At 37.9% G+C, this 115,343-nt stretch carries 103 protein-coding genes, 1 pseudogene, 1 riboswitch and 1 other annotated feature (2 of these 106 only partly in view); of the genes and pseudogenes, 51 read left to right on the forward strand and 53 right to left on the reverse strand.

Features of this window, described 5'->3' with window-relative positions; genetic code table 11:
* On the reverse strand, nucleotides 1–267 hold the beginning of the coding sequence (gene modF, locus F1325_RS05340) for a molybdate ABC transporter ATP-binding protein ModF (RefSeq protein ID WP_160230078.1). It extends 1,200 nt beyond the left edge of the window; the window shows 267 of its 1,467 coding nt (coding positions 1–267); it begins with the start codon at nucleotides 265–267; the stop codon falls past the left edge of the window.
* A gap of 185 nt (nucleotides 268–452) precedes the next feature.
* On the opposite strand from modF, the gene F1325_RS05345 reads away from it, so the two are divergent.
* From F1325_RS05345 to F1325_RS05370, 6 genes and pseudogenes are all read left to right on the forward strand, one after another.
* Complete coding sequence (locus F1325_RS05345) at nucleotides 453–2,012, forward strand: ShlB/FhaC/HecB family hemolysin secretion/activation protein (protein ID WP_160230079.1); 1,560 nt, start codon at nucleotides 453–455, stop codon at nucleotides 2,010–2,012.
* 14 nt (nucleotides 2,013–2,026) lie between these two features.
* Nucleotides 2,027–5,323, forward strand: a pseudogene (locus tag F1325_RS05350) (filamentous hemagglutinin N-terminal domain-containing protein); the annotation flags it as partial.
* A gap of 1,011 nt (nucleotides 5,324–6,334) precedes the next feature.
* On the forward strand, nucleotides 6,335–6,667 hold the full coding sequence (locus F1325_RS05355; protein WP_109373966.1) for a zinc ABC transporter substrate-binding protein: 333 nt from the start codon (nucleotides 6,335–6,337) through the stop codon (nucleotides 6,665–6,667).
* 11 nt (nucleotides 6,668–6,678) lie between these two features.
* A complete protein-coding gene (locus F1325_RS05360) occupies nucleotides 6,679–6,948 on the forward strand; it encodes a hypothetical protein (RefSeq protein WP_109373967.1) in 270 nt (89 codons plus the stop codon).
* Between the two features lie 20 nt (nucleotides 6,949–6,968).
* Nucleotides 6,969–7,268, forward strand: coding sequence for a hypothetical protein (locus F1325_RS05365; protein WP_160230081.1), 300 nt, complete (start codon nucleotides 6,969–6,971; stop codon nucleotides 7,266–7,268).
* Nucleotides 7,269–7,651: 383 nt separating this feature from the next.
* Nucleotides 7,652–7,894, forward strand: a complete 243-nt coding sequence (locus F1325_RS05370) for a hypothetical protein (RefSeq protein ID WP_160230082.1) — start codon at nucleotides 7,652–7,654, stop codon at nucleotides 7,892–7,894.
* Between the two features lie 114 nt (nucleotides 7,895–8,008).
* Here the strand turns inward: F1325_RS05370 and modE are convergent, their stop codons facing one another.
* The gene (gene modE / locus F1325_RS05375; RefSeq protein ID WP_109373969.1) at nucleotides 8,009–8,800 is read right to left on the reverse strand and encodes a molybdenum-dependent transcriptional regulator; all 792 of its coding nucleotides are present in this window, start codon (nucleotides 8,798–8,800) and stop codon (nucleotides 8,009–8,011) included.
* 159 nt (nucleotides 8,801–8,959) lie between these two features.
* Between modE and F1325_RS05380 the strand changes: the two genes are divergently transcribed.
* The 4 genes from F1325_RS05380 (at nucleotide 8,960) to modC (ending at nucleotide 11,974) form a co-directional block, all read left to right on the forward strand.
* Complete coding sequence (locus tag F1325_RS05380; protein WP_071788544.1) at nucleotides 8,960–9,103, forward strand: AcrZ family multidrug efflux pump-associated protein; 144 nt, start codon at nucleotides 8,960–8,962, stop codon at nucleotides 9,101–9,103.
* Between the two features lie 332 nt (nucleotides 9,104–9,435).
* The gene (gene modA, locus F1325_RS05385; RefSeq protein ID WP_160230083.1) at nucleotides 9,436–10,206 is read left to right on the forward strand and encodes a molybdate ABC transporter substrate-binding protein; all 771 of its coding nucleotides are present in this window, start codon (nucleotides 9,436–9,438) and stop codon (nucleotides 10,204–10,206) included.
* A gap of 17 nt (nucleotides 10,207–10,223) precedes the next feature.
* Entirely contained in the window at nucleotides 10,224–10,916 is a 693-nt protein-coding gene (gene modB, locus F1325_RS05390; RefSeq protein ID WP_160230862.1) for a molybdate ABC transporter permease subunit, read from the forward strand.
* Nucleotides 10,910–11,974, forward strand: coding sequence for a molybdenum ABC transporter ATP-binding protein ModC (gene modC / locus F1325_RS05395; RefSeq protein WP_109373972.1), 1,065 nt, complete (start codon nucleotides 10,910–10,912; stop codon nucleotides 11,972–11,974). The genes modB and modC overlap by 7 nt, the downstream gene beginning before the upstream one ends.
* A 77-nt stretch (nucleotides 11,975–12,051) precedes the next feature.
* Here the strand turns inward: modC and F1325_RS05400 are convergent, their stop codons facing one another.
* On the reverse strand, nucleotides 12,052–12,873 hold the full coding sequence (locus F1325_RS05400; protein ID WP_109373973.1) for a pyridoxal phosphatase: 822 nt from the start codon (nucleotides 12,871–12,873) through the stop codon (nucleotides 12,052–12,054).
* Nucleotides 12,874–13,022: 149 nt separating this feature from the next.
* Between F1325_RS05400 and pgl the strand changes: the two genes are divergently transcribed.
* Nucleotides 13,023–14,012 (forward strand): 6-phosphogluconolactonase, encoded by a 990-nt coding sequence (pgl, locus tag F1325_RS05405; protein WP_109373974.1) that lies wholly within the window; start codon nucleotides 13,023–13,025, stop codon nucleotides 14,010–14,012.
* 62 nt (nucleotides 14,013–14,074) lie between these two features.
* Here pgl and bioA read toward each other — a convergent pair whose 3' ends face one another.
* Complete coding sequence (bioA, locus tag F1325_RS05410) at nucleotides 14,075–15,349, reverse strand: adenosylmethionine--8-amino-7-oxononanoate transaminase (RefSeq protein ID WP_109373975.1); 1,275 nt, start codon at nucleotides 15,347–15,349, stop codon at nucleotides 14,075–14,077.
* Between the two features lie 103 nt (nucleotides 15,350–15,452).
* Between bioA and bioB the strand changes: the two genes are divergently transcribed.
* The 6 genes from bioB to F1325_RS05440 all read left to right on the forward strand — a co-directional run bounded on the left by bioB (nucleotide 15,453) and on the right by F1325_RS05440 (nucleotide 22,687).
* The gene (gene bioB, locus F1325_RS05415) at nucleotides 15,453–16,490 is read left to right on the forward strand and encodes a biotin synthase BioB (protein ID WP_160230084.1); all 1,038 of its coding nucleotides are present in this window, start codon (nucleotides 15,453–15,455) and stop codon (nucleotides 16,488–16,490) included.
* On the forward strand, nucleotides 16,490–17,653 hold the full coding sequence (bioF, locus tag F1325_RS05420; protein ID WP_160230085.1) for an 8-amino-7-oxononanoate synthase: 1,164 nt from the start codon (nucleotides 16,490–16,492) through the stop codon (nucleotides 17,651–17,653). Before bioB ends, bioF begins: the two co-directional genes overlap by 1 nt.
* On the forward strand, nucleotides 17,628–18,392 hold the full coding sequence (bioC, locus tag F1325_RS05425; RefSeq protein ID WP_160230086.1) for a malonyl-ACP O-methyltransferase BioC: 765 nt from the start codon (nucleotides 17,628–17,630) through the stop codon (nucleotides 18,390–18,392). Before bioF ends, bioC begins: the two co-directional genes overlap by 26 nt.
* Nucleotides 18,385–19,068 (forward strand): dethiobiotin synthase, encoded by a 684-nt coding sequence (gene bioD, locus F1325_RS05430; RefSeq protein WP_160230087.1) that lies wholly within the window; start codon nucleotides 18,385–18,387, stop codon nucleotides 19,066–19,068. Before bioC ends, bioD begins: the two co-directional genes overlap by 8 nt.
* Before the next feature lie 470 nt (nucleotides 19,069–19,538).
* On the forward strand, nucleotides 19,539–21,548 hold the full coding sequence (gene uvrB, locus F1325_RS05435) for an excinuclease ABC subunit UvrB (protein ID WP_160230088.1): 2,010 nt from the start codon (nucleotides 19,539–19,541) through the stop codon (nucleotides 21,546–21,548).
* 188 nt (nucleotides 21,549–21,736) lie between these two features.
* On the forward strand, nucleotides 21,737–22,687 hold the full coding sequence (locus tag F1325_RS05440; RefSeq protein WP_160230089.1) for a DUF1266 domain-containing protein: 951 nt from the start codon (nucleotides 21,737–21,739) through the stop codon (nucleotides 22,685–22,687).
* Nucleotides 22,688–22,810: 123 nt separating this feature from the next.
* Here the strand turns inward: F1325_RS05440 and yvcK are convergent, their stop codons facing one another.
* Nucleotides 22,811–23,749 carry a uridine diphosphate-N-acetylglucosamine-binding protein YvcK gene (yvcK, locus tag F1325_RS05445; RefSeq protein WP_109373982.1) on the reverse strand — a complete coding sequence of 313 codons (939 nt, stop codon included), beginning with the start codon at nucleotides 23,747–23,749 and terminating at the stop codon, nucleotides 22,811–22,813.
* Between the two features lie 279 nt (nucleotides 23,750–24,028).
* Nucleotides 24,029–24,171: riboswitch (molybdenum cofactor riboswitch) on the forward strand.
* On the opposite strand from yvcK, the gene moaA reads away from it, so the two are divergent.
* The 5 genes from moaA to F1325_RS05470 all read left to right on the forward strand — a co-directional run bounded on the left by moaA (nucleotide 24,161) and on the right by F1325_RS05470 (nucleotide 27,270).
* Nucleotides 24,161–25,141 (forward strand): GTP 3',8-cyclase MoaA, encoded by a 981-nt coding sequence (gene moaA, locus F1325_RS05450; RefSeq protein ID WP_109373983.1) that lies wholly within the window; start codon nucleotides 24,161–24,163, stop codon nucleotides 25,139–25,141. It overlaps the preceding riboswitch by 11 nt.
* A 39-nt stretch (nucleotides 25,142–25,180) precedes the next feature.
* Nucleotides 25,181–25,660 carry a cyclic pyranopterin monophosphate synthase MoaC gene (gene moaC / locus F1325_RS05455; protein WP_023581221.1) on the forward strand — a complete coding sequence of 160 codons (480 nt, stop codon included), beginning with the start codon at nucleotides 25,181–25,183 and terminating at the stop codon, nucleotides 25,658–25,660.
* Nucleotides 25,657–25,902: a molybdopterin synthase sulfur carrier subunit gene (gene moaD, locus F1325_RS05460; RefSeq protein WP_160230090.1), complete on the forward strand. Its 246-nt coding sequence runs from the start codon at nucleotides 25,657–25,659 to the stop codon at nucleotides 25,900–25,902. Before moaC ends, moaD begins: the two co-directional genes overlap by 4 nt.
* A 1-nt stretch (nucleotide 25,903) precedes the next feature.
* Nucleotides 25,904–26,365, forward strand: coding sequence for a molybdopterin synthase catalytic subunit MoaE (gene moaE / locus F1325_RS05465; RefSeq protein WP_098943826.1), 462 nt, complete (start codon nucleotides 25,904–25,906; stop codon nucleotides 26,363–26,365).
* Nucleotides 26,366–26,559: 194 nt separating this feature from the next.
* Nucleotides 26,560–27,270, forward strand: coding sequence for a Bax inhibitor-1/YccA family protein (locus F1325_RS05470; protein WP_109373985.1), 711 nt, complete (start codon nucleotides 26,560–26,562; stop codon nucleotides 27,268–27,270).
* A 242-nt stretch (nucleotides 27,271–27,512) separates the two neighbouring features.
* Here the strand turns inward: F1325_RS05470 and F1325_RS19235 are convergent, their stop codons facing one another.
* The 7 genes from F1325_RS19235 to cecR form a co-directional block, all read right to left on the reverse strand.
* Nucleotides 27,513–27,824 (reverse strand): hypothetical protein, encoded by a 312-nt coding sequence (locus F1325_RS19235; RefSeq protein WP_208797907.1) that lies wholly within the window; start codon nucleotides 27,822–27,824, stop codon nucleotides 27,513–27,515.
* A gap of 575 nt (nucleotides 27,825–28,399) precedes the next feature.
* Entirely contained in the window at nucleotides 28,400–28,570 is a 171-nt protein-coding gene (locus tag F1325_RS05480; protein WP_160230091.1) for an AAA family ATPase, read from the reverse strand.
* A gap of 65 nt (nucleotides 28,571–28,635) precedes the next feature.
* A complete protein-coding gene (locus F1325_RS05485; protein ID WP_160230092.1) occupies nucleotides 28,636–29,745 on the reverse strand; it encodes an ABC transporter permease in 1,110 nt (369 codons plus the stop codon).
* A gap of 13 nt (nucleotides 29,746–29,758) precedes the next feature.
* On the reverse strand, nucleotides 29,759–30,910 hold the full coding sequence (locus F1325_RS05490) for an ABC transporter permease (RefSeq protein ID WP_109373988.1): 1,152 nt from the start codon (nucleotides 30,908–30,910) through the stop codon (nucleotides 29,759–29,761).
* Nucleotides 30,903–32,672, reverse strand: a complete 1,770-nt coding sequence (locus tag F1325_RS05495; RefSeq protein ID WP_109373989.1) for an ATP-binding cassette domain-containing protein — start codon at nucleotides 32,670–32,672, stop codon at nucleotides 30,903–30,905. The genes F1325_RS05490 and F1325_RS05495 overlap by 8 nt, the downstream gene beginning before the upstream one ends.
* A 13-nt stretch (nucleotides 32,673–32,685) precedes the next feature.
* The gene (gene hlyD, locus F1325_RS05500; RefSeq protein WP_160230093.1) at nucleotides 32,686–33,672 is read right to left on the reverse strand and encodes a secretion protein HlyD; all 987 of its coding nucleotides are present in this window, start codon (nucleotides 33,670–33,672) and stop codon (nucleotides 32,686–32,688) included.
* Between the two features lie 11 nt (nucleotides 33,673–33,683).
* Nucleotides 33,684–34,382, reverse strand: coding sequence for a transcriptional regulator CecR (cecR, locus tag F1325_RS05505; protein WP_109373991.1), 699 nt, complete (start codon nucleotides 34,380–34,382; stop codon nucleotides 33,684–33,686).
* 373 nt (nucleotides 34,383–34,755) lie between these two features.
* On the opposite strand from cecR, the gene rhlE reads away from it, so the two are divergent.
* The 3 genes from rhlE to F1325_RS05520 all read left to right on the forward strand — a co-directional run bounded on the left by rhlE (nucleotide 34,756) and on the right by F1325_RS05520 (nucleotide 37,566).
* On the forward strand, nucleotides 34,756–36,171 hold the full coding sequence (gene rhlE / locus F1325_RS05510) for an ATP-dependent RNA helicase RhlE (RefSeq protein ID WP_109373992.1): 1,416 nt from the start codon (nucleotides 34,756–34,758) through the stop codon (nucleotides 36,169–36,171).
* 9 nt (nucleotides 36,172–36,180) lie between these two features.
* Nucleotides 36,181–37,113 (forward strand): tRNA dihydrouridine(16) synthase DusC, encoded by a 933-nt coding sequence (dusC, locus tag F1325_RS05515; RefSeq protein ID WP_109373993.1) that lies wholly within the window; start codon nucleotides 36,181–36,183, stop codon nucleotides 37,111–37,113.
* 204 nt (nucleotides 37,114–37,317) lie between these two features.
* Nucleotides 37,318–37,566 (forward strand): GlsB/YeaQ/YmgE family stress response membrane protein, encoded by a 249-nt coding sequence (locus F1325_RS05520; protein WP_075672760.1) that lies wholly within the window; start codon nucleotides 37,318–37,320, stop codon nucleotides 37,564–37,566.
* Between the two features lie 77 nt (nucleotides 37,567–37,643).
* Here F1325_RS05520 and sseA read toward each other — a convergent pair whose 3' ends face one another.
* The 4 genes from sseA to metC form a co-directional block, all read right to left on the reverse strand.
* On the reverse strand, nucleotides 37,644–38,486 hold the full coding sequence (sseA, locus tag F1325_RS05525) for a 3-mercaptopyruvate sulfurtransferase (protein ID WP_109373994.1): 843 nt from the start codon (nucleotides 38,484–38,486) through the stop codon (nucleotides 37,644–37,646).
* A gap of 13 nt (nucleotides 38,487–38,499) precedes the next feature.
* Complete coding sequence (locus F1325_RS05530; RefSeq protein WP_100159496.1) at nucleotides 38,500–38,685, reverse strand: hypothetical protein; 186 nt, start codon at nucleotides 38,683–38,685, stop codon at nucleotides 38,500–38,502.
* Nucleotides 38,686–38,997: 312 nt separating this feature from the next.
* Nucleotides 38,998–40,365, reverse strand: coding sequence for a C4-dicarboxylate transporter DcuC (gene dcuC, locus F1325_RS05535; RefSeq protein ID WP_109373446.1), 1,368 nt, complete (start codon nucleotides 40,363–40,365; stop codon nucleotides 38,998–39,000).
* A 36-nt stretch (nucleotides 40,366–40,401) separates the two neighbouring features.
* Nucleotides 40,402–41,577: a cystathionine beta-lyase gene (metC, locus tag F1325_RS05540; protein ID WP_109373447.1), complete on the reverse strand. Its 1,176-nt coding sequence runs from the start codon at nucleotides 41,575–41,577 to the stop codon at nucleotides 40,402–40,404.
* Nucleotides 41,578–41,985: 408 nt separating this feature from the next.
* Here metC and purB point away from each other — a divergent pair, with 408 nt between their 5' ends.
* Together purB and F1325_RS05550 are read left to right on the forward strand one after the other, a co-directional pair.
* The gene (purB, locus tag F1325_RS05545; RefSeq protein WP_160230094.1) at nucleotides 41,986–43,353 is read left to right on the forward strand and encodes an adenylosuccinate lyase; all 1,368 of its coding nucleotides are present in this window, start codon (nucleotides 41,986–41,988) and stop codon (nucleotides 43,351–43,353) included.
* Nucleotides 43,354–43,434: 81 nt separating this feature from the next.
* Nucleotides 43,435–44,814, forward strand: coding sequence for an MmgE/PrpD family protein (locus F1325_RS05550; RefSeq protein WP_109373449.1), 1,380 nt, complete (start codon nucleotides 43,435–43,437; stop codon nucleotides 44,812–44,814).
* A gap of 69 nt (nucleotides 44,815–44,883) precedes the next feature.
* Here F1325_RS05550 and fabZ read toward each other — a convergent pair whose 3' ends face one another.
* Nucleotides 44,884–45,309 (reverse strand): 3-hydroxyacyl-ACP dehydratase FabZ, encoded by a 426-nt coding sequence (fabZ, locus tag F1325_RS05555; RefSeq protein ID WP_160230095.1) that lies wholly within the window; start codon nucleotides 45,307–45,309, stop codon nucleotides 44,884–44,886.
* Between the two features lie 210 nt (nucleotides 45,310–45,519).
* The gene (locus tag F1325_RS05560; protein WP_109373451.1) at nucleotides 45,520–46,428 is read right to left on the reverse strand and encodes a LysR family transcriptional regulator; all 909 of its coding nucleotides are present in this window, start codon (nucleotides 46,426–46,428) and stop codon (nucleotides 45,520–45,522) included.
* Nucleotides 46,429–46,682: 254 nt separating this feature from the next.
* On the opposite strand from F1325_RS05560, the gene dinG reads away from it, so the two are divergent.
* The 5 genes from dinG to F1325_RS05585 all read left to right on the forward strand — a co-directional run bounded on the left by dinG (nucleotide 46,683) and on the right by F1325_RS05585 (nucleotide 55,401).
* Nucleotides 46,683–48,791, forward strand: coding sequence for an ATP-dependent DNA helicase DinG (dinG, locus tag F1325_RS05565; RefSeq protein ID WP_109373452.1), 2,109 nt, complete (start codon nucleotides 46,683–46,685; stop codon nucleotides 48,789–48,791).
* A 931-nt stretch (nucleotides 48,792–49,722) separates the two neighbouring features.
* Nucleotides 49,723–51,279 carry a [FeFe] hydrogenase, group A gene (locus tag F1325_RS05570; protein WP_109373453.1) on the forward strand — a complete coding sequence of 519 codons (1,557 nt, stop codon included), beginning with the start codon at nucleotides 49,723–49,725 and terminating at the stop codon, nucleotides 51,277–51,279.
* A gap of 18 nt (nucleotides 51,280–51,297) precedes the next feature.
* Nucleotides 51,298–52,128, forward strand: coding sequence for a 4Fe-4S dicluster domain-containing protein (locus F1325_RS05575; protein ID WP_109373454.1), 831 nt, complete (start codon nucleotides 51,298–51,300; stop codon nucleotides 52,126–52,128).
* On the forward strand, nucleotides 52,125–53,270 hold the full coding sequence (gene nrfD / locus F1325_RS05580; RefSeq protein WP_109373455.1) for an NrfD/PsrC family molybdoenzyme membrane anchor subunit: 1,146 nt from the start codon (nucleotides 52,125–52,127) through the stop codon (nucleotides 53,268–53,270). Before F1325_RS05575 ends, nrfD begins: the two co-directional genes overlap by 4 nt.
* Before the next feature lie 97 nt (nucleotides 53,271–53,367).
* On the forward strand, nucleotides 53,368–55,401 hold the full coding sequence (locus tag F1325_RS05585; protein WP_109373456.1) for a TonB-dependent receptor domain-containing protein: 2,034 nt from the start codon (nucleotides 53,368–53,370) through the stop codon (nucleotides 55,399–55,401).
* A gap of 75 nt (nucleotides 55,402–55,476) precedes the next feature.
* Here F1325_RS05585 and dps read toward each other — a convergent pair whose 3' ends face one another.
* Nucleotides 55,477–55,983: a DNA starvation/stationary phase protection protein Dps gene (dps, locus tag F1325_RS05590; protein ID WP_100159508.1), complete on the reverse strand. Its 507-nt coding sequence runs from the start codon at nucleotides 55,981–55,983 to the stop codon at nucleotides 55,477–55,479.
* 274 nt (nucleotides 55,984–56,257) lie between these two features.
* Nucleotides 56,258–57,148, reverse strand: coding sequence for a threonine/homoserine exporter RhtA (gene rhtA, locus F1325_RS05595; protein ID WP_100159509.1), 891 nt, complete (start codon nucleotides 57,146–57,148; stop codon nucleotides 56,258–56,260).
* A 332-nt stretch (nucleotides 57,149–57,480) separates the two neighbouring features.
* Here rhtA and F1325_RS05600 point away from each other — a divergent pair, with 332 nt between their 5' ends.
* A complete protein-coding gene (locus F1325_RS05600; RefSeq protein WP_109373457.1) occupies nucleotides 57,481–58,059 on the forward strand; it encodes a TIGR00730 family Rossman fold protein in 579 nt (192 codons plus the stop codon).
* Between the two features lie 9 nt (nucleotides 58,060–58,068).
* Nucleotides 58,069–58,533, forward strand: a complete 465-nt coding sequence (locus F1325_RS05605; RefSeq protein WP_109373458.1) for a GNAT family N-acetyltransferase — start codon at nucleotides 58,069–58,071, stop codon at nucleotides 58,531–58,533.
* 92 nt (nucleotides 58,534–58,625) lie between these two features.
* Here F1325_RS05605 and F1325_RS05610 read toward each other — a convergent pair whose 3' ends face one another.
* The 3 genes from F1325_RS05610 to moeA form a co-directional block, all read right to left on the reverse strand.
* Nucleotides 58,626–60,326, reverse strand: a complete 1,701-nt coding sequence (locus F1325_RS05610) for an amidohydrolase (RefSeq protein WP_160230096.1) — start codon at nucleotides 60,324–60,326, stop codon at nucleotides 58,626–58,628.
* Between the two features lie 233 nt (nucleotides 60,327–60,559).
* Entirely contained in the window at nucleotides 60,560–61,327 is a 768-nt protein-coding gene (moeB, locus tag F1325_RS05615; protein ID WP_109373460.1) for a molybdopterin-synthase adenylyltransferase MoeB, read from the reverse strand.
* A 5-nt stretch (nucleotides 61,328–61,332) separates the two neighbouring features.
* Nucleotides 61,333–62,574 carry a molybdopterin molybdotransferase MoeA gene (moeA, locus tag F1325_RS05620; RefSeq protein ID WP_109373461.1) on the reverse strand — a complete coding sequence of 414 codons (1,242 nt, stop codon included), beginning with the start codon at nucleotides 62,572–62,574 and terminating at the stop codon, nucleotides 61,333–61,335.
* A gap of 210 nt (nucleotides 62,575–62,784) precedes the next feature.
* Between moeA and F1325_RS05625 the strand changes: the two genes are divergently transcribed.
* From F1325_RS05625 to yeiB, 3 genes are all read left to right on the forward strand, one after another.
* Nucleotides 62,785–63,954, forward strand: a complete 1,170-nt coding sequence (locus tag F1325_RS05625) for a YbfB/YjiJ family MFS transporter (protein ID WP_109373462.1) — start codon at nucleotides 62,785–62,787, stop codon at nucleotides 63,952–63,954.
* A gap of 148 nt (nucleotides 63,955–64,102) precedes the next feature.
* On the forward strand, nucleotides 64,103–64,762 hold the full coding sequence (folE, locus tag F1325_RS05630; protein ID WP_023581251.1) for a GTP cyclohydrolase I FolE: 660 nt from the start codon (nucleotides 64,103–64,105) through the stop codon (nucleotides 64,760–64,762).
* A 13-nt stretch (nucleotides 64,763–64,775) separates the two neighbouring features.
* On the forward strand, nucleotides 64,776–65,927 hold the full coding sequence (yeiB, locus tag F1325_RS05635; RefSeq protein ID WP_160230097.1) for a DUF418 domain-containing protein YeiB: 1,152 nt from the start codon (nucleotides 64,776–64,778) through the stop codon (nucleotides 65,925–65,927).
* Here yeiB and sanA read toward each other — a convergent pair.
* The 6 genes from sanA to metG form a co-directional block, all read right to left on the reverse strand.
* Nucleotides 65,924–66,655, reverse strand: coding sequence for an outer membrane permeability protein SanA (gene sanA / locus F1325_RS05640; RefSeq protein ID WP_109373464.1), 732 nt, complete (start codon nucleotides 66,653–66,655; stop codon nucleotides 65,924–65,926). The two genes, yeiB and sanA, sit on opposite strands and share 4 nt — an antisense overlap.
* Before the next feature lie 141 nt (nucleotides 66,656–66,796).
* Complete coding sequence (locus tag F1325_RS05645; RefSeq protein ID WP_109373465.1) at nucleotides 66,797–68,494, reverse strand: NAD-dependent malic enzyme; 1,698 nt, start codon at nucleotides 68,492–68,494, stop codon at nucleotides 66,797–66,799.
* Between the two features lie 214 nt (nucleotides 68,495–68,708).
* Nucleotides 68,709–69,593 (reverse strand): cytidine deaminase, encoded by an 885-nt coding sequence (cdd, locus tag F1325_RS05650; protein ID WP_109373466.1) that lies wholly within the window; start codon nucleotides 69,591–69,593, stop codon nucleotides 68,709–68,711.
* A gap of 200 nt (nucleotides 69,594–69,793) precedes the next feature.
* Nucleotides 69,794–70,489, reverse strand: a complete 696-nt coding sequence (locus tag F1325_RS05655) for a CidB/LrgB family autolysis modulator (protein WP_100159648.1) — start codon at nucleotides 70,487–70,489, stop codon at nucleotides 69,794–69,796.
* Nucleotides 70,489–70,965, reverse strand: coding sequence for a CidA/LrgA family protein (locus tag F1325_RS05660; protein ID WP_109373467.1), 477 nt, complete (start codon nucleotides 70,963–70,965; stop codon nucleotides 70,489–70,491). The genes F1325_RS05655 and F1325_RS05660 overlap by 1 nt, the downstream gene beginning before the upstream one ends.
* A gap of 134 nt (nucleotides 70,966–71,099) precedes the next feature.
* Complete coding sequence (metG, locus tag F1325_RS05665) at nucleotides 71,100–73,127, reverse strand: methionine--tRNA ligase (RefSeq protein ID WP_109373468.1); 2,028 nt, start codon at nucleotides 73,125–73,127, stop codon at nucleotides 71,100–71,102.
* A 204-nt stretch (nucleotides 73,128–73,331) separates the two neighbouring features.
* On the opposite strand from metG, the gene apbC reads away from it, so the two are divergent.
* From apbC to dcuC (F1325_RS05690), 5 genes are all read left to right on the forward strand, one after another.
* A complete protein-coding gene (gene apbC / locus F1325_RS05670) occupies nucleotides 73,332–74,444 on the forward strand; it encodes an iron-sulfur cluster carrier protein ApbC (RefSeq protein WP_036912151.1) in 1,113 nt (370 codons plus the stop codon).
* A 219-nt stretch (nucleotides 74,445–74,663) separates the two neighbouring features.
* On the forward strand, nucleotides 74,664–75,305 hold the full coding sequence (udk, locus tag F1325_RS05675) for a uridine kinase (RefSeq protein WP_109373469.1): 642 nt from the start codon (nucleotides 74,664–74,666) through the stop codon (nucleotides 75,303–75,305).
* Nucleotides 75,306–75,372: 67 nt separating this feature from the next.
* Nucleotides 75,373–75,954, forward strand: coding sequence for a dCTP deaminase (dcd, locus tag F1325_RS05680; protein WP_006537532.1), 582 nt, complete (start codon nucleotides 75,373–75,375; stop codon nucleotides 75,952–75,954).
* A gap of 46 nt (nucleotides 75,955–76,000) precedes the next feature.
* Nucleotides 76,001–77,938 carry an outer membrane assembly protein AsmA gene (asmA, locus tag F1325_RS05685; protein ID WP_160230098.1) on the forward strand — a complete coding sequence of 646 codons (1,938 nt, stop codon included), beginning with the start codon at nucleotides 76,001–76,003 and terminating at the stop codon, nucleotides 77,936–77,938.
* 275 nt (nucleotides 77,939–78,213) lie between these two features.
* Nucleotides 78,214–79,575, forward strand: coding sequence for an anaerobic C4-dicarboxylate transporter DcuC (gene dcuC / locus F1325_RS05690; protein ID WP_160230099.1), 1,362 nt, complete (start codon nucleotides 78,214–78,216; stop codon nucleotides 79,573–79,575).
* Nucleotides 79,576–79,722: 147 nt separating this feature from the next.
* Here dcuC (F1325_RS05690) and F1325_RS05695 read toward each other — a convergent pair whose 3' ends face one another.
* A complete protein-coding gene (locus F1325_RS05695; RefSeq protein ID WP_109373472.1) occupies nucleotides 79,723–81,303 on the reverse strand; it encodes a TerC family protein in 1,581 nt (526 codons plus the stop codon).
* Between the two features lie 244 nt (nucleotides 81,304–81,547).
* Here F1325_RS05695 and gndA point away from each other — a divergent pair, with 244 nt between their 5' ends.
* On the forward strand, nucleotides 81,548–82,954 hold the full coding sequence (gene gndA, locus F1325_RS05700; protein WP_023581264.1) for an NADP-dependent phosphogluconate dehydrogenase: 1,407 nt from the start codon (nucleotides 81,548–81,550) through the stop codon (nucleotides 82,952–82,954).
* Between the two features lie 114 nt (nucleotides 82,955–83,068).
* Here gndA and F1325_RS05705 read toward each other — a convergent pair whose 3' ends face one another.
* From F1325_RS05705 to F1325_RS05715, 3 genes are all read right to left on the reverse strand, one after another.
* The gene (locus F1325_RS05705; protein WP_109373473.1) at nucleotides 83,069–84,421 is read right to left on the reverse strand and encodes a dicarboxylate/amino acid:cation symporter; all 1,353 of its coding nucleotides are present in this window, start codon (nucleotides 84,419–84,421) and stop codon (nucleotides 83,069–83,071) included.
* Between the two features lie 434 nt (nucleotides 84,422–84,855).
* A complete protein-coding gene (locus tag F1325_RS05710) occupies nucleotides 84,856–86,205 on the reverse strand; it encodes a dicarboxylate/amino acid:cation symporter (protein ID WP_109373474.1) in 1,350 nt (449 codons plus the stop codon).
* 432 nt (nucleotides 86,206–86,637) lie between these two features.
* Nucleotides 86,638–87,135: a YbaK/prolyl-tRNA synthetase associated domain-containing protein gene (locus F1325_RS05715; RefSeq protein ID WP_160230100.1), complete on the reverse strand. Its 498-nt coding sequence runs from the start codon at nucleotides 87,133–87,135 to the stop codon at nucleotides 86,638–86,640.
* 314 nt (nucleotides 87,136–87,449) lie between these two features.
* Between F1325_RS05715 and yiaY the strand changes: the two genes are divergently transcribed.
* Nucleotides 87,450–88,601, forward strand: a complete 1,152-nt coding sequence (yiaY, locus tag F1325_RS05720) for an L-threonine dehydrogenase (protein WP_160230101.1) — start codon at nucleotides 87,450–87,452, stop codon at nucleotides 88,599–88,601.
* A gap of 110 nt (nucleotides 88,602–88,711) precedes the next feature.
* Here the strand turns inward: yiaY and hisIE are convergent, their stop codons facing one another.
* Genes hisIE through hisG form a run of 8 tightly spaced genes read right to left on the reverse strand, consistent with a single transcriptional unit; the run spans nucleotide 88,712 to nucleotide 95,841 of the window.
* On the reverse strand, nucleotides 88,712–89,329 hold the full coding sequence (hisIE, locus tag F1325_RS05725) for a bifunctional phosphoribosyl-AMP cyclohydrolase/phosphoribosyl-ATP diphosphatase HisIE (RefSeq protein WP_162558383.1): 618 nt from the start codon (nucleotides 89,327–89,329) through the stop codon (nucleotides 88,712–88,714).
* Complete coding sequence (gene hisF / locus F1325_RS05730) at nucleotides 89,329–90,102, reverse strand: imidazole glycerol phosphate synthase subunit HisF (protein WP_109373478.1); 774 nt, start codon at nucleotides 90,100–90,102, stop codon at nucleotides 89,329–89,331. The genes hisIE and hisF overlap by 1 nt, the downstream gene beginning before the upstream one ends.
* Nucleotides 90,084–90,821 carry a 1-(5-phosphoribosyl)-5-[(5-phosphoribosylamino)methylideneamino]imidazole-4-carboxamide isomerase gene (hisA, locus tag F1325_RS05735; RefSeq protein WP_109373479.1) on the reverse strand — a complete coding sequence of 246 codons (738 nt, stop codon included), beginning with the start codon at nucleotides 90,819–90,821 and terminating at the stop codon, nucleotides 90,084–90,086. The genes hisF and hisA overlap by 19 nt, the downstream gene beginning before the upstream one ends.
* Before the next feature lie 6 nt (nucleotides 90,822–90,827).
* Nucleotides 90,828–91,418, reverse strand: coding sequence for an imidazole glycerol phosphate synthase subunit HisH (gene hisH / locus F1325_RS05740; RefSeq protein WP_109373480.1), 591 nt, complete (start codon nucleotides 91,416–91,418; stop codon nucleotides 90,828–90,830).
* Entirely contained in the window at nucleotides 91,418–92,485 is a 1,068-nt protein-coding gene (hisB, locus tag F1325_RS05745; protein WP_160230102.1) for a bifunctional histidinol-phosphatase/imidazoleglycerol-phosphate dehydratase HisB, read from the reverse strand. The genes hisH and hisB overlap by 1 nt, the downstream gene beginning before the upstream one ends.
* A gap of 49 nt (nucleotides 92,486–92,534) precedes the next feature.
* Complete coding sequence (gene hisC / locus F1325_RS05750; RefSeq protein ID WP_160230103.1) at nucleotides 92,535–93,617, reverse strand: histidinol-phosphate transaminase; 1,083 nt, start codon at nucleotides 93,615–93,617, stop codon at nucleotides 92,535–92,537.
* The gene (gene hisD, locus F1325_RS05755; RefSeq protein WP_160230104.1) at nucleotides 93,607–94,935 is read right to left on the reverse strand and encodes a histidinol dehydrogenase; all 1,329 of its coding nucleotides are present in this window, start codon (nucleotides 94,933–94,935) and stop codon (nucleotides 93,607–93,609) included. The genes hisC and hisD overlap by 11 nt, the downstream gene beginning before the upstream one ends.
* Before the next feature lie 6 nt (nucleotides 94,936–94,941).
* Nucleotides 94,942–95,841, reverse strand: a complete 900-nt coding sequence (hisG, locus tag F1325_RS05760; RefSeq protein ID WP_109373484.1) for an ATP phosphoribosyltransferase — start codon at nucleotides 95,839–95,841, stop codon at nucleotides 94,942–94,944.
* Between the two features lie 44 nt (nucleotides 95,842–95,885).
* Nucleotides 95,886–96,016 (reverse strand) — a sequence feature (His leader region).
* 357 nt (nucleotides 96,017–96,373) lie between these two features.
* Here hisG and F1325_RS05765 point away from each other — a divergent pair.
* Nucleotides 96,374–97,195, forward strand: a complete 822-nt coding sequence (locus F1325_RS05765) for an SDR family oxidoreductase (protein WP_109373485.1) — start codon at nucleotides 96,374–96,376, stop codon at nucleotides 97,193–97,195.
* Nucleotide 97,196: 1 nt separating this feature from the next.
* On the opposite strand, the gene F1325_RS05770 is transcribed toward F1325_RS05765, so the two are convergent.
* Nucleotides 97,197–97,817, reverse strand: coding sequence for a glutathione S-transferase family protein (locus tag F1325_RS05770; RefSeq protein ID WP_109373486.1), 621 nt, complete (start codon nucleotides 97,815–97,817; stop codon nucleotides 97,197–97,199).
* A 157-nt stretch (nucleotides 97,818–97,974) separates the two neighbouring features.
* Between F1325_RS05770 and F1325_RS05775 the strand changes: the two genes are divergently transcribed.
* The gene (locus F1325_RS05775; protein WP_160230105.1) at nucleotides 97,975–99,177 is read left to right on the forward strand and encodes a serine hydrolase; all 1,203 of its coding nucleotides are present in this window, start codon (nucleotides 97,975–97,977) and stop codon (nucleotides 99,175–99,177) included.
* Nucleotides 99,178–99,328: 151 nt separating this feature from the next.
* Here the strand turns inward: F1325_RS05775 and F1325_RS05780 are convergent, their stop codons facing one another.
* From F1325_RS05780 to ybjG, 4 genes are all read right to left on the reverse strand, one after another.
* Nucleotides 99,329–100,999 carry a formate--tetrahydrofolate ligase gene (locus tag F1325_RS05780; protein WP_160230106.1) on the reverse strand — a complete coding sequence of 557 codons (1,671 nt, stop codon included), beginning with the start codon at nucleotides 100,997–100,999 and terminating at the stop codon, nucleotides 99,329–99,331.
* A 365-nt stretch (nucleotides 101,000–101,364) separates the two neighbouring features.
* Nucleotides 101,365–102,729 carry an L-serine ammonia-lyase gene (locus tag F1325_RS05785; RefSeq protein ID WP_109373489.1) on the reverse strand — a complete coding sequence of 455 codons (1,365 nt, stop codon included), beginning with the start codon at nucleotides 102,727–102,729 and terminating at the stop codon, nucleotides 101,365–101,367.
* Nucleotides 102,730–102,859: 130 nt separating this feature from the next.
* On the reverse strand, nucleotides 102,860–104,176 hold the full coding sequence (locus tag F1325_RS05790) for an HAAAP family serine/threonine permease (protein ID WP_160230107.1): 1,317 nt from the start codon (nucleotides 104,174–104,176) through the stop codon (nucleotides 102,860–102,862).
* Nucleotides 104,177–105,086: 910 nt separating this feature from the next.
* Complete coding sequence (ybjG, locus tag F1325_RS05795) at nucleotides 105,087–105,698, reverse strand: undecaprenyl-diphosphate phosphatase (protein ID WP_160230108.1); 612 nt, start codon at nucleotides 105,696–105,698, stop codon at nucleotides 105,087–105,089.
* Nucleotides 105,699–105,937: 239 nt separating this feature from the next.
* Between ybjG and F1325_RS05800 the strand changes: the two genes are divergently transcribed.
* Entirely contained in the window at nucleotides 105,938–106,363 is a 426-nt protein-coding gene (locus F1325_RS05800) for a secondary thiamine-phosphate synthase enzyme YjbQ (protein WP_109373492.1), read from the forward strand.
* A gap of 252 nt (nucleotides 106,364–106,615) precedes the next feature.
* Here F1325_RS05800 and F1325_RS05805 read toward each other — a convergent pair whose 3' ends face one another.
* A complete protein-coding gene (locus tag F1325_RS05805) occupies nucleotides 106,616–106,879 on the reverse strand; it encodes a GrxA family glutaredoxin (RefSeq protein WP_036912158.1) in 264 nt (87 codons plus the stop codon).
* A gap of 171 nt (nucleotides 106,880–107,050) precedes the next feature.
* Here F1325_RS05805 and F1325_RS05810 point away from each other — a divergent pair, with 171 nt between their 5' ends.
* From F1325_RS05810 to F1325_RS05825, 4 genes are all read left to right on the forward strand, one after another.
* On the forward strand, nucleotides 107,051–107,353 hold the full coding sequence (locus tag F1325_RS05810) for a YbjC family protein (RefSeq protein WP_109373493.1): 303 nt from the start codon (nucleotides 107,051–107,053) through the stop codon (nucleotides 107,351–107,353).
* Nucleotides 107,354–107,519: 166 nt separating this feature from the next.
* Complete coding sequence (locus F1325_RS05815; protein WP_109373494.1) at nucleotides 107,520–108,035, forward strand: YbjN domain-containing protein; 516 nt, start codon at nucleotides 107,520–107,522, stop codon at nucleotides 108,033–108,035.
* A gap of 30 nt (nucleotides 108,036–108,065) precedes the next feature.
* On the forward strand, nucleotides 108,066–109,199 hold the full coding sequence (gene rlmC, locus F1325_RS05820) for a 23S rRNA (uracil(747)-C(5))-methyltransferase RlmC (protein ID WP_109373495.1): 1,134 nt from the start codon (nucleotides 108,066–108,068) through the stop codon (nucleotides 109,197–109,199).
* A gap of 105 nt (nucleotides 109,200–109,304) precedes the next feature.
* The gene (locus F1325_RS05825; RefSeq protein ID WP_160230109.1) at nucleotides 109,305–110,504 is read left to right on the forward strand and encodes a multidrug effflux MFS transporter; all 1,200 of its coding nucleotides are present in this window, start codon (nucleotides 109,305–109,307) and stop codon (nucleotides 110,502–110,504) included.
* Between the two features lie 119 nt (nucleotides 110,505–110,623).
* On the opposite strand, the gene artM is transcribed toward F1325_RS05825, so the two are convergent.
* The 6 genes from artM to F1325_RS05855 all read right to left on the reverse strand — a co-directional run.
* Nucleotides 110,624–111,292 (reverse strand): arginine ABC transporter permease ArtM, encoded by a 669-nt coding sequence (artM, locus tag F1325_RS05830; protein WP_109373497.1) that lies wholly within the window; start codon nucleotides 111,290–111,292, stop codon nucleotides 110,624–110,626.
* Complete coding sequence (artQ, locus tag F1325_RS05835) at nucleotides 111,292–111,996, reverse strand: arginine ABC transporter permease ArtQ (protein ID WP_109373498.1); 705 nt, start codon at nucleotides 111,994–111,996, stop codon at nucleotides 111,292–111,294. The genes artM and artQ overlap by 1 nt, the downstream gene beginning before the upstream one ends.
* 31 nt (nucleotides 111,997–112,027) lie before the next feature.
* Complete coding sequence (gene artJ / locus F1325_RS05840) at nucleotides 112,028–112,762, reverse strand: arginine ABC transporter substrate-binding protein (RefSeq protein ID WP_023581291.1); 735 nt, start codon at nucleotides 112,760–112,762, stop codon at nucleotides 112,028–112,030.
* Between the two features lie 14 nt (nucleotides 112,763–112,776).
* Nucleotides 112,777–113,505 (reverse strand): arginine ABC transporter ATP-binding protein ArtP, encoded by a 729-nt coding sequence (artP, locus tag F1325_RS05845; protein ID WP_109373499.1) that lies wholly within the window; start codon nucleotides 113,503–113,505, stop codon nucleotides 112,777–112,779.
* A gap of 112 nt (nucleotides 113,506–113,617) precedes the next feature.
* Nucleotides 113,618–115,075 (reverse strand): DUF2867 domain-containing protein, encoded by a 1,458-nt coding sequence (locus F1325_RS05850; protein ID WP_109373500.1) that lies wholly within the window; start codon nucleotides 115,073–115,075, stop codon nucleotides 113,618–113,620.
* Between the two features lie 52 nt (nucleotides 115,076–115,127).
* Nucleotides 115,128–115,343 carry the final stretch of a lysine exporter LysO family protein gene (locus F1325_RS05855; RefSeq protein ID WP_109373501.1) on the reverse strand. It continues 687 nt past the right edge of the window, so the window shows 216 of its 903 coding nt (coding positions 688–903); its start codon lies off the right edge, out of view; it ends in the stop codon at nucleotides 115,128–115,130.

Raw genomic sequence — 115,343 nt, forward strand, 5'->3', positions numbered from 1 at the left:
ATCGGTGTTATTACGACGCCACTCTTCTTCAATCATTTTTTGTAGTTTTTCAAAAGAGAGGCTAATTGGCCGAGTAAAGGTATTAATGAACTCACCTGATAGCAAGACACCTTCTTGACATAATGCGTTTGCTAATGCGCTTTTCCCACTTCCATTACTGCCTACAAATGCCCAACTATCACCTTCATTAATTGTTAAATCATTAATTTGCAAACAGAGTGCATCGCTTAATCGAAATTGTGTTTTTTTGAGTTGCAAGTATTTCATTATTTTTATCCGTCGCTTTTTAGAGCAAGTAGAGTACTTACCAATATCGGGTTAACTAATAATTGTCAATATTTGCTGAATTATTCTTAGGTGAAAAAAAGCTTAAGTGCCTTTTAAAAAATGATAAGTATTTAGTCATAAAGTTTATGTAATTATATAAAAAATTACTCAAGGATGATTTTTATATGCATAAATTTAAAAATAAAAGGATTAAATTGTTATTATTTTTATTGCTAATATTAGTAAGTAAAATGAGTTTTCCCAATATTAATAATAATGGTGTTGATAAAAATAATTGTTTTTTGATTAATGAAATAAAAATAGAAAATGCTGAGTTATTAAGTGGCAAAAAGCAGAATAAACTAACATCAAAATATCTATATCGATGTTTAACAGTAAATGACATACAGAGTATCGTTAATATTATAACAAATGAATATATTAAAAAAGGTTATATCACTTCACAAGCATTTATTTATCATCAAGATCTCACTAATAGTAAACTTACAATTAAAGTGATAGAGGGAAAAATAAAAGATATTTTTATTGATGATGCTCCATCTCGATTAGTCAATATTATCTTTCCATCGTACAAAGAAAAAAGATTTAATTTACGTGATTTAGAGCATGGGCTTGAACAGCTTAATCGATTAGCAACAGCACAATATACATTAGATATTAAACCTAGCGATAGTGTGGGATATTCTTCTATTTTTATTGTTCAAAACAATAAAAAATTGCCTTTTAAAAATCAATTAACCTTTGATAATTCAGGTACTAAAACAACAGGTAAAATTCTATTAGACAATACCACAACAATAGATTCGTTATTTGGATTAGGCGAACAATGGAGTTTCTCACTGAGTACAAATACAGATTTATCTCGTTCGCACTATTCTCGCTCTTATTCTGCAAGTGTGAATATTCCTTATGGATACTGGTTTTATCAGTATCAATTATCTTATCGTCAATCCTCTTATCCTTTCCTCAGTCATAATGTTCAACACGCTTATAAAAATAAAAATAGAGATCAGCAATTTGATATTAGTCGTTTAGTCTATCGTGATAATAAGCAGCGAATAATATTAAAGAGTTCGCTGAAACATAAAAAAGTAAGGACACAATTAGCACAACAAAAACTACGAATAAATAGCCCCACATTAACCTCTTTATCATTTAGCCCTCAATATAATTTAACACTCAAACGAGGATATTTAACGATTAGTCCAATGGTAGAAGTGGGGCTTTCTTTTTTTGGCGCATCACCTGATTATATTGCTGAAAACTCACCTCGTAGTCATTACCGAAAATTAAGCATAAATTTAAGCTATCAATATTTATTTATTAATAAATTTTCCTACATTACATCATTTTATGGGCAATATACGCCAGATAATCTTTATAGTGTAGAGAAAGTAGCGATTGATGGAATAAAAGCAGTCCGTGGATATAAAGAAACAAACTTGAATGCAAATAGTGGTTTTTATTGGCGTAATGAAATAAATACACCAAAAATAAATTACTTTTTAGGTGATGTTAATTTTATTTTTGCGCTTGATTATGGTGTTGCTTATTCAGATAAATATGAAACAAATAAGAATAAAGTAATTGGAAGTGCAATAGGTGCTTCTCTTTATCATTCCATTTTCTTTTCTCAGATATTAATTAGTAAACCGTTAATTTACCCAGAATCACTAAAATCAGATCACTGGTCTTTGTTTTGGTCTATTTCTTTGGCTATTTAAAATTTGGAGTTTTTATGGACGAAAAGGATATTTCTCGAAAACAGCGTTTAATTAGTTATAGCATTATTTATTTAACTGCTATTTACCCATTACATCCCGCTTGGAGTTCTGTAATTACTCCATCTGATAAAACAATAAAAATAAGTCAGCAAAATACCGTTCCTATTATTAATATTGCAACACCTAATGATATTGGTGTTTCTCATAATCAATTTCACTCTTTTAACGTCGGTAAACAAGGTGTTGTACTTAATAATGCAACAATACCTATTAATACTCAATTAGCTAAAAAAGTGAATGCCAATGCTAATTTAAAAGGTAATGCAGCGCATTTAATTATTAATGAGGTAGTGGGAAATGGACATTCACAGTTATTAGGTAAATTAGAAGTTGCAGGACAACAAGCAGACGTTTTAATTGCAAATCCGAATGGTATTACGTGTGATGGTTGTTCGTTTATTAATACCCCAGCAATTACGCTTACGACAGGAAAACCTCAATTTAGCCCTCAAGGTGCCTATTCAGCAATAGAAGTGAAAAAAGGCAGTGTTGTTATTGGTAAACAAGGTATGAATACCGAGCTGCAAAATTATGCTGATATTATTAGTCGTAGTATTGAATTAAATGGAAAAATAAACGCTAAAAATCTTTCTTTAATGCAAGGAAATAACCGTATTGATTTTGAAAAAGGAACGGTAAATAGCCTTAATGGAGAAGGTATAAAATCAACAATCTCTATTGATACTAAAGCGCTGGGTGGAATGTATGCCAATCAAATACGCCTAGTCAGCACAGAAAAGGGAGTCGGTGTTAATTTAAGTGATGTTCAGACAACTCAAAACAGTATGAATTTAACTGTTGATGGAAAAATTACCTTTAATGGCAATATTCAATCTGAAAAAGATATTAATGTTAGCAGTAAAGAACTACAAATTAATCGTGATACAAAGTTAAAAGCGAAAAGGGATATTACGTTAGCAACTCATGCGCTAACTAATCATAGTGAAATTATCTCAGAAAAAGATATGCGTTTATTTGCAGATAAGCTCACTAATAAAGGTGAAAAGGCAGTTATTCAAGCAAAAGATAATTTATGGATACAAAAAAATGCACAGGGTGATCCCAGTTCTTTAATTGAAAATCAATCCGCTACCATAAAAACAGAAAAGGGTGATTTGATTATTAGAACAAAGAAGTTGGTTAATGAATCTATTACACCTTTATTTAAAGAAATAAAACAAGAGCCTGATTCTAAACTCTCTATAAATATCGGTAATCATCTCCTCTCTCCTTTCAGAAGTCCTACGGATGATTTTCTTTTAGTTATTTTATTCCCTGAATTAAAAGATTTTTCTGATAAAAAATGGTTTGATATCTTAGATTTAAAAAATAATGGAGGAGTTAATGTAGAACGTTTATATTTTGAAAAAAGTGAACAATATGTTCCAAGTGTTATTTCTTCAGGGAATAACTTATATATACAATCTAATGAGTTTATTAATAATCAATCTAGAATTATTGCAAATAATAATTTAATTGCAACAGGCAGTAATGCAAAATTATATTACTATCGTTCTGGATATCTTAATAAATGGGATGTGTATTCTCATGATAATTCTCAGTTTTATTATCGTGATGATATAGTTAAATATAAACTTGATGAAGCTAAGTTCAATAAGATAAGTCATTTCGTACCTTTTGTGAAAACGGGGAGTCATTATGAATTTTCTGTAAATGACGTTTCTGATTATATAATAAAAGCAGGTAATAACTTAGTATTAGATTTTAAAAATAGTATAGATTTAGAGCGCAAGCTACCATCTACAGGAAAAGAAATAAAAAAATTCCGAGGATTATCAGGTTTTGAAAACGCTATATTAGCTAAGAATATATTGTTAAACGCTAATAATATGAATATTTCTTTAAATTTAACAGCGAAGGATTCCTTATCTATTATTGCTGATAAAAATATAAATATAAATAATTCAGAGTTATTAGCTGATGAAAATATAAATTTGACAGCGACTGATACTATAAATTTTGAGAATATAGATGTATCAGCAAAATATTTTACTACTACAACTAAAAAGGGAGATATTAGTCATTTATTTAATCCCACAACCTTTTATACTCTAAAAGGTGTTAAATCGCCATATATTGATATTTCTGAAAAAATAGATTTCCATTCTGGAAAAAGTATTTACATTTCAAATGTAATAATTAATAAACCTAATGAAATAAATTTATCTGCGCTAGAAGATATTAAAATAAATCGTGATGAATCTTTTCTTTTTAATTTAGTGCCTTTTATTAGAGATAGTGGATATATTCCAGGATTTTTAATTAATATGGGGATTTGGGAAAGTAATCACAATATCGTTTTTACTTCCGGTAAAGATATTATTAGTCAAGGAATAAAATATAATAGTAATAAAGCCATAATCTTTAATGCCGGACAGGATATTTTTCTTTCCTCTAAATCAATAAAAGATGCCGATCCTTTCTTTAGTGATATTCATTATCCTCAATTACAATCTAAATTATTTTCAGATAATAACCTTATTTTAAACACCGCTCGTGATATTGATTTAACTTCAACCATATTAAATTCAAAAGATAAAGTCATTGTATTAGCCGGTAGAAATATAAAGCTGGGTGCAAACGCTTATTCTGCTATCAAAGATCCCCATGAAAATGCTCAAGATATCCAGTATGCCACAGCAACGATAACTGGCAATAAAGGCATTTCTATTGCGTCATCAGGTACATTAATCACAGAAGGAAGTTCATTTAAATCAGAGGGTGATGTCACTATTTCAAGTGGTGACAATATTCAATTGGGATCAGTAAGAACGCATTTTCGTAAAGAGTCGGGTTCTTACTTAGAAGAACTTCGTAAACAAGTCAGTACTGAAATTAATAGTGGTAATAATTTAACATTATTATCTGAAGGCAGTATTTTATTTCAGGCATCAAAATTAACTGCCAATAAAGAGATTGATATCGCGGCTAAAGGTGGGTTCCTTTACGCGAAAGCGATGGAAGAATCGAGTTATTACAAAGAAGAAAAGAAAAAATGTAATAGGTGGACTTTGTGTATTACTAAAAAGAAATATACGAAAACATTTTATAACACCAATAATAAAGTCACCGAGTTTATTGCAAATAGCAATATTAATTTATTTGCTAAAGATGATATCACTTTAGAAGCTACTAAAATTGATACAGCAAAAAATGCCAAGTTAACCAGTAAAACAGGAAAAGTTAATTTTAAAGCAGTAAAAAATACTGCCTTTAAACAAGTTATTAGTGGAGGAAATGTTAAAGGTGCAATTATCGGTGGTTTGGCCGCTGAAATTGCGGCTATTTCGTTGGGTGATAACACTATTAAGGCTGAGGAGTGGCATAAAAAATCAGAATCACAAGCTCAATTTGTTAGGTTATTCGGTGGTATAGCAGGCGGTATTTTTACTGGTGAGCCTGGTGGTGTATATAGCGGTGCAAGAGGAGCTGAAAATAGTTTCCGTTACAATTATCTCTCTCATCATCAGCAAAAATTAATGGAGAAAGAATTATCTGCTGAAACTAATTATTTTAAAAAGACAGCAATTTATCTTAAATGGCTATCAGCAGATATAGGACAAGATACAGGGTTTAATGCAGGCCTTGTAGCAGGTATACCAACAGGATTGTATGAAACGATTGAAGGGCTCGCTTCTCTTGCTACAAATCCATTAGAAACATACCAAGCTATCAAAGCGGTTATTCAAAGTGATAATGCTTTCGATACATTAACTCAAGCGGTTAAACAATCTTATATCGATCGTATTGAAAAGCTAGAGGCAGAATATCAAAAAGCAGGTGTATCTGGTTCATTTAATGCGGGTGTTGAAAGTGGAAAACTCATTTTTGATCTCGTAGGCTTATTTGCTGGTGGTGCTGGAGTTGTGAAAGGAAGTTCTCAGCTTATAGCTAAGACATCAGCTAAGATTACCACAAGAAATAAATTGATTTCTTCTATAAAAAGTGGACAAGTAGGATTAAGTGATCCTGATGCAGTTGATTTAATAAAAGCTGATATGCTTAAAAACTTTTATAGCTATAAAGCTCCATCAGGTATTATTGCTGGTTATATAGACAAAAAGGGTATTTATTATGTAACGGAAGGTAACCATAGGATGGTTGCTGCAGTGGAAATATATAATGAAATAGGAGAAATAAAATATATTAATCAATTGTTAGATAATGGAAGCTGGACTAAAATAGAAAATCCTATAGTTGATTCAAAGCCATTACCGGTAAGAAAAATAAAGTGAGAATATATGACTAAAAATGAAATATACATAGATATGATGTATTGGATTTTGCCTCAATTAAGAAATATTCAGTCTAGAGGAATGATAGCAAAAGCAAAAGATAAATCTTGTTATTACGAATTACAGTTAATTCATAATTTACCCAAAAAAATACTTAATCAAGATTTTGATGAAAGTGATATTTCATTTTTAAATTTTCAAGCTAAAACATATACTGAAAAATGCAATTCAAAAATAAGTATATTATATGATGGTAATATCAAGTATATTAAAATGTTATTTAACTTGGTCCCTAATGAATTACGTCATCAATTACGATGGGATGGGCCTATCAATTAAATTGAGGATGTATGGGTTTATCTCTAATTTCAGAATGGGTACCAGGTTCATCTTATACGTATGCGTGGGTTGCCATGGATAATCAAGAGTATCTAGCAAAAATGTATAATAACAATAGTGGGTGGTTACCTAAAGCACTATTATCGATACCTGATATTAAATTATATTTGGATGATTTATCTGAATATATTGATGGTGAATCAGAAAAATACAACAATAAAATAAATAAGAATGCTAACTATATTGTTGATTTATATTCAAGTTATACTTATAAAAAATAATAAAAGAATTTGATTTTGAATTGAAAAAATGGGATGGGAATCATTCTGATGCGGGAATAGGGGCTAAAATGGGAATGTTTTATTTTGAAGCATTAGAGGGACAATCTATAGGAGAAGATTATCCCATTGGCTATGAAGGTGAAACCAAAATGGGTGACTATTTTCGTTTTATTGTTCCAACTATTTATGCAACGATAGAAGATATTCCTGAAGAGTTAAGAAAATATATTGTAGTTTCTGATAGTATTGATTTTACCAAAGATAGATTGCTCGATAACAATAAAATTAGCGATTATTTTACTCGCATGTATTCAGAATAAATAAATTAGCTACTAATTTTTAATAGAAATATTAATCAATCCAAAACCATTACTTAATATTATTTTAAAAATAATAATTAGGTGGTGGTTTTTATTTAAAAATACTTAAATGGATAAATATTCTGGAGAAAGGAAAGCGCTGAGATTTTACCAAGTTATGTTAAATCAAAAACTCTATAATTAGGTGTTCCTGCAAGAACAACCAAAGAATAATGGGATGTAATAAATATTCTTATAGAAAAATTATTGAAAAACCCATCCACAATTAAAACCGAATTATCTAGAGGTGGAATTGAATATAGATTACCTAATGGGCAAGGTGTTCGATATAATGCAGATGATTCTTTTTCCGGTTTTCTTGATCCTAAAAGAGGTAATAACTCATGATAGATTCTAACTTTGAAATCGATTTTGTAAGTGACAATAAATATGAGAATATTACTGTTGAAATTTCATATAAAAAACAAATGCTTTGTCAATTAAATAAAGATAGTGGAGCCGATAAAATAGAAATTGAATTTTTTAATGATAGCCGGTGTTTCAGTAAAGATGTGAAGCATAAATTTAATTTAGATAATTTTATGACCATTTTGAATAGTACCAAATTAGATTTAATTAATACCTGAATTTATTCCGCATTCTATTTAAAAATATAGATAAAACCATCACTTAATATTATTTCTAAAATAATAACTAAGTAATGGTTTTATTTTTTTATTGAAAAGCAACCATACTAATAATTAACACAGTGTGGCGACAATCACCTGATCGGCATTAAATAAAGCCGTTACGCTGTCATTAATATGTAGTTTTTGCTCTTTAACATGCTGATTAGAACAGGTGGCACACACTTCTTGTCCGCCTTCTAATGTCACCACTAATTCGCTGTTTTCACTGCCCGTTTCAATTTGAGTCAACGTGCCTGAAAGAGCATTATCATATTGTTGTGTTAAAGATGAGCCTTTTTCAATATTGACCCATGGCGCTTTAATTAAGATCAGTACTTCTTTGCCTTTTTTTAGACCTAAGCGGTCTGCACTTTTTTCTGTTAAAGCCGCACGAATAGTCGTTTTTCTATCTGCAAGTTGCACATTAACATGCTGTTGAACTTGAAGATTATCACGCTCAATAATCGTACCGAAAAACTGGTTTCTGGCACTCGTTTGTAATGAAAAGCGAGAAATCGCCGCTAAAAGGCTATCAAGAGGGAGTGAATCGTCTTTCAATACATCAAAGGCTTTTTGCTGAATTTGACCTAGCAGATCGTAAAGTTGAAGTAAGCGTTCACAATAATGAGTAAGGGTTGCACCACCACCGCCTTTGCCGCCCGTTGCTCTATCAACAAGAAGTTCGTCTGCGAGTTGATTCATTTCATTAATGGCATCCCAAGCACTTTTATAACTAATGCCCGCCATTTTTGCCCCTTGGCTAATTGAACCTGTCGCTTTGATCTGTTTTAACAATGCAACGCGACGAGGATCGGCAAAGAGCTTATCTTGAAGTTTAAGGGTTAATAATATTTCTGCTTGCATAATGATAGGCTTCTTCTTTTTTTGTGTGTTTATCGCATTTTTTGTGCCGACACAAAGCGATAATTCTCTAGAATATATACAACTATAGCGTTATTATTCGTTATTCGTGAAGAAATGCCAACTCTGGCTTTCCGAATATACCATGATAAAGAGGTTATCATGCTTGAATTATTGAAAAGTTTAGGGTTCGCTCTCTTGATGGTACCTGTTGTAATGGTACTCATTATGGGCATTATTTATGGTTTAGGTGAAGTGTTTAACCTGATTTCACCAAGTCAGCCAAAAGCAGACAAAAAATCATAAAATCTCCCTCCCTGATTTAGAATAGCCCTTTATATTGAAGGGCTATTTTTTTGCTCACTATACTCGTCATACTTCAAGTCATAGCGTTGTTGACTGCTCATTCGCACTAGTCACATACTTATGGATGCTCCTAGCGACTCATTCACTTGTCGCCTAGCTGTGACTTGAATTATTTAGAGTATATAGCCTTTTTTCTATTTGTTTTTTTACCCTCTATTTTTATGGTTATATTTATTGATATATAACCTGTTTCTCACATCTAATCCTTTCATTTTACGCTGTATCTTGGTATATACAGCGTGGTCATCCTTTAATTTAAGTGGAATTAGAACATGAAAAAATTATCAGGTAAGTTACTTGCTGGTGCGGTTATCTCTTTTGCTTTAGTCAGTCAAAGTTTTGCATCGGAAAAAGTAACGGTATTTGCGGCCGCTTCTCTTACCAATGCTCTTAATGAAATTTCGGCACAATATAAGCAAGAAAAGCAAACTGAAGTGGTTGCATCTTATGCATCTTCTTCAACGCTAGCTCGTCAAATTGAACAAGGCGCACCTGCAAATCTGTTTATTTCAGCAGATCAGCAGTGGATGGACTACGCAATCGATAAAAATTTAATAGTTGCAGATTCACGTCATACACTATTAGGTAATGATTTAGTACTCATTGCCCCTAAAGATAGTAAATTAAATGACGTTGTTATTAATAAGGAAACCAAATGGAAATCCTTACTTAATGGCGGAAAATTAGCTGTTGGCGATCCGGATCATGTGCCTGTTGGTATCTATGCTAAAGAATCATTAGAATATTTAGGTGCATGGGATACAGTAAGCCCAGAAATGGCTCGTACTAATAACGTGCGTAGTGGTATGGCGCTAGTTGAACGTGATGAAGCACCATTAGGTATCGTATACGGTTCTGATGCGGTTGCGAGTGATAAAGTGAAAGTGGTCGGCGTATTCCCAGCTGATAGCCACAAACCTGTTGAGTATCCAATGGCAGTTGTAAAAGGTCAGGACAATAAAGCAGTTCGTGATTTTTATGACTATCTGAAAACACCTCAAGCCGCAGAAATCTTTAAGAAATACGGCTTTAGCCCACTGTAGGAATTATACTTTTGGAGATGTTAAGTGAATACGAATGGCAAGCTATCATACTAAGCCTTAAGGTATCGACTGTCGCAGTTATTATCAGTCTACCTTTTGGCATTTTTATGGCTTGGCTTTTAGTTAGGGTACGTTTTCCCGGTAAATCATTGCTGGATAGCATTATCCATTTGCCTTTAGTTCTGCCACCTGTTGTGGTCGGTTATCTTTTACTGATCAGTATGGGGAGACGCGGATTTATTGGTGAATGGTTGTATAACTGGTTTGGTTTTAGCTTTACCTTTAGTTGGCGAGGCGCAGCACTTGCATCCGCAGTAGTTGCATTTCCACTGATGGTAAGAGCAATTAGACTAGCATTAGAAGCTGTCGATCAACGCATGGAGCAAGCGGCGAGAACCTTAGGGGCTTCGCCATTGCGAGTCTTTTTTACTATCACGTTACCTTTGTCTATGCCAGGGATCATCGCAGGAATTGTGTTGGCATTTGCGCGCTCATTGGGAGAATTTGGCGCAACAATCACTTTCGTCTCCAATATTCCGGGGGAAACAAGAACCATTCCTCTGGCAATGTATACCTTGATTGAAACACCGGGTGCGGAAATGGATGCCGCCCGTTTATGTGTGATTGCAATTATTTTGGCGCTCGTCTCTTTAATGGCTTCAGAGTGGCTAACTCGTTGGGGTCGTAAAAGATTGGGGGGCGTATGCTAGAGATGAATTTTAAACAGACGCTAGGATCACTGCGTCTGGAAGTAAATACTGAACTGCCAACAGAAAGTATTACGGCAGTTTTTGGTTTATCTGGTGCGGGTAAAACTTCACTGATTAATGTGATTGGCGGGTTAACCAAACCAGATTCAGGGCGGATTGTATTAAATAATCACACACTGGTTGATACTGAAAAGAAAATTTATCTGCCACCTGAAAAACGTAAAGTGGGTTATGTATTCCAAGATGCACGGCTGTTTCCTCATTACACAGTGAGAGGAAATCTGCTTTATGGTATGTCACCGACAATGAAAGTGCAGTTTGATCGCATTATTTACTTATTAGGCATCGAACATTTACTTTCGCGTTTTCCTATCACCTTATCAGGCGGTGAAAAGCAACGTGTTGCTATTGGACGAGCGTTGCTGACAGCTCCTGATATTATGCTAATGGATGAACCTTTAGCATCGCTTGATTTACCGCGTAAACGTGAGTTACTGCCGTATTTAGAAAAGCTCTCTCAAGATGTACAAATTCCTATTTTGTATGTGAGCCATAGCCTTGATGAAATTATTCGACTTGCAGATAACGTTATTGTGATGGATGCAGGAAAAATTAAGGCGACAGGTAAGCTGGAAGATGTATGGGCAAGTAGTGCATTACGTCCTTGGTTACAAAAAGAGACGTTAAGCAGTATTGCCAATGTCATGGTGGTAGAACACCATAGTCATTACGATATGACGGCAACGGCTTTTGGTAATCAAGTGTTGTGGTTGCCTCAAATAGAGGCGAAAATCGGTCGTGATGTGCGTGTGCGTATTGATGCTTCTGATGTGTCATTAACAACGACTCGCCCATCCAATAGTAGTATTCGTAATATTTTGCATATGAAAGTGGTTGAAACCATTAAAAATGATGGCCAAGTTGATGTGAAACTTGTCAATGATGGCAATTATTTATGGGCGAGGATCACGCCTTGGGCAAAAGATGAATTAAATATCCAAGAAGGGCAATGGCTTTATGCGCAAATAAAAAGTATTTCGCTAAGTCGCCATCTTTGATTTTTTAGTTGTATTTGTTGAGAAAAAAACCTCATCTTTGATGAGGTTTTTTTCTTTTGGGTGATGTAAAAATAGGGCTAAGACAGAATATATTTATGGATAGTCTCTGCAATACCTGGTTGTGAGTTTACTTTTGTGACCATTTTGGCGCGTGCTTTTACTTCATCTGAGGCATTACCCATTGCAACACCTAAGCCCACATGTTCTAACATACTAAGATCATTAAAATTATCACCAAAGGCAATAACATCATTCATACTCATGCCATTTGCTTCAACCCAGCGTTGTAAACGACGACCTTTGCTGTTGCCTTTTTTGGCGATATCAACTTGATCAATCCAAGACCATTCACACTCTAAGCCCACTTGTTGCTCAATTTTCTCAACTAAAGTACGCAATTCATCGTGATCAGGCGTTGTAGTGGCTATTTTCCAAATTGCATTAACATCATGCATGGCTTTATAGAAATCATCGACTTTAACGAGATTAGGGCGTTGTGCGATAGGTAATGTTTCTGACCATTTTAAAGTGCGTTGAACAGGGGAGGATAATTGGTCATAAAGCATTGCATCGTCGGCATAAACCAAGTGATGGATATCGGTTTGTTTAACGAGATCTAATACAGCTCTGGTTTCTTGTGTAGTTAGTGGATCAGACTCTAATACTTTTTTACCAATATAATCATAAAGGTAAGTTCCATTACAGCAGATTGCAGGGGTATCAAGATCGAGCGCTTGATAGAATGGATGAATAGCAACATGATGACGACCTGTTACAATTAAAACTTTAACGCCTGCTTTTCTTGCAAGATTGAGTGCTTCTAAAGATTCTGGCAGGATACGTTTTTGGTCATCAAGCAGTGTGCCATCAAGATCCAAAGCAATAACGCGATATGACATAAATAAGCCCCTTGATAGTATTAAGATGCAATGGTGTTGATGTTACACGTTAACCAATAAAAGATAAACTAGCTTAATCGTTACAATTAAACGTTAGTTATTATATTATTCTTTATAAATCAATGGGTAATGTGTTTTAAGGAGAAGGGATGAAACAGGTAGTCTACGTAGCAAGTCCAGAGAGTCAGCAAATTCATGTTTATGCGTTAAACACCGAAGGTGAAATGGATTTATTGCAGGTTGTTGAGGTTGCAGGGCAAGTGCAACCAATGATTGCAAGTGCTGATGGAAAATACCTTTATGTGGGTATTCGTCCTCATTTTAGTGTGGTGACATTTGCGATAGCTTCTGATGGTCAGTTAGAACAAAAGGCGACAACGTCAATTCCAAGCACGCCTGTCCATTTATGCTTAGATAAAACAGGGCGCTTTTTGTTTGTTCCTTCTTATCATCAGGGTAATTTAGCTGTTTTACCTATTAATGCGAAGGGGATCCCTCAATCACCTATTCAAATTATTGAAGGCTTAAATAAGCCTCATTCATCTAACATCGATTGGAATAATAAACAACTGATTGTGCCTTGCTTAGGTGAAGATCATATCCGTTTATTTGATTTATCAGAAGACGGTCGTTTAACAGAAGCGGGTACTGACGAGCTAACAACAGCACAAAATGCAGGTCCTCGCCATATGGCATTCCATCCTAATGGTGATGTGTTTTATTGCCTTAATGAATTAGATGCGACAATCAATATATATCGTCGTATGGGTGATTTATATCGCTTAATGCAAACGGTGGATATCGTCCCTGAAACTTTCAACAGTACTCGTTGGGCGTCAGATATTCATATTACACCAGATGGTCGTTTTCTTTATGCAAGCGAACGTTCTGAAAGCTTTATTTGTGCGATGACAATTTCAGAAGCGGGCGATTATTTGCAACCTGTGGGTTATTACCCTACACAAACACAGCCTCGTGGCTTTAATCTTGATAATACCGGAAATTATCTGATTTCTTGTGGTCAAAAATCAGATTTTGCATCGGTTTCTCGTATTGATAAACACACTGGTGCATTAACTGAGTTAGCGTGTTACCCAGTAGGTAAAGGCGCTATGTGGGTTACCGTTGTGACGAAGTAAAGATTACTGTAAACCTCTAGCAAAATATTTCCTTGCTAGAGGTTTTATTTTTTATAAAAGGTTTATGAGAGATTAACAACTTTCTCAATAGTTTGAGTGAGTTTAGTGAGGTTTTCTGGCGGCATAATAAATGGCGGCATAATATAAATCAGCTTACCAAAAGGTCTTATCCAAACGCCTTCAGCAACAAAGATTTTTTGTAATTTTGCCATATTAACAGGCTCATGCATTTCAACCACACCAATCGCGCCTAATACGCGTACATCTTTAACACTTTTAGCCTGTTTTAACGGTAATAGCTCGCATTTTAATTGTTTTTCAATTTCTGCAACTTGGTTTACCCAATCACCTTTTGCTAATAGAGATAAACTGGCGTCTGCAACAGCACAAGCCAAAGGATTTCCCATATAAGTAGGACCGTGCATAAAGCATCCCGCATCACCTTGACTGATGGTTTCGGCAATATGACGCGTAGTTAAGGTTGCTGATAAGGTCATATAACCACCCGTTAATGCTTTACCTACACACATTATATCTGGCGATATTTCAGCATGTTCACAGGCAAACAGCTTACCTGTTCGACCAAAACCAGTGGCTATCTCATCTGCAATGAGTAGTACATCAAACTCGTCACACAGTGCTCTTGCATGCTTTAAGTATTCAGGATGATAAATTCGCATTCCACCAGCACCTTGAACAATGGGTTCAAGCATAACGGCAGCAATTTCTTGATGATGTTGCTCTAGTGTTGAGCGTAATGAGTGGATATCAGCGGGCTCCCATTCTTCATAAAAACCTGTTTTTGGCGCATCCACAAAGAGATGATTAGGCAGATAACCTTTGTAAAGACTGTGCATGGAGTTATCTGGATCACACACTGACATGGCACCAAATGTATCGCCATGATAGCCCTGTTTTAACGCCACAATACGTTGGCGTTTTTCACCTTTAGCCTGCCAATATTGCAAAGCCATTTTAAGCGCAACTTCAACAGCAACCGAGCCAGAATCTGCGAGAAATATGCATTCAAGAGGCGCTGGTGTTATCGCTAATAATTTTCGACAAAGTGATACTGCTGGTGGATGAGTAATGCCACCAAACATCACATGAGACATATTGTTTAGCTGTGTTGTAACGGCATTATTGAGTTCTGGATGATTATATCCATGAATTGCTGCCCACCATGAAGACATTCCATCAATCAGTTTTCTACCATCGGCCAAGACTAATTCAACGCCTTTTGCACTGACGATAGGGTAAGCAGGTAAAGGATTACTCATCGAAGTGTATGGATGCCAAATGTGGCGTAAATCGAAAGCGATATCTTCAGGTGTCATTATATTTTTCACTTAATCATGTAAACCAATGGTGATCAATTTTAGTTGACATGATAACCCTATTATTTAAACTGGCAATCACTTTTAAACAGGAGATTGTATTGTGAGCGCACTAAAACGTTGGACACTAAAAGAAGCCAGAGCATTGTTTGATATGCCATTTTTAGATTTGGTTTTTCAAGCACAACAAGTTCATCGTCAACATTTTGACCCTTCACAAATCCAAGTGAGCACTTTGCTTTCTATTAAAACAGGGGCTTGTCCTGAAGATTGTAAGTATTGTGCCCAAAGCGCGCGGTATAAAACGGGATTAGAAAAAGAGCGCTTAATGGAAGTACAGCAAGTGATTGAATCTGCGAAAAAAGCAAAAGCGGCAGGTTCAACACGTTTTTGTATGGGTGCGGCATGGAAAAATCCGCATGAGCGCGATATGCCTTACCTTGAGCAAATGGTAAAAGAAGTTAAAGCGCTGGGTATGGAAACCTGTATGACACTCGGCAAATTAGATGATTCACAAGCTAACCGATTAGCAGATGCAGGACTGGACTTTTATAACCACAACCTTGATACCTCACCTGAATTTTACGGCAGTATCGTGACAACACGCACCTATCAAGACCGTTTAGATACGCTTGATAAAGTGCGTAATGCGGGTATTAAAGTGTGTTCTGGCGGAATTTTAGGGTTAGGCGAGGAAGTTAAAGATCGCGCTGCAATGCTGGTGCAATTAGCCAATTTGCCACAGCCTCCTGAAAGTGTACCTATTAATATGCTTGCCAAAATAAAAGGGACACCACTTGCAGATAATGAGGATGTCGATCCTTTTGATTTTATTCGTACTATCGCCGTTGCTCGTATCATGATGCCGCGTTCTTATGTGCGTCTTTCTGCTGGGCGAGAGCAAATGAGTGAACAGACACAAGCATTTTGCTTTATGGCTGGGGCTAACTCTATTTTCTACGGTTGCAAATTATTAACGACAACCAATCCTACTGAAGATAAAGATCACCAATTATTCCGCAAGTTAGGCCTAAATCCAGAGCGGTTAGCGGTATCAATGGGCGATAATCAGCAAGAAGAAGCGCTAATGCACGCTGTTGCTAATAAAGACACTGAACAATTTTATAACGCGGCACTGTAATGAGCTGGCAAAACTATTTAGATGAAAAACTTAATGTGCGTAGAAATACGCCATTATGGCGAAAACGCCAAGTGATAAATCATTCTAATGGGCGCTTTCTAACCACGATATCAGGCGAAAAGTATCTTAATTTTTCAGGCAATGATTATTTAGGTATTAGCCAACATGCCGATGTGATTAACGCATGGCAACAAGGTGCGAATGAATATGGTGTGGGGAGTGGCGGTTCAGGGCATATCACAGGGTTTACACAAGCTCATATGCAATTAGAACAGCATCTTGCAGATTGGTTGGGTTACGATAATGCGCTGTTATTTTCATCAGGTTATAGTGCCAATCAGGGCGTTATTTCGGCATTACTTGAAAAAGAAGATATCATTATTGCTGATAAACTTTGCCATGCTTCATTAATGGAAGCAGCCGCATTATCACCCGCCACGTTGTGGCGCTTTTTGCATAATTCGCCAGATTCTTTATCTCAACGACTCAATAAAACGTCTGCTAATAAAATCCTAGTGGTGACAGAAGGGGTATTTAGCATGGATGGCGATCAAGCGCCATTAAGAGAAACTGCATTAATAAGCCAAAAGCATCATGCTTGGTTAATGGTCGATGATGCGCATGGTATAGGTGTTTTAGGTAAACAAGGCCAAGGCAGTTGTGATGACGTGGGTATTAAACCTGAATTATTGGTTGTAACTTTTGGTAAAGCTTTTGGAGTGAGTGGGGCGGCTGTGCTTTGCAACAAGCCAACTGCTGAGTTTTTTGAACAATATGCTCGCCATCTCATTTACAGTACCTCAATGCCACCGGCACAAGCTGTGGCTTTAAATTCCGCACTGAATGTGATTAAGCAAGCTGATAGTGAGCGGGAATATCTTCAACAATTAATTTATACCTTTCGCCAAGGTGTTGCTTCGCTCCCTATTAAATTATTGCCTTCGCAAACTGCTATTCAACCCGTTATTATTGGTGATGAACAATTGTGCCAAACACTTTCAGATTATCTGCAATCTAAAGGGCTTTGGGTAAAAGCAATCTTTCCACCTACCGTACCTCCTCAAAGTGCACGTTTACGAATAACGTTAACGACTCGCCATCACCTTTCAGATATTAAGCTGTTAATCGAGACGCTTCATGCTTTCTTCAGTCAAAACAGATAAACAACGTATAGCTCAAACATTTAGTAAAGCTGCGATTCATTATGATAATCATGCCAATATTCAGCGCTATAGCGGCAATAAATTAATGGATTTAACACGTCATGATAGTGGCAACATTGTGTTAGATGCAGGGTGTGGAACGGGATATTTCAGTCAAAAATGGAAGCAACAAGGCAAGTTTGTTATTGCGCTTGATTTATCACATTCAATGTTACAAGTGGCAAAACAGCAACAGCGAGCCCATGGCTATCTACAAAGTGATATAGAGCACTGTGCGATTACGCCACAAAGTGTGGATATTGTTTTTAGCAATTTAGCGATGCAATGGTGTGATGATTTATCTGTTGCCGTTAAAACGTTAATGAACACTGTAAATGTGAAAGGATCACTTTATTTTTCAACACTTGCCACGTCGACATTACAAGAAGTCAGAGACGCTTGGCAATCGCTTGATAAGCATGAACATGTTAATCCCTTTTTATCCCCTCAAGATATCGAGAAAGCCTGTGCCGGTTTTCATTGCCAATTTTCTACCGAAACTGTCACAGAACAATATGATTCATTACATGCGCTCTTTGCTTCTTTGAAGGGCGTTGGTGCCAATTTTGTGCAAGGTGATCGCCAAAAAGGCTTGATGACACGACAAAAACTCCATGCATTAGAAAATGTATGGAAAACAGAGTCAGGAAAATATTTACTCACTTATCAAATTGTTATAGGAAAAATATCTCATGGCTAAAATATGGTTTTTAACAGGTACAGATACCGAAGTGGGTAAAACGGTTGTGAGTAGCGCATTATTACAATGTGCGGCACATCAAGGATATCAAACTGCGGGCTATAAACCTGTTGCATCAGGAAGTGAGTGGCTAAATGAAGGTTTACGTAACTCGGATGCGTTAACATTGCAAAAATTCAGCACAGTAAAATTAGAGTATCACCGCGTTAACCCTTATTGCTTTGAAACGCCGACATCGCCGCATATTGTCAGCCAAGAAATGAATCAGCCTATTGATTTTGATGTGATGTCAGAAGGCTTGTCTTACTTAAAGCAGCAAGCTGATTGGGTTTTAGTTGAAGGTGCTGGTGGTTGGTTTACTCCACTGTCAGAAAATCAATTTTTCTCTGATTGGGCTATCAATGAAAAGCTATCTGTTATTTTGACTGTAGGTGTTAAATTGGGTTGCATTAATCATGCGTTATTAACGCAACAAGCAATTATTCAGTCTGGTTTAACATTGGCGGGTTGGGTTGCAAATGAAGTTGAACCTGCGGGGCGATATCAGAAAGAATATTTGGCAACATTAAAACAGCATATTAAAGCACCACTCTTAGGTAAAATACCCTATTTAAATGAAGTAAAAGAGCATAATTTCACTCCTTACCTTGATCTTTCTTGTTTAAAACTAAGTTGATAGACCGTTTTTAAGTAAATTATAAAAGTCTATTTTTTATACCAATAAAAAAATAAAAAAAATAAATTTCGTCAATTTTGAGGGATATTTTAAGATGGAAAAAAAGACGTAACCTACCGAGAGATAACAACTTTGTGTAGTTATCCACTATTCCTGTGGATAACCTTGTGTATTACCATTATAAAAATACGCTAAATAGAGAGAACACAAGGCATTGCTAAAGATTGGCGTTATTCTCAACTTTTATTTTTAATTCTTATATATCAATTAATTAAATAAAATCAATAGAGAGACTGGTGTTGGTGTGTTCCTTTGAATAATTCATTAAAAAGGGGGTTGCTTTTTGGAAAAATCCCAGTTCCAAAACTGGGGATAACTTATGCTAATTATTCAGACAAATTTTATCAGATAGAGATTGAAGCTGGATTTTTATCCAGTATTATAGGGAGGGTCAGCGAGGAGAAGAAAATATGAGCAAAGATTTCAAACTGCATTCTGAATTTAAACCAGGTGGTGATCAACCTGCCGCTATTGCCTCACTCTGTGAAGGATTAGATGATGGTCTTGCTCATCAAACTCTTTTAGGGGTAACAGGTTCAGGTAAAACTTTTACGATTGCCAATGTGATTGCCAATCTAAATCGTCCGACTATGGTGTTAGCGCCAAATAAAACATTGGCGGCACAGCTTTATAGTGAGATGAAAGAATTCTTCCCTGAAAATGCAGTGGAATACTTTGTTTCTTATTATGATTATTATCAGCCAGAAGCGTATGTTCCAAGCTCTGATACCTTTATTGAAAAAGATGCTTCTGTTAACGAACATATCGAGCAAATGCGCTTATCTGCTACTAAAGCCTTGCTAGAACGTAAAGACGTCATTGTGGTGTCATCCGTGTCAGCCATTTATGGTTTAGGTGATCCCGATAGCTATTTAAAAATGATGCTTCACCTGACTAACGGCATGATAATCGACCAGCGTGCCATTTTACGCCGTTTAGCTGACTTACAATATACTCGTAATGATCAAGCCTTTCAGCGGGGCACATTTCGTGTCCGTGGTGAAGTGATTGATATCTTTCCTGCTGAATCTGATGATTATGCATTACGTGTTGAACTATTTGATGAAGAAGTCGAACGCCTTTCACTGTTTGACCCTTTAACGGGGCAAATTCACTACAATGTGCCTCGTTTTACTGTTTATCCTAAAACGCACTATGTCACACCTCGTGAACGTATTCTTGAAGCGATGGAAGAAATCAAAAAAGAACTCGCAGATAGACGCAAAGTACTTTTAGCTAACGATAAACTTGTTGAAGAACAACGGGTGACACAGCGTACTCAATTTGATCTCGAAATGATGAATGAGTTGGGATATTGCTCCGGTATTGAAAACTATTCACGCTATTTATCAGGTAGAGGCCCCGGTGAGCCACCACCAACCCTATTTGATTACCTTCCTGCTAACGGTTTACTCGTAATTGATGAATCACACGTTACTATTCCTCAAATTGGTGGAATGTATAAAGGCGACCGTTCCCGTAAAGAAACCTTAGTTGAATATGGCTTCCGTTTACCTTCTGCGCTTGATAACCGTCCATTACGTTTTGAAGAGTTTGAGGCGTTAGCACCACAAACGATTTATGTTTCAGCAACACCGGGTAAATATGAACTTGAAAAATCGGGTGATGAAATTGTTGAGCAAGTTGTAAGACCAACAGGTTTACTTGATCCGATTGTTGAAGTGCGGCCTGTGGCAACACAAGTTGATGATTTACTTTCTGAAATTCGTATTCGTGCAGCGAAAAACGAACGTGTATTAGTAACAACACTGACAAAACGGATGGCAGAAGATTTAACGGAATATCTTGAAGAGCACGGTGAACGTGTTCGCTATTTGCACTCTGATATTGATACGGTTGAGCGTGTCGAAATCATTCGTGATTTGCGCTTAGGTGAGTTTGATGTATTAGTGGGTATCAACTTACTCCGAGAAGGTTTGGATATGCCAGAGGTCTCTTTGGTGGCGATCTTAGATGCTGATAAAGAGGGTTTCTTACGTTCAGAGCGTTCATTGATTCAGACAATTGGTCGTGCGGCTCGTAATCTTGAAGGTAAAGCGATTTTATATGGCGATAAAATTACCGATTCAATGGCAAGAGCAATAAGTGAAACTGAACGTCGTCGTGAGAAACAGCAACAGTTTAACCTTGAGCACGGCATTGTGCCTAAAGGATTAAATAAGAAAGTTGGTGATATTCTCAAGATTGGTCAGCCTTCTCAGGGACGCAATAAAAAAGGGCACAAAGCAATAGAGATTCATGATAATTATCCGTTGTTATCAACGGCTGAATTGGAAAAAGAGATCCAACGTTTAGAAGCCGAAATGTATCAATATGCAAAAGATCTTGAATTTGAGAAAGCGGCGAGTACTCGTGATAAGTTGCAAGCGTTACGTGCTCAATTTATTGCTAACTCTTAATTAGAGAAATTAAGTTCACAAACTAATAAAGGGATATCCGTATTTTTACAGGGATTATCCCTTTTTATCTTCTATCTTCCATTTTTTGCCTTGTTTGATATTCCCTTAATGGCGTTCAACTGTTTAAATACCACCACAAACAAAGCGTCAATTATTTACAAAGATAAAAAAGACATTAAGGATAGTGAATGAGTGGTTATGTTTATGCAGGGGTTCCCAGCTCTGCTGGGGTAATTCTTGGTGTTATTCTTCTTATTATGCTTTTTAAATGGCTACGCAAATTTGCTGTACAAGATAGTGAGTTGCAAAAACCATCAACAGCAGGGCAGGAGCCCATTTTATCTGAAGCAGAAAATACGTCAGGTCAGTTGTTACCCAATGAATGGGGTTTATATGTTGCAGCACCTTATGCCGCAATGAATGAGTGGGCATATAACGAATATGATCAAGGTAAAGATGATGGTGGATTATCAGCAGGTTGGGGAATTAACGACCGTTGGGATTTAGTCTATCAACTATTTTGGTTGCTCACTCAAGGTCACACCAATGATTTTTATCAGCTACGTGACCAAATTTTGGATGGTAAAGAAGACGATGTTCAGTCATTAAAAAATGATATTTTACTTTCTGAGTTAACTGAACACGATAAAAATGAGCGTTTATGGCAAATCGATATGATGAGCACAAATCGCATGAATATCCAAAATGTGAAATACCTTATTTGGGATCTCTGCCGTTTTAACAAGCTCTGTTTAGAAGGTTGCCAACAAGGATATATTACTCAACAAGAAGCCCAAACATGGTCATTAATGAGCGCATCAATGTTGCGTCGGATTTATGATGGTTGGGAAGATATGTGGAGAAACTTTATTGCAGCTCGTTGGTTTTGGGCCAGTGGCGATCAAGATTGGGTATCTTCTCATCAAGCTTTTACGGATGTTATACAAAATATTCTGAATGCTGCAGACACGTTGGCAACAGAAGAGAACTGGATCATGGAGCTACCTCCATTAGATTTAATGTCGTTTTCTCGTACCGTAGCGGGTCTTGGTTTGATGAAAAATGATGTACCAATGACGCTTGACGAAATTGAAGAAGCGATTAGTCAGCGTATTACATTAAAGCAGCTTAATAGCTAATAACTAACCCATAGCTAATAATGCGTTGAAAACCAATAGTGATATTGTGTTTTTATCGACAAAAAAACCGCACTTGCTGTTTATTGCAGATGCGGTTTTTTTATGAAAGTAGGTAATTAAATACTATTTAACGACTTGAGGTGATGCATTACGTTGCCCTAATTGTTGCAATGTTAACTCAATAGCTTTGCCTAATAGATGACGGTCGTGACGATAAGGAATATCTTTGGCTTCCAATTGAGCTTGTACAATTAATCGACCTTTCATCGATTCATATTGTGTTTCAGGGCTAATGATCACGGCATCTATGGTTTGTAAACCAATATAATTTTCCATCATGGCGATTTTATCAGACATCGTCATACTGGCAGCCGCAGGGCTTAGCTCTTTGCCTAAATTACCAATATAAATCGTTGTTGCACTGCTACGGCGTAATGCTTGTGCAAGCTCTGGTAGTAATAATAAAGGCATTAAACTGGTAAAAAAGCTACCGGGGCCAATTAAGATCAAATCGGCTTGTTCAATCGCTTCAATGGCTTCTCGTGTAGTCGGCACTTTAGGGTAGAGATCAAGCTTTTGGGGGATCTTAGGTAAAATATCAACATTGACCTCACCATAAATCTCATTTCCTTGGTCGTCTATCGCCATAAGGTCAACGGCTTGTTCAGACATAGGAATAAGGTGAGCATTCACTCTTAATAACCCGCGGATAAGATTAATGGCTTCTAAAGGTCGAACACTTAAGTTATCAAGAGCCTTAAGCATTAGATTACCTAAATTATGCCCTGCCAGTTCGCCTGTACCAGAAAAACGGTATTCAAACATCGCAGAAGCAACGGAAGGCTCAGTAATTAACTGATTAATACAATTGCGCATATCTCCCCACGCAATACCGCCTTCTTCTTGGCGAATACGGCCAGTAGAACCGCCATTGTCTGTTGTTGTAACAATACCAGTAAGACGAGAGCCTAAGTAGGAGAGTGCTGAAAGCACACGTCCAAGGCCATGACCACCACCAAGGGCAACAACACGATCTAAATCACTTAGCGTGCGATTTCGCATATTTGTTCTACTCATCTTTAAAAATTTGCCGCTAATTTATCACAATTAAATTTTAAGCCTATGATCACGACGTGATTTCATCACATTCCTAGTTTAATTTCACTTTTGATAGCCTAATATTTAATCAATGAAAGCGTTTTTACTTATGTTATTAGAGTGACTAAAGTGTCGTAAGTCGTTGTATTATAAATTATATAGCGAAAACATTATTCGCTTTTTGAAAAATTAGCAGGTAGAATCCACAATAAATATATAGGTATTAGAAACCTGTGAAAAACAGGTAAAGATTAACTCCTAGCCTTAATGTCTAAGTCATGTATTTACAAGATATGATGTTCTGGCCGTGACGAAACCAGTCACCAGGGTGCAAGGTAGAAATGCCAGCATCTCCCGATTTGGAAAGGTGTTACTATGCAACAACTCGTTGATGCGTTTTCCCGCAAATTTTTCTATTTACGTCTTTCAATTACAGACGTGTGTAATTTTCGTTGTACTTATTGCCTACCTAATGGTTATAAGCCTAACGGTCATAAATCATTTCTTTCGTTAGATGAAATCAGCAGACTGACACAATCTTTTGCCGCGTTAGGGACAGAAAAAATTCGCCTAACTGGTGGTGAGCCTACAATGCGTCGTGATTTTACTGATATTATCGCAACCATTAAAGACAATGCGGCTATCAAAAAAATCGCAGTTACAACAAATGGTTATCGATTGTCTCGTGATGTCGCTCAATGGCGTGATGCCGGTTTAAGTGCAATTAATGTGAGTGTTGATAGCCTCGATCCTCGTCAATTCCATGCTATTACAGGGCAAGATAAATTTAGCCAAGTAATGGAAGGTATTGATGCTGCATTTACCGCGGGTTTCGAAAAAGTAAAAGTTAACGTTGTGCTAATGCGCAATGTGAATGATAAAAACCTCCCAGATTTTCTTCGTTGGATCAAAGACCGACCTATCCAACTGCGTTTTATCGAGTTAATGGAAACGGGTGATGGTAGTGATATATTCAACCGCTTTCATTTGTCTGGTGAAGTGATTCGCCAGCGCTTACTCAATGAAGGTTGGTTACAAATTCCTCGCGCTCGTAGTGACGGGCCTGCTCAAGTATTTACCCATCCTGATTATCAAGGTGAAATCGGTCTTATCATGCCTTATGAAAAAGACTTTTGCCTAACCTGTAACCGTTTACGTGTTTCGGCCATTGGTAATCTCCATCTTTGCCTATTTGGTGAAAATGGTATTCCTTTACGCGATCTGCTTGCTGATGATAGTCAACAAGAAGCATTACAACAGCGTATCCAGGGTGGTCTTCTTCATAAACGAGAAACCCATTTTCTTCATCAAGGCGATAGCGGTATTACACCGAACTTATCTGTGATTGGTGGATAGTTTTTCGCTCTGTTATTTCGTTAATTTCAGGAGTTGTGCATGTCTCAACTAACTCATATTAATGCTGCCGGTGAAGCTCACATGGTGGATGTTAGCGCTAAAGCTGAAACAGTGCGAGAAGCGCGTGCTGAAGCCTTTGTTGAAATGTCGGCAGAAACATTAAGCATGATCACCGAAGGTAAACATCATAAAGGTGATGTATTTGCGACAGCAAGAATTGCAGGTATTCAAGCAGCAAAAAGAACATGGGAGTTAATCCCATTATGTCATCCGCTGTTATTAACTAAAGTCGAAGTGCGTTTAGAGGCACTCACTGGATCTAACCGCGTACGTATTGAATCTGTTTGCCGTTTAACGGGTAAAACAGGGGTTGAGATGGAAGCATTAACTGCGGCATCGGTAGCTGCGTTGACGATTTATGATATGTGCAAAGCTGTTCAAAAAGATATGGTGATAGGACCTGTACGTTTATTAGAAAAAACAGGTGGTAAATCAGGTCACTTTAAGGTGGAAGCATGATTAAGGTTCTTTTCTTTGCTCAAGTCCGTGAATTAGTGGGTGTTGATTCGCTTGAATTAGATTGTAAATACCACACAGTAGATGATTTACGTAACGCCTTAATTACTAAAGGTGATCGTTGGTCACTCGCATTAGAAGATGGCAAGTTACTCTCTGCGGTAAACCAATCCTTTGTTCAAGGCTCTCACGTTATTAATGATGGTGATGAAATCGCCTTTTTCCCACCTGTTACAGGAGGATAAGATGAGCGCATCAACTCGTATTTCAGTACAAACCGAAAATTTTAGTGTTGGTGATGAATACCAATGGCTTTCAGAGTGTGACAGCGATGGTGCTGTTGTGACATTTACGGGTAAAGTTCGTAATCATAATCTCGGTGATGAAGTAAGTACACTCACGCTTGAACACTATCCAGGAATGACTGAAAAAGCACTAACAGATATTGTGAATGAAGCTCGCTCTCGTTGGCCTTTACAGCGTGTAAGTGTTATTCACCGCGTTGGAACTTTGCATATTGGTGAAGAGATAGTGTTTGTTGGTGTCACCAGTTCTCATCGCAATAGTGCATTTGAATCTGCTGAATTTATTATGGATTTCTTAAAAACACGCGCACCATTTTGGAAAAAAGAAGGTCTTTCTGAAAACAACGACAGATGGGTTGATGCACGCCAAAGTGATTATGACTCGGCTGAGCGCTGGGAATAAATCATCACACTGAATTAAACGCTACATTACTTTACTTAAATTTATTTTATGGTGACATTTCATACAGTTTAATTCGTGGAAATGTAAAATCAGTGTGATAAAATTAAATTCTAATGAGTCCATAATGGACTTTTTACTGAAATAAACGTTATTGTTAAACCTAACGTTATCACTATGATTAAAGGGTAATCATCATGGATCGATTTTCACGTTCAAATGATTCAATCGTACAGCGCACAGGTTCTGGCCTACAAACCTTTATGGCTCAAGTTTATGGTTGGATGACTGTAGGTCTGTTACTCACTGCGTTTGTTGCACTCTACGTTGCATCAAGCGAAGCATTATTATCAATGATTTTTTCTAGCAAGGTCGTCTTTTTTGGTCTGATCATTGCTCAATTAGGGTTAGTTTTCGTGTTATCTGGTATGGTTCATAAAATGAGTGGCGCAATGGCAACCTCATTGTTTATGCTCTATTCCGTGCTAACCGGTGTGACTATCTCAAGCGTATTACTGGTTTATACCGCATCTTCAATTGCTAGCACTTTCTTTATTTGTGCAGCGATGTTTGGTGCATTAAGTGTTTACGGTTACACGACTAAGCGTAGCTTAACGGGTATGGGTAGCTTCCTGTTTATGGGGCTTATCGGTATTATTATTGCTTCTATCGTGAATATCTTTATGCAAAGCTCAATGATGAGCATGGTTATCTCTTACGCTGGTGTGTTGATTTTCGCAGGTTTAACTGCTTATGACACACAAAAATTAAAAGATATGGGTAATGAAATTAACCAAGAAGATAAAGAAAATATGCGCCGTTACTCAATTATGGGTGCATTAACGCTTTATTTAGATTTCATCAACTTGTTCTTAATGTTACTGCGTATTTTAGGCGACCGTCGTTAATTTTAACGGTATCTACGGATAAACGTAGTTTAAAAACAGCATAAAAAATAAATCCCATAACTTTTATAAGTTGTGGGATTTTTTTTGCATTTATTAAGAGAGTTTTTCTGTCGCACATAATTGAAATAGAATGAAGTTTAATTATCTCGTAACCAAGGCGTAATAGTTAAACCTACTAAAAACCGACAACAAAGAGAACGTGAACACCAGAAATAAAAGGAATCATAATATTCCCCTTATTGTTAAGTTAACCACTGTTTCAATATATTAATAATAATAGGTGAAAAGCTTTCTAGTTTTCCATCATCATTAGGTTTTGCTAGTTCTATGATTAAAGCATTAAGTAAATCATCATCTTCTAATCCTTCACTAGGATCAATTCCATTGATAAATAGAATTTGTTCAATAGCGTTTTTTCTTTTACTGATTAATAAGTTATTGGGAAGAGTGCTAGAGCCTAAATTCAATATTTCAATTGCCTTTTCAGCACGGGAAGTTACACCATTAACTCTACCACTAATTGAAAACTGTAATTCAGTCTCCCGCTCATCCATAAGTGGAGTAAGGGGAAGTGCGTGATGTTGATGAGAATCGCCGCATTGTTTCTTAGCATTGCAACTGGCGATAAGATTAGAGAACTCAAGCGTTTTATTTTATGCTAATTGTTGAGGTTCGATATGTTCATTGTGGCAGTCATGAATTGATGTTATTTGCTGACAACAATGACCACATAAATAGAACTGCTCTTCTAGCAATACTTCTCTTATTTCTGTTCGAATTTCTGGGGTTAAATCAGCGTATTTTTTATGTTTATTTTGCCTTTTCCATTGAGTTAAACTTGTGGGTTCATAATTATTTCTTGTTCTGTATTTTTAGTGAGTATTTCACGATATGATGAAGTAAAAGATTTAATATTATCAGTAATGTACGAACTCATAAGATTACTTTCTGCATGTTTGCGTACTTTTGATAATTTTAATGATATTTCATTGAGTGGGTATCTTTCTCCACTATTCTTTCCCAATTCTTTTTTTTCAAAAGAAATTATGCATTCTAACGCTGAAATATTAATCTTAGATTTATCAATAGATTTACCCTGAGCATTCTTATCTTCTAACTTTGCTACAAATCAACTTAAACCTGTTGCAATCGCATCTAAAATACTGGTTTTACCCGAACCATTATTACCAATAAATACAGTAATATTTGAGCCATTCTTGTTGCCATCTTTTGTGGCTAACGTGATGTCGGCATCAGTAAAAACACCATAATTTTCAAGTCGTAGTTTGCTGATTTGCATATTGCACGCCTATTGATTTTTTCTTTGGTATCAGTCTATTAGAGTTAGTTATCAAAGTACAGATTTTAAGCTATCTTCCTTTGGAAAAGATAATAGGCAATGCTACCCGTTCCTACTGCAATCACCAATAAAGGCCATAAACTGTGCCATATAACAGTGATGTCGGCATTTTTAAGGTAAATCTGTTTTGTGATATCGGTGAAATGGCGAATTGGGTTTATCCATGTGGCATGTTGTAGCCAAACGGGCATGTTTTCTACGGGGGAAATATAGCCAGATAATAAAACAGCGGGCATCATAAACACGAAGACACCAATAAAAGCTTGTTGCTGTGTCGAGCTTAATGCGGATATTAGTAAACCAAAACCCACCAGCGATAAGCCATAAATCAGCATGGTAAAGTAAAACAGCAATAGTGAGCCAGAAAAGGGAATTTGATAACCAAATATACCAATAATTAACACGATAGTGCCTTGAATGGCAGCAACGACCATTGCTGGAACGGCTTTACCGACAAAGATTTGCCATGTTGAGAGAGGCGAAACTAACAGTTGATCTAACGTGCCTTGTTCGCGCTCTCTAGCAACAGAAAGTGAAGTCACAATCATGACGCCAATGGTAATAATTAATGCGACTAAAGAGGGCACAATAAACCATTTGTAATTTAAATTCGGGTTATACCAATTACGAACAACAAGTTCTGTTTTATTCAGTAAAGAAGGTGTATTGCCTGCTAATTCAGTTTGATAGTTTTGTACGATTTGCTGTACATAATTAGCGGCAATTTGCGCACTATTAGAATTTCGACCATCTAGGATTATTTGTAATTTAACAGGGACATGGCTTTCTAAATCAGCGCTAAAATTCTGTGGAAAACGAACTAATAAAAGCGCTTTACGATTATCAATAGTCTTTTTTATTTCATGTTCATTTTTAAGCAAAAGAGTTTGAGAGAATGCACTTGCTTTGGCGATACGCTGGGTTAACTCAATAGATTGTTTACCATTATCTTCATCAAAAATGGCAATAGAGGCATTGGTAACATCTAATGTTGCGGCAAATGGAAATAAGATCATCTGAAAGATAACTGGCATTATTAAGATAATACGAGTTTGAGGCTCTTGTAATAATGACTGTAACTCTTTCATTATCAGGGTGAGAAGACGATAAAACATAAATACTCTCCCTTTAATCTAATCGACGTCGTGTTGCTAACGCCGTTAAGCCAATAAAGAATATGGCAGAAACGATCAACAACCACATATCTAACATTAATATCAATGGAATATCGCCAGCTAAAAATAGTGTTTGCAAACTACTCACAAAATAACGCGCAGGAATAAAATAGGTCACCACTTGAATAAAAAATGGCATGCTATCAATTTCAAAAACAAAGCCTGATAACATAATTGCAGGCAAAAATGCAGCATTTAACGAAATCATCGCGGCATTAAATTGATTACGCGTTAGTGTGGAAATAAGTAATCCCATGCCTAAAGCAGTAGCTAAAAAGAGCGACGTAATGCCACCTAAAATCCACAATGATCCCCGATAGGGCACACCAAGCACAAATACAGTGACTACCATACATAGCACCATGACAAAACTCCCTAACACTTGGTAAGGAATAAGTTTTGAAAGAAGAAGCTCAGTGCGTGTAATTTGAGTGGAAAGTAAGGCTTCCATAGTGCCTCTTTCCCATTCACGAGCAATCACTAACGAGGTAAGAATAGCCCCAACTACCGTAATAATAATGGTGACGGCACCTGGAATAATATAGTGCTGACTAATTGCCGCAGGGTTAAACCAATAGCGAGGTTCGATTTCAATTAATGGCGTCGTATCAATACCCTTGCTGATAGCTTGTTGTTGTAACCAAATTTGCCAAACCCCTTTTGTGTAAGCTTGTACAAAGTTTGCCGTATTAGGCTCACTGCCATCGGTGATCACTTGAATGGGGGCTTTAGTATCTTGGCGAGCAAGTAATTCAGCAAAATTAACAGGAATAACCACAATGCCGCGAATTTGCCCCGCCTGCATTTTATCGATTAATAATTGTCGATTATCGCTAATAGTTGCATTGATATAGGGTGAATTCGTGAAGGTGTAAACAAGCTCTTGTGCTGGTTGGCTTTGTTGATTAGTTAAAATGCCAATATTTAATTTGCTTGAGTCTAAATTAATGCCATACCCAAAAATAAACAGCAAAGTAAGTGGGATAACAATAGCAATTAGGGCACTGCTGGGATCACGAGTAATTTGCTTTGTTTCTTTTAAACACAGTGCGTATAAACGTCGCCAAGAAAAGCGGGCATGAGATGATTGAGCTGAATTATGCATGTTTTTCGCTCCCTTTATCATTTTCACTTTCAAGTTTTTTATCGTAATCCAGCACTAAACCAATAAAGGCATCTTCCATTGATGGGGTTGGATTATCTTTGCTGGCAACCATTTTTTTCAGAGAATCAGGCTCGCCAGCTGCAATGATTTTTCCTCGATAAACCAAACCAATGCGATCGCAATACTCTGCTTCATCCATAAAGTGAGTGGTAACCATCACGGTCACTCCTTTATCCACCATGCCATTAATATGTAGCCAAAACTCTCTTCGCGTTAATGGGTCAACACCTGATGTAGGCTCATCTAAAAAGAGAATATCAGGCTCGTGCATTAATGAGCATGCAAGGGCAAGGCGTTGTTTATAACCTAAAGGTAAGGTTTCAGTGATTTGATTCACCATCGGCTGTAAACCAAAGGCAGTTATCATATCGTTGATTTTATCGCGTTGTTGTTTGCCATGTAAGCCATAAACACCTGAGAAGAATTTCAAGTTTTGTCCCACTTTAAGGTTGCCATAAAGTGAGAATTTTTGTGCCATATAACCTAAATGTTGACGCGCTTTTCCAGAGCTCTCTTTCAAGTCCATACCTAGCACAAGGGCTTTACCGCTGGTGGGGACTAATAAACCACACATCATTTTAAAGGTTGTCGATTTACCTGCCCCGTTAGGGCCTAATAAACCGAAAATTTCACCACGTTTAACTTGGAAATCGACATGATCAGTCGCTGCAAATTGACCAAACATTTTGGTTAACTGTTGCGCTTCAATCACGGTCTCATTAGGAGCGGGGGGGATCTGAGGCATAATTTCAGCTAATTCAGATTTATGAGAAGGACCGCCTCCTAATAAATCTATAAAAGCATCTTCAAAGCGAGGTGTAGCAGGAATAAGCTTCGTATCAGATTTACCCAAAGCGCTTAGTAATTCAGTTTGATTACTCTGTTTTTTCAGGATCAAACGAACGGATTGTCCTTGAATAACACCATCAGTAACTTGAGGTTGAATAATGGCCTGTTGTAATACTTTTCTACGCTGATGACCTTCAACATTAAGTAGAAAAGAGCGACCTGCCATTTTTGCTGTTAAATCTTGAGGAATACCACTATAAAGTAGCTCTCCTTTGTTAAGTAAGAGAATGTTTTTACATTGCTCTGCTTCATCAAGATAAGAGGTGCTCCATAGTATCAACATGCCATCGCTGGCCAAAGCATGCACCATTTGCCAAAGCTCACGGCGTGCAATGGGATCGACACCCACGCCTGGCTCGTCAAGAAGCAGAACTTTAGGACTACCTAATAAAGTACAAGCCAGCCCAAGCTTTTGTTTCATGCCTCCAGACAGATTGCCTGCAAGGCGAGATGTAAAGCGAGTGAGATCAGTAAATGTCAGTAGTTGTTGATAAACTTTTTTACGCTCTTCACCCACGACATTTTTTAAATCAGCATAAAGATTGAGGTTTTCTAATACTGTTAAATCTTCATACAGACCAAATTTTTGTGGCATATAGCCAAGAATAGCTCTGACATCGACACTCTGTTTTTGTGGATCCATTCCTAAAATACGAATATCACCAGCATCAGGCTTTAATAAGCCTGCAAGCATACGAATTAAGGTTGTTTTGCCTGCGCCATCAGGGCCAACTAAACCCGTCACAGAGCCACCTGTAATGGTGGCTGTTAATGACGAAACAGCGGGGTTTTCCAGTCCTGTAAAGTGTTTTTCAACACCGAGAAGTTCGATAGTGTAATCAGCGAGTCCCATTTTTCCTCCACACTTAATGAGAGGAAGCAAATTTTAAGGTGACAGGCATACCTTGGCGTAATGCGTCATCAGCATCCGTCACAACTACTCTGAGGCGATACACTAAATCGGTTCTTAACTCCGGTGTTTCAACACTTTTTGGGGTAAATTCGGCTGTTGGTGAAACAAATCCAATCGTACCATGATAAGGCTTATCTTTACGTCCATCGGTGTATAGATAAACTTCTCGATTAGGAACAGCTTCGCTTAAGTGAGTTTCACTGATATAAGCTCTGACCCAAACAGGGTTAGTTAATGACACCGTAAATACAGGGCTTCCAGCAGATAATATTGTGCCGGGTTCTACCGCTCGAGTTAGCACAGTACCTTGTGATGGAGAGATTAGTTGCGTGTCTTGGAGGTTTAATTCAGCTTGCGCAACAGCGGCTTTAGCTTGCATAACTTGTCCTTTCGCCGCATCAATGTCTTCTTTTCGATAACCATTTTGATACTGATTGAGCTTATCTTGTGCCGCTTTTAAGGCCGCCGCCGCTTGATTGCGATTATTTCTTGCGCTATCTAACTCATTGGCTGAGATGGCTTTTCGGTTAGCAAGATCTTGCTGGCGTTTATAAAAGTTTTCTGCGTATTGCCAAGCGGCTTGCTTTAATGATACATCAGATTGAGCTTGCGCGATTTCTTCAGTGCGATATCCCGCTTCCATTAAAGCTAGCGAAGCAATTGCACTATCACGCTCACCATAAGCTTTATTTAGTGCATTGCGATAGGGCGCATCATCAAGCTTGCCTAATAATTGCCCTTTTTGGACAGGGGCTCCTTCATCAACTTGTAATGTGTCTAATCTTCCAGCAACACGAAAACTAAGGTTGACTGTACGTATATCGACATTGCCATAGAGTACTAATTCAGACTCTTTGTTTTCTTCGTAATAATAGATACCTGCAACAATACCGATAATAATCATTAAGATAATAAACAAACTGACTTTTTTAGTTTTCATAATAACTCTATTTATGCGTGATGGGTGTTAGTATAAATCTCTCTTAATCCATTGAGTAATAAAGTAATATGAGTTTTTAAGGTGTTGGAAATAATCTGATACTCATTTTTACCAATTCTATCCCATCCAGTTTGTCTTAGGATAGTTTCCCTGACTAAACGAAATGATAGCACTTCTCCCAATATAGCGTGAGTATGTAACATGGTTGTAGGTAGTGCAGCATCTAAACCAATATAAATAGCTAATAGCTTGTTTACACGCGTTAAAAGAGGCGATAACGCTTGCTGGTGGATCAAGGAATATGCTTCGGTTGGAACAAGCTGTTCCCTTGCCATAATGCGACTAAGATGAATATTTTCTTTATCAAGCACAAGACGAGCATATTGTAAAAAACTATCTGTAATAAGCGTTTGCAGTAATGGGAGGTGTTCTACTGGGTTAGGTCGTTCAAGAAATTCGTCAAGAATGACCACTGTCGGTTCAAAATCAAGGCGAATAAGATCAGCAATATGTTGTGCAACGGCGAGATATAGCCCTTCTTTGGAACCAAAATAATAAGCGATAGCGGCAATATTTTGTTGAGCAGCTTGTGCAATTTGGCGTGTTGTGGCGGCATCTGGCCCATTTTTACCAAAGATCTCACATGCCGCTTCCAATAATTGTCGTTTTGCTAGTTCACCGCGCGTTGTCTTCTGGTGGATGTCTGACATGATAGAAGATACCTTACTTAAGTAAAATGTAACAAAACCAATGATATTAAAAACAGCGATAACAAGGCGTATTATATTAGATGATATTGAACAATAGGGAAAATTTGTGATAAATAATCGAATAAAGCTGATGTGTAATAAAAAAAGTGTAATCTATTATTGAAAATTATTTTTGTATTCTGAATATAGCAAAAACTGTTAGAATAGGTGTTATTAGGTTAACCTAACAAGATTCATTCTCTTTCATCACTGTCTATACCTAGAAATGATAGTACCTATAGAGTAATAATGCCTATAGACTGACAGTATGAAAGCCCGTCATTTTTAATTTCAATCACCGTGTTATACGTTCTGGTTGTAGGAGACTACTGTTTTGACCGATTTTACATCGCTTGGTTTAAGTGAGGCGCTTCTCCGCGCTATTGATGAACAAGGGTATAAAACCCCAACCCCTATTCAACAGCAGGCGATTGAGCCGATTTTGGCGGGTAAAGACGTATTAGCGAGTGCGCAAACAGGCACAGGTAAAACAGCAGCTTTTACATTACCAATACTGGAAAAGTTATCTCAATCAGCAGTAAAAACAAAAGGTCGTCAACCAGTTAAAGCGCTGATTTTGACACCAACGCGCGAGCTTGCGGCTCAAATTGCTGAAAACGTAAAAGCGTATAGCCGTTATATTCCTATTCGTTCGTTAGTCGTTTTTGGTGGTGTGAGCATTAATCCACAAATGATGAAGTTACGTGGTGGTGTTGATGTACTGATTGCAACTCCTGGACGTTTACTCGATCTTGAACATCAAAATGCGGTTGACCTTTCTCGCGTTGAAGTTTTAGTGCTTGATGAAGCTGATCGTATGTTAGACATGGGTTTTATCCACGATATTCGCCGTGTGATCAATAAATTACCGAAAAAACGTCAAAACTTACTGTTTTCAGCGACGTTCTCTAAAGAGATCACGGGTCTTGCTAATTCACTATTAAATAACCCTGTGAGTATTTCAGTTGCGCCAAAAAACTCGGCTGCTGAATCTGTTGATCAATATGTTCATTTAGTGGATAAAAAACGTAAAACAGAGTTGTTATCACACTTAATTGGCTTAGAAAATTGGCCACAAGTGCTTATTTTTACACGTACTAAACACGGGGCGAATAAGCTTGCTGAACATTTAAATGCCGATGGTATTAAATCAGCTGCTATTCATGGCAATAAAAGCCAAGGTGCGAGAACGCGTGCTTTAGCTGACTTTAAAGACGGCAAATTAAAAGCGTTAGTAGCAACAGATATTGCGGCTCGAGGTCTTGATATCGACCAACTGCCTTATGTGGTCAATTTTGAATTACCGCAAGTGGCAGAAGATTATGTTCACCGTATTGGTAGAACGGGTCGTGCTGCTGCAACGGGTAAGGCTATTTCACTTGTTTGTGTTGATGAACATGGTTTATTAGCTGATATTGAACGTCTATTAAAACGTGAAATTCCACGTTTAGCATTAGAAGGTTACGATCCTGATCCTTCAATTAAAGCGGCTCCTTTACATAAAAAATCAAAGAATAATGCACCGCGTAGAAGTGGTGGTCGTGCAGATATTCGCGGTAAAGATAATCGCAACAATAGTCGTAAAGAGGGCGATAGCGAAGGTAAAGAGTCTGGACGTAATAAAAGCAAAGAAAACTACCGTAATAAAGATGGCTCTCGTACCGGAAAATTAGGGCCTCGCCGTTCACGTAAAAGTGATGAAGGTAGTGATAATCAAAGCCCTTGGTCAAAAGCTAGAAAAGAGTTTTGAGGTTAAAAAGTGCGAGTTCTATTAGCGCCAATGGAGGGGGTTTTAGACCCCCTTGTGAGAGAATTACTCACTTCGATTAACGATTACGATCTCTGTATTACAGAGTTTGTACGAGTTGTAGACGCATTACTGCCAACGAAAGCGTTTTATCGCTTATGCCCTGAATTGCAGACAGAAAGCCGCACTAAAAGTGGAACTCTGGTGCGAGTGCAATTATTAGGACAACATCCACAATGGTTGGCTGAAAATGCCTTTAGAGCTGTTTCTTTAGGCTCTTGGGGCGTTGATTTAAACTGCGGTTGCCCTTCAAAAACTGTTAATGGCAGTGGCGGTGGAGCTTCACTTTTAAAACAGCCAGAAACGATTTATCAAGCCACAAAAGCGATGCGTAATGCTGTACCTTTAGAATTGCCAGTATCTGTTAAAGTGAGACTAGGCTGGGATTCTTCAGCGTATAGCCATGAAATTGCAGATGCCGTGGCACAAGGTGGTGCAACAGAAATCACTGTTCATGGCAGAACAAAAGAAGATGGTTATAGCGCGGAAAAAATTAATTGGCAGGCCATTGGTGAGATCCGCCAAAGACTCTCAATTCCTGTGATTGCTAATGGTGAAATTTGGAACCGTGAAGACGCATTAGCCTGCTTAGCCACAACAGGTTGCGATGCGATAATGATTGGTCGTGGTGCAATGAATACCCCTAACTTAAGCCGAGTTGTAAAAGGCATAGAAGCTAGAATGCCATGGTCAGAGGTCATCCAACTATTAAAGCGCTATGTTCGTTTAGAAAAGCGCGGTGATACGACGATTTATCATGCATCACGTATTAAGCAGTGGTTTAGCTATTTACGCAAAGAGTATCCAGAAGCCGATGAGTTATTTAGGCAAATTCGAACACTAAAAACCTCGCCAGAAATCGCGGTAGCAATAGAAGCGTTGTAATTTAAAAATCATTTTATTCGATAAAAAAATAGTGCTAATTAATCAGCGCTATTTTTTTGTTTGTTAAGTCATAATCTTTCTGTTTATCTTAAATATAATGTTACTTATCTCCAATAGTTGGAAAAAATAACTATTTCGACTTACACTCAATAAGTGACATTTTTAGGTATGTTGTTTATATCATGACTATTTTTAGGGGGAAATATGGGAATTATTGCTTGGATTATCTTTGGTTTGATCGCGGGTATTTTAGCGAAATTCTTAATGCCTGGCTCTTATGATATTGGTCTGATATGGACTTGTATTCTGGGTATTGTCGGTGCCGTTGTGGGTGGTGCAATTAGTAGCTTCTTTGGTAAAGGTAAAGTAGACGGATTTAATTTTGGCAGCTTTGTGGTTGCGGTTATTGGTGCCATTGTTGTGCTCTATCTTGCAAAGATATTTGCAAGTTAATACTTTCACGCCAAACAGAGAGTGATAATAAACCCGCGTAATGCGGGTTTACTTTTTTAAGGCAAAAGCTGATTAAATTAGCATTCACAAGGGAGGGCACTTTCAGCGCCCCATTGCGCCCAAGAGCCGTCATAAAGTGCAATAGATTGGCAACCGAGTACCGTTAACGCTAAAAATAAAATAGCTGCAGTCATGCCTGAGCCACAAGTAACAATGATTGGCTGTGATAAATCCACGCCTGCTTGCTCAAATATTTGTTTCAGTTCAGCATTATCTTTTAATTGCCCATCAGTCACTAATTCATTCCAAGGCACATTTTTACTGCTGGGAATATGTCCACTGCGCAAACCAGGGCGAGGTTCTGGTGCTCTACCATAAAATCTGTCTGCCGAACGAGCATCTATCATCTGTTTTTGCTTGGTATTGAGATTATCAAGAAGCTGTTGTTTATTGGCATAACGTTGAGTATGACGCTCAACCACAAAAGGCGAAGTTGCTGGCGTAGCAATGCCTTCACCTTGTTGGATTTCAAATCCAGCATCAATCCAAGCTTGTAATCCACCCGCTAAAATACGCACATTGCGACAACCTAATGTTGTGAATGTCCACCAGCCTCGTGGCGCTGAAAATAAATTACCTTGATCATAAATAATGACAGTAGTGGTATTAGAAATACCTAATTGCGTCAACGTTTCTGAAAATAGTGCATCAGAAGGTAGCATATGGGGTAGTGACGTGGTTTTATCGGCGACTTCATCAAGATCAAAAAAATGCGCATGCGGAATATGACGTTCAAGATAAAGTGCTGAATAGTCAATGTCTTGTGTTGGCATCGGCGCACTGACATCAAGGATCACAAGGTCGCTATCATTTTGATGTTCAAATAGCCATTGGGGCGTGACAAAGTAATCATATTCCATAGTGCAACCTCATTTATTTTGTGGAAGGTGAGCTGTCGGGTATTGCTGGAAATTGTTGTGTCGGCGAAGTTTCAGGTTGAGCTTGTTTGTTTTCTATTGGTGTAGTTGAACGGGTATAAATATTTAATCCCGCAAGGAAAACGCCACCGATAGAGCCAAAAGCAAGTAGTGCGATAACAACGATAATTATTTTTTTCATAATGTTCATTTGCAGATGAATGTTGCGCAAAAGTATATCGAGATATGAGGTTGAAACAAGCGCTAAGTCTCCAGATTGAGGAAAAATACAGAATAAAGGAGAGGCGTTCTATCGCGTTAAATAGGGTGAATAGAGATGTAAAAAAGGCTATTTACCTTTATAAATAGCCTTAATTACAGTACAAGTTGTGTTAATGGTTTCAATCAAAGGTTACAGTCAATGATAAGAAAAACCCCTTAAACTCAGGAGTAAATGAGTTTAAGGGAAAGGGGTAACGCAACTTAAGACTTCATTTAAAATACAACTCAATTTTTATGAGTAAAGGAACCAGAATGTCATTGCTAAGTTCACAATGGCTGCCACAGCCATAGGAATAGCGGTTCGTTTAACTATTTGGAATGGTGAAACATTCGCAATACCTGCAATGGCGACAATGGCTGCGGTAATCGGTGAAACAGTACGACCAAAGCTTGTCATAATTTGCATAGGTAGAATTAAGGTAATGACATCCACTTTTAAGAAAGCCGCTATTTTCGGTGTTAAGGCTGCAAATGAGAAGAAGGCAGCATTACCAGAGCCCATTAAGAATGCGGCTAAGGCAAGAATGGCACTCATCACAAGGATCATGGCGACAACACCGAAACCTGCATCTTGAGCAGAGCTAATAAGTGTATCGACTGCACCACTTTTTAATAAACCATTAGCAAAAAACTCACCCGATACAATTAACGATACCACTAAGACAAATTGCTTACCCATTCCTTCAAAAAACAGCATAAAGCTATTCATTACTGCCTTTGCATCACGTAAACGAACATATTCAAAGAGAAGTGCAATCACTGTACTGATAACCATCGCTGTGGTGACTTCTAATTTAATATAAGGGTGTAATAAAGGACTAAAGCCAATAATGAGTACCAAAGGGATCACGGGTAATAAGGCATAAGACAGTGGAATTTTGTTTCCTTCTTCTTTAACTGCATCAATAGTGGTTGGATCAAAAACAAATCCTTCACGTTTATCCCACCAGCGTTGAATAAAGAAATGGGTAATCGCAACAGCAATAATAATAGGAATAGTAATAGGTAACTGGTGCTGAACAAAATAAACGGCAGGTTCAATATCCGCAGTTTTTGCTGCCATAATGACGTTACCAGAGCCGGGACCATGGTCGATAAACTGGCAGCATCCAATAACCGCTAAAGCAGAAAGTGGGCTAATGCCAGAACGAATTAATATTGGATACATGGTGACCATTAATAGCATTCCCAAACCAGCATGACTTGGAATAAAAATAACCAAGATTTGGGTAACTAAAAATGAAATAACCAAAAGTAAATAAGGCGATTTAATTGCTTTTAAAGGTTTTTCAAAAATAGCAAATAAAGCACGGCTTGCGCCAACGTGTTCCATATAACGAGAGAAACCCGCAATAGCCATTAATGTTAAGCCCAGTCCCGCTAAGCGAGAACTCATAATATCCGTAAAGATTTGGAAAATATCAAAATACTTAAATTGTGTTGATTTATTTTCTGGTAGTAACGGATTAAGATCGAGAGAAGCAGTTAGGAGCAGTAGCAATAAGCCCCCGAGTAATAATACTGGCTGAGGTTTATAACCTCTAGCCAGTAGATAAACCACCAACGCGGTTACCAGCGCGGCAATGATTAAACCTGTCATAATAAATTCCCTAGTAGTGACGCAATAATATTGTTGTTATTTATTTAATGCTGAGAACGCTTGTGTAATGTCTGCAATTAAATCCTCAGTTGCTTCAAGCCCGATATGTAAACGAACAAAAGGACCGTGGCCTTTATGCCAATCAGAGGCGCTTCTTGCTCCTGCAACATTGGCAGGTAAAGCAAGGCTTTCAAATCCACCCCAAGATGCACCGATACCAAAAAGTGTAAGAGCATCAATAAATTGTTCTGATTGTTTGGCGGTATAACCTTGTTTAAATTCAATGGTTAATAAACCGTTGCTGCCTTTACAATCACGTTTCCATAAATCATGACGAGGGTGATTAGGTAATTCAGGGAACCATACTTTTTCAACTTCAGGGCGTGTTTCTAGCCATTGCGCAATAGCAAGAGCAGATTTGCCATGAGCTGCAATACGCTGTCCCAGTGTTCTCATACCACGAAGCACTAATGCTGCATCATCAGGGCTGCTGGCTTGACCTAATGCTTCAGGCAATGCACCAATTTTTTCCCATGCTTTTTCATTCGCAACCATAATTCCCATCATCACATCAGAGTGGCCGCATAAATATTTAGTCGCTGCAATAACTGAGACATCAGCACCTAATTCCAGTGGGTTATAAAGCCATGCAGAGCCCCAAGTATTATCAACACCAACAGGAATATTTCTTTCATGCGCAATACGGCAGATTTCAGGTAAGTCGAGCATTTCATAAAGTAATGAACCCGGTGATTCGACAAAAATAAGCTGTGTATTGTCTTGAATTTTTTGCTCAAAATCTGAACCATCTGTTTTAAAGAAGCTATAAGCAATGTTATTGGGTTCAAGAAAAGCAGAGGCAATTTTACGCACGGGTTCATAAACAGAATCTGCAAATAAAACATGACCACCACTGCGTGCATATCCCATAATGGTTACAGCGATAGCTGCCAATCCAGTAGGGAACAGTTGAGCGCGATGGCCACCTTCTAGCTCAGTTACTAAAGCTTCCAGTGCAAAAGCGGTTTCAGTACCACGAGCGCCGTAACTCAATACGCGCTCTGTTGCACGACGATCACGGACATCACGCCAGCTTTTAATAGAATCAAAAACAATGGTGCTGGCTCTCATAACGGGTGGATTAACTGGACCTGAGGTTTTAATTTCTTGGCGTCCACTGTGTATCAGTTTTGTTTGTTTATTTTGTTTCATTATTAATATCTCCAAATATAGAAATAGAGTTCCCCGGTAATTAAATAAAACCTTTAATTACTTTTTTCTCTGCGCTTATTCTGTTTCTATTATTTATAACAAACTTATTTATTTTTAAAATAGCTCTTTTTAAAAAAAGATGATCTTCATCTAATTTTTTAGCATTAATTATTCTAATTAAATCTTAAATAACATTTAAGATTCAAAAGTTATAACTAATAAATAAAGAGTTATTTGTAACACATTGAATTAATGTTATTTTTTGATTGATTAGAAATTTTTTAATTTAGATTAAAATTATCAAAGTGTTTTTTTAGAGATTATATTGCATAAATAAAATAACAATCTAACAAGTCGTTTGATTAAAAAAACGATTTTTTTATTATTCTTTTAACAGGGGAAATAATTATGGGAACCAGCGTTTTTGATTCGGTTTTATTAAAGAATTTATGGTCAACAGAAGAAATGAGAACTATTTTTTCTGATAAAACAAGAATGCAAAATTGGCTTGATTATGAAGCGGCATTAGCCATAGAACAAGCAGAATTAGGGTTGATCCCAAAAGAGGCAGCAAACGTTATTGCAGACACCGCAAAGCTTGAAAAGCTCGATATGGATTATGTATTAGAACAAGTGCGTTTGACTCGCCATCCATTAGTGCCAACTATTCGTGGTTTAGAACATGCTTGCCCTGAACATTATGGTGAATATGTTCACTTTGGACCAACCACACAAGATGTGATTGATACAGGTCTTGTACTGCAACTTAAAGATGCTCATCATACTTTCCTTCGTGATATCAAAATATTAGGTCGTTCGTTATTATCACTAAGTGAAAAACACCGAAATACACCCATGGTAGGGCGTACATTAGCATTACAAGCACTGCCAATCACTTTTGGTCATAAAACTGCAATTTGGTTAACAGAATTAGCCCGTCATTATCAACGTCTTAAAGAAATTGAACCGCGTTTATTTGTGGGAAGTGTCGTCGGAGCGGTGGGCACAAAAGCCTCTTTAAGTGATAAGGCTGATGAATTAGAAGCGCGTGTATTAAAACGTTTAGGTTTAGGTGTGCCTGAAATTTCATGGCAACCTGCACGTGATAGATTTAGCGAATACGGCATGTTGATTGGCTTAATTAGCGGTACATTAGGTAAAATTGCCAATGAAATTTTGATATTAGCACATAACGAAATTGATGAATTATCAGAGCCTTTCAGCAAAGGACAAGTCGGTTCTTCAACGATGCCTCATAAACGCAATCCAGCTATTGTTGAAAATGCCGCTTGTGTCAGCAATACCTTAAAAGCAAACCTTTCTGTTTTAACCGATATGATGAAACATCAACATGAGCGTGATGGTGCAATCTGGAAAATGGAATGGAAAATCATGCCAGAACTGTGTCTGATGCTGTCTGTTATTTTTGATAATATGAAAACAGTATTAGGCGGGTTAAATGTTCATGTTGAAAAAATGCGCAAAAATATGGATATTTTGGGTGGCTTTATGCTGGCTGAACGCGTGATGTTTGCATTATCTGATAAAGCAGGTAAACAAACGGCACATGAAATTGTGTATGAAGCATCAATGTCAGGGCAAGAAGAGGGCATTACTTTCGTAGAAGCAATTAATCGTGATACACGTATTCGTGATCATATTACGCAAGAAGAACTTGATGCATTGTTAGATCCAACGACTTATGTGGGTAATGCGCCAGCTCAGGTTGATCGCGTTGTTGCACAAACCAAAGCCTCTGGCTGGTTAAATGACTAAGTGAATTAATTACCTCCAACCTTCTTATTATCTAAAAGCCGGTGATATTGCTGGCTTTTTCTTATCAATTTCGAGGTTTTTATGACATTGAGTCAGCAGTTAGCCCAATTTATTACCACAACCACATTTTCTGATTTACCTGCTCAAGTTGTTAGCCGAGCTAAAATTCATTTATTAGATACATTAGGTGTCGCTTTGGCTGGCAGTGTGCAGCAAAGTGCAATTCAAGGGCGACAAGGTGTTGCTTTTTTACCTGATAGTCAAGGTGATATCCCTATTTGGGGAAGTTCACAAACGGCAAATACAACCGTGGCAGCTCTTGCCAATGGAATTGCAGCACATGCTTTAGATTTTGATGATACACATACCGATTCCATTACACATGGTAGTGCAGTATTAACACCAATTGCTTTTTCATTGGGTGAATCTATCGGTGCATCATCACAAGATATTTTAACGGCGTGGGTGATTGGCTGGGAAGTCGCGGCGAGAGTAGGCTTAGCAAGCCATAGTGGATTTCATCAGCGTGGTTTTCATGCCACCGCAATTGCTGGTATTTTTGGCGCAACGGCTTGTGCCGCTTCACTATTAAAATTGACGCCTGAACAAACTGTGAATGCATTAGGGTTAACAGGAAGCCAAGCAGCTGGAGTGGCTGAATATCTTACTAATAGCTCATCTTCTAAATGCTTTCATGCGGGATGGGCTGCGCAATCAGGTATTATCGCCGCATCATTAGCAAAAGGTGGAATGACAGGCCCTGAAACAATATTTGAAGGTCGGTATAGCCTTTATCAAACCCATGGTATTCGAGAGCAAGCGCAACCAGAACAAGTCGCATTGGGATTAGGTGAAGTATGGGAATTTTTAAATGTTTCTATTAAGCCTTATCCGGTGTGCCATTTTGCTCATGCAACGGTTGATTGTGGGCGTAATTTGCTGAAAAAAGGGATCACCGCTGATGATATCGAGAGTGTCGAGTGCGTTGTCGATCCAGTAGCTGCTGCCTTGATTTGTGAGCCACCTGAAACAAAATGGGCGCCTCAAACAGCTTATGGCGCTAAATTTAGTTTGCCGTGGTTATTTGCTGCGGGTTTTTTAGATAATGCATTAACGCTATCTTCATTATTACCTGAAAACCTCCAACGGGAAGATATTCAATCGTTAGCGAAGCGTGTAAGTTATCGTTATCCCGAAAAAGGAGAAATTCCATTTCCTACTTATTTTCCCGGGTTAATTTTCGTGACATTAAAAAATGGCGAAAAGATCACGGAGAGATTAGATATTCAGTATGGTAACCCGAAGAATCCAATGATAGATAAAGATGTGATCAGTAAGTTTTACGATAATGCATCTTTGGTGATAGAAGCTGAACAATCGGCACAATTAGTTGAGAAAATACTGCATTTCGACAATGTAACTATTTCAGAAATAACACAATTATTACGTGTTAAAAAATAGAAGGTTAAGCTGAAATCGTATAAACAAGATTATTGTGTGAAGGATTGGTTTTATCTGCCAATCCTTTATCTATTGTCTTGCACACATAAATTCAGATGTACAAACTATCTTTTCTCCAATTTTCACCGTACCTGAAAAGCTAACAATAGTGCGTCGCTGTCGGCGAAACTGGATCTCAATAAGTAGCTGATCGCCTGCTTTTACTACGTCATAAAACCGAGCATTCTTTATGCTGGCAAAATAACATTGCTGATCCTCACTCATAGGTGAAAGGTAGTAATGTGCAAGAATGCCCGAAGCTTGAGCCATGCTTTCAAGGAGTAATAAAGGTGGGTAAAACTCGCCAAAAACAACGGTGTCATTGGTTGTGACATTTTTAATGGCTGTTAATTTGCCACTGGCAAGTTCAGCGGGCGTAGAAATAACGCGATCAATTAATAAGAATGGATAACGATGAGGCAATATTTCCATTATTTCACTGACGGAAATGGGCATATATTTTCTCCTCGTTGTGATGATAGAACAAATAGGCTTTTTACAATAAAGGTGGCTATTATTCCATTCTTATTCAATATGGTACAGTATTGGGCTATGTTTTAGCGAAGAAATTTTGGTTAAGTGAATAACAAAGACCAGAATAGGAAAAATCCAGTCTTTGTTACTTCTCATTTTTTGATGAGTTATCGAAATAATTTATTTTTTTGGTTATTCTTGTTGTAGCGTGATATCTGCATGATTAATCACTTCATTTTGTTCATTTTTCAATGAATCAAACAGAATTTGTGCCGCTTTCCCTGGGCTATTAGAATTAAAATAAAGGTTATAACGGATCGCAGGTAAAGCAGGTAAACCTTCTTTTTCGCCTAAAATACGCAAATCATCACCAGAAAGCTCAATTGAACGCGCCATAATCCCTAAACCAGCTCGTACTGCCGCTCTTGCACCAGAAAGTGTGGTTGCAATATAAGCAATTCGCCAACGAATACCTTGTTGATCAAGATGATTTATCATCATATCGCGGTAAGTGCTTGGCTCATCAAGCACCACGAGAGGTAACGGCTCATCAAGATCAAATCTAAAATGTTTTCCGCAATACCATAATGAAGGTGAAACGCGTAATACGATTTTAGGATAACCCACATGCTCTTCAGTAGAGATGGCTAAATCTAGCTCATTGTTTTCTAACATAGACATTAAAAACGGACTACGTTTAACAATAATTTCCATAATTAAGCGAGGATAAGCGCCTGAAAAACGAGCGAGAAGTTCAGGTAAAATCGTGTTTGCGGTGTCATCGGGAGAACCAATTTTTAAAATGCCATCAATCTCTTCATGCATTAGTGAAAGGCATGCCTCATCGTTAAGGCGTAAAATACGGCGAGCGTAATTAAGCAGTTGTGTACCCGCTTCTGTCAGTGTTTTATTTCGCCCTTGGCGAGCAAATAGCTCTTTTCCAAGTAGAGACTCAAGTCGTTGCATCTGTTGGCTAACGGCGGATTGTGTTCGGCAAACGGATTCCGCCGCTGCAGCAAAGGTATTTCCATCGACAACGGCGACAAAGGTTCGAAGTAAATCAAGTTCTAAGTTAAAAATAGGGCGTTTTGCGGAAGTCATTATAGATATCTCTTAACTGGTGTTGTTGTGCTTAATAAAACAAAAGAAAAATATTTTTATAAGACTATTTTGGATGTTGCGTAACCAATACTCATACTATGAAGAGTTGAATGAATAATCCATAACAAAGCTCAATAATTTCGAGAAGTTATCCATTCTTTGATGAAAAAAACATGCAAGCAAAGGTAACTACTGATTTTTATACAGTGTTATGAGACAATGACGCCTTTCTTAAAATCAGTTACAGAGTGGTTATGTCCCTTTCTCAATCCGTTAAAAATCAAATAAGTCAGTGGTATAAAGCCCTACCAGAGCATATCGAAGGGTTTATTCCGCGTGCCCCACAGCGTGAAATGATAGCTGAGGTAGCCAAGACTTTTTCTGATGAAACGGGGCGCCATCTTGTTATTGAAGCCCCTACTGGGGTGGGTAAAACACTCTCTTATCTTATTCCGGGGATTGCAATTAGCCGTGATGAGAAAAAACCGCTGATAATTAGTACGGCGAATGTGGCACTGCAAGATCAAATTTATAGTAAAGATCTGCCATTACTTAAAAAAATCATTCCTGATCTTACGTTCACAGGCGCTTTTGGTCGTGGGCGTTACTTATGCCCTCGTAATTTAGATGTGATTTGTGCCACTGAAGGCGAGCAAATCGACTTAATGTTTTTGCTTGAAGATAAAGTGGATGTGGCGACCAGTGCAGAAAGAGAAATTTGCCAAGAGCTCAAAAATGATTTCACTAGTTTCGGCTGGGACGGATTACGCGATCACCATAAACGAGCATTAACCGATAGTTTATGGCGTAAAATCAGTACGGATAAAATGAATTGTTTAGGGCGTAATTGCCAATATTATCATCGTTGTCCTTTTTTTATTGCGCGTCGTGAAATTGATGAAGTCGATGTGGTTATTACCAATCACGCTTTAGTAATGGCAGCAATGGAAAGTGAATCCGTGTTACCTGATGCTAAAAATCTGCTTTTGGTACTTGATGAAGGGCATCATATTCCTGATGTTGCGCGCGATGCACTTGAAGTCGAAGGGGAAATAACCTTAGTTTCCCTTAATAATCAGCTTGATAATATCACTCGTCATGTTAGTCAGTATTTAGCGCAATTTATTCCTGTAAGACCGCCTAAATTGGCTGATCCTATTCGTTTTGATGCTCATATTGCTAAGTTACGTGAAGCCTATCAAGAGGTTGATACATTCACGCGAGCATTATTACCAGAACGTAGTGAACAAGATGAATATCTCTTCCCGTTAGGTGAATTACCTGAACAACTTCTGTTAAGTTGCCAGACATTATTTAAGCTAACGGATGGTTTAAAAATGCTGGGCGAAGCTATTTTAAACGATTTAACAGAACGGACAGCGAAAGAAGACGTTGTGCGTTTACATCGTGCCATTTTAACTACCAGTAGGATGGTGGGTTATTTAGAAAATATGGCGAAACTTTGGCGCTTAGCCACATTAGAGCAAACTTCAAAAGCACCAGTATCCAAATGGTTAACTCGTCGTTACGATAAAAAACAGTCTCATCTCTATTTTCATTGTGCTGGCATTCGGGTTAGTGAGCAATTGACGCAATTATTATGGAAAAATATTCCTCATGTGGTTATTACGTCTGCAACATTACGTTCATTAAATAGCTATTCTCGTATTCAAGAATTGACGGGATTAAGCGAGCAATTTGATGATCGCTTTATTACGTTGTCTTCGCCTTTTGAACATCAAAAGCAAGGCAAACTCGTGATCCCCAAAATGCACTATGAGCCAACTATGCTCCATGAACGTGAGCATTTAAAAGAGATGGCTCGTTATTTTCGCCAAGAAATGGAAGAGAATAATCATCGAGGGCAATTGGTTTTATTTAGCAGCCAACGTGCAATGGATGGCTTTTTAGAAGAAGTGAAAGACTTGCGTTTATGCTTATTAGTACAAGGTGATCAACCACGCTATCGATTAGTTGAAACACATTGCAAGCGTATTGATGCGGGTGATAATAGTGTATTAATTGGCTTACAATCTTTTGCTGAAGGTCTAGATTTAAAAGGTGATTACTTAACGCAGGTACATATCCATAAAATTGCCTTTCCTCCAGTGACTGATCCAGTGATTGTAACTGAGGGAGAGTGGTTAAAATCACTCAAACGTTATCCTTTTGAAGTGCAAAGCTTACCCAGTGCATCGTTTAATTTAATTCAGCAAGTTGGGCGTCTTATTCGTAGTCATCACTGTCATGGTGAAATTGTCATTTATGACAGACGTTTATTAACAAAAAACTACGGTTCACGCTTATTAACGGCACTGCCAGTTTTTCCAATTTATCAACCGGATATGCCTAAAGAGAAGTGATTTTCTATTATATTATAGAGATTTTACTTTTGTTAGTGATTTATGCTTCTCTAACTTACTTTGATATATTTATTAATGTGTTATTAATAAATATAGGCTATTTACTATAAATTTTTATTCTTAATAAAATAAAAATTGTTTTTTTGTTTAAAATAATAAAAGTCATTTTATGGTTAAATATATTTAATCATTTCGTTTTGTTTTTATTTAAGATTCTGTCTGATATTATTAACTTGTATTTTTTATGAATCTTATTAATAATTAAAAAATAAAAATATCTTATATTTAAAATTAAATAATTATTTTACATAAATTAATATAATTATAACAAAATAAACAATTACATTGTAATGTTCTTATTTTTATTAATTTAGAAAAAGTGAATACTTTATTTAGAAATTATCACTCTGATGTTTTTTTAAATTATTTATTTTATATTAAATAGTATGCGATAATCTTTTTTTATTTAGTTAAGATAAATGCTCAATAAATTTATAAAAAATAACAGTCATTTTAATTAACTGATTTATTTGGCTTTTTTGTTTTTATTTTCTCGTTTTTTTATAGGGTTATTTTTATGACTTTATTTCTATTTTGATATGTATCAATAAAATTAAATATATTTAATTAATAAGGTTGTAAGCTGTTTTTTTTTAATTTCTCTTCAGTACAATATATCTCATAAACACCCTATCACTTATTGAATTAAAAAAATCTCTCCTGATTTTCTTAAATGAAACGATGATTGCTGATAGGGTGTTTTTACTCAAATAAACTAGGTTCTTTAAGGTTAATACTTATTTTAAGTATTGATCTTTTTATTAATAAAATCATATAAATATATTTAACAAAAATAAGTTTTAATTCTTTATATATTACTACTCTTAAACGGTAGTTTTATTTATATATTAAAGCAGGAGCATTGTAAAAAATGAAATCTATTCTCCCTACAAAAGAAGAGAGTGACGAGAAATTATTATCTCGGCGTTCTTTCTTTTCATTTGCTGGAAAGATGAGTCTTGCGGCAGGGGTAACCGCTGTAACGGCGGGATGTGATGGTAATATTTCTGGAGGTACTGGCTGGGTTCCCGAGCAATACAATGCAAAAGGCACTTTTCCTGTACAAGTCCGAGGCCGAATTCCTATTGATCCTAATAATGTGGCAATTTGTCGTGATGATAAAAAATGCATTTTATGTGGTCAATGTGTTGAGGTGTGTGAAAAAGTACAAACGGTGATGGGAAATTACGATTTACCGTTAATTGATAGCGTTCCTTGTATTGATTGTGGACAATGTACGCTTTGGTGTCCAACAGGTGCAATAACAGAAGTTGATGATACGGATAAGGTGATTAGGGCTTTATTAGATCCAACACTGCATGTTGTTGTTCAAACCGCGCCCGCTACGCGCGTTGCTTTGGGTGAAGAGTTTGGTATGCAGCCGGGTAAGGATATTGAGTTACTGCAAGTTGCTGCACTGAGAAAACTGGGTTTTGATAAAGTTTTTGATACGAACTTTTCTGCTGATCTGACCATTATGGAAGAAGCGACAGAATTACTGCAACGAATTCAAAATAATGGCGTATTACCACAATTTACATCATGCTCGCCGGGTTGGGTTAAATTCTGTGAAATGTTTTATCCTGAATTGATCCCTAATTTATCTTCAGCAAAATCACCCATGACAATGTTGGGAACGATGATAAAAACCTATTATGCCAAAGAGCAAAATATCGATCCTACCAAAATTGTCTCTGTTGCCATTATGCCATGTACTGCTAAAAAATCAGAAGCGGCACGCCCTGAAATGAATGGCGCTAGTGTGTTATGGGAAAAACCTGATCTTCGTGATGTTGATATCGTGCTAACAACAAGAGAGCTCGCCAGATTAATTAAAAGTCACAATATCGATTTAACGTCTCTTCAACCCGCAAATTATGATCGCTTAATGTCTGAATACAGTGGTGCTGGTGCTATTTTCGGCGTGACAGGGGGTGTGATGGAAGCGGCGGTCAGAACCAGTTACTACTTTATTACAGGTGAAAGACCACCAGAGCCTTTATTTAATTTGCAACCTGTACGTGGATTAGAAGGTATTAAAGAAGCCGCTCTGGATATTCCGGGAGTGGGGGAAATTCGCGTGGCAGTTTGCTCTGGTATGGGAAATGCGCGTCCTGTCTTAGAAGCAATTCAAAAAGGGGAAAAACAGTGGCACTTCGTTGAATTTATGGGATGTCCTGGTGGGTGTATTGCGGGAGGAGGACAGCCTCGTTCGGCATTACCGCCTTCTGATGAAATACGTGCTTTACGCATGAAAGCGCTTTATAGCAAAGATGAACGCGCCACAATCCGCTTGAGTTATGAAAACAGTGAAATTCAAAGTATCTATAAACAATTTTTAGGTGAACCTTGTGGTGAACGTGCTCATCAATTGCTTCATACGCATTACCAAGATCGCAGTATTCATTTTAACAAAAAAAAAGCTTAAAGATTGAGGAAACACATTATGTCTAAAGGTGTATTAGTCGATCTTACAAAGTGTATCGGCTGCGGTAGTTGCACAGTTGCATGCAAAATGTACAACGAAAATAAATGGATAGAAGACAGACAACCTACAAGTGGTGAGAATGCCAAACTTGCGGATGAAAACTGGACGGTTATCAAAACAGTCACGGTTGAGAAAGAAGATAAAGCGGTTTGGCGTTATGTTAAAGAGCAATGTTTTCACTGTATTGATCCCGCGTGTGCTTCAGCATGTTTTGCAAAAGCCTTCCAAAAAACACCAGCAGGGCCAGTGGTTTATTATCCTGATCTCTGTGTGGGTTGCCGATATTGCATGGTGGCATGCCCGTTTGATATTCCTAAATATGAGTGGGAAAAGTCACTTCCTTATGTCACTAAATGCATGATGTGCTCATCTCGTGTGGAAGAAGGGCAATCTCCAGCATGTGTTGCAGTATGTCCTACTCAAGCCTTGGTATTTGGTGAGCGACAAACCTTATTAGAAAAAGCCAGAGAAACCATCACGAATAATCCAGAATATGTTCAACATATTTATGGTGAGAAAGAAGTGGGGGGGACTGAATGGCTCTATATTTCCGATGTGCCATTTGAACAGCTTGGCTTTAAAACGGGATTAACGGAAAAACCACTCTCTTCTTATACCTCTGATTTTATGAAATATACGCCGATAGCAGGCGCTACTTGGGCTGTGATTTTGGGTGGTATTGCCATGTTTAATCACAGAAAAGATAAAGTGAGCCGCGATGAGCAATCGCATCAGCATCTAGAGCATAACCAGAATAGTACTGATGAAGAAACAAGGAGATCAGAATGAGTGTTATCGATAATTCGACCCACTTTGGTAAGTGGCGTTTTCCTATGACACCAGTGCGCTGGGTGCTTGTTGCTATCAGTTTGATTGCCGTAGGGCTTATCTTATTTCGCTTAGTCACAGGATTGGGATTAGTGACCAATCTTAATGATGAATGGCCTTGGGGGCTTTGGATCTCTTTTGACGTGATGTGCGGTGTGGCGTTAGCTGGGGGCGGGTATGGTACTGCGTTAATTGTTTACGTATTTAAACAAGAACAATTTTCAAGTATTGCTCGAAGTGCAGCATTAACGTCATTAATTGGTTATTTATTGGTGATGGTCGGGCTTTTCCTTGATATCGGGCAGTGGTGGAATTTCTGGCGTCCATTAGTTTCTCAAGGGCATAGCTCAGTGCTTTTTGAAGTCTTTATTTGCGTCTCTGTTTATACCAGTGTGCAATTAATTGAATTTGGAGAAGTGGCAACTGAACGAGTTGGACGAAAATACCATAATTTTTTCCGTAAAATATTACCGGTATTGTTAGTCATTGGTATTGCAATTCCATCAATGCATCAATCATCACTTGGGGCGCTTTATTTATTAATGGTCGATAAACTGCATCCATTATGGTGGTCGCCAATTATTTTCTTCCAATTTTTAATTTCGTCGTTTTTTGTTGGCCCTGCAATGATCGCAGTTGAAACTGCATTAGCAGGCCGAGCGTTTAATCACAAAGTGCCAATGTCGGTATTAAGTGGTTTAGTTCGAATTTCAGGTTATGCAATGCTGGTTTATTTAGCGTTGAAATTCGGCAGTATTATTGCAGAAGGTAAAGTGCATTACCTTTTCGAAGGCAGCTTTGAATCTTTATTTTTTTGGATTGAAGTTGGTTTTGGCGTTATTGTGCCGTTAATTATCTGTTTCTCACCATTAATAAAACGTCGAGGCTGGCTGGTAACTTTTGGTGCGCTAGTCGCTTCGGGGGTTATTTTAAACCGTTATAACGTTGTGGTGACAGGTATGGTGACATCAACGGGTGTCTCTTATTGGCCATCGCTACCAGAATTAACTATCACTCTTGGTCTGGTTTCAATGGGGGCGCTCGCTTATTTATTTATCTGCGAAAACTTCCGTATTATTGAACATGAAGACGACAAACATTAATTAACTTAATGCCCAATTTAATTGGGCATTTTTTATAAATAAAACCAAGAAAATACTCTTTTTTATTCTTTTATTAATGATAAATAGAACGATAAATATGCCTATTTTAAAAAAATCCTTGTGGTTTATTTCTTCCTCTTTGCTTTCGATTACACCAATATTGAGTTATTCCCAAGCGAATGAAAATAAACCAGAACATATTATTGTCAGTGGACAAAAAGAAGGTCATTCGTCAAATCGTATTTATAACATTGAAGCTGAAAAAATAAGCAATATAGCAGGGGGAACTAATTTAATTACGGTTGATCATGAAAATCGCTTATTAACGTTGAATGATGCCTTAAAGGATCAACCAGGTATCGTGATACAAAGTTTATTTGGTGGATTAGATCAACCTCGTTTAAGTATTCGAGGCTCAGGTGTTCAAAGTGCGCCACTTTCTAGAGGGGTATTATTACTCCAAGACGGACTGCCTCTTAATGAAGCCGATGGTAGCTTTCACTCAAGTATGATTGATGTACGAGATGCACAATTTATTAGCATTCGCCGCGGTACAAATAGTACACAATTGCAAAGCAATAACTTAGGGGGAGAGCTTGATTTTATCACCTATACAGGACGAAATAATCAAAATCAATTGCGTTATGAACAAGGTTCTTTTGGGCGTCAAGGTCTACAAATGGCGTTAGGCGGTTATAGTGATGATCATCCTATTGATGCCAGAATAAGTCTAAGTTATGACCATTATAATGGGTATCGAGAGCACTCTGCTTCTCAACGTAAAACAATGCGCTCAACACTCGGGTATACTTCAGACAACTTTGAAAATAGAACATGGATTAATTGGACTGATCTGCGTTTTGATGTTCCTGGCCCAGCAACCTTACAAATGGTTGAGAATGATCCTAAAGCGGTATTACCTGCAATTAAGAAAAAAGATCCCCATAGAAATGTCGAACAATTACGTATAGCCAATAAATCGACATGGAATAGTGGTGCTCACGATATTCAATTTGGATGGTGGTATTCACAAACACATGATAATTTCAAAACACCCAGTCATTACCAATTTGTGAATTATTATACTAAAGGCGCTCAATTTAATTATAAATTAGAAACTCAGCATATTAGTTATCGTGCCGCGTTAGCTTGGGATCACTCGATAATGAAAGATGATATCGAGAAAAATCCCAAAGGCTGGCTAGGACGATATGATGGACGAGCTGAAAATATCTATGCGTCTTTAGGGGCGGGTATACATATTAGTAACAGTGTGTTGTTTAATCTGGATGTAAAAGGAACTCATGCGAAAAGAGATGTATTTTCGAGCCATAATTCTCTTGAACAGTCCTTTAATTTCTTAACACCTAAAGTTGGGCTGATTTGGTATCCTAATTACAATACACGCTTATTTGCTAATGTCAGTATGAGCCAAGAGCCGGCTTCTTTTAATGATATTATTAATCCTAAAGCGCCGTTAAATAAGGTCAATCTGTTAAAACTTTCGCCTCAAAAAGCAACCAGTTTTGAAATTGGTAGTGATATTGAATTAACAGATAATATCGGTTTAAGTACGGTGCTTTATCGCAGTTTTATTAAAGATGAATATATTACATCCCACGATCAAAATGGGAATATTGTTGATATTTATAATTATCCTGCAAAAACTCGCCATCAAGGTGTTGAATTCAGTATCAATGCGATTCAACCGCTTCGTGTTGGTGATTTTCTCTATCGTGCAACATGGACGTATAATGATTTTCGTTTTATGGGCGGGGAATATAATCGAAAATATATTGCAGGTGTTCCTAGAAACCTTATTTCGGGTGAAATTAACTATCAATTAAATGGATTGAGATTTGGTCCTACACTGTATTGGTCACCCACAAATGTTGCTGTTGATCATGGTAACCATCTTAATATTCAAAAGAGTAAACCCTATGCATTATTAGGATTTAATGCACATTATCAATATGATAATCAGTGGTCTACTTATTTGAATTTAGACAATATTACGAATAAACGCTATGCGGCAAGCACTTTGGCCAATCCAACAGTGAAAAAAAATGATGCCTTACTTTTCCCTGGGAATGGTTTTAGTGTTAATGCGGGTGTGGTGTATAAATTTTAATTCAATCAGAAAATAGACAAAGGCTGCCTTACATGGCAGCCTTTTTTATATTAATCACGTCTCTTTACACGTAGATTAATTTTCAATATTGGCTTCAATAAACCATAGGAATTTATCAAGATCACGCGATGCAGCAGTAAACATATCGGCGGTATCTTCGTCTTCAACTTCGTCAATGGCTTTACGAATATCATTAGCAACAACAGCATAACGATCAGCCAGTGCTTTTAGGTGATCTTGCACATCATGAATATCCAGTGGATAAGCTTTCAGTGGTGTTTTTTTACCGACAACTTGTGCTGTGCCTAATACTGTGCCACCTAACTGAACAATACGCTCTGCGAACTCATCAGTGTGCTGATTAATGGTATCGCGGAAGCCATCAACCATCTCATGAACAGAAATAAAGTTTCTGCCACGCATATTCCAGTGCGCTTGTTTTGTGATGAGAGATAGGTCGATAAACTGCGTCACCATCTGTTGCAATAATTCAATAGCGTGCAGTTTTACGCTGTCATCGAGGTTATTACGGGTATAAAGCAGAGTTGAAGGTGTGGATTTGACTAATTTAGCAGTACTCATAATCGTTCTCCCTAAATAATTAATAACTCAATATCTTAATTTCTGTTAATGATGATAGTGAGTTATTAATGGTTAGTCTTATCGATTGATACTATTAAATTGATAGGTCATCTATTAAAAAAATCTAATCTATCGAAATAGTCTATTTAGGGTAAGACAATGAGCGCAAAATAGCAATGATAGGTCAGTAAAGTTATTATTGAATAAGAAAAAAGGATCATAAGATCCTTTTTAAATAAATATTTATTTCTTATAAGAAAATACGGTTAAGTAATTATTTAACCTCTTCAATTTTGGTTTTATTTTTCATGGTTGCTGTTGAACCTATAGAGGCTAATACAATAAAGGCAAGGGCAATCCATTGAATTAGTGTCAAATGTTCGTGTAAGAAAATAATACCAATAAAGGCACCCATACAAGGTTCTAAGCTCATTAAAGTACCGAACGTTTTAGCGGGTAAACGTGTAAGAGCAATCATTTCTAAGGTGTAAGGAAATGCAGTCGATAAAATTGCAATGGCTAATGCAACCGGTAAAATTGACCAGCTAAACATAATGTCAGGACTACTTTGTAACATACCAATAGGAACGAAAATAAAGGCAGCCACTAATGAGCCAATTGAAACTGTTGCCGCACCGTAACCTTTACCTGCACGTTGTCCGAATACAATATATAGCGCCCAACCTACACCAGCACCCAGTGCATAAAGAATACCTAGAGGATCTAATCCATGAATATTATCGCCAATAGGTAGCAATAATCCTAAGCCTGCAATGACTAAAATTATCCATAAAAAGTCGATGGCTCTGCGCGATGAAAACATAGCAACAGCTAAAGGGCCTGTAAATTCAAGGGCAACAGCAATTCCTAAAGGAATGGTTTCAAGAGCAAGATAGAAAAGGTAATTCATTGCCCCTAAAGATAAACCATATAGAAACAGTGGCATAATTGATTTTCGAGTGAATTTGAGTCGCCACGGTTTAAAAATAAAAAAGAGAATTAAAGTACCCAATAATAGACGTAATGCCGTTACAGCTGGAGCACCAATAACAGGAAATAGGCTTTTAGCAAGGGATGCGCCACTTTGAATTGAAAGCATGGAGAGAAGCAAAAGAAGCACAGGGTAAAACACCTGTAATTTAGCTGAGTGTCTGGCTGACAACATCCTATAAAACCTCGTCAATAATCAATCGTTATGTGTTCTCTGTTAGCAGATAACAAAGGATCGCATAATATAAAATAAAATCACCGACTTTAATATAGCTATTCATTAATAAATATTTTTTATTTTAATTTAGTTGAGTGAGATTAGCTAAAATATAACTTAATTTATTTTTAATAAAATAAAAAATGACTTCTCATAAATATAAGCATTAATAATGATTAAATATATATGTGAAATAAAAAGCGTAAAAACACTTTTTTTAACCTTTTTTATTAAAAATACCTTCAGTATAATTCCAAGCTCGATTTAACTAGCTAAAAGAGAATAAAGAAATGAGTAAAATAAAATCTATCGCAGTGTATTGTGGTTCTAGTTTAGGCGCTTCACCTATTTATAAAGAACAAGCAATTATTTTTGCCAAAGAGCTAGTTAAACGTAATATTACCTTAGTTTATGGTGGTGCCAGTGTCGGTATTATGGGCACTCTCGCTGATACTGTATTAGCTGAAGGCGGAAAGGTGATAGGGGTTATTCCTACGCTATTAGAAGGGCGTGAAATATCTCATAAAAATCTGACCGAACTGCATGTTGTTGAAACAATGCATCAACGTAAAAGTAAAATGATAGAACTGGCTGGTGGTTTTGTCGCTTTACCCGGTGGTTTCGGTACATTAGAGGAGTTTAGTGAAGTCTTTACATGGAGCCAAATTGGTTTGCACCAAAAACCATTGGGCATACTTAATATTAATCAATTTTACGATCCGCTTTTGATGATGATTGATAAAATGGCGGATGAACAGTTCTTACATGAAAAATATCGCCATATGGCTATTGTGGAACAATGCCCTATTCAATTATTAGATAAATTTGAAACATATATTGCACCTCCAGTAAAAACCTATAACAAATAAAGGTAAAAAATGATAATCATAAGAAAAGCAATATTGTCTGATGTAGAAGAAATTAATACTCTTTATATCTATTTATTTGATGAAATGGCAACATTACAGCCAGAGAGATTAAAGCCCGGTAAACAAGATGAAGCTTTTATTATTAATGGTATTCAAAATAATAAATTTCATCTTTTAGTGGCAGATTTAGACGGTAAAGTGGTTGGATTCAGTATTGCTCAAATTCAAGAAACACCTATGTTTAACTGCTTGGTTCAACGTAAATATGCTTATATTTACGATATCGTTACTGATCCTACGGTACGTAGCCAAGGCGTAGGTCGTTTATTGTTGACCGCAATGAAAGAGTGGGCAAAATCAGAAAAAATGACGCATCTCGAATTGTCTGTATTAGCTGAAAATGGTGCAGCTAAACGTTTTTATGAGCGAGAAGGATTAAAAGAAGTCAGCACAATGATGGGAATTACTTTATAATTCTATTAAATTTATCTTATTTTTTATTATGTTAAGTGCGATGATAAAAATAAACCCGCTTTTTAAGCGGGTTTATTAATTATATTATTCAGCTAAATTGTGGGTTTCCCCGCAATGATCGTACACAATACCCTGACATTTTCAACATCTTCTGCCGATATTTCAAACAGGTTTCTATCTAATACGATTAAATCGGCAAATTTTCCGACTTCTAATGATCCAATTTGTTTATCCATATCTAATGCCTGAGCGGCATTAATGGTAGCAGCACGTAGGACTTCAATTAACGTAAGGTTACGATCATTATCAAGGCGTGGGCTTGCTGCATCTTTTTGGCGAGTCATCGCAACTTTAAAATCGTACCATTCATTAAGTGGATCAATTGGCCAATCGCTACCAAAAGCAACAGTAACGCCAGCATCAATAAACTTGCCAGCAGTCTCTAAATAGTCACAGCGAGATTTACCTAGCATTTCAATATCTTTTTCGATATTACTCTGTTCTGCTGCTGCCCATTGGAAGGAGAGGAAAGGAAAGGCTTTTAGTTGTGTAAAACGGGCATAATCTTTTTCACACATCAATTCATTATGTGCAAGCCCTGGTCTTATGTCTTTTTTAGGTAAGGCTTTGCGCATTGCACTAATAGCATCAAGTGCCGTACTAATTGCACCTTCAGCAACAGTATGAATATGAGGGTGATAACCAGCACGGGCAATTTCTGTGACTAACGGTGTTAAAATTTCAGGTGAGAAATAGAGATCGCCAATATGTTCAGAGTCTTGCCAGTGTGGCGTATCATCAGTGCCAACGTTAATACGATAAGGTGAGTGCAAGCGCGCTGTCATAATCGGCGCTTGTAATACACCATCAAGGAAAAGTTTGATATGGCGGATCGCAACACTGGGTTGAGCACCTTCGCTGATTTGATGCCATTGCGAAAAACGAGCGACAGCATGGCATACAGCGCTTGGAATATCTTCAATACAAGGTACATCATCTGGCGTGATTTCAACGGCATTCTCTATGCGCAGGGTTAATTCACCTGCTTGTCTTAACGTGTTGAAGGCGCGTAATTGAGGCTCACCCACACGAGCATCCATAATCGTGGTCACGCCTTGTTTATTTAATAATTTTTGAACATGGCGAGCTATTTGTAAATTTTGAGCTTCAGTCAATGGAGGCAAGCTATCAATGGCTTGCATTGCTGGCGCATCTTCAAGAATGCCAATCGGTGTTCTATCACCATCACGTTCAATATTTCCATCAGGAGGATCGGGCGTTTCAGTGGTGATATTTAACAGCTCTAAAGCGCGAGAATTAGCAAGAACACTATGACAATCGCTAGAAAAGAGCAAAATAGGGCGAGTCGTATTTAAGGTATCAAGGTGATAGCGTGTCATTTGCACACCTTCAGGTTGCATACCTTCACGATACCATGCGGATACTTTTAACCATTCGGTATCACTATCAATAAAGTTTTCATCAAGGTATTTCTGAATACGTAATAAAATGTCATCAATAGAGAGTGATTGATAATCAAGATGGCAACCCGCTAGTGTTGCGCCTCCCCAAAATGGGTGCATATGTGCATCAATAATGCCCGGCATGACCATTCTTCCCTGTAAATCAATCTGCTCAGTATTTTCATTACAGTAAGAAAGTAACCCCTCTTTTTTACCTGAAGCAATAATCACACCTTGGCTGATCGCGATAGCATCAACAATAGTGTCATTATGATCAGCGGTATAAATAAGTCCGTTGTAATAGAGAGTGTCTGCAATTTGAAATGTCATTCTTCTACCTTGTATTGCTTTTTTAGCACGTAGAATGCGTGCTTAAATGATTATTTTGTTTATAGGGCATCCTGTTGCGTTTTGACGCGGGCGGTCATAGTAGAATTAAATCAGAGTGAATACTACAAGCTTGTTACATCGACTTAATGATGAATATGAATACAACTTAGAGATTGCGTGAAATAAGGTAAGTTTAAAGAAGATAGACTTACCTTATTCAAGCATAAACGTGGTTATTTGTCTGGCAAATTGGTGGAGCACACTTCGCAATGTGGATTTTTAGGTAATTTGAATTCACGAAATTGCATTCGCATTGCATCAAATATCAACACCTTGCCATGTAAATGTTCACCATACCCTGTAAGCAGTTTGATGGCTTCAACGGCTTGTAAAGTACCAATAGTGCCTACAACAGGCGCCATTACGCCAGCTTCAACACAACTTAAAGCATTATCACCAAAAAGATGACTTAAACAGCGATAGCAAGGCTCCTCATCTTGATAAGTGAATACGCTGATTTGACCTTCCATCCGAATAGCCGCACCAGAAACGAGCGGTTTTTTCTGACGAAAACAGAGGCGATTAAGTTGCTCACGCACTGTCACATTATCAGTGCAATCCATAACAAGGTTATGGTGGCTAATAAGCTCCGCTAAAGCTTCATCTTCAAGTAATGCATCAACGGTTTCTATTGTGACATGAGGATTAATGGCTTCTAATGTTGCTTTCGCAGATAGTACTTTTGGTTGACCAATCGTGGCGTCGCGATGAAGAATTTGTCGCTGAAGATTAGAAAGGGAAACCGTATCAAAATCTAATAAAGTGAGTTTTCCCACACCCGCGGCTGTAAGATATTGTGATGCACTACATCCTAAGCCACCTGCACCAACAATCAGTACAGAGGCACTTTTCAGCGCCTCTTGACCATCAAAATCAAAGCCTCTTAATACAATCTGGCGATTGTAGCGTAGGGTTTCTTCATCCGTTAATTCAATACTCATAAAGGCTATTCGCTTTTTAATAGAGAATTAAATAGCTCGATAGTAACCGTTTCGCCAGCTGCAACTTTACCGCGTTCACGCTCTAAAACGATAAAGCAATTAGCGGCACTAAAGGAGCTATAAACATGGGAACCTTGATGCCCAGATGTTTCCACTTGCCATACGCCCTCGGCATTAATACTGGCAATACCACGTTGGAAATCAAGACGACCCGCTGATTTTTTCAATGGAGATTGTGCAATAGCTTGGAAACGTTGCGGTGCTTTCCAATGGCTAAAACCAGATAGGCGTGCAATTAACGGTTGAACCAATTGATAGAATGTCACGGTTGCTGATACTGGATTACCCGGTAATCCGCAGAACCATGCATTGTGTAATCGACCAAAAGCAAAGGGTTTTCCTGGTTTAATGGCTAATTTCCAAAAACCAATTTCGCCAATTTCATCGAGAATTTGTTTGGTATAATCGGCTTCACCTACAGAAACACCACCACTGCTGATGACTAAATCTGCTTCTTGATCAGCCTTTTTAAAGGTTTCACGCAGTTTTTCTGGTGAATCAGGAATAACGCCTAAATCTAAAACTTCACATCCTAGTTTTTCAAGCATTAAACGTACCGCAAAGCGGTTGGTATCATAAATTTGTCCCGCTTTTAATGGCTGACCGATAGTTTGTAATTCATCACCCGTTGAGAAAACAGCAACTTTTAAACGACGATAAACGTGTACTGTTGCCACACCTAAAGAGGCGATTAAAGGTAATTGTGCTGTTGAAAGTTTAGTGCCAGCAGGTAATACAATGTCATTTTCTTTAATATCTTCACCAATACGGCGAATATTTTGACCTTTTTTAGCAGGCTGTGAAAAACGGACACCATGTTCGGTCACTTCGGCTTCTTCTTGCATAATGACAGTATCAACACCAGCAGGAACCATTGCCCCGGTCATAATGCGTACACATTGCCCAGCAGGAAGTTCTCCTTCAAAAGGAATACCCGCGAACGATTTACCCGCAACAGGAAGTGGAGTTTGAGCTTCTAAGTCAGCGTAACGAAGTCCATAACCATCCATTGCCGAATTATCAAACGGCGGCACATTCAGTGGAGAGGTAATATCTTCACTTAGAATATAATCTGCGGCGTTATTTAATGGAATGTTAAGGGTATTGGTAATTGCCAACGGTTTTTCAAGTAGTTTTTCTAGCGCTTCATCAAGAGATAATAAACCGCTAACGTGACATTGACTCATCATATACTCCAAGATCTATCGAAATGTTCTGTTTTATTTCATGATACTAATCTATCACGATGAACATCATCATGTCAGAGATCATCTTGTGAATAGAAAGAAATGAAACTTCTTATTGCGGAAATGTTAGTTAATTGGGTTTAATATGTTAACTATTCTGTTATTAATAAGCAGCACATTTAAAATGATAAAACAAAATAATGGATATCCATGAATACTTCAAATCACCAAAGTCATTCAGCACAAGCTTTTCATATCGCGTTTAGCGGGTTTCTTGCTTTAGTGGTTGCAATGGGAATAGGGCGCTTTACCTTTACACCGCAAGTGCCGTTGATGATTGCAGAATATCAATTGACGTTAACAAGTGCGGGAATTGTCGCTGCATTTAATTATCTTGGTTATCTTGCAGGCTCCTATGATGCGATGAGAGCCGTTAAAGGTGTGGGATATCGCTTGTGGGCGGGTCTTTGGGGAGCCGTGATCATCACGCTGTTGTCTGCTTTTTTAAATGATGCTTTTACACATAGTATTGCACGCTTTTTTATTGGTTGGGCAAGTGGCTGGACATTAGTGCTGGTGGCTTCATGGGCTAACGAGTTACTGGCTCGCCTAAATAAACCTATATTAAGTGTGGCTGTTTATGCAGGAACGGGGGCCGGTATATTTATCAGCGGTATTCTTGCTGTGTTAATTATGAAATGGCAAATGAGTGCGGCGGCAGGGTGGTTAATTTATGGTTCTCTTGCTTTTATTTGTGCCATATATGTGAGCTATCATCTTCCAAAGCCTTGGACAATGAGCAGAGAAGAAGTAAAAGTTACCTCTTTAACGCTTACGCCAGCGATAAAAAGGCTGATTTGGGGTTATACCTTTGCTGGGTTTGGCTATATTTTACCCGCAACTTTTCTTTCTCAAATGGCAGCAGAACGCTTTCCAGGGAGCTTAATTGCGCAATTTGTTTGGCCTGTTTTTGGTGCTTCTGCGGCATTATGTATTGGGATCGCTATTTTCACTCGTAATGTATTAAACACGCAGTTACGCTTAGCCATTACGCTTTGGTTACAAGCGTTAGGCATACTGATTGCGCTGTGGGTTCCTTCCATTACTGGGTTGGCGATAGGGGCATTTTTAATTGGTGGCGGCTTAATGTGTGCAGTACAACTGGCGTTTTTACGAGGTCGTGAATTAGCGCCTCAACATGGGCGTTATATGGCGGGTTTACTCACCACTTTTTATGCCATCGGACAGTTAGTTGGCCCTGTAATTTCTTCACTTTCAACAGCATTGACGGGAAAATTAGAACCTGCACTTTATGTCGCTTTTATTGTATTGATAATCGGTGGTTTTCTGGTGTGTTTAAAAGAAAAAAATCAGGCTTAAACTAAAAATAGCTCATACAAAAATGCAATAATTTCATAACGAAAAATGCGGTATTGCTGGATAATGTGATTGAGGTCATCTAAAGTGTAGGCTGTTGTTGCTAAGAGCGATAACGGCTACTTAATTAATGTGTTTATCGGAGAGTCCAATGTCATCATTAAGTAAAGAGGCGCAATGGGTGCACGCTGCGTTAGTTGAACGCGGTTTGGAAACGCCTCTTCGTGAACCGAAACTCTCTCCAAGTGAGAGCAAACAGCAAATTGAACATCATATGACAGAAGTGATGAAGCTGTTAAATCTAGATTTAAGCGACGATAGTTTAGCTGAAACTCCTCGTCGTATCGCTAAAATGTATGTTGATGAAATTTTCTCAGGGCTGGATTACCACAACTTCCCAAAAATCACACTAATCGAAAATAAAATGCAAGTTGATGAAATGGTGACAGTACGAGATATCACATTAACAAGTACTTGCGAACACCACTTTGTCACCATTGATGGTAAAGCCATTGTGGCTTATATCCCGAAAGATAAAGTGATTGGGTTATCTAAAATTAATCGAATTGTGCAATTCTTTGCTCAGCGTCCTCAAGTTCAAGAGCGCTTAACACAGCAAATCCTTATCGCATTACAAACGTTACTAGGCACAAAAAATGTGGCTGTTTCTATTGATGCGGTTCACTATTGTGTTAAAGCTCGTGGTATTCGTGATGCAACTAGTGCAACAACAACAACTTCATTAGGCGGGTTATTTAAATCTAGTCAAAATACGCGTCAGGAGTTTCTGCGCGCTGTTCGTCATCTTTGAGATTTAAATAAAAATGAATGAATCGTCTCATCAACGTATTGAAGCCCTCGATGCGTTGAGAGGAATGGCGATCCTTGGCATTTTATTGCTCAATATTTCAGGTTTTGCATTATTAAGAGTGGCTTCATTTAATCCATTACATTCGGGAGAAGCCTCTTTTGGTGATCGTATAACATGGATGGCATTAAATTTGTTTGCTCAAGGAAAATTCCTCTTTATTTTTGCGCTGTTATTTGGTGGTACGCTTTATCTCCTTTTGTATAAAGGAACTCGTTTTAATTTATCGCGATTAGTTGTACTGGCATTAATTGGTGTTATTCACACATTATTTATTTGGGAAGGGGATATTTTATTTCCATATAGTATGTGTGGTTTATTTGTTTTTGTGTTTATCAAATCAATCGCAACAAAGCACCAATTTATATTGGGAGCGATACTCTATTTTTGTGGTGCACTGATTTTAGGTGCGCTGTTTTACTATTATCGTGATTTTATTGATACCGTTTGGTATAGCACGCCATACTCTCAATTGTCTGAATCAGATTGGAAAACAGGGCCTTATTTAAATAGTGTTTATTATCGTTTGAATGAACTAAGTCTTTTTGTCTTTAATCTAGTACGTCAATATAGTTGGTTTTTGTTTGGTGCGATGTTGATGGGTTCTGCATTAATGGCATCAGGGTGGTTGCAGCAGAAATTTAGTCGCGCTCATTATGGTCATGTGGCACTTTATTTCCTCACAATTAGTTTAAGCTTACAAACGGTTATTGTGCTGGTGGATTATTACCTTGATTGGGATTACCGCTGGGCGGCTATTTTTGCACAACCTTTAACTATGTTGATCCAAGTGATGCAAAGTTTGGGGTATATTGCGCTGTTTTATTGGAGCTGGAATATTATTCAGCACTCTTATTTTGCCTATGCTTTACGTTGTGTTGGCAAAATGGCGTTAACAACCTATTTAATGCAAAGTGTTATCGGTATTTATTTATTTCAGCGTATGGGGCTATTTAATCAATTTACTCTACCTGAACTGATGCCTTTTGTTGCCGTCATTTGGGCAATCAATATTACTTTTGCTGTGATTTGGTTACGTTATTTTCCACAAGGGCCAATAGAGTGGATTTGGCGTAAATCAGCCTCGAAATTAGCACAATTCTTTTAGCTTTTTTCATGATTATTTTCATTTAGAGGAAGTGATTCGACTTCCTCTGGTGAAACTGCAGGATAACCTTTAATGCCTTCAGGAATAGATTGTATTGCGGGGATCGTTTCTGGCGGCCCTAAAAAGCGCGGTTCGCGGTTTAGAATATAAACATCAATCATTGCACCTGCTCTGGCAAATACTTCACGTACACGTACTTTAAACATGCTTTTAGGCGATGCAACCGCAAAGCACTGCGCATCAATTCCTTTTTCTAATGCGATAAAAACAGCTCGCTCACAGTGAAAACGCTGAGTAATAATGGTAAATCCATCTGTACCAAATACCTCTTTTGTTCGTACTACTGAATCAAGTGTTCTGAAGCCTGCAAAATCCATCACAATACGAGAGGCAGGAATGCCCGCTTTAATGAGATCCTTACGCATCGTATTTGGCTCATTATAACTATGTTTTGCATTATCGCCGCTGAGCAATAAATACTGAATTTTGCCACTATTATAAGCATTTACAGCGCCTTGGATGCGATATTGATAAAACTGATTTATATAACCGCTGGTATAGTACTTTGATGTGCCTAACACCATGCCCACTTTTTTAGCAGGTAATGTATCCACGTCTTCAAATATATAGGGATTGGTTTTCCACCCGATCCAGCGATCGCAGGCAATCAAGGTGACTGCAAGTAGAATAAAAAGTGTAAGAAAAAGATAAATGAGGCGTTTTAGCATGTCCTTGCCTTAATGACGCAAACAACGAATGACTTTCATAATAGTTAAGGCTACTTGAGCGGCGATAGGGAAGCAAGAAAAAAGCGCCTCATATTAAGTAATGACGCGCTTTTCGGAATGGTACTTAGTGTTTCAAACTACTTAGAACGAGGTTCTTTTGTAAATACGGTACTCTGGTGACCAATAGTTACGTTCAATTGCTTCTTCTAATGCTGAATCAGAAGTCACAGTAGCAACACCTTGTACTTGTGCTTCTTTTGCAACTTGTTTTGCGATATAGCGAGAAACCTGTTGAATATCAGACAGTAAAGGTAATAGAGAGCCATCACCCTCTTTTGCCATTGGTGAGCAATCTGCTAATGCGCGACTTGCCACCATCAGCATGGCATCAGTAACACGTTTGGCACCACATGCGATAACACCTAATCCAATACCTGGGAAGATATAAGAGTTGTTGCACTGTGCAATTGGATATTCTTTATCTTTGTATTTAACTGGTGCAAATGGGCTGCCTGTTGCCACTAATGCTTGTCCATCAGTCCAGTTGATAATATCTTCAGGACGCGCCTCTACACGAGACGTTGGGTTAGATAATGGCATTACGATAGGGCGTTCACAGTGTTTGTGCATTTCACGAATAATTTCTTCAGTGAATAAGCCAGCTTGTCCTGAAACACCAATCAAAATAGTTGGTTTTGCATTCTTAACCACTTCTAACAGTGAAATCGCATCGCTTTCGGTTTGCCAATCAGCAATAGTTTCGCTTTTTTGGATAAGTTTGCTTTGGAAATCAAGTAAATTTGGCAGTTTGTCCGTTAATAAGCCGAAACGGTCAACCATAAAGATACGTTCACGCGCTTGCTCATCACTTAAACCTTCAGATTTCATTTGGGCGATGATTTGCTCGGCAATACCACAACCCGCAGAACCTGCGCCTAAGAAAGTGACAGTTTGGTCTTTTAATTGGCGACCCGCAGCACGACTTGCTGCAATTAGACTACCTAAAGTGACCGACGCTGTGCCTTGAATATCATCATTAAAGCAACATAATTCATCACGATAACGATTTAATAAAGGCATCGCATTTTTTTGTGCGAAATCTTCAAATTGTAGTAAAACATTTGGCCAGCGACGTTTAACAGCTTGGATAAACTCATCGACAAACTCGTTATATTCATCACCTGTAATACGAGGATGACGCCATCCCATATACAGTGGATCGTTTAAGCGTTGTGGATTATTCGTTCCCACATCCAGCACAACAGGCAGGGTGTAAGCTGGGCTAATACCACCACACGCGGTATATAAAGAGAGTTTACCGATAGGAATACCCATACCACCGATACCTTGGTCACCTAAACCAAGAATACGTTCGCCATCAGTCACAACAATCACTTTTACGTTTTGTTTAGTGGCATTTTGTAGCATATCGTCGATATTGGCGCGGTTAGGGTAAGAGATAAATAAACCGCGAGCGCGACGATAAATATCGGAGAAATGTTCACAGGCTTCACCCACTGTTGGTGTGTAAATGATTGGCATCATTTCAGTGAGGTGAGATTCTAATAAACGGTAAAATAGAGTTTCGTTAGTGTCTTGAATATTTCTTAGGTAAATATGTTTATCGTTATCGTTTTTGAAATCAAGATATTGGCGATAAGCGCGTTCAACCTGCTCTTCAATGGTTTCTACTGCTTCAGGCAGTAAACCATGTAAGTTAAAGGTACTGCGTTCTTCATCGCTAAAAGCACTACCTTTATTTAACAGGGGAAATTCAAGCAGGATTGGGCCTGCATACGGGATGTAGAGAGGGCGTTTACTTTCGTGTTCCAGTTCCATGAAAAATACTCTTGTAAGGCAGTTAGTCACATGACAATTGTAGATCCTACAAAATAATAAAAATATGTACAGCTTATGTTATTTTTTTATGATTTTTATGCTTGGAAATGAGAGATAGATACGGTTGTTACAACTTTTTCTGGTAAGCATCAGCAAAATTTACATGCTGATGCTTTTTTTAGGAGAGATTTTTAGAGGAATAAGTTAAAACTTTTTACAAAGTGATGCGTTGCATTTGGCGGCAACCTAAAGCAGTTAATGTTGCTTGTGTTGCATCCCATTGCGTTAAAATTGTCTCTGCTTTTTCAATTAAGACTGCAGATCCAATATCCATCACACACTCACCTGCCATATTTAATAAAATTAATGCCGCTTGTAATGGCGGTAAACTTGGGTTAAATGCGGCATTTTCAGCGTAGCTACCTTGGAAAATTTTGCCATTTTTCATTTGAACAGCAATACCACTGTGCGATCCACTATAAGGAGCATGGCTACGATTGGCAGCTTGTAGTGCCTGTTGTGCTAATTCACTAGGGTTATCAATTTTGTAACCGTGATTAACTTTATCCATTAATAAAGAGGTGATATTGAGATCTTTCGGGCCAAAGCTATCAGGTAAATAATCGCCTAATGTTGCCATTTTTCTACCCGGCAACTGAATTTGAATATGGGTGCCACTGTTCAATTCGTTCATAAACTGGCGACAATGACCACAAGGTGTATAGTTAACGGTGACTGAGATTAAGCGAGATTCACCACGTAACCATGCATGAGTCACGGCGCTTTGTTCAGCATGAACCGTTTGTTGTAGCGGTGCGCCAGCAAATTCCATATTGGCACCGAAATAGATATTACCACTTTCGCCACGAGCAATCGCACCCACTTTGAAATTAGAGATTGGCGCGACAGCACAAGCTGCGGCAACTGGTAAAAGTGCTAGGGCTAAGGCATCATCATTACATTGTAACTGTGTTTTTATGGCATTGACCTGTTCTGCCGTAAACATTGCAGGGAATTCATCCTGCTCAAGATAAGGAGCAAGTGCTTGTTGTAACTGAGGGGATAAATCTGACCAAATTGCCTGAAAACGAGTATGCATACATGAGTCTCCCATTAATCTTTCTGTATTATAAGATTCTAGGCATCTTTACCCATTCTTATATGTGATGAAAATCATATTTTCAATGAAACAATTGCAACAAATTCATTAATTGAGAGATGTATCTCAAATTTATAGTAAAAATCCCCGAAATAACTTTAATTAAATCGAGGATTTAAGAATGGAGAATAAGAAAGGTATCAACTATAAAGATGCAAAATAATAGGGAAGATAAATGGCGCTGTAAGGGAAGTAATAATCCCACAGGTCATTAATGCCAGTGAGCTATAAGCACCTTCAATATAATCGACTTCAGCCGCTCTTGCTGTTCCCACTGCGTGAGAAACGGTTCCCATTGCTAAACCACGAGATGCGTGAGTAGGAATACGCAGTATTTTAAAGAGTGTGTGACCAAAAATGGCACCTAAAATACCTACTGCAATAACACATGCAGCACTGATTGCAGGAATACCACCGATGGAATCTGCGACAGCCATTGCGATAGGTGTTGTCACTGATTTAGGTAAAATTGATGCAGCAATTTCGGGTGTTGCTCCTGCCCATAAGGCAATCGCAGTACCACTGACCATTGCGGCAATACTACCGATAAAGCAAATACTGATCAGCGATTTCCACTGTGCGCGAATTTGGTGTAATTGCTGATAAAGTGGAATGGCTAAGGCAACCACAGCCGGTTGCAATAAGTCATTTAAAATACGACTACCGGCAAAATAATGCTCATAAGGTGTATGAGTGATTAATAAAATAGGAATAATAACCGCAATACCTATAAGCAAGGGGTTCAATATAGGCAATTTATAACGAGCAGCAAGTTTACGTGATAAATAAAAGACAATTATGGTTAAAGGAAGTGACCACCAAATATTCATTAACATTAACATTTTTTCTTCTCACTTAACGCTGTATCGTCGTCTTTCTGTTGCGTTTTTTCTACAACGTCCTCAACTATGTCAGGTTTTGCACCCACGATAATGCGCTCACGGTGAACATAGTGTGAGCAATAAGCGACTAATGCCATAACACCAAAGGTACTTACCACACTTGCTAAAACAATAGGGAAAAGTTGCTGACTTAATAAGTCATAATAATTCATTACTGCCACTCCGATAGGAATAAAGAGTAATGTCATATTTTTTAAGAGGATATTGGCACCCGGTTTAACCCAGCGCAAAGGGATAAGCTGGAAAGCAAGTAAACCGAAGAGAATAAGTAAGCCAACAATGCTGCCTGGAACCGCGAAGGGTAGAAGGGCTGAAATAAGATTACCCGCAAAGAGACAAAGATAAAGTACCAAAAAAGATCGTAGATAATGCCAAAGTGTAATCTGCAATCGTGCCCGTTTAGATTTCATAAGTAAGTGTCCCAAATCAACTAACAGATTTATCATACACCGATTTTGAAAGTGTGCTACGGATCACAATAAAAAAAGAGCGGGGCTCTTATAGAACCCCGCCATTTATTGATTTGGCAAATGAATCTTGGTTGTTATTTCACTTGCTGACCCGGTTTTGCACCAGAATCTGGGCTAAGTAAGAAGATATCTTTATCGCCAGGTCCTGCCGCCATTACCATGCCTTCTGAAATACCAAAACGCATTTTACGAGGTGCTAAGTTTGCCACCATTACCGTTAAACGACCTTCCAACACTTTCGGATCTGGGTATGCTGTACGAATGCCAGAAAAGACTTGGCGAGTCTCACCACCTAAGTCCAAAATTAGCTTCAGTAACTTATCTGATCCTTCAACAAAATCAGCTTGTTTAATTTCAGCGATACGCATATCGATTTTCGCAAAATCATCAAACTTAATCGTTTCTTGAATTGGTGAATCTGCTAATGGTCCTGTGACTTCTTTTACAGGTGCAATGGTGCTTTTAGATGCTTCAACCATTGCATTGGCTTTATCCATTTCAATACGGTTAAACAGTGCTTTGAATTTGGTGATTTCTGTACCTAAAAGTGGTTGTGCAAGCGCATCCCATGTTAATTCGGTTTGCAAAAAGGCTTCTGAACGTTCTGTTAATGAAGGTAAAACAGGTTTCAGATATGTCATCAGTACGCGGAATAAGTTAATACCCATTGTACAGATAGCTTGTAGCTGTGCATCTTGACCTTCTTGTTTTGCTACAACCCACGGCGCTTTTTCATCAATATAGCGGTTGGCTTCATCCGCTAATGCCATGATTTCACGAACTGCTTTACCAAATTCACGATTTTCAAATGACTGTGCGATAGTTTCTTTCATATCAACAAAGTGTTGATAAAGCTTAGCATCATCTAAAGAATCTGCTAATTTGCCATCAAAACGCTTGCTGATAAAACCTGCTGTACGTGATGCAAGGTTAACGACTTTATTAACAATATCGCTGTTAACACGTTGAACAAAGTCTTCTAAGTTTAGGTCAATATCATCAATGCGTGAGGAAAGTTTTGCTGCATAGTAATAGCGTAGGCAATCTGCATCAAAATGATCAAGATAAGCACGCGCTGTAATAAAGGTGCCACGAGATTTTGACATCTTCGCGCCATTTACAGTGACATAACCGTGAACAAACAGGTTGGTTGGCTTGCGGTATTCGCTGCCTTCTAACATGGCTGGCCAGAATAAGCTGTGGAAATAGACGATATCTTTACCAATAAAGTGATAAAGGTCTGCTTTGCTGTCTTTATTCCAAAACTCATCAAAACTTAAATCACCACGTTTTTCACATAAGTTTAAGAAAGAACTCATGTAGCCGATTGGTGCATCTAGCCATACATAGAAATATTTACCCGGTGCATCTGGGATTTCAAATCCAAAATAAGGTGCGTCACGAGTGATATCCCACTGTTGTAAACCGCTGTCGAACCACTCTTGCATTTTATTTGCAACTTGCTCTTGCAGAGCGCCAGAGCGTATCCACTCTTGTAACATATTGCTAAATGCAGGTAAGTCGAAGAAATAGTGCTCAGTTTCACGCATAACAGGCGTTGAACCTGATACAACAGAGCGTGGGTTGATTAATTCGGTTGGGCTGTAAGTAGAGCCACAAACTTCACAGTTATCACCATATTGGTCTGGCGCTTTACATTTAGGGCAAGTGCCTTTTACAAAGCGGTCAGGCAAAAACATGCCTTTTTCTTCATCATAAAGCTGAGAAATAGTTTTGCTTTTGATGTGACCATTTTTTTTCAGTGCAAGATAAATTTTAGTCGATAATTGGCGACTCTCTTCACTGTGTGTAGAGTGATAATTGTCGTAACTGATATTAAAGCCAGCAAAATCCTGCTGATGCTCTTTGCTCATTTCTTCAATCATGGCTTCTGGTGTAATACCCAGTTGTTGAGCTTTCAGCATAATTGGCGTGCCGTGGGCGTCATCAGCGCAGATGAAATGAACTTCTTTGCCGCGCATTCGTTGATAACGGACCCAGATATCAGCCTGAATGTGCTCAAGGATATGACCGAGATGAATTGAACCGTTAGCATAAGGTAACGCGCAGGTTACCAATAATTTATTCGCGACGTGAGACATAGTAAGGATCTTACTTCCATAAAATTAATAAAAGGGACTTTGATGTTAACCGATCCGTCATGATGTCGCTAGGGCAATAATCGAGTTTTTGCAAGAGAAATTTCAGTTGGCAAATTGAGGTAAGGCATTAACGTAGTCATCTACTATCTGATATGATAGATGCACTCATATATTTAATAAATAATGAAAACGAGAGGAGCCGGGATGAGTGATAAATCCCCCGAGCAGACCACCCCTGAGATTCTGAACGAAAAAGTTTCAGGTGTCTTGTCTACTTTTGAACACCCGACATTGAAGCGTAATCTGCTTTCTCTAAAAGCATTACATCAATGTGCGATGATTGACGATGTTCTTCATATCGAGTTAGTGATGCCATTTGTTTGGAAAAAACCTTTCCAAGTCCTAATCGAAGAAAAAACAGCTGAACTTCGCAACATCACTGGTGCAAAAGCCATTGAATGGAAACTCAAGCACAATATTTCAACCTTACGCCGTGCAAATGATCTACCAGGCGTTAATGGTGTGCGTAATATTCTTGCTGTGAGCTCTGGTAAAGGTGGCGTTGGTAAATCAAGTACAGCAGTTAACCTTGCATTAGCTCTTGCACAAGAAGGCGCTAAAGTAGGTATTCTTGATGCTGATATTTATGGGCCATCTATTCCGAATATGTTGGGTACCACAATGGAGCGTCCAACGTCTCCTGATGGACAACATATGGCACCGATTATGGCTTATGGTTTAGCATCTAACTCTATCGGTTATTTAGTTACAGATGATAATGCAATGGTATGGCGTGGTCCTATGGCGAGCAAAGCATTAATGCAAATGCTCCAAGATACGCTGTGGCCTGATTTGGATTATCTCGTTATCGATATGCCGCCGGGAACAGGTGATATCCAATTAACCTTATCTCAAAATATCCCTGTAACCGCTGCGGTTGTGGTAACAACACCACAAGATATCGCGCTGGTGGATGCAATGAAAGGGATCGTCATGTTTAAGAAAGTCAATGTACCTGTATTAGGTATTATTGAAAACATGAGCGCACATATTTGTAGTAACTGTGGTCACCTTGAACCTATCTTTGGTACTGGTGGTGCGGCGAAATTGGCAGAGAAATATCATTGCCAATTATTAGGTCAAGTTCCTCTTCATATCTCTTTACGTGAAGACTTAGACCGTGGGCAACCAACAGTGATGCGTGATCCTGAAGGCGAGTTTGCTGATATTTATCGCGAAATCGCGTCAACAGTGTCTGCTCAAATGTATTGGGATGGCGATGCAATCCCAACGGAAATTTCTTTCCGCGCAGTGTAATGACAGTAAAATAATACGTTGAGTTATTTGCTGATTTAAATGGAGAGCCATTGGCTTTCCATTTTTTATATGCGATTTCCGACTGTTTTTGATAAAAAACGAATAGATTTCTGGTTTTACGCTGGAACCAGAGTGATTTCAAAACTATAATCTGCGCTAGCGTAATATTTACATATTATTACGTTATCCCTCTTTTTATTTCAAACCAGGTTTTTGATTATGGCTGACACAGCACATCAGTGCACAATTGTAGGTATCGCTGGAGCTTCTGCTTCGGGTAAAAGTCTTATTGCAAGTACACTTTACCGCGAATTAAGAGCGCAAGTAGGTGATCATAATATCGGGGTGATACCAGAAGATTGTTATTATCGTGACCAAAGTGATTTAACGATGGAAGAACGATATAAGGTCAATTATGACCACCCAAATTCGATGGATCACGCACTTTTATATCAGCATTTGTGTGAACTAAAAGCAGGAAAAACCATCGAACTCCCTCAATACGACTACGTTGCTCACACTCGCAAAACAGAATCCATTCCTTTTCAACCTAAAAAAGTTATTATCATTGAAGGCATCTTGTTATTAACAGATAAACGCCTGCGTGAAGAGATGGATTTCTCTATCTTTGTTGATACGCCATTAGATATTTGCTTAATGCGTAGAATTAAACGTGATGTGAATGAACGTGGACGTAGCTTAGACTCAGTCATTGAACAATATAATAAAACCGTTCGTCCTATGTTCTTCCAGTTTATTGAACCTTCTAAACAATATGCCGATATTATTGTACCTAGAGGGGGTAAAAACCGCGTTGCGATTGATATTCTGAAAGCAAAAATTGGGCAGTTCTGCGAATAATAGGTTCATTTGTGGGCAGCTTTCATGCATGATGAAACTGCCTGTTTAACTTGAAGAAGGAAATAAAATGCGATTATGCGACCGTGATATTATTCAGTGGCTGGATGAAGGTAAATTAGTCATTGAACCCCGCCCGCCCGTCGAGCGAATTAACGGCGCAACAGCAGATGTTTGCTTAGGAAATCAATTTCGTGTTTTCCAAGGTCATACTGCTGCTTATATTGATTTGAGTGGCCCTAAGGCTGAAGTGAACGCTGCGCTAGAACGTGTAATGAGTGATGAAATTGTGTTACCTGAAGGTGAAGCATTTTTCTTACATCCGGGTGAATTAGCGTTAGCGGTGACACTTGAGTCAGTCACTTTGCCTGATAATGTTGTTGGATGGTTAGATGGACGCTCATCATTAGCCCGTTTAGGTTTAATGGTACATGTTACCGCTCATCGTATTGATCCCGGCTGGCATGGACAAATCGTATTAGAATTTTTTAATTCAGGTAAACTTCCTCTCGCATTAAGACCAGGTATGGTTATTGGTGCATTAAGCTTTGAACCTATGTCTGGTTCTGCTGATAGACCTTATAATCGTCGTCAAGATGCAAAATATAAAAATCAACAAGGTGCTGTTGGTAGTCGGATTAGTGAAGATTAACTATCTTTATAATCATCATTATCATGTTCACTAAGCGGGTAATTATATGAAAAGGTTTTTGACAACACTGGCTATCTTGCTTGTGGTTATTTTTGCAGGCTTAACAGCGTTAGTTTTACTCATTAACCCGAATGATTTCCGTGGATACCTTGTTGAAAGGGTCGAAAAACAAAGCGGTTATAAACTCACATTACAAGATGATATGCGTTGGCATGTGTGGCCAAAGTTAAGCATTATCAGTGGTAAAATGTCATTGACAGCACCTGGTGCTGAAATGCCTTTTATTACTGCCGATAATATGCGTCTTGATGTTGAGTTATTACCGCTACTTTCCCATCAACTTGAAGTAAAAGAAGTCATGCTTAAAGGTGCCGTAGTTCGCCAAACACCTGAAAGTAAAGCCATTCCTAAAATATCACCACCTTCTACTCCTCGAGATATTTCTCACCCAGTTGTCGAACCTAGAGCCAATAATTGGCAGTTGAATATCGCCAAAGTAAAAATTTCAGACAGCTTAATTATTTGGCAAATGAAAGACGGTGAGCAACTTAATTTACGTGATATTGATTTATCGTTGAAAACAGACGAGAAAAAACAAGTTAGTCTTGAGATGAGCACGAAAGTGAATCGTGACCGTCGTGAGATCACGCTAAATGTTGCTGCTGATGTGGATATGAACAGCTATCCTTACCAAGTTACGGGTAAGATCACACAGTTAGATTACGCTTTATCAGGAGTTGAGATCCCTGAAAATGGAATTGCAGGAAGTTTAACTTCAGATTTTACGATCCAAAATGAGGGCGTAAGAAAAATTTCACTTGAGAACTTAAATCTCACAGCTAATGATAGTCAATTGCAAGGTAATATCAGTGCAGAATTTGCAGATGCTACTCGCTATCAAGTTGATTTAAAAAGTGAAATGCTAAATTTAAATACTTTATTGCCAGAATTAGCAACGGCTAAAGTATCAGAAAATGCGTTATTAGTGCCAACGACTGATAATCATATACCTCCTTCATTTTCATTATTTAGTACAGCCCATGCGGCACCAGCACCGAATGCCACCATTATGGCAAAACCGGTTATTACTTCAGTTACCATTGAAAATAAAGAATATGATCTAACGAGTTGGGGTGATATTGAGTTTACACTGAAATTATCCCTGAATAAGCTTCTCTATAAAGATTTAGAGATTAACAATTTTAAAATTGATGCATTAAATAACCCTAATTCACTGAATATTCAAACCTTAACAGGAAAAATCCTTCAAGGTGATTTTTCACTGCCAACGGTTATTTCAACAAGCATTGTGCCAGCGCATATCAGCATGGATATCACAATGAACAATATTCCATTAGAGCCACTATTGCGTGCCTTTAATCAACCTGAAAATTTCAGTGGATTAATTTCAGCAAAAGGGAATTTAGAAGGAACGGGATATAACCGAAAAGCTTTTTATCGTTATTGGCAAGGTACACTTAATACCTCTGTTACCCAATTTAAAATGCAGGGATTAAATGTACCACAGGTTATTCAGCAATCAGTCGCTCAAGCGACGGATAAAGTGATTTACCCTGAAGATATCGAAAGTTATACCCAAGCAGATAATGTGATTGCCCAATTTAAGTTAGCACCCAAAGGAAAAGTAACCGTTAATTCACTTGATGCTCAAGCAGAGGCTTATCAAATTAAAGGGCAGGGCAAAGTGGATCTTCAACGCCATAATCTTGATGTGATGTTATTTGTTAATATCAAAAAAGGTTGGGGTAAAGAAAACGAATTTATCCGTCAATTGGCTAAAATTGAAATTCCATTAAGACTCTATGGTGATTGGGATGCGATTCAATATGAACTTAATATTGAAAAATTATTGCGCGATCAATTACAGCAAAAAGCCAAGCAAGCTATCGATAATTGGCTAAATAAACAAGATGCTGAAAGCCCTGAAGTAAAAGCACTTAATCAACTATTGAAGAAAATCTAGTTTCACGATTTTTAACTTCATCACATTCTTAATAAAAGCACACTATTTTGATAATCGTGTGCTTTTTGCCTTATATCTATCATTTAATTTATGTTTTGAATGAAAAATAAGCATTCGTGCTATATACATGCAAAAAAATAGTCGTTTTTTTTGATATATGTCATACACTGCAACGTTGCCTTTGGGCAGAGTGTGTCAATCGCACTAAACGCAAAAATGATGATAAAAATAAAAAACTTCATTTTATAAATGACTATTTTAGACAGGATAAATAAATGATCGAAATTCTTATCGGCGCCTTCGTTGCCGTAGGTGTTGGACGTTATATCGTAAAAGGCTATTCACCAACAGGTGTCTTAATGACGGGTGGTCTGTTATTACTGATCATCAGCGTAATTATGGGAAGGGCTGTTTTACCTGCGAGTGCGACTGCAACAGGCTATGGCTTAATTGATATTGTCGAGTATGTGAAAAATCTACTAATGAGCCGTGGTGGCGATTTAGGTATGATGATCATGATACTTTGTGGTTTCGCTGCTTATATGACGCACATTGGCGCTAATGATGTTGTTGTAAAATTAGCATCACGCCCACTAAAAATGATTAACTCACCTTATTTGCTGATGGTTGCGGCTTACATTGTTGCATGTTTGATGTCACTGGCTGTTTCATCAGCAACAGGTTTAGGTGTGTTATTAATGGCAACGCTGTTCCCTGTTATGGTGAATATGGGAATTAGCCGCGGAGCTGCTGCTGCAATCTGTGCGTCTCCAGCTTCTATTATCTTAGCGCCAACATCAGGTGATGTTATTTTAGCTGCTGAAGCATCTCAAATGCCGCTGATTGATTTCGCATTTAAAACCACATTGCCTATCTCTATTGCTGCAATTATGGGTATGTGTATCGCTCACTTCTTCTGGCAGCGTTATCTTGACCGTAAAGAGCATATCGAAACAGAAATGTTAGACGTGAATGAGATCAAAACTCACGCACCAAGTTTCTATGCAATTTTGCCTTTCACGCCAATTATCGGTGTTCTCGTTTTTGATGGTAAATGGTTACCAGAACTTCATATCGTTGCCATTATTATTATCTGTATGATTTTAGCGGCTGTTATCGAATTTATTCGTAGTTTCAGCGCAAAACAAGTTTTTGAAGGCTTAGAAGTGGCTTACCGTGGTATGGCAGATGCATTTGCACAAGTTGTGATGTTATTAGTCGCTGCTGGGGTATTCGCTCAAGGTTTAACAACCGTTGGCTTTATCAATGCGTTAATTGAAGGTGCTCAGTCATTAGGCTCAGGTGCCATTGTGATGATGATTGCACTGGTATTAATTACCATGTTAGCGGCAATGACCACAGGCTCTGGTAATGCGCCATTCTATGCATTCGTTGAGTTAATTCCTCGTTTAGCAAGCAATATGGGTGTTAACCCAGCTTATTTAACCATCCCAATGTTACAAGCTTCAAACCTAGGTCGTACATTATCACCAGTTTCTGGTGTTGTCGTTGCCGTATCGGGTATGGCAAAAATTTCACCTTTTGAAGTGATGAAGCGTGTTTCTGTACCCGTATTAGTAGGGCTGGTTATTGTTATTGTTGCAACTGAAATTCTTGTACCAAGTACATTAGGTTAATTATTAACTCATTGAATTAATATTAAATTATTATTTTAAATTTTATTGGCGGGCTTTGTGTGAAAACAAAGCCCGTTTTTTATGGTACATAAAATGCAGATAAAAAATATCCGCCTTAAAGGCGGATATTTTGCTATTTGACAGGGACTACGCTTCGTCAACGTTTTCTTCGTCTTCTGGTGTAGGTTCAACAATTCGAACTTTATTAATTCTATGGTTGTTCACTTCTAACGGCTCAAATTCAATGCCATCAATAAGGATTTTCTCACCAACAGTTGGAACACGTTGTAAATGCTCCATTAATAAGCCTGCTAAGGTTTCATACTCACGTTTTTCATCCAGTTTGATTGGAATATAAAGCACTAAGTCTTCAAGTGGTGTAAAACCGTTTACAGTCCATGAACCGTCTTCGTTTTGAACCAAGTCATGACGTGAATCGTTTTCTTCAGAACTGACAGGTAAGTTACCTGCAATAGTTTCCATAACGTCAGTCAGCGTCACGATCCCTTCTACTGAACCAAATTCATCTACAACAAAAGCGAAGTGAGTGTGAGCACTGCGGAACTGTTCTAACGCTTGCAATAAAGATAAACCTTCAGGGAAAATCAAAGGTTGAGTGACCAATAAACGTAAGTTTAGAGGTTCATTACGCAACTGTTGATTCAGTAGTTGAATAACATTAACAACACCGACAGGTTCATCACCAGATTGTTCATCGGTGATCACTAGGCGAGAGTGAGGATCCTTTTCCAATAATTGGCGAATATCATCTTGTGTTGCATTTAAGTCTACGTATTCAACATCATGGCGAGACGTCATGATACTGTTAACATTACGTTGGCTTAAACCAAGCACACGTACAATCATTTGGCGTTCTTGAGGATCAAACACTTCTTCTGAACTGGAGACTAAATCAGATGTGTGAGGATCTAATTCAGAAGATTCAGGTTTACCATTAATAATACGTAGAACCGCTTCTGCTGTACGTTCACGCAAAGAGCGAGAAGCCGATAAGAAACGGCGACGGTTAAATTGTGCAAGCTGATTAAAGACTTCTATCATGATAGAGAAGCCAATCGCTGCATATAGGTAACCTTTTGGAATGGCGTAGCCAAAGCCTTCGGCAACTAATGCAAAACCAATCATCAGCAAGAAGCTTAAACACAAGATAACAATAGTTGGGTGGTTATTGACGAAATTTGTTAGAGGCTTACTTGCAAGGATCATCAAGAACATTGCAATAGTAACAGCCGCAATCATAACACCTAAATGATCAACCATACCCACAGCGGTTATCACTGAGTCAAGCGAGAATACCGCATCCAGCACGATAATTTGTGCAACGACAGACCAAAAGCTGGTCGTTTTGCGTTGTTTCCCTTCGTTGTGATCTTTACCTTCTAGCCGTTCATTAAGCTCCATTGTGGCTTTGAACAGCAAGAATATCCCTCCGAGAAGCATGATCAAGTCTCTTGCACTGAAAGGATGATCAAACAGTGTAATAAGAGGTTTTGTCAGAGTGATAAGCCAAGAGAGACTAAATAACAACACAATTCGCATAACAAGGGCACACAATAAACCTGTTATACGTGCTTTATCTCTTAGTTTTGCTGGGAGTTTATCTGCCAGAATAGCAATGAAAACAAGGTTATCAATACCAAGTACGATTTCGAGAACAATTAAGGTGGAGAGTCCTACCCAGATTGTCGGATCTAAGATCCATTCCATACAGTTTGTTTTACCTTCTATAAAGACGGCATATGCCGACTTGAGAATAATGAGCAATTTGAAGGAATTTTTCAATAAATTATTATTAGTAACAGGGGAATAATTTCATTTTGTCTAAAAGATTGTGATACCAATTACATCAATAACTACCACCAAGTGAGAGAGTGAGTTACTATGTGATCAGGTTAACAAATTGTCAGTACATTGATACTGGCAGGTTTATTTTCAGACGGGAGTTATTTTCATGTCCAAACAGCAAATCGGCGTGGTTGGTATGGCAGTTATGGGACGTAACCTTGCGCTAAATATTGAAAGCCGTGGTTATTCTGTATCTATTTACAACCGCTCAAGCGATAAAACTAACGAAGTTATCGCTGAAAATCCAGGTAAAAAACTGGTTCCGAATTATTCTATTGAAGAGTTTGTTGATTCGTTAGAAAAACCGCGCCGTATTTTATTAATGGTAAAAGCGGGTGAAGCAACGGATAAAACAATTGCTGCATTGACACCGCATTTAGATAAAGGCGATATCCTTATCGATGGCGGAAATACTTTCTTTAAAGATACTATTCGTCGTAACCGTGAATTATCAGCGCAAGGCTTTAACTTCATTGGTACAGGTGTTTCTGGTGGTGAAGAAGGTGCATTAAAAGGCCCTTCAATCATGCCTGGCGGACAAAAAGAAGCTTACGAATTAGTTGCTCCTATCCTTGAAAAAATTGCGGCTGTTGCTGAAGGTGAACCTTGTGTAACTTATATCGGTGCTGATGGTGCGGGTCACTATGTGAAAATGGTTCATAACGGTATCGAATATGGCGATATGCAGCTAATTGCAGAAGCGTATTCAGTATTAAAACATTCACTAGGCCTAACTAATGAAGAATTAGCAGAAACCTTCACCGAGTGGAATAAAGGCGAATTAAGCAGCTATCTAATTGAAATTACAGCTGATATCTTCCGTAAGAAAGATGACGAAGGTAAATATCTTGTAGATGTTATTCTTGATGAAGCGGCAAATAAAGGTACAGGTAAATGGACTAGCCAAAGTTCTTTAGACTTAGGTGTGCCAGTTACTCTTATTACTGAGTCTGTGTTTGCTCGTTATATCTCTTCATTAAAAGATCAACGCGTTGCTGCATCTAAAGTATTATCAGGCCCAACACCTAAAGCATTCTCAGGTGATAAAAAAGCCTTTATTGAAAATGTTCGCCGTGCACTGTATTTAGGTAAAATTGTCTCTTATGCTCAAGGCTTCCAACAACTGAAAGCAGCATCAGACGAATATAACTGGGATTTAAATTACGGTGAAATAGCGAAGATTTTCCGTGCGGGTTGTATCATCCGTGCTCAATTCCTGCAAAAAATTACAGATGCCTATAACGAAGATGCAAGTATTGCAAATCTGCTGTTAGCACCATACTTTAAACAAATCGCTGACGATTACCAACAAGCTCTGCGTGATGTTGTTTGTTATGGCGTACAAGCAGGTATTCCTACTCCAACATTCTCTGCGGCTATTTCTTACTACGATAGCTATCGTGCAGAAGTGTTACCAGCAAACTTAATCCAAGCTCAACGTGACTACTTTGGTGCGCATACTTATAAACGTACTGATAAAGATGGCGTATTCCATACCGAGTGGATGGAATAAATAAGATTAAATATTCGGTTATTTTAATCGAAATATAACAAATAAAAGGTGCTCAAATAGAGCACCTTTTTTATAGATGTGACCCGCCCTAAATAAGGTTGAGACTTTTCCAATCTATTGCTCAGAGACTTTCACATAATGAGGTTCTTCATTTACATTATCAGAGACTAAATTATCATTAGCAAAGTCTTCTCTGGATATTTTGCCACTAAAAATATCATTCATTCTCTCTTTATCAAGTGCATTTTCCCAACGAGCGACAACAATGCAAGCACAAGCATTACCGACAATATTGGTCAATGCACGGCATTCTGACATAAAGCGATCTATACCTAAGATAAGCGCCATACCTGCGACTGGAACACTAGGTACAACCGATAGCGTTGCTGCTAAGGTAATAAAGCCCGCGCCAGTGACACCCGCTGCACCTTTTGAGCTGATCATGGCAACAAACAGTAACGTAATTTGTTCTGTTAACGACAAATCAACGCCTGTTGCTTGAGCGATAAATAAAGCCGCCATAGTCATATAGATATTGGTGCCATCTAAATTAAAGGAATAACCTGTAGGAATAACTAAACCCACGACAGATTTTTTACAGCCCAGTTGCTCCATTTTACTCATTAATGTGGGTAGTGCGGCTTCAGATGAAGAGGTACCTAATACTAACCATAACTCGTCTTTAATGTATTTAATTAAAGAGAGAATGGAGAAGCCGTTATATTTGGCAACAGCACCTAATACCACGAGTACAAAAAGTAATGCAGTAAGGTAAAAAGTAATCACTAACAACATTAAATTGCCAATAGAAGAAATACCATATTTACCTATGGTAAACGCCATGGCACCAAAGGCACCAATAGGTGCTAACTTCATTAGCATACCAACCATCTTAAAGATGGGGTCGCAAAGATGCTGTAAGAATTTTAATACAGGTTCACCCTGTGAGCCTATTGATGCTAATGCTAGACCAAAAATCACAGAAACAAACAATACTTGCAAGATATTGCCGTTAACTAATGGGCTAACGATAGTATCTGGGATGATATTCATTAGAAAACTAACAAGAGAAGAGCTGTGTGCTTGTGTGACATACATTTCTACTCGGCTACTATCTAATGATTCAGGAGAGATATTTAAACCATCACCAGGGCGAATAATATTAGCGGTTATTAATCCAATAATCAGCGCAATAGTTGAAAAAGTTAAGAAGTAAATCATTGATTTACCTGCTACTTTTCCTACTGTTTTCATATTGTTCATGCCAGCAATACCGGTGACGACTGTTAAGAAAATCACAGGTGCAATAATCATTTTGACGATTTTGATAAAACCATCACCTAGCGGTTTGAAGGATTCACCCACATCAGGATAAAAATGACCAAGCAAAATACCTAGAATGATAGCGATAATCACTTGGACATATAACACACGATAAAAGGGGAGCTTGCGGGATGAAATCTGCATAAAAATTCCCTGTAACTGAAAGATATTGACTAAATAAAAAAGAAATTATGATGTAAATTATTATTTACATTTATTTTGTTGTGACAGGTAACTTAAAGGTATGAGTAAATCAGGTCAATAAAATAAAGTTGATTTTATCAAATATTGTGCTCTTCATCTAAAAAATTAGATTTAATTTCAGTTTATTGCTATTTGTGGAATTTATTTTTCTTAAATCAATAAGTTAATGAAATTATATTTTGTTTTAATTTATTGTATTTATTTAACAATATGTGTATTTGGCTTTGTTTTTTAGTGAATAAAATGATTTAAATGTAAAAAATATGAAAGGTAAGTAGTGAGAAAAGAGATTGGATGTAATGCTTTGTTTTTATTTAATTATTTTAAAAAAAAGAGCGCATAAGCGCTCTTTTATGGATTATAGAAAATGATTTTTATTTTACTGGGATCTTAATTGAGTTATCAGACTCAATATTAATAGGAGCTAATGGAGCATCTTCAACAAATTCGCTTGATGCTCTACCACTAAAGACATCATTCATTCTTTCTTTATCTAAGGCATTTTCCCAACGAGCAACAACGATACAGGCACAAGCATTACCAACAAGATTGGTCAATGCGCGACACTCTGACATAAAGCGGTCAATCCCTAGAATTAATGCCATACCTGCAACGGGAACACTAGGTACAACGGATAAGGTTGCCGCTAAAGTAATAAAGCCAGCACCAGTAACACCCGCAGCACCTTTTGAACTTATCATTGCGACTAAGAGTAGAGTGATTTGTTCTGTTAATGAAAGCTCAATACCTGTGGCTTGTGCAATAAATAGAGCCGCCATGGTCATATAGATATTAGTACCATCTAAGTTAAAGGAGTAACCCGTTGGAATAACTAAGCCGACGACTGATTTTTTACAGCCTACATTTTCCATTTTACGCATTAAGCTAGGTAAAGCTGCTTCTGAAGAAGAAGTACCTAATACTAACCAAAGTTCATCTTTAATATATTTAATTAAAGAGAGAATAGAGAAGCCATTATATTTTGCAACAGCGCCTAACACGACAAGAACAAACAATAATGAAGTAATGTAGAAAGTCAGAACAAGCAATACTAAGTTACTGATTGATGAAATACCGTACTTTCCGATGGTAAAGGCCATGGCACCAAAAGCGCCGATAGGTGCTAATTTCATTAGCATACCGACCATTTTGAATACTGGTTCTGAGAAGTTTTGTAAGAACTTAAGAACTGGCTCGCCACGAGTCCCTATAGAGGCTAGTGCGATACCAAAGACCACAGAAACAAACAGTACTTGCAGAATATTGCCGTTAACTAATGGGCTGACAACAGTATCAGGGATGATATTCATTAAGAAACCAACAATAGAAGAATCATGGGCTTTTGCGACATAACTTTCTACTTTGCTCGCATCTAATGAAGCAGGAGAGATATTTAAACCATCACCTGGGCGAATAACATTTGCAACGATTAACCCAATAATTAATGCAATGGTAGAGAAAGTCAGGAAGTAAGCCATGGATTTACCCGCAACTGTACCTACCGCTTTCATATTATTCATACCTGCAATACCAGTGACGACTGTTAAAAAGATAACAGGTGCGATGATCATTTTTACAATTTTGATAAATCCATCACCAAGTGGTTTAAAGGATTCACCCACATCAGGGTAAAAATGCCCGAGCAAGATACCAAGTAAGATGGCAACGATAACTTGCACATAAAGCACTTTATAAAGCGGTTGTTTTTTAGTTGAAGTTTGCATGAAGATTTCCCTGCACCTATTGGTACATTGTTTATATATTTATTTGTATGTTAGAAAATAACTGAGTTGTAAATAGGATTTTACATTATTGTATTTTTATTGATGCTAACTTAAATGTACTACTAAATCAGGTCAATAAAATAAAATCTATTTAGTTAATTATTGAGTGCTGAATCGAAAAAAATAATTTAAATTTTCTACTTAGTACATTTTATAGTGTTATAGGTAAGGTAATGTGGAATTTATGGGATTTATTCTGAATTTTTGATTATTTTTAGTGTTAAGTGCTAACTGTGCATTGGATTAGATTATCTAATATTACTTTTAAGTGTGTAAATAAATACATACAGCAAGAATTGTTATCATGTTAACAATTACCCTTGGCTAAATTTATCTCTAGGGTAATTGTTAAATATAAGTTGGCTGTTTTTATTATTCGTTTTCTTCATCACGAATAAAAGAGATTAATTCAGGTTGTGCAATGCGTTTGTAATCTTGCGTATTCAGAATAATAGAACGCTCTAATGTGCCTGCATTAAAAGCTAACTCATTAAAGCGTTCAAAAAGCAAAGGGTCAGCGACAAGCTTCAATGCAGGGTGAAAACTAAAAGGGGGAATTGCACCAAATACGCATTGGGTAAGATCATCCACTTCTTTAGGGCTTGCCAGCGATGCTCTTGTTCCACCAATTTGGTGAGCGAGTTTTGACAGATCAGCTTGTTTATCGGCGGGTAATATTGCAAGAACATGTTGTTTAACGCCGTTACCTTTTATATGGCAAACAAGTCCTTTTGCTCCCTGTCCTAATTGTGTTCCTCTGATTTTTGCAACTTCTTCAGAACGACCTGCGGTAGGGTGTTCCATAACACGGTAAGTGGCGTGGTTTTTATCTAATAAAGCAGTAAGTTGCTCAAAAATAGTCAAAGACATCAATGACTCCTGAATTTAATAAGTTATTTCTTTGATGTCATTATACGACTTTAAAAAAAATATTCTGCTGTGATGTTCACGGCTGGTTTTGATTATTTTGATAAGCTTTTCAAATTATTTTGTTACAAATGATAATATGTTAATAGTATTATCCTATTGAATTAATAGGGTAATTGGGCTTCTTTATTTAATTACCTGTAATAAAATGATAAACAAATTGATATTTATTCATTATTTTGATGATGATCAATTTAAGAATAAAAAGAATAGAACATATTAAAACGTAGATTTAATTACTAAAAAGGAAGTCAATAATGGCAGTTTCAACATTCTATATCCCTTCTGTAAATAAAATTGGTGCTGGTTGCCTTGCTGATGCTGTAAGTTCAATGAAAGACTTCGGTTTTCATAAAGCGTTGATCGTCACTGATAGCATTTTAAATCAACTAGGTGTTGTTGATAAAGTAAGTAAATTACTGACAGAGGCTGGTATTTCTAGCGTTACTTATGATGGTACTGCACCGAACCCTACTGTTGAAAACGTAGAAGCGGGTTTAGCTCTGCTGAAAGAACATCAATGTGACTGTGTGATTTCTTTAGGTGGTGGTTCACCACATGATTGTGCTAAAGGTATCGCGTTAGTGGCTTCTAATGGTGGAAAAATTGCAGATTATGAAGGTGTTGACCGTTCAGCTAAACCGCAATTACCACTGATTTCAATTAATACCACAGCAGGAACAGCATCAGAAATGACACGTTTTTGTATCATCACAGATACTGCGCGTCATATCAAAATGGCTATCGTTGATAAAAACGTGACACCAATCTTATCTGTAAATGATTCAGAGTTAATGATTGGTATGCCAAAAGGTTTAACCGCTGCAACAGGTATGGATGCATTAACTCATGCTGTTGAAGCGTATGTTTCAATTGCTGCAAATCCAATCACTGATGCGTGTGCATTAAAAGCCGTTGCTATGATCAGCGAATCTTTACGTAAAGTTGTTGATAATGGTGGTGATGCAACAGCGCGTGAAAACATGGCTTACGCACAGTTCTTGGCAGGTATGGCATTTAATAACGCTTCTTTAGGTTATGTACATGCTATGGCTCACCAATTAGGTGGTTTCTATAACTTACCTCATGGTGTGTGTAATGCGGTTTTATTACCACATGTTCAAGCTTATAACATTCAAGCAGCAGCAGGTCGTTTAAAAGATATCGCACAAGCTATGGGTGTTGATGTTTCTGCAATGAGCGATGAGCAAGGCGCGAAAGCGTGTATCGAAGAAATTCGTAAAATGGCTAAAGATGTTGGTATTCCAGCAGGTCTGAAAGAATTAGGCGTGAAAGAAGAAGATTTCAAAACATTAGCTGAAAATGCGCTGAAAGACGCTTGTGCAATCACTAACCCAGTTCAGGGTTCTGAAAGTGATGTTATCGAGTTATTCCGCCAAGCAATGTAATGCTTAGAAAATAAAAAGCTAATTAAGCTATTACTTTTAATTTTTCTTAAAAATGAAGCCGATACTTTATTTTGTATCGGCTTTTTTCATCTTTATTAAGGTGATATTAATTACTCTGCTTTTTTATGGCGTTCTTGTAGGCAACCGATAACATCAGTGAGTGATAATGATTGGTCTTGCAGTAATACCATTAAGTGATAGAGCAAGTCTGAGGCTTCATTTTTTAGCTCTTCTCTGTCATTAACAGTTGCGGCCAGCGCTGTTTCTACACCTTCTTCGCCCACTTTTTGCGCTATTCGTTTTGTACCACTGGCATAAAGGCGGGCAGTATAAGAGCTATCTGGTGAGGCATTTTTACGTTCACGTAATAAATTTTCAAGCTCGTAGAGGAATCCCCACTGGCTTTGTGCAGGCGCAAAGCAACTCTCAGTACCATTATGGCAAGTTGGACCAATCGGATTGGCTAAAATAAGTAAAGTATCGTTATCACAGTCAGGATAAATATTGACTAATTTGAGAAAGTTGCCTGAGGTTTCACCTTTTGCCCATAAACGCTGTTTAGTGCGTGAATAGAAGGTAACATTTCCACTTTCTAGAGTGACATTTAATGCTTCTTTGTTCATGTAACCTAGCATTAATACATCACCTGAAATGGCATTTTGGATAACCACAGGCATGAGATTATCGACTTTTTTCCAATCTAGTTGCGCTACTGTTTCACTATTCATTATATTCTTACCTTAACGTCATTCTTTGCAAGATACTGTTTTAATTCGTTGATATTAATTATTTGTTTATGAAAAACAGAGGCTGCAAGAGCGCCATCAACATTGGCTAATTTAAATGCATCAAGAAAGTGTGACATTTCACCCGCACCGCCAGAGGCAATAAGAGGAACATCTGCAACTTGGCGTACTTGAGCTAATTGTTTCAAGTCATAACCTTGTCTGACACCATCTTGATTCATCATATTTAAAACAATTTCACCTGCACCTAATCGCTGAACTTCACGTACCCAATCAAGGGTTTTCCAGTGTGTTTGCTGAGTACGTTTTTCATCACCTGTGAATTGATAAACTAAATATTCGCCTGTTTTTTCGTCGAACCATGTATCAATACCCACAACAACACATTGCACACCATAACGTTCAGCAAGGCGCGAAATAAGAGAGGGATCTGAAAGTGCAGGTGAATTAATTGATATTTTATCTGCACCAAAAGAGAGAATTTTCCCAGCATCTTCAATAGAGCGAATACCACCAGCAACACAAAATGGAATATCAATCACTTCAGCAACGCGCGATACCCAGCTTTTATCAACCACACGACCATCAGAAGAGGCGGTAATATCGTAAAATACCAGTTCATCAGCGCCTTCTTTGGCATAGCGTTCAGCAAGAGGGACAATATCACCAATGATTTCATGATTACGAAATTGAACACCTTTAACGACCTGTCCATCACGAACATCAAGACAAGGTATTATGCGTTTTGCCAACATGATATCGCCTCTTTTAATGTAAATTTGCCTTCTAATAATGCTCTACCAACAATAATACCGGCAACACCTGATGCTGGAAGATCTGCGATATCTTGTAAATCACCAATACCGCCCGAAGCTTGGAATAAAATATCAGGGAAACGCTGGCTAATTTCTTTATACAGTTCAACGTTAGAACCTGCTAATGTGCCATCACGAGAAATGTCGGTACACAACACATGTTTTAATCCCACACTTTGATAAAGCTTGATGATCTCTTCAAGAGTATAAGGGGAGTTCTCTTGCCAACCACTGACAGCTACCCACTTTTTGCCTTGTTTATCAATGCGAACATCAAGGGCTAACACAATGGCATTTGCACCATAGCGCTCAAACCATGTTTTCACCATTTCAGGCTGGCTAACTGCGGTAGAGCCAATAACAACACGGCTTGCACCTGCTTCTAATAGCGATTTCACATCATCTTCAGTGCGAATACCACCACCGACTTGTACAGGGACATTGACACAAGCAACAAGTTCTTTTAACAGTGGAATTTGGCGAGCAGACGGATCTTTTGCACCCGTTAAATCCACTAGGTGAAGTAGCTTTGCGCCATCTTTTTCATATTGTTGGTAGCGTGTCAGCGGATTATCATCATAATCACGCTGTTTTGCATAATCACCCTGATGAAGACGAACTACTTTCCCATCAATTAAATCTAATGCTGGAATAATCATAACGGATTACATCTCCAAAAAATTCTTGATAAGTTGAGCGCCCGCTTTACCTGAACGTTCTGGGTGAAATTGCACTCCATAAAAATTATCTTTTTGAATTGCGCTACTAAAGCGAGAGCCGTATTCAGTTTCAGCAATCGTCGATTCATTGAGCGCTAGAGCGTAGCTATGAACAAAATAGAACCAAGCATTGTCATCAAGTGAACGAAAAAGAGGATGTCCTGGTTTTGCTAATACTTGATTCCAACCCATATGAGGCAATGGTAAACCCGCTGTATCAAGCTTATCTATGGTGCCATCAACTAAACCTAATAAAGGAATATCTTTACCTTCCTCGCTTAGTGAAGCCAATATTTGCATACCTAAACAAATACCTAAAACTGGTTGTGTTAAGGCTTTAATTAAAGGAATTAGCTCACGAGCTTTGAGCTGTTCCATTGCTGCTCTCGCTGTTCCTACTCCGGGTAAAAAGAGTTTATCTGCGGATAACACCACGTTTTTTTCATAGGACACAATTGGATCATAACCGAGTCGCTTAACAGCGTAAGCGACAGAGGCTAAATTGGCACAACCCGTATCAAGAATAACCACTTTCATCACAGAACACCTTTTGAGCTTGGTAACGTATTTCCTTCAACACGAATGGCTTGGCGCAATGTACGACCAAAGACTTTAAATAAGCTTTCAGCTTTGTGGTGATCGTTTTTACCTTTCGATTTCAGGTGCAACGTGCAACCCATGGTGTAGGAGAGGGAACGGAAAAAGTGTTCAATCATCTCTGTACTTAAATCACCGACGCGTTGATATTTAAATTCGGCTTTGTACTCAAGGTGTGGACGACCAGAAATATCTAACGCACAACTTGCAAGGCACTCATCCATTGGTAATGTAAAACCAAAGCGAGCAATACCTCGTTTATCACCTAATGCTTCACGTAATGCTTCACCCAAAGCAAGACCGGTATCTTCCACAGTGTGGTGATCATCAATAACTAAATCACCTTTTACATTGATATTCATGCGAAAACCGCCGTGTGTGGCAATTTGATCAAGCATGTGATCAAAGAAACCAACACCAGTGCTGATCTGACTATCACCTTCGCGATCTAGCCAGATATCAATGGCGATTTGTGTCTCTTTTGTTTTTCGCTCAACGTGAGCGTAGCGATCTTTTTTCGTCAGTTGTTCTGTAATGACCGCCCAATTGAGTTTATCGGCATTATAAAGCATGCCTTTGATACCCATATTTTCAGCTAGCTGAATATCAGTTTGTCTATCGCCAATAACATAACTTTTATCTTTATCTAGTGCGCCATCAACTAAATATTGGGTGACAAGCCCTGTTTCTGGTTTGCGACAAGGGCAGTTGTCTTCAGGTTTATGAGGGCAAATTAAAACATCATCAAATGTGATCCCTTGTGATGAAAAAATCTGCATCATTAAATTATGAGGAGGATCGAAATCTGCTTGAGGAAAACTTTCTGTGCCTAATCCATCCTGATTTGTGATCATAATGAGTTTATAACCTGCTTTTTGTAGCGCAGTCAGTGCGGGGATCACGCCGTTTTCAAAGGCAAGTTTATCGAGTCTATCAACTTGGTAATCTGTGGGCGGTTCCGTGATTAAAGTACCATCACGGTCGATAAAAAGAATTTTTTGGCTCATGGTTGAGATCCCTCAGTTGCGATTTTTTGTTGTTATCGTTTTTAATGTTTTATACGTTTGCAGTTTGAATATTTTTTATGGCATTAATCACGCTATCACATTCTTCTGCTGTACCGATAGAAATACGCAAACAGCCATTAAGCCCATATTGACGTTGTTGATCGCGTAAAATAATCCCTTGTTCCCATAAAGTACGGAAAACCAGATTAGCATCAGTGAATTTCACTAAAATATAGTTGGTTTCACTGTTATAAACCTGTTCTACATTAGGCAATTTTTTTAACATATCAGATAAAATGCTTCTGTTACGTGTAATTTCTGCCGCTCGTTTTTTCATTATCTCAATACTTGCTTCTGTTAATGCTTGCGCAGCAATATCTGCAACAGGTGTTGAAAGTGGGTACGGTGCGATCACCTTTAGTAATAATTCAATGACCGGCGGGTTGGCAAGCGCAAAGCCACAACGAAGCCCTGCTAAAGCAAAAGCTTTCGATAAGGTTCGCAAAATAACTAAATTCGGATAATCTTCAAGCCATGAAACAATTGACGCTTGTGGGCAAAATTCAATATAAGCTTCATCGACTGCTACAATCGCTTTGTCTTTCGCCAACGCTAATACATCCCGAATAAGAGAAGGATTAACAATATTTCCAGTTGGATTATTTGGGCTGCATAGGTAGATAAGTTTTACATTATCAAGCTGTGACGCTATTGCTTTAACATCAGGGCTCCAATCAGCAAGTGTAGGGACAACACGCTGCTCTATACCAAAGGTTTCAGCACTAACGCTATACATACCGTAAGTAGGAGGGCAATAAAGTACAGCATCTTTACCTGGCTCACAAAAAGCGCGAATAAGTAGTTCAATCGCTTCATCTGCACCACGGCTAACTAAGACTTGATTCGCATTCACACCTACGTATGCAGCATAACGATTGATCACATTAACAGGTTGGCATTCAGGGTAACGATTTAAGTTTTTTTCATTAAAAGTAAAGTCAGGCGCGATAGGGTATTCATTGGCATTTAACCACACAGAACCATTTCCACCTAAGCGTCGAGCAGATTGATAAGGTGTTAATTCTCGTACATTTTTTCTTGCAAGTGTATTGATATCAAATTCAGTTTTCATCACTCTTTTTCCCCTGAGCTAAAGCGTTAACGCGAAGTGTGACAGCATTTTTGTGTGCGGTGAGTTGTTCTGCTTGCGCTAATATTTCAATAGTCTGTGCTAAATCAGATAAACCTTGTGCTGTGAGTTTCTGTACTGTCATACGTTTCATAAAATCAGCTAAGCCTAAGCTTGAGTAGGTTGCTGTATAGCCATAAGTCGGTAGAACGTGATTAGTACCAGAAGCATAATCTCCCGCAGATTCAGGCGACCAAGCACCAAGAAAAACAGATCCAGCGCTGGTAATGCTATCAACACGGCTATCAGCATCATTAGTTTGAATAATTAAGTGTTCTGGACCATAGCTGTTACTAATTTCAATACACTGGTCGAGATCACGAGTAATAATGACGCGGCTTTCTGCTAGTGCTTGTTTAGCGATTTCAGCGCGGCTTAATAGCGCCAGTTGTGTTTCTGTTTCAGCAATAACGGCTTTAGCGAGTGTTTCATCAGGTGTTAATAACACAACTTGTGAATCAGGGCCGTGTTCAGCTTGTGAAAGTAAGTCAGCGGCAATAAATGCAGGATTTGCATCCGCATCAGCAATCACTAATACTTCAGAAGGGCCTGCTGGCATATCGATTGCAGCACCTTGTAGTGATTGACTTGCTTGGCGTTTGGCTTCAGTGACATAGGCATTACCAGGGCCAAAAATTTTATCAATCTTAGGAATAGATTCAGTACCAAATGCCATAGCTGCAATCGCCTGTGCACCACCTACTTGGAAAATTTCATCAATACCAATTTGTTGAGCAATATATAAAATTTCATCAGCAATAGGGGGCGGCGAGCAAAGAATAACTTTGCGACAACCCGCAATACGGGCTGGAATACCTAACATCATTACTGTTGAGAGTAATGGTGCCGAACCTCCCGGAATATAAAGCCCTACCGCATCAATGGGTCTGCTTACTTGTTGGCAAAATACACCCGGCTGAGTTTCCACGTTGATAGTGTTAGGAATTTGAGCCTCATGAAAGCGACGAATATTATTCATCGCCTGTGCTATTGCCTGTTTTATTTTGCTATCAAGTCTTGATGAGGCTGCATCAATTTGCGATTTTGACACCAAAACACTTTCCGGCGCTGCCTTATCGAATTTTTGGCTGAGTGCTTTAAGCGCTTTATCTCCATCATTGCGTACCTGTGAAATGATGCTAGCAACTTGTTCTGTAATTGAACCTGATGCAGAAATTGCAGGGCGAGTTAATAGCACTTGTTGCTGTTCTTTAGTGCATTTATTCCAGTAAGTTAATGTATTAAAACCCGTTTTCATCATTTCACCTTATTCCATCATTTTTTCAATTGGTAAAACAAGAATTGAACTTGCACCTAATGCTTTAAGTTTTTCCATTGTTTCCCAGAATAGGGTTTCGCTACTTACCATGTGCATTGCAACGCGATTTTGGTCACCCGCCAAAGGTAAAATAGTCGGTCTTTCAGCTCCCGGAAGTAATGCAATGACATCTTCAAGACAATCACTTGGTGCGTGTAACATAATGTATTTTGATTCTCGAGCTTGAATAACGCCTTGAATACGCGTTAATAAGCGGTCGATAAGTGCTTGTTTATCGGTTTCCATGTCACCATCGCGTTGGATCAAACAGGCTTTTGAGCGATAAATCACTTCAACTTCTTTTAAACCGTTGGCTTCTAATGTTGCACCAGTAGAAACTAAGTCGCAGATAGAGTCAGCAAGACCTGCACGAGGGGCAACTTCAACAGAGCCATTTAATAAACAGGATTTAAACTTGATGCCTTTTTGGTCTAAATAGCGTTTGAGCAGATTTGGATAGGAGGTTGCTATACGAGTATTATTTAAGCATTCCACACCCTGATAATCGAAATCAACAGGGGTTGCGAGAGATAAGCGACAGCCACCGAAATCAAGACGACGTAGTGTCAGATAATTTGGGTTTTCACCTTGTGAACGACGCTTTAATAGCTCTTCTTCTAAAACGTTTTCACCAATGATCCCTAAATCAACAACGCCATCCATTACCAATCCTGGAATATCGTCATCTCTAACACGCAAAATATCGATTGGCATATTTTCAGCGTAAGCAATCAGGCGCTGTTGATTTAAGTTAATTTTGATGCCACAACGTGCTAAAAGAGCACGAGAATCATCGCTTAAACGTCCTGATTTTTGCATTGCGATCCTTAATCTTGCTTTATCTAACATAATATTACCCTATCATTGTCCATATTTTTGTTATGAAAATTAGCTATAAAAAAACCCCGGAAGTTGCCTTCCGGGGTTTTTATTGTTTGTCTGCATTCAGACCACCGGAAGCGTTTCTTAAACGTCTTCCAGCACTCATCGCCTGAAAGACTAGTCAGGGTGATGGTGATGATGGTGGTTTAGTTGAATGCTATACATAATTATTTTCCTAGCTAATAACACTATTTGTTATTTAATAATGCCCGTTACTGTTAATCTGTATTTAGTAACCTGCATTTAGAATTTGTCTGCCTTTCAACCTACATGATTTACAAAGCAGAAAGCAACCTATTTTTTAATAATAATTTAATTATTTTATAACCTTTTGTTTTTAATGTAATTTTAATATTTCTCTTATTTACTTAATGGAACAAGTAGGCGAGTATATAGGGAGATGCTAAACGTTCACGAAATATAAGTAGTATTTATAAGTAATGGCGAAACTAAAATTTTATAGCATACTTTGACTAAGCCATTTAAGTAGGGGAGCAAAATGAAACGAATAACCATCGTAGGATTAGGTTGGTTAGGTTTACCACTTGCCGTTGCGTTGCGTGATGCAGGCTATCAAGTTAAAGGGACTAAAACCACTGAAGATGGTGTAGAAGCAGCAAGAATGAGTGGCATTGACTGCTGTTTAGTGAATTTAACACCCGCAATTGAATGTGATAGAGATGATTTTGATTACTTAATGGAAACTGACGTTCTCATTATCACGTTACCACCAAGTGCTGCTGGTGGAGGTTATGATTATGTTGAAGCCATTCAGACGCTGGTGGATAGCGCAATGTCTCGCCATGTTACGAGAGTCATTTACATTAGCTCTACTTCTGTATATGGCAATCAAACAGGTAATATCACGGAAGAAATGGATATTCGACCAGAAACACAATCAGCAAAAATGTTAGCAGAAGTTGAGAACTGGCTACATCGTTTACCGTTGACTACAGTTGATATTCTTCGATTAGCAGGATTAGTCGGGCCGGGTCGTCATGCAGGACGTTTTTTATCAGGTAAAAAACAGGTAAAAGGCGCTCATCAATGCGTTAACTTAGTCCACTTAGACGATGTGATTTTTGCAGTTGAACAACTTCTTGCGCAGAATGAAGGTGGCCATTTATATAATTTATGTGCTCCAATTCACCCTAAAAAGAAAGAATTTTATTCAAGAGTGTCGAATCAACTCGATCTTATTCCGCCAGAATTTGTTGAAGAAGAGAAGCCTTTAATACGAGAAATTGATGGTCAGGAGATCTGTCGAGATCTTGGATTTCATTACCATTATCCAGATCCCGACAAAATGCCAATGAATTAACTTAATTTACAGGCAATAACACGATATCACGGAAAATAGGTCTTTCACTTAATTGTGCAAACCAACGCTCAATGTGAGGGAAGTTAGGTCTATCTTTGCAAACTTCAAGCCACGGGTAGACCAATGGTGCGATCGCCATATCGGCAAGAGAGAATGCATCTCCTGCGAAATAAGTTGTTTTTGCAAGTTGGTCGTCAGCAATTTTGATTAATTTATTAAGCTTCTCTTTCAACGCGTTAACAATCTCAGGATTTTGCTGCTCTTTAGGCGTGCGAACAATCATGATCATCATTTGTTGAATGGGAGAAAATAGGCTGCCATTTGACCAATCCATCCATTTTTCTACATTTGCTCGTTGTTTCGGATCAATGGGATAGAGGGTATTATTGTCATATTTTGTACATAAATAACGAATAATGGTATTAGACTCCCATAAAGCAAAGTCATCATCTTGTAAGGTTGGAATAGAAGCGTTGGGATTCATCGCTAAATAATTTGCTTCATTGAGTCCACCAAAAGGGCCACCAACGTCGATTTGTTCATAAGGAACATTTAATTCTTTTAAGCACCAAAGAACTTTTTTAACGTTAGATGAGTTTTTTCTACCCCAGACTTTTAACATAAAGGTCTCCTAAACCACGATAAGTAATAAAATTTCCCTCTATAGGGCGCTAAATATGAATATAAGATAAATCTCTATATATCAATGTTGGCGTCTTATTCCAGAAAGCCATATAGTAGGAAAGCTTTAACAAATTGATATAAAAGGGTGATCGGTAATGAAAAAAAATATTCCATCTGTTCTGGGTAAGGTTACCGCGGGAATGGGTTTACTGCTAATTATTTCTAGTCCTTCATTTGCAGTAAATAATCCGGTACCTCCTCAAATAGAGGCAAAATCTTATGTATTAATGGATTACAACAGCGGAAAAATTCTGGCATCAGAGAAACCTGATGAGCGTTTAGATCCCGCCAGCCTGACAAAAATTATGAGTAGCTACGTTGTTGGGCAAGCTATCAAAGAAGGTCGTATGTCTCCTGACGATATGGTTATTGTTGGACGTAATGCGTGGGCAACGGGAAATCCGGTATTGAAGGGATCATCATTGATGTTCTTGAAACCGGGTGATCAGGTCAAAGTGATTGATTTAAACCGCGGTATGGTTATTCAATCTGGTAATGATGCCAGTATTGCATTAGCAGAACATGTTGCGGGTAGTCAGGAAACCTTTGTTGATTTAATGAATTCTTATGCTAAGAATCTCGGTTTAAAAAATACACACTTTAAAACCGTTCATGGGTTAGATTCTGATGGACAATATACAACCGCACAAGATATGGCATTACTGACAGCAGCCATGATCCGCGATGTTCCTTCTGAGTATGAAATTCATAAAGAAAAAGAATTTACATTCAACAATATTCGTCAGCCAAACCGTAACCGTTTATTGTGGAATAAAAATATGAATGTCGATGGTGTGAAAACAGGTCACACTAATGGAGCAGGGTACAATCTTGTTTCTTCGGCAACTGAAGGTGATATGCGCTTGATTGCTGTTGTTTTAGGAACACCATCAGATAAAGTGCGTTTTGCTGAAAGTGAAAAATTATTAGGCTGGGGTTTTCGCTTTTTTGAAACGGTAACACCTGTAAAAGCAGATACACCACTGACAACTCAAAAAGTGTGGTATGGCGATAAAGGTGAAGTAGTATTAGGGGTTGCTAACGATGCTTCAATTACCATTCCTAAAGGTGAATTGAAAAATCTGAAAGCCTCTTTTACTTTAACTAATCCTGTATTAGAAGCGCCGTTAACGCAAAATCAGGTTGTAGGTACAGTTAACTTTTTATTAAATGATGAAGTGATTGAACAACGCCCATTAGTTGTAAAAGAAGCGGTTGAGGAAGGCGGTTTCTTTAGTCGTATTTGGGATTTTGTTGTTAAAACAGTATCTGGTTGGTTTAATGCTATTTTTGGTTAATTCACCAATAATGGATCTATCAAAGCGTTACTGAGTTTTTCACCCAAAAAGAAAGACTAGCTGTTATTTTTGTATAAATAATCCGTAATTGTTTAACGATTACGGATTTTTTTATACTCAATAAAATAAAGGGATATTTCTATTTTATCACTTAAATAAGCCCATCTATTTTACCTTGATTATCAACATTAACAGCGATAGCAGCAGGTGCTTTCGGTAATCCGGGCATCGTTGTGATAGAGCCTGTTAAGGCAACAACAAAGCCAGCGCCAGCAGAAACATACACTTCACGAACGTTTATTGTAAAGTCAGTCGGTCGGCCTAATAACGTGGGATCATCTGAGAGTGAATATTGAGTTTTTGCCATGCAAACAGGGAAATGAGCAAACCCCATACTTTCTATCTTTTCTAACATTTTACGAGCATGTTGGCTATAAGTCACACCACCTGCACCATAAACTTCTTTGGCAACAATCTCGATTTTTTGACTAAGTGAAGCATCATCAGGATAAATTAATTGAAATTGGCTCTGTTCATTTTCAAGCGTATCAATCACTTGTTTAGCCAATTCAATACCACCTTCGCCGCCTTTTTCCCACACTTTGGTAATTGCGAAGCGACAATCTCTATCTTGGCAAAATTGTTCGATAAACTGGTGCTCTGCAATACTATCAGTGACATACGCATTAAGAGAGACAATCACGGGTAAGCCATATTTTTTTAGGTTTTCAATGTGTTTTTCAAGATTTACAATGCCTTTTTCAAGGGCGGCTAAATCTTCATTATTCCATTCGCCTTTACCTAAGCCACCGTTATATTTTAGCGCTTTGGTGGTGACAACAATCACGGCACAATCAGGGCGTAATCCACTGATCCGACATTTTATATCAAAGAATTTTTCAGCACCTAAGTCAGCACCAAAACCAGCTTCTGTCACAGTAATATCAGCAAGTTGAAGAGCAAGTTTTGTCGCCCTTACGCTATTGCATCCATGGGCGATATTAGCAAAAGGGCCTCCATGAATAATGGCAGGAGTATTTTCGAGTGTTTGTACTAAATTAGGATTAATAGCAGCTTTTAATAAACTCGCCATTGCTCCGACGGCTTGTAGATCGTTTGCTGTAACAGGATCACCATGATAAGAATAAGCAACAATGATGCGAGAAAGTCGCTGTTTTAAATCATCAATATCCGCTGCTAAACATAGGATAGACATAATTTCAGAAGCAACAGTAATAACAAAGTTATCTTCTCTTGTGATACCGTCTTTTTCGCCACCTAATCCCACAACAATATTACGTAAAGCACGATCGTTCATATCCATACAACGTTTAAACACGATTTTTTTAGGATCGATATTTAAAGGATTACCTTGATAAATCGAATTATCAAGTATGGCTGCAAGTAAGTTATTGGCAGAGGTAATAGCATGAAAATCGCCAGTAAAATGAAGGTTGAGATCTTCCATCGGAACGACTTGTGAATAACCACCACCAGTTGCTCCACCTTTAATGCCAAAACAAGGGCCTAAAGAGGGTTCACGCAATGCAATAATGGCATTTTTCCCAATATGATTAAGTGCTTGCCCTAATCCAACAGTCACCGTTGTTTTACCTTCACCAGCAGGTGTTGGGTTAATTGCTGTAACTAAAACTAATTTTCCGGGCTTTTTTGCCGCAATTTTTGACCAAATACTGTGGCTAAATTTAGCTTTGTACTTGCCATAAAACTCGATATCGTCTTGATCAATATTTAAATTTTTAGCAATGTCCTGAATAGGTAAGAGGTGTGCTTCTTGGGAGATTTGAATATCTGATTTCATTTTAATTCTCTTTTTATCCCGCTAATGATGTCTCTAGTGATCTTTACTTATCAACTTTAGACAATAATCTAAATATGGCCAATAGATTGATTAATTTGTAGTTATTTACTTTAGATAACGCGTTCATCGTCACGCCATTTAAATAATCGTTGTGGTTAGCGTCTATTTTTTCTTTAAATTACCTCTATTAGAGTGATGTTTTGTTTTTTTCAAAAAACGTATTTTAACTAAGGATGACAATTTAATCTCATACAAAAAAGAGGATATTAAAAAAGAAGAGTCTCAAGATAGATGTTAATAAACAAAAAAGGCGCTGATATCAGCGCCTTATCTATTATAAATATCTGTATTTAAGACTTTCAGATTTAGTCACAAGAAATTTTAATGGCTAATCCACCTTGAGAGGTTTCACGATACTTAGCATTAATGTCTTTCCCTGTTTCGTACATTGTTTCGATGACTTTATCTAAACAAATACGAGGATCGCTGACACGACGTAAAGCCATACGAGATGAGTTTACGGCTTGTACGGCTGCAATAGCATTACGTTCAATACAAGGAACTTGTACTTGTCCTGCGACTGGGTCGCAGGTAAGCCCTAAGTTATGCTCCATCGCAATTTCTGCTGCGATACAAACTTGTTCTGGGCTACCGCCTAAGAGTTCAGTCAATGCACCTGCTGCCATTGAACAAGCAACACCGACTTCACCTTGGCAACCGACTTCAGCACCCGAGATAGATGCATTCATTTTGTAAAGTGAACCAATAACACCAGCAACTAAGAAAAAGCGAGTGTAAGAGTTTTCATTTACAGGGCGAATAAATTTATCATAGTAAGATAATACTGCTGGGATAATGCCGCAGGCACCGTTTGTTGGTGCTGTGACAACACGCCCACCAGCCGCATTTTCTTCATTCACGGCAAGGGCAAACATATTAATCCAGTCAACAACTGTCATTGGATCTGTTGTCGTTTTATCTTCTGTGACTAACATACGGCGTAATGCAGAAGCACGGCGAGGTACACGTAATGGCCCCGGTAATAAGCCTTCGGTATTTACACCGCGCTCAATACCTGACTTCATTACTTCCCAAACAGCCGCAAAATGAGCCGAAATTTCTTCTTTGCTACGTAATGCTAATTCGTTTTGCATCACTAATGCTGATAAAGAAAGACCTGTTTCTTTGCAATGGCGACGTAAATCAGCCGCATATTGATAAGGATAAGGAACTTGAACTGTATTTTTTTCAGGTTGGCCAAAATGTTCTTCATCAACAATAAAACCGCCACCAGTAGAATAATAGGTTTTTTTCAATAAAACCTGCTCACCGTTATAAGCGGTAATGGTCATGCCATTTTCATGGAGAGGTAGATTGGTTTTATGAAAATTCATACCGCCTTCAACCGGAAAATCGACTTCTTTTATGCCATTTGCCAGCATTAAGCGACCGGTTGTTTCTACTTGTTTAATAAACGGGGCGATAGAATCAATATCGACAGTATCAGGTAAATTTCCTGCGAGTCCCATAATAATAGCAATATCCGTTGCGTGACCTTTACCTGTTAAAGATAAAGAGCCATAAACATCAACGATAACGCGGGAAACAGAAGAGAGGAGATTTTTTTCAGCAAGTAAATCAACGAATTCTTTACCTGCTTTCATTGGACCTACAGTGTGTGAGCTTGAAGGGCCGATACCGATTTTAAAAATATCAAAGACGCTAACCATAATATTCGCCTCCCTAATTAATTTAAAGGCGCAACTGTGTGATTATTAGAGTGAGAAGTGTCAGTTTTGAAGTCTAAAGCTGTAATGGCTACTTTCTTTTATGTTATGAAAGTAGCCATCAGGTGCTTTATTAGCCCATGAATGAACTAATTAAGCTATAGAAAACTGCTGAGATTGCGATAAGACCCATAATTACAACGAATGCGTTGCTGATATGGCCTTGGTATTTCTTCATCGCTGGTACTTTACGGATTGCATACATAGGCATCAGGAACAGTAACATTGCGATAATTGGGCCACCTAATGTTTCAATCATACCTAAGATGCTTGGGTTTAATGTTGCAACAATCCAAGTTGTAACCAGCATAAACAGTGCAGTGATTTTGTTTAAACGATCTTTTTCGATTGTTTTACCTTTTTCACGCAGTGATTTGATGATTAAACCGTTGAAACCTTCACGAGCACCTAAGTAGTGACCTAAGAAAGATTTAGTGATCGCAACGAAAGCAATAAATGGAGCAATATAAGCGATAACAGGTGCTTCAAAATGGTTAGCAAGGTAAGACAGAATACTGATGTTCTGTGCTTTTGCTTCTGCTAAGTTTTCTGGTGTTAAGCTAAATACACAGCTAAACACGAAGAACATTACAGTGATAACCATCATGATGTGCGCATAAGCTAAAATGCGTGAACATTTTTTCTCAGCGTTTTCGCCGTATTCTTCACGTTTTGCAACAGCAAACGCAGAGATGATTGGAGAGTGGTTAAAAGAGAACACCATTACAGGGATAGCTAACCATAGGGTTACTAATAGGCCTTGACCCATACCTGATGTTGTTGCGTGATCAAAAGAGAGAGTATCAAGGATCGCACCATTCCACTCTGGGATCAGATACAGTGCTAAAACCATCAGGACAGCAACAAATGGGAACACTAAAACGCTCATTGCTTTAACGATAGCTTGTTCACCAAAGCGAATAATCGACATGATACCGACAATCAGTACCAACGATAAAATTGCGCGAGGTGGTGCAGACATGTGCATTTGGTTCACAATAAAGCTTTCTACTGTATTGGTGATAGCAACACTATAAACCAATAGAATAGGATAAATTGCGAAGAAATAGAGCAGGGTGATTAATTTACCTGCTGTTTTACCAAAGTGTTCTTCAACAACTTCAGTGATATCTTCACCTGGATTTTTACCTGATAACACAAAGCGGCACATACCACGGTGTGCAAAGAAGGTCATTGGGAATGCAAGTACTAACATGATCAACAGAGGAATTAAACCACCAATCCCTGCGTTGATAGGTAAAAATAGAACGCCAGCACCGATAGCCGTACCGTATAAACCTAACATCCATACTGTATCTGACTTACGCCATGTTTTGTAATCACCTTGGGTGTTACCCGACGCGATAGAACCAACTTTGGTTGTATCCATAATACTCTCCGAAATAACGCGGTAAAAAAAATAATGAATAAAAATAAGAGCGCGATTGTATTTCTTTTTAGAAATAATCACGGCATAAATTTAATTATGAATAAATGAGTGCATTGAGTACCTGGTGTTATCTCAATATCTTCAATTACCACATACAAAATCTTTAAATTTCAAAAGAATTAGACTCTTCCAAAATTTGAAAAAATATTCAATAAGTTTATATCCAGACTTAAGAGGTGCAGAATATAGTGTTTTTCAGGATAAACTACCGTGATCACCATCTCAAATGCTAAATATAACTGAAAAACCTGAAAATGTAACATTTTTTATATTTTGTGTTTTTCGAGGCGGTTTTTAAAACATTTTGAAATAACTTTCCAGTTTTAAAGGAAATACAAAATAAAGCTAAATACTTAAATATTCATATGTTAATGATTATTTTTAGGTATCTTTATTAACTAGAAAATAAATGATTAAAATCAATTAGGTTATTTTTATTTACAATTAAAACATTACATTAACCATGTATCCAATTGAAATATAATGATAAATTATTTTCTCTAATTAATGTTTAAAACTAGACAAAAGAATATAGAAACAATGCAATATGATTATTTATTAATGAATTTCTTTTATTTTATGAAATGAATATAGCTATATTTCATTTGTAAGTAGAATATTGTTTATAAATACGACAATGAATTTGTTAATAAATGAGTTTGGTAGATTGTTATATAACGAATATAAAAGTTTCATTTTGATTAAAATAACAACATATTTATTTTTTGGACAAATACTATAATAGTAGAGAATATTTTTATTTATATATTAATATATTGAAGGGCGGTGTCACTTAAGTTAAATATAAAAAAGACCACAATAAATGTGGTCTTTTTTGGTATAAGAAAGGCTATGCCTTTGTCCAACCTTTGCGAATAGGATAAGCAAAACAGAGCTGATAGAGCTGTTGTACCCATTTTTGGAGTATATTTCCACCTTTAGACCAGAAGATCTGGCAAAGGCCACAAGAAAGTAGAGCAACGATAAAAGCTCCAATCATATCGATTGGCCAATGTACGCCAAGATAGATACGCGCCCAAGCAATCGCAACTCCTAAACCGAGCATAATATAGCCAATACGTTTGCTGTTATGCCAAAAGAGATAAGCTAAAGCAATGGTGAAAACAAACGTACCATGGTTACTTGGGAATGATGGTGTTGCATCGTGATCAAGAAAGTTGTAGCCAATGTTGGCTGCAAAAGGGCGTTCATGAGGAGCAATAGCACCAATCACCCAAGAGATAGAAAGTGCGATACCTAAAGAGATAGCCGCTTTACATGCCAATGTTCTTTGCTGGCTAAGATATTTTTCATTACCCCATAACCAATAGAACACTAAAGATAACGGAAAAAGATAGACAAGGTACTTAGCAATAATTATCGCCGTACCGATTTCTAAAGGAGATGCCGCAGGTGTTGCATTCATCATTGAAAATACGGCTAAATTGAATTGTTCCAGCAAAGTAGGCTCCATACATGTCGTATTGATAAGCGATGTTTATGATGCATAATACGCAAGTTTTTAAGGGTAAATGAGGGAGTAATAGGGGTAAAGTGTTTTTTTCTTATTTAATTGTGCTTTTTTTAAAAGATTTGTCAGTTTTATACCAAACTGAGCTAAAGCACTCTTAAAAAGAGTATTGCGCTTATGTTATTGCTCCTACATCGTTCTTTTTCTTATCTTCAACGAGGTATAACTTTATGTGGTTCCAGAAAAATATAGTCCTTAGTGCAAGGCCTAGAGGATTTCACTTAATTACACAAGCATTGATTCAAGAATTACCGGAACTAAGACAATATAAAATCGGAATTGCTCATTTTTTTATTCAACATACATCGGCCTCATTAACGATTAATGAAAATGCTGATCCAACAGTACGAAGTGACTTTGAAAACTTCTTTAATCAAAACGTAAAAGAGAACGAAGATTACTATCTTCACACTTATGAAGGCAGTGATGATATGCCTGCGCATATTAAAAGTAGTTTACTTGGACAAAGTGTCATGGTTCCTATTAGTCAAGGTGAGCTGAATTTAGGGACTTGGCAGGGGATTTATCTCGGTGAACATCGTAATCACGGTGGTAATCGTCGTATTATTGTGACATTGCAAGGTGAGTGTTACTAAATTTCAAGCAATAAAAAACCCGACAGTTATTTCACCAAAAGGGTTGAAACTATCGGGCTCCTCAATATTTGGGGACATCAAAGAAAAGCAGTGGCACTAATTCAGACTACGGGTTAGAAAGAAAGTTCGCTGACTAATGAAAAAAAGTAGAATTTTTTTTGGAAAGAGTGAGATGATAGAGAAAAGATGGATGATATAAAAAGAGAAAGCGCTAAAACATATTGATAAATAAACTGTTTTAGCGCTTTTAAATTAGTTGTAGATGCCTAAATTTTCTTTAGCATAAGCTTCAAAATCTGTGCAACCACCAATGTGTTTCTCATCAATAAAAATTTGTGGCACAGTTTCAACAGGTTTACCGACAGTTTTAGATAAATCAGCTTTTGTAATTCCTTCAGCTTGAATATCTACATAGCGGAAATCGAAATCGTCACGTTTTTCAGACAAAGTTTCAGCCAGTTGTTTCGCACGAACACAATATGGGCAACCTGGGCGACCAAAAATGACAACAAACATACGACACTCCTTATTGAGGAAATAAAATTCAGGCATAATAGTTTCTATTGGTTGTTACTATGCCCTTTTATTAGGCTAAACAAAAACAGTTATTGCCTTTTAGTGTGATAAATTATACCAATTTGCCGAATAATGAGATAGGACTGCAACACAGCATTTAGCGGAGAAATGATGGAAAAGCCTTCAAGTCGAGATATGAAATCACTGTCAGATATGCCAAAACCCATTATCATCATTGAAATAATTGGGATTATTCTATTGGTGGTTGCTTATCTTTATATCAACCAATATATGACCTCTCCGCAGTGGCTAGGAACATATACAGGACAGTTAACGTTAGTTGTTTTAGGGGTTATCTGCATGATCCCGCCAGCTATCCATATTGTATGGCGTGCTATTTATCGATTAACTTTTTTAGGGATTGACCATAAATCCCTAAATAATAAAAAGAAAAAAGAGAATAACGAAGAATAGCTATCTGTTTTTCCTCAAAATATATTAGAAACTAAGAAAATCCAATGTGTAAATTGGCTTAATTTTCTTAGTTTTTCTATTTATTAGTGCCTTCAAGATAGAAAAAGTGGCAAAATAGCGCCAATGCCAAAAGGCACTCTTTTTTTTGCGCGTAAAGGTTATTTGAATGAACGCTGTTGTGACTACCGATCTGGATCAGCTAAAGTCTTGGCTTGATGAACTACAGATTGCTTATTATGAATGTGACTCTTGTCAGGCGTTACATTTACCGCATCTTCAATATATCAGTGGTATTTTTGATGCCAAAATTGATATTCTTGAGGATGTACTTGTATTTACCGCTATCGCTGAGCTAAAACCGTCAGCAATAGTGCCTTTAATGGCAAATCTAAGCCAAATTAATGCAAGCTCTTTATTTATTAAAACATTTCTAGAAATTAGTGATGAAAACTTACCAAAATTAGTTTTCTGCCAATCATTCCCGGTTGCTGCGGGTATCTCACTTAATCAATTTGACCTATTCTTACAAAAAGCAGAAGAGCAATCAGCTGAAGTCGTCAGCGAAATTTTTAATAACGGTTTCTTGTATGGCGAAAAACAAGAAAGTGAAAACGAAGAAGATGAGGAAGAAGATGTTGAGATAAATAGCGCATCAACTGACTCCTCCTATACTGTACATTAATATTAATCTCCATAACGGTCACAAAATCTTATGCAATGCGCACGATTTAGTGCGGGTGAATGTCATTCTTGTGAGTGGCTTTCTCTTGCTTATCCTGAACAAATCAAGAAAAAACAGCACAGCCTATTAGCATTACTTCCAGAAGATTATGCTTTTGATAAATTAGCGCCAGTTGAAAGCCAACAGGCGCAATTTCGTAATAAAGCAAAAATGGTCGTCAGCGGGAGTGTCGAAAGACCCGTCTTAGGCTTAAAAACTAAAGACGGTGTTGCTGTCGATTTATGCGAATGTCCACTGTACCCAGTTTCTTTTGCCTCCGTGTTTCCTGTTTTAAAAACATTTATTGCAAAAGCAGGATTAGTTCCTTACGACATCGAACGTCGCCGCGGTGAACTCAAGTTTATTTTATTAACTGAGAGTCGAAGTAATCGCACTATGATGTTGCGCTTTGTTTTGCGCTCAGAAAAAAAACTAGAACAACTTCGCAAAGCACTTCCTTGGTTACAAGCGCAATTGCCTCAATTAGCGGTTATTTCCGTGAATATTCAGCCTGTCCATATGGCTATTTTGGAAGGCGAGCAAGAAATTATTCTGACTGAAAAAACGTTCTTGGATGAATCATTTAACAAAATTCCATTGCATATTCGTCCAAGAGGCTTTTTTCAAACTAATCCAGAAGTTGCCTCATCACTTTATGCTACTGCTGGGCGTTGGGTAAGAGAATTAAATATCACGCATCTGTGGGATATGTTTTGTGGATCTGGGGGTTTTGGGTTGCATTGTGCGGATAAATCAACCCAATTAATAGGTATTGAAATTAGTCCAGAAGCTATTGAATGTGCGCGTTTATCAGCTCAGGAATTAGGGCTAGAACATGTCGAATTCCAAGCGTTAGATTCAACGGGCTATGCATTAGCAAAAGAGTCTGTACCTGAATTAGTACTTGTGAATCCACCAAGGAGAGGTATTGGTGAGGCATTGTGCGGTTATCTAAATAAAATGAAACCTCGCTTTATTCTTTACTCAAGTTGTAATGCTCAAACTATGGCAAAAGATATTCAGCAACTTTCTCACTATCAGATAGATAGAGTGCAATTGTTTGATATGTTTCCTCATACTTCTCACTATGAAGTGCTTACGTTATTGGTATTACAAGACAACTAAGATATTTATTACAAAATAGTGATTGAGTGTTAGTATAAATAAGCATTTAACGCTCGATGGATAACATCGGGCGTTTTCTTTTTTATTAGATAGGCATTCTATTTTATGCAGAACTTAAAAGCGTTGTTATTAGTGATGGTGTTATTGGGGCCTTTGGGGATCGATCTCTATTTACCGACGATACCTGCGATTGCTCAAGATTTAGGAAGTAGTGTCTCTCTTATTCAATCAACTATCGCTTTATTTATTTTTGTCCTAGGCGTAGGGCAACTTATATCAGGGCCTTTAGTGGATAAGTTTGGCCGTAAACCTATCGCTATCGCGGGGATATTTATCTATATTGTGGGTTCTGTTATTGCAACAATTTCGACAGACTCAACGCTTTTTATTATCTCACGATTATTACAAGCTTCAGCTGTGTGCTGTACTTCTGTTGTCGCTTTTACCTGTGTTCGTGACTGTTTTAATGGTAATGAAGCCGCCCGCGTTTTTGGTTTTTTAAATGGTACGTTAAATATTATCCCTGCATTGGCACCACTATTAGGTGGATTATTGGCAGAATATTGGGGATGGCGTGCTCCTTTCGGGTTCTTAATTTTCTATTCAGTGTTTGTGTTGATTTTGATCACCCGCTTTTTACCAGAAACAAAGCCTGAAAATACTGCTCAATCAAAACAAAAATTAGGTAAAACATACCTTGAGATTTTATGCAGTAAACGCTTTTTGACTTTTGCTTTAGTGAATGCGGGCACAATGGGGATGGCATTAACCTATGTGTCATTTGCCCCAATTGTATTGATGAAAGATGCAAAATTATCAGCATTGATTTTTTCTATTGTTTTTGGTGTAAATGGTTTTTGGATCATGTTTGTCAGTTTTTATGCGAACCGCGTTATTCACCGTGTCGGCAGACCTATTTGTTTGATCTTAGGGAGTGGATTAATGGGATTAGGCTGTGTGAGCTTATTAGGTGGCTTGTTGTTTATTCCTGCCGAAATGCAAAATCATTGGTTGATCTATATGCTTCCTGTAGCAAGTGCATGTGCTGGTCTTGCTTTTATTATGGGGCCCGCGACAAGTTATGCGCTTGAGCCTTATTCAAAAACGGCAGGCATTGCCTCTGCATTAGTGGGTTTTATTCAAATGGCAGGTGGTGCAGTCTTTGGTTTAACGGCATTGGCTTCACCAGTACAACCTAAATTAGCGTTAGCTATTGTGATGTTACTCGGTAGTTTATTAGCGTTGAATGCTTATCGAGTAAGCCACAAAGAAGCGTTAATGGAAAAACAGACTACACAAGAATAGAACAAGTATTTGTTGTTTATTCTGACATAAAAAAACACCCCAAAGTTGGTGTCCAACTTTTGGGGTGCAGTTCAGAATTGCTGGGGGGTTTTTATATCGACAGTTCGGCTTACGTGTTTTTAATTACGATGTTCAAACTCTAAGGCTTTTTTCTCAATTAATCTCATTAAAAGTGTCAGTATTCCGTTGATACACAGATAAATAATACCTGCGGCAACAAAAACCATCACATCATAACTTTGACCAAAGACTTGTCGGCTATAACCTGTTAACTCAAGTAAGGTGATAGTACTGGCAAGTGAGGTACTTTTGAATATTAAGACTACTTCGTTTGAATACGATGAAAGCGCACGCTTAAATGCGTAAGGTAATATCACTCTTGCTGTTTGTACTGGTGACATTCCTAGCGCTTGGCAAGATTGCCATTGCCCTGACGGAATAGCTCTTACAGCACCATAGAAAAGTAAGGTTGAATAAGCCGCACTATTTAATGCTAATGTGACCATTGCGCAAAACCATGGTGTTGATAATAACTCCCAAATAAACGGGAAGTTTTTCAACGCAGGAAATTGCCCAGGACCATAATAGATTAAGAAGAACTGCACCAATAATGGCGTACCAGTAAATAAGGTAATATAAGCTTTTACAATCGGGGTAATGATGGGAGTTTTTAATGCCAAGATAAAGGTCATTAATACCGATAAAGTAAATGCTACCAATAAAGCCACAAAAGTTAATGAAAGGCTTGTTGGTAATCCCGGTAAAATATCAACAATATAATCCCACATTATGAGGCACTCCGTTCAAATCGAGTCGTTCTCATTTCTAGCCATTTCAGGATATATTGACTGACTAATGTAATTGCTAAATAAATCAGAGCAACAATGCTATACCAAGTAAAAGGCTCTTGAGTTCTATTGGCGATACTTTGTGTTTGTAGCATTAAATCATTGACGCTGATTAATGAGACTAACGCGGTATCTTTCAAGAGTACTAACCACTGATTACCTAAACCCGGCAAAGCGTGACGCCACATTTGAGGCATGATAAAGCGGAAGAAAATAGTAATACGACCCATGCCTAATGCTTGGCCAGCTTCCCATTGTCCTGTTGGTACGGCTTTTAATGCGCCACGTAAAGTTTGTGAAGCATAAGAAGCATAAAGAAGTGAAAGGGCGATAACACCGCAATAGAAAGGTAAAGATTCAGTATCACCAAAATCAATTTGTAAGGTGAAAGCACCTAATTCAATACCATCCATTAGCATCATGACACCTTGCAAGGTGCCATAATAGACAAAAAGAACCACCAGCATTTCTGGTAGTCCTCTAATTAGTGTTACCCAGCATGTTCCTAAGAAAGCAAAGGCTTTCCATCTCGCGGATTCCCAAGCTGTAAACAGCATGGCAAGAACTAATCCGATGATAAGAGCAGAAATAGCAAGTGAGACCGTTGTGATGGCCGCACCTGCTAGAGTTGTTATTTCATTCATCTATTAAACTATTGTTGTTATTGAAATATCGTTATTCAAACCATTTTTTATAAATGACATCATAGGTGCCATCAGCTTTTACTTCAGCTAATGCTTTATTTAATTTATCTTGTAAATCAGCATTGCCTTTTCTTACTGCAATCGCAAGACCAGTACCAAAGTAGTTAGGATCTGCAACTTTATCACCCACAATACCTAATTCAGGATTTTTTTTCAGCCATTCATTAACAACAGCTGTGTCACCAAAGATAGCTTCGATACGACCATTTTTCAGATCTAATACTGCATTTTGGTAACTGTCATAAGGAACCGTTTTCATTTCTTTGTGTTGTTCATTGATGAATTTCTGATGGGTTGTCCCATTCTGCACACCAATTTGCTTGCCTTTTAGGCTTGCAACATCAGAGATTTTACCTGTTACTGTGATAAATACTGCTGAGTTATCATAGTAAGAATCAGTGAAATCAACTTGTTTTTGACGCTCTGGCGTAATATCAATGCCTGCCATTAATGCTTCAAAACGACGGAATTTCAGACTAGGAATTAAACTATCAAATGACTGATTGGTAAAGGTACAATCAGCATTAATTTTTGCACACATTGCATTCGCTAAATCAACGTCAAATCCCACAATTTGATTATTCGCATCAATCATTTCAAATGGAGGATACGTTGCTTCCGTTGCAAAACGAATTGTCTCTTTCTCAGCCGCAGTTGCAGAAAGTGTAATACTGGTCAGAAGTGCTGCAAATAATATTTTTTTCATTGTCTGATCCTGATTTAGTGTGACAAGTAATTAGCAAAAGCTTCCGTTTGTGGAGCAGTGAAACGATAGTTATCACCTTGCTCTATAATACGGCCGTTTTCCATATATACAACTTTGCTCGCGGCTTTGCGTGCGATTTCAACTTCGTGGGTCACAATCACTTGTGTAATACCTGTTTCAGAAAGCTCTTTAATTATATCAACAACTTGAGCGGTAATTTCAGGATCTAATGCTGCCGTTGGTTCATCAAATAAGAGAACTTGAGGCTCCATCATTAATGCTCTAGCAATAGCAACACGTTGTTGCTGTCCCCCTGATAAATGCAGTGGGAAGCGTTCTGCGTATTCACTTAAACGTAAACGTTCAAGTAATTTCATTGCTTTTTCTTTGGCCTGTGGTTTTGATAAACCTAATACACGGCAAGGTGCCTCAATTAAATTATCAAGAACCGTTAAATGTGGCCATAAATTGTATTGTTGAAATACCATGCCCACATTTTGGCGTAATGAACGAATTGCCTTTGCGTTGGGTTGTTGGCTAAAGTCAAAATGTAGACCCGCAATTTCTAATTCGCCTGAACGTGGCATTTCTAATAAATTAAGAACTCTCATTAGTGAGCTCTTACCTGCACCACTTGGTCCTAATAGAACCATTGTTTCACCAGCAGAGCATTCTAGATTAATATCATAGAGTGCTTGGTGCGAACCGTAGAAACAATTTATGTTTTTTAATTGAATACTCATGCGTTTTTTCTGAATAGTCATTAACTGGTTCAAATAATAAAACGGTAAGAATAATTATGCAACTAAAACTGCATAATAAAGTGGTTTTTTTACGTAAAAATGGGTAATTCGGCTATTTTTTTTCACTATTAGGTGAATTTTTATCCAGTTTGTAAGCGTTAGTACTTATTGTTTTAGCCATACCTTTGAAAATAAATAAGTGCGCAGGCATCATGGCAAACCAATAAAGTAATCCACTAAATCCTGCGGGATGCCACCAAGCACGAACATCTATTGAACGAAGATTACCACTGTCGTGGATCGTAAAAGAGAGTCTGCCTAAACCGGGTGCTTTCATTCCAAATAACAGTGTGAGCTGTTTTTCAGGTTCAAGTTTGATCACTCGCCAACCGTCAATCATATCGCCAAGCTCTAATGTTTCTCTTGATGGGCGCCCATAAGTGACTTTATTTCCAGCGATATCATCCATAATGGCGCGTGTTTTCCATAGCGCATTACCATAGAAATAGCCTTGTTCTCCGCCAATTTGTTGCACTGTATGCCAAAGGGATGCCGCGCTTGCAGGTGTGGATACTGTGCAGCCTGCATTTTTAGGGTAATAACCATAGCCGGGTTTCCAACGACTGCGGACAGCCGAAGAGTAACCCCAATCTTGGTTATCTAAAGCGGCTTCTTCATCAGCGAGTGTTTCTTTTACCGCATCATCAAATTTAATTAGAGATTGAGGAATAAGTTTACGTAATGGCTCATCGTTGGCAGGGAGATCATATTTAAGCCCTTGGATCAGTTCTTTGGCAATAGAGGTGGGCACAGACGTTATCATACTGATAAATCCTGCCGAAATTAAACTAGCTGGCATCGGAATGGGGATTAGCATCCGCTTTTTACCTGAAATTTTAATGAAGCGCTCAAAAAGGGTTTGATAGCTGATGTATTCAGGGCCACCAGCATCAAAAATTCGGTGCTGATGTGTGGGGTGATGAATAATTTCCGTTAAATAGTGAATTAAGTTTTTTAAGGCAATAGGGGAGGATTTTGAACGAACCCAGCGAGGTGGCGTAAGAATAGGAAGGTTATAAACCATATCACGCATAATTTCAAAGGCAGCAGAACCCGGCCCTACAATCATTGAGGTACGGATTTCTGTTACAGGGATAGTGCTGGTTCTTAAAACTTCACCTGTAAGTTTTCGTGCAATAAGATGAGGTGAATATTGCTGATCTTCATGTTGTAAGGCACTTAAAAAGATAATTTGTTGAACGTTTGAGCCTTCAAGTGCTTCAACAACATTTATGGCAGCTTTACGCTCTAGTTCAACTAGATTATGCGCATCTCCCATACTATGAACAAGATAATAGACAATATCGGTATCTTGCATCACCTTTTTAAGTGTTTCAGGATTGTGGAGATCGACAAAAATACAGCGTGTATTTTCCCAACCTTGAGACATCATCCAGTCAATTCTACGGGCACCTGCCGTGACTTGATGACCTTGTTTTATCAGAGCTGGAATAAGATTTTGACCAATATGTCCACTGGCACCAAGTACTAATACACGCTGTTGATTCATTGTTAATCCATTGTAAAAAGAGAACGTTATCGTTCTATTGTTACTGATTTTTCTATGAAGTAAAGAACGCCATCAAGATTGGTGTGATTAAACTTAACACGAATCCATGCACAATAGCTGCGGGAACGATGGCAACACCACCACTGCGTTGTAAAACAGGTAAGGTAAAGTCCATTGATGTTGAACCACAAATCCCTAATGCTGTATTTCTATAACGATTAACAATAATAGGAATAAGCATGATTGCCGCTAATTCTCGCATTAAGTC

Origin of the sequence: Proteus columbae (genome assembly GCF_009914335.1) — a bacterium.
Classification (GTDB): Bacteria; Pseudomonadota; Gammaproteobacteria; order Enterobacterales; family Enterobacteriaceae; genus Proteus.

What these genes read in the sequence shown, in the direction of transcription:
- F1325_RS05360 (WP_109373967.1), top strand. Translation starts at nt 6,679, where the DNA reads ATGGGTTTATCTCTAATTTCAGAATGGGTACCAGGTTCATCTTATACG.
- F1325_RS05480 (WP_160230091.1), bottom strand. Translation starts at nt 28,570, where the DNA reads ATGCAAATCAGCAAACTACGACTTGAAAATTATGGTGTTTTTACTGAT.
- F1325_RS05785 (WP_109373489.1), bottom strand. Translation starts at nt 102,729, where the DNA reads ATGGTTAGCGTCTTTGATATTTTTAAAATCGGTATCGGCCCTTCAAGC.
- F1325_RS05380 (WP_071788544.1), top strand. Translation starts at nt 8,960, where the DNA reads ATGCTTGAATTATTGAAAAGTTTAGGGTTCGCTCTCTTGATGGTACCT.
- F1325_RS19235 (WP_208797907.1), bottom strand. Translation starts at nt 27,824, where the DNA reads ATGGATGAGCGGGAGACTGAATTACAGTTTTCAATTAGTGGTAGAGTT.
- moaE (WP_098943826.1), top strand. Translation starts at nt 25,904, where the DNA reads ATGAGCGCATCAACTCGTATTTCAGTACAAACCGAAAATTTTAGTGTT.
- udk (WP_109373469.1), top strand. Translation starts at nt 74,664, where the DNA reads ATGGCTGACACAGCACATCAGTGCACAATTGTAGGTATCGCTGGAGCT.
- F1325_RS05605 (WP_109373458.1), top strand. Translation starts at nt 58,069, where the DNA reads ATGATAATCATAAGAAAAGCAATATTGTCTGATGTAGAAGAAATTAAT.
- hisD (WP_160230104.1), bottom strand. Translation starts at nt 94,935, where the DNA reads ATGATGAAAACGGGTTTTAATACATTAACTTACTGGAATAAATGCACT.
- cecR (WP_109373991.1), bottom strand. Translation starts at nt 34,382, where the DNA reads ATGTCAGACATCCACCAGAAGACAACGCGCGGTGAACTAGCAAAACGA.
- F1325_RS05790 (WP_160230107.1), bottom strand. Translation starts at nt 104,176, where the DNA reads ATGGATACAACCAAAGTTGGTTCTATCGCGTCGGGTAACACCCAAGGT.
- F1325_RS05585 (WP_109373456.1), top strand. Translation starts at nt 53,368, where the DNA reads ATGCCTATTTTAAAAAAATCCTTGTGGTTTATTTCTTCCTCTTTGCTT.
- yiaY (WP_160230101.1), top strand. Translation starts at nt 87,450, where the DNA reads ATGGCAGTTTCAACATTCTATATCCCTTCTGTAAATAAAATTGGTGCT.
- F1325_RS05800 (WP_109373492.1), top strand. Translation starts at nt 105,938, where the DNA reads ATGTGGTTCCAGAAAAATATAGTCCTTAGTGCAAGGCCTAGAGGATTT.
- asmA (WP_160230098.1), top strand. Translation starts at nt 76,001, where the DNA reads ATGAAAAGGTTTTTGACAACACTGGCTATCTTGCTTGTGGTTATTTTT.
- F1325_RS05775 (WP_160230105.1), top strand. Translation starts at nt 97,975, where the DNA reads ATGAAAAAAAATATTCCATCTGTTCTGGGTAAGGTTACCGCGGGAATG.
- dcuC (WP_160230099.1), top strand. Translation starts at nt 78,214, where the DNA reads ATGATCGAAATTCTTATCGGCGCCTTCGTTGCCGTAGGTGTTGGACGT.
- F1325_RS05770 (WP_109373486.1), bottom strand. Translation starts at nt 97,817, where the DNA reads ATGTTAAAAGTCTGGGGTAGAAAAAACTCATCTAACGTTAAAAAAGTT.
- modB (WP_160230862.1), top strand. Translation starts at nt 10,224, where the DNA reads ATGTTAAGTGAATACGAATGGCAAGCTATCATACTAAGCCTTAAGGTA.
- F1325_RS05530 (WP_100159496.1), bottom strand. Translation starts at nt 38,685, where the DNA reads ATGAAAAAAATAATTATCGTTGTTATCGCACTACTTGCTTTTGGCTCT.
- F1325_RS05850 (WP_109373500.1), bottom strand. Translation starts at nt 115,075, where the DNA reads ATGAATCAACAGCGTGTATTAGTACTTGGTGCCAGTGGACATATTGGT.
- F1325_RS05550 (WP_109373449.1), top strand. Translation starts at nt 43,435, where the DNA reads ATGACATTGAGTCAGCAGTTAGCCCAATTTATTACCACAACCACATTT.
- metC (WP_109373447.1), bottom strand. Translation starts at nt 41,577, where the DNA reads ATGAAACAAAATAAACAAACAAAACTGATACACAGTGGACGCCAAGAA.
- moaD (WP_160230090.1), top strand. Translation starts at nt 25,657, where the DNA reads ATGATTAAGGTTCTTTTCTTTGCTCAAGTCCGTGAATTAGTGGGTGTT.
- gndA (WP_023581264.1), top strand. Translation starts at nt 81,548, where the DNA reads ATGTCCAAACAGCAAATCGGCGTGGTTGGTATGGCAGTTATGGGACGT.
- hlyD (WP_160230093.1), bottom strand. Translation starts at nt 33,672, where the DNA reads ATGAAAACTAAAAAAGTCAGTTTGTTTATTATCTTAATGATTATTATC.
- F1325_RS05355 (WP_109373966.1), top strand. Translation starts at nt 6,335, where the DNA reads ATGACTAAAAATGAAATATACATAGATATGATGTATTGGATTTTGCCT.
- modE (WP_109373969.1), bottom strand. Translation starts at nt 8,800, where the DNA reads ATGCAAGCAGAAATATTATTAACCCTTAAACTTCAAGATAAGCTCTTT.
- pgl (WP_109373974.1), top strand. Translation starts at nt 13,023, where the DNA reads ATGAAACAGGTAGTCTACGTAGCAAGTCCAGAGAGTCAGCAAATTCAT.
- F1325_RS05495 (WP_109373989.1), bottom strand. Translation starts at nt 32,672, where the DNA reads ATGGGACTCGCTGATTACACTATCGAACTTCTCGGTGTTGAAAAACAC.
- moaC (WP_023581221.1), top strand. Translation starts at nt 25,181, where the DNA reads ATGTCTCAACTAACTCATATTAATGCTGCCGGTGAAGCTCACATGGTG.
- F1325_RS05575 (WP_109373454.1), top strand. Translation starts at nt 51,298, where the DNA reads ATGTCTAAAGGTGTATTAGTCGATCTTACAAAGTGTATCGGCTGCGGT.
- bioD (WP_160230087.1), top strand. Translation starts at nt 18,385, where the DNA reads ATGGCTAAAATATGGTTTTTAACAGGTACAGATACCGAAGTGGGTAAA.
- F1325_RS05560 (WP_109373451.1), bottom strand. Translation starts at nt 46,428, where the DNA reads ATGACTTCCGCAAAACGCCCTATTTTTAACTTAGAACTTGATTTACTT.
- yeiB (WP_160230097.1), top strand. Translation starts at nt 64,776, where the DNA reads ATGAATGAATCGTCTCATCAACGTATTGAAGCCCTCGATGCGTTGAGA.
- dinG (WP_109373452.1), top strand. Translation starts at nt 46,683, where the DNA reads ATGTCCCTTTCTCAATCCGTTAAAAATCAAATAAGTCAGTGGTATAAA.
- moaA (WP_109373983.1), top strand. Translation starts at nt 24,161, where the DNA reads ATGCAACAACTCGTTGATGCGTTTTCCCGCAAATTTTTCTATTTACGT.
- uvrB (WP_160230088.1), top strand. Translation starts at nt 19,539, where the DNA reads ATGAGCAAAGATTTCAAACTGCATTCTGAATTTAAACCAGGTGGTGAT.
- moeB (WP_109373460.1), bottom strand. Translation starts at nt 61,327, where the DNA reads ATGAGTATTGAATTAACGGATGAAGAAACCCTACGCTACAATCGCCAG.
- artM (WP_109373497.1), bottom strand. Translation starts at nt 111,292, where the DNA reads ATGTGGGATTATATTGTTGATATTTTACCGGGATTACCAACAAGCCTT.
- F1325_RS05765 (WP_109373485.1), top strand. Translation starts at nt 96,374, where the DNA reads ATGAAACGAATAACCATCGTAGGATTAGGTTGGTTAGGTTTACCACTT.
- rlmC (WP_109373495.1), top strand. Translation starts at nt 108,066, where the DNA reads ATGCAATGCGCACGATTTAGTGCGGGTGAATGTCATTCTTGTGAGTGG.
- moeA (WP_109373461.1), bottom strand. Translation starts at nt 62,574, where the DNA reads ATGAGTCAATGTCACGTTAGCGGTTTATTATCTCTTGATGAAGCGCTA.
- sanA (WP_109373464.1), bottom strand. Translation starts at nt 66,655, where the DNA reads ATGCTAAAACGCCTCATTTATCTTTTTCTTACACTTTTTATTCTACTT.
- F1325_RS05600 (WP_109373457.1), top strand. Translation starts at nt 57,481, where the DNA reads ATGAGTAAAATAAAATCTATCGCAGTGTATTGTGGTTCTAGTTTAGGC.
- purB (WP_160230094.1), top strand. Translation starts at nt 41,986, where the DNA reads ATGGGAACCAGCGTTTTTGATTCGGTTTTATTAAAGAATTTATGGTCA.
- F1325_RS05520 (WP_075672760.1), top strand. Translation starts at nt 37,318, where the DNA reads ATGGGAATTATTGCTTGGATTATCTTTGGTTTGATCGCGGGTATTTTA.
- F1325_RS05625 (WP_109373462.1), top strand. Translation starts at nt 62,785, where the DNA reads ATGAATACTTCAAATCACCAAAGTCATTCAGCACAAGCTTTTCATATC.
- artP (WP_109373499.1), bottom strand. Translation starts at nt 113,505, where the DNA reads ATGAGTATTCAATTAAAAAACATAAATTGTTTCTACGGTTCGCACCAA.
- F1325_RS05570 (WP_109373453.1), top strand. Translation starts at nt 49,723, where the DNA reads ATGAAATCTATTCTCCCTACAAAAGAAGAGAGTGACGAGAAATTATTA.
- F1325_RS05710 (WP_109373474.1), bottom strand. Translation starts at nt 86,205, where the DNA reads ATGCAAACTTCAACTAAAAAACAACCGCTTTATAAAGTGCTTTATGTG.
- F1325_RS05810 (WP_109373493.1), top strand. Translation starts at nt 107,051, where the DNA reads ATGGAAAAGCCTTCAAGTCGAGATATGAAATCACTGTCAGATATGCCA.
- hisB (WP_160230102.1), bottom strand. Translation starts at nt 92,485, where the DNA reads ATGAGCCAAAAAATTCTTTTTATCGACCGTGATGGTACTTTAATCACG.
- artJ (WP_023581291.1), bottom strand. Translation starts at nt 112,762, where the DNA reads ATGAAAAAAATATTATTTGCAGCACTTCTGACCAGTATTACACTTTCT.
- hisF (WP_109373478.1), bottom strand. Translation starts at nt 90,102, where the DNA reads ATGTTGGCAAAACGCATAATACCTTGTCTTGATGTTCGTGATGGACAG.
- yvcK (WP_109373982.1), bottom strand. Translation starts at nt 23,749, where the DNA reads ATGCGAAATCGCACGCTAAGTGATTTAGATCGTGTTGTTGCCCTTGGT.
- F1325_RS05470 (WP_109373985.1), top strand. Translation starts at nt 26,560, where the DNA reads ATGGATCGATTTTCACGTTCAAATGATTCAATCGTACAGCGCACAGGT.
- bioA (WP_109373975.1), bottom strand. Translation starts at nt 15,349, where the DNA reads ATGACACCTGAAGATATCGCTTTCGATTTACGCCACATTTGGCATCCA.
- F1325_RS05825 (WP_160230109.1), top strand. Translation starts at nt 109,305, where the DNA reads ATGCAGAACTTAAAAGCGTTGTTATTAGTGATGGTGTTATTGGGGCCT.
- cdd (WP_109373466.1), bottom strand. Translation starts at nt 69,593, where the DNA reads ATGCATACTCGTTTTCAGGCAATTTGGTCAGATTTATCCCCTCAGTTA.
- F1325_RS05645 (WP_109373465.1), bottom strand. Translation starts at nt 68,494, where the DNA reads ATGGAACTGGAACACGAAAGTAAACGCCCTCTCTACATCCCGTATGCA.
- modA (WP_160230083.1), top strand. Translation starts at nt 9,436, where the DNA reads ATGAAAAAATTATCAGGTAAGTTACTTGCTGGTGCGGTTATCTCTTTT.
- F1325_RS05440 (WP_160230089.1), top strand. Translation starts at nt 21,737, where the DNA reads ATGAGTGGTTATGTTTATGCAGGGGTTCCCAGCTCTGCTGGGGTAATT.
- F1325_RS05400 (WP_109373973.1), bottom strand. Translation starts at nt 12,873, where the DNA reads ATGTCATATCGCGTTATTGCTTTGGATCTTGATGGCACACTGCTTGAT.
- nrfD (WP_109373455.1), top strand. Translation starts at nt 52,125, where the DNA reads ATGAGTGTTATCGATAATTCGACCCACTTTGGTAAGTGGCGTTTTCCT.
- F1325_RS05490 (WP_109373988.1), bottom strand. Translation starts at nt 30,910, where the DNA reads ATGCATAATTCAGCTCAATCATCTCATGCCCGCTTTTCTTGGCGACGT.
- hisA (WP_109373479.1), bottom strand. Translation starts at nt 90,821, where the DNA reads ATGATTATTCCAGCATTAGATTTAATTGATGGGAAAGTAGTTCGTCTT.
- hisG (WP_109373484.1), bottom strand. Translation starts at nt 95,841, where the DNA reads ATGTTAGATAAAGCAAGATTAAGGATCGCAATGCAAAAATCAGGACGT.
- F1325_RS05610 (WP_160230096.1), bottom strand. Translation starts at nt 60,326, where the DNA reads ATGACATTTCAAATTGCAGACACTCTCTATTACAACGGACTTATTTAT.
- bioF (WP_160230085.1), top strand. Translation starts at nt 16,490, where the DNA reads ATGAGCTGGCAAAACTATTTAGATGAAAAACTTAATGTGCGTAGAAAT.
- F1325_RS05370 (WP_160230082.1), top strand. Translation starts at nt 7,652, where the DNA reads ATGATAGATTCTAACTTTGAAATCGATTTTGTAAGTGACAATAAATAT.
- F1325_RS05485 (WP_160230092.1), bottom strand. Translation starts at nt 29,745, where the DNA reads ATGTTTTATCGTCTTCTCACCCTGATAATGAAAGAGTTACAGTCATTA.
- fabZ (WP_160230095.1), bottom strand. Translation starts at nt 45,309, where the DNA reads ATGCCCATTTCCGTCAGTGAAATAATGGAAATATTGCCTCATCGTTAT.
- F1325_RS05815 (WP_109373494.1), top strand. Translation starts at nt 107,520, where the DNA reads ATGAACGCTGTTGTGACTACCGATCTGGATCAGCTAAAGTCTTGGCTT.
- F1325_RS05660 (WP_109373467.1), bottom strand. Translation starts at nt 70,965, where the DNA reads ATGAAATCTAAACGGGCACGATTGCAGATTACACTTTGGCATTATCTA.
- artQ (WP_109373498.1), bottom strand. Translation starts at nt 111,996, where the DNA reads ATGAATGAAATAACAACTCTAGCAGGTGCGGCCATCACAACGGTCTCA.
- sseA (WP_109373994.1), bottom strand. Translation starts at nt 38,486, where the DNA reads ATGGAATATGATTACTTTGTCACGCCCCAATGGCTATTTGAACATCAA.
- folE (WP_023581251.1), top strand. Translation starts at nt 64,103, where the DNA reads ATGTCATCATTAAGTAAAGAGGCGCAATGGGTGCACGCTGCGTTAGTT.
- F1325_RS05695 (WP_109373472.1), bottom strand. Translation starts at nt 81,303, where the DNA reads ATGGAATGGATCTTAGATCCGACAATCTGGGTAGGACTCTCCACCTTA.
- metG (WP_109373468.1), bottom strand. Translation starts at nt 73,127, where the DNA reads ATGTCTCACGTCGCGAATAAATTATTGGTAACCTGCGCGTTACCTTAT.
- F1325_RS05345 (WP_160230079.1), top strand. Translation starts at nt 453, where the DNA reads ATGCATAAATTTAAAAATAAAAGGATTAAATTGTTATTATTTTTATTG.
- apbC (WP_036912151.1), top strand. Translation starts at nt 73,332, where the DNA reads ATGAGTGATAAATCCCCCGAGCAGACCACCCCTGAGATTCTGAACGAA.
- hisIE (WP_162558383.1), bottom strand. Translation starts at nt 89,329, where the DNA reads ATGAATAGTGAAACAGTAGCGCAACTAGATTGGAAAAAAGTCGATAAT.
- dcuC (WP_109373446.1), bottom strand. Translation starts at nt 40,365, where the DNA reads ATGACAGGTTTAATCATTGCCGCGCTGGTAACCGCGTTGGTGGTTTAT.
- bioC (WP_160230086.1), top strand. Translation starts at nt 17,628, where the DNA reads ATGCTTTCTTCAGTCAAAACAGATAAACAACGTATAGCTCAAACATTT.
- hisH (WP_109373480.1), bottom strand. Translation starts at nt 91,418, where the DNA reads ATGAAAGTGGTTATTCTTGATACGGGTTGTGCCAATTTAGCCTCTGTC.
- F1325_RS05705 (WP_109373473.1), bottom strand. Translation starts at nt 84,421, where the DNA reads ATGCAGATTTCATCCCGCAAGCTCCCCTTTTATCGTGTGTTATATGTC.
- modC (WP_109373972.1), top strand. Translation starts at nt 10,910, where the DNA reads ATGCTAGAGATGAATTTTAAACAGACGCTAGGATCACTGCGTCTGGAA.
- F1325_RS05805 (WP_036912158.1), bottom strand. Translation starts at nt 106,879, where the DNA reads ATGTTTGTTGTCATTTTTGGTCGCCCAGGTTGCCCATATTGTGTTCGT.
- F1325_RS05780 (WP_160230106.1), bottom strand. Translation starts at nt 100,999, where the DNA reads ATGAAATCAGATATTCAAATCTCCCAAGAAGCACACCTCTTACCTATT.
- rhtA (WP_100159509.1), bottom strand. Translation starts at nt 57,148, where the DNA reads ATGTTGTCAGCCAGACACTCAGCTAAATTACAGGTGTTTTACCCTGTG.
- hisC (WP_160230103.1), bottom strand. Translation starts at nt 93,617, where the DNA reads ATGAAAACTGAATTTGATATCAATACACTTGCAAGAAAAAATGTACGA.
- dps (WP_100159508.1), bottom strand. Translation starts at nt 55,983, where the DNA reads ATGAGTACTGCTAAATTAGTCAAATCCACACCTTCAACTCTGCTTTAT.
- F1325_RS05715 (WP_160230100.1), bottom strand. Translation starts at nt 87,135, where the DNA reads ATGTCTTTGACTATTTTTGAGCAACTTACTGCTTTATTAGATAAAAAC.
- F1325_RS05655 (WP_100159648.1), bottom strand. Translation starts at nt 70,489, where the DNA reads ATGTTAATGAATATTTGGTGGTCACTTCCTTTAACCATAATTGTCTTT.
- dcd (WP_006537532.1), top strand. Translation starts at nt 75,373, where the DNA reads ATGCGATTATGCGACCGTGATATTATTCAGTGGCTGGATGAAGGTAAA.